The following is a 115343-nucleotide window of genomic DNA, read 5'->3' as shown; positions in this document are numbered from 1 at the left end:
TCCGGCTCCCCACCAACCGTGTGGTCGAGCTGGGGAGCCAGGTGGAGATTTAGGCGTAAGCGCTAATTTGCGTTGGCCTCGCTGTTGTCGATGAATTCGGCCATTTGCCTGTGCGCCTCATCGAGCATCTCATTTCTGGCGTCGATTCGGCTCCTGAATCGATCGCGTTGTTCTATCAGACGCGCCTTCATGTCGGCTGTGCCGGACTGAGCCCTCCGATACTCCAGCTTCTCAAGCCGATCTTCGCAATCCCTCAGCCTGTCTCGGACTGCCTTGCGCTCTATGAGGCGCCAGTCATCGACCACTCGATGTAAAAGCTTGCGGACGTCGCCGATATGTATTCCCGATTGGCTCATAACCAACTCCTGACTGAAAGATGCAGACGACACAGCGCGACGAGCGCAGAATGACTACTGGCTCGCTTGGATGCTGCTGTGATTGTGAATCAACACAGCGAGGGAGCAGAGGTGCTGAAACCGTCGCTCTCTCGCCGTGTTGATGCTCTAATACACCATTGGTGCAATTCGTCAAATTCAGCCCGGTGGAGGCGTGTCGTCGCACGGGTCGTTCTCTTCCACATTCAAACCATGCTTCATCAGCATCGGCACCTGCGTGAAGGTGAAGACGAATGTCAGCGGCAGGAATAGCCACAACTTCATGCCGAGCCACGTTTCGAAGCTCACTGCGAAAATAAGCACCGTATTCAGCGCGCCCAGCACTATGAAAAAAAAGCCCCAATTGCGAGAAAGCTTGAGCCATCCTTCATCGTTCAAGCCTTCGAAGGCGGCTTCCAGCAAGATCTTCAGCAGCGATTTGCCATTGGCATAACCAACCAGCAGCACGACGGCGAAAATCCCGTAGATGATCGTCGGCTTCCACTGGATGAAGCGTTCGTCCTGGAAATAGATCGTCAGCGCGCCGAAGCCCACGATCATGGCTGTCGATAGCCACAACATCGGGCTGACTTTGCCGAGCCGCCATTTGCTCACTGCAAGCGCGATGACGGCAGCGACGATAAATGCGCCGGTGCCGCGAATGACGGCGAAGATTTCGGCTGCCGTGTCCGTGCCGTCTTCGGGCGAATAGAATTTGTAAGTCAGGAAAAATACGAGCAGCGGCCCGTAATCGACTGCGACATTGAGCCAGCCGCTTTTCGGCTTTTCGCTTGCGACGGCTTGCTGCGGGGTTTCTGCTGTCATCAGGCCACTCCTGCAATCACGCGCGCCACAAGGTCTGGATCGAAAGGCCGCAAATCGTCGAGCGTTTCGCCAACGCCGATGGCGTGGATCGGCAGGCCATATTGCTCGGCCGCCGCGACCAGCACGCCGCCGCGCGCTGTGCCGTCGAGCTTCGTCATGATGAGGCCGGTAACGCCTGCGACTTCCTTGAAAATCTCGATCTGGCTGAGTGCGTTCTGGCCGTTCGTCGCATCGAGCACGAGCAGCACGTCGTGCGGAGCCTCCGGGTTCAGCCGGCCGAGCACTTTGCGGATCTTCGCCAGCTCATCCATCAGCTCGCGTTTGTTCTGAAGGCGGCCTGCCGTGTCGACAATTAGCGCATCGGTACCGATTTCGGTCGCGCGCTTTACTGCGTCGAATACGATGGCGGAGGGATCGCCGCCCTCCGGCCCGGTCATGATCGGCGCACCGATACGCTCTGCCCAGATTTTGAGCTGGCCGATGGCTGCCGCGCGGAAAGTGTCGCCCGCTGCCAGCATCACCTCGTAATCGTCTTCCATCAGCCAATGGCCGAGTTTCGCGATGGTGGTGGTCTTGCCGCTGCCATTCACGCCGATGACCAGGATGACCTGCGGGCGGGGGAAGGCAGTGATATCGAGCGGCTTGGCGACGGGCCGCAGGATCGCGGCGATTTCGTCGGCAACGGCCTCTTTCAGTTCGCGCTCCGTAATGACCGAGCCAAAGCGCTTCTCCGCGAGCTTGTCGCGAATGCGCGCTGCGGCGGACGGGCCGAGGTCCGAAATAATTAGCGCATCTTCGATCTCGTCGAGCGTTGTATCGTCGAGCCGGGTGGAACGGATCGTCGTTGCGACCTTTGAAACGATCGAAGCGGGCTCTGCGGAAGCTGCCGGCGTGGGTTCAGGCTGAGGAGCAGGTGCTGAGGCAGGTTCGGGCGAGACCTCCGGCTCAGCTTCATGCAGTGGATCGGGCTCTGGCGTTGGTTCGGGTTCCGGTTCCGGCTCAAGGTCAGTGTCCGGCTCCTCCTCGACCTCCTCATCCTCGACAACAGGTTCGGCGGACTCGACGGCGGCTGACAAATTCTCCGATAAGCGGTCTGATGTCTTGCGGAAACCGCCAAACAGTTTTTCCGTCCAGCTTTTGCTCACGTGAGAATGCCTTCCTCGATTGATTGCGGAGTGATGGTCGCGATTGTGCCCGCTTCGGTGCTCGCGGGCAAAGCGACGCGGGCGAAGTTTTCGGCATAGCCGCAGCCGTCGCGTTCGGCGAGGACGCTGAGCGGAGTGCCTACAAGGCTTTCCAGAAACTCATTGCGAACTGCGCCAACAGCCGCGCGCAGTTCGGCCGCACGCTCCTTGATCAGGCCCTTGTCCAGCTGCGGCATGCGCGCCGCAGGCGTGTTGGGACGCGGTGAATATGGGAAGATATGGCCGTGCACAATCCGCAGCTCGCGGATGATGCTGAGATTATCGGCGTGATGCGCTTCCGATTCAGTCGGGAAGCCGGCGATGATATCGGCCCCCATGACCAGTTCGGGGCGGCGCTCCCGCAAGCCGCTGACAAGCACCAGAGCATCGGCGCGTGAATGGCGGCGCTTCATGCGTTTGAGAATGAGATCGGCACCATGCTGTAGCGAGAGATGCAGATGCGGCATCACGCGCGGCTCGCTCGCGAAGAGATGGAACAGCCTGGAATCGACTTCGGCCCCGTCGATCGAGGACATGCGCAGGCGTCGCAAATCCGGGAATGCGTCCAGCACGGCGGCAACCAGATCGCCGAGCGGCGGCGTGCCGGGGAGGTCATGGCCCCATGACGTCACATCGACACCCGTCAGCACGATTTCGGGCGCGCCCTGTTCGAGATGCCGCTCCACTTCGCGCAGCACGGCGGGGATGGTCATGGAGCGGCTTGCACCACGGCCCTGCGGGATTACGCAGAAGGTGCAGGCATGATCGCAGCCATTCTGCACCGCAATAAAGGCGCGGGTGCGCTGTTTGGGTGCAGGCTCGGCGCGTTCGGGCACGTTCCATGCGCGTGCATCGAGCTTTTGGGTGTTCGGCACCAGCCCATCGACTTCGGGCATGGCGGCCAGCTGCTCGCGCTCGATATCGGCGGCGCAGCCTGTCACCAGCAGCCGCGCATCGGGCCGAGCCTTGCGCGCGCGGCGAATGGCCTGCCGGGTCTGGCGGACAGCCTCCATGGTCACCGCGCAGCTATTGACGACGACGACATCGTCTTCGCCCGACATCATGTCGCGAATACGCTCGCTCTCGGCGATATTGAGGCGGCAGCCCAGCGAAATGACCTCGGCGCTCATCCGGCGTAATCGTCCCATGCGAAAGTGCCGCGGAAGGCCTCCGTCGCGCCGCCGGTCATGATGATGCGATCGTCGTCGCCCCAAGCTATGATGAGAGGGCCGCCGGGCAGGTGGACGGTCACTTCGCGATCCACCAAGCCACGCCGCATCGCCGCAACTGCACTGGCACAGGCTCCGGTCCCACAAGCGCGGGTCAGGCCAGCACCGCGTTCCCATACACGCAGGCGCATGCTTGCGCGCTCGACGACCTCGGCGACATTCACATTAATCCGCTCTGGAAAGACGCTGTCCATCTCGATCTGCGGTCCGAGCGCTTCCAGCGGTACTGCATCCGCATCATCGACAAAAAATACCACGTGTGGATTGCCGACATTGATCGCTAACGGAGCCTCGAGCGTGCCCCAGCCCAGCGGCAGGCGCTCCGTATCCATTGGATAGGCGAGGGGGATGGCATCCCACTCGAAACGCGGCACGCCCATATCGACAGAAATACCGCTCGCATCTGGCCGGGTGGCGATCATGCCTCCAGCCGTGGCGATCGTCGCTTCTTCACCAAGCAGCATACCGGCCGCACGCGCACCATTGCCGCAGGCCTCAACTTCGGCGCCATCGGAATTGTAAATGCGCATGCGGATCGTCGCAGTGTCATCGGGCTCCATTAAGATCAGTTGGTCGCAGCCAATTCCTTCGCGCCGGTCTGCCAATGCCTTGACCGTGGCGTTCTCAAGCGGGCCGGGCAGCGGCGTTTCACGCGCATCGAGCATGATGAAATCATTGCCCAGGCCATGCATCTTGATGAAGGGGACGCGCATATCCGCCACCTAGGGGGCAGGGCGGTGTTGCGCAATGGGTAGGAACCCGAACTCTACTAGCTTGCCAGGCGCTTATCGACCTGATCGGTGCTCACCGTGCTGGAAGTTGAAGGAAGTTGCGCCACTTCATTGTCCCGAGCTAGCAAGCCCAACTTGGCGAGGCGGTTGCGGGTCGTTCCCGCATCTTCCGGGCGACCAAAAAGATAGCCCTGACCCTTTATCCCGCCGAGGCCCTTCAGCGCGTCCTGAACCCGGCCGTTTTCAATGCCCTCTGCCGTGACGGGAAGTGACAGCCCTTTGCCGAGCGAAACGATAGCGCGGACAAGCTCGCTGCTCACATCTTCCTGCGCGATTTCGGTCACGAAACTGCGATCGATCTTCAGCCGGTCGAATGGCAGCGAGCGCAGCTGTGACAAGCTCGAATAGCCGGTGCCAAAATCATCCAGGCTGATACGGATGCCCTGATTTTTCAGGCTGCTGAAAATGGTGCGCACTGCGCCGATATTCTCGTGCAGACAGCTTTCCGTGATTTCGATTTCAAGTCGAGAAGGGGGAAATCCAATCTCGACAAGGATTTGCAGCAGCTTTTGCGCGAACCAAGGATCGCGAAGCTGTATTGGCGAGATATTGACCGAAAGCGAGATATCCGGATGCCATCCGTTCGCGTCGCGCAAAGCCTTTTTGATCAGGGTTTCGGAAAGTTCGCCGATGAGGTCGATCTCCTCCGCAATCGGGATGAACACCTCAGGGGACACGAGGCCAAGCTTCGGAGAACGCCAGCGCGCTAGCATTTCGAAGCCGACAATGTCGCCGGTCTCAAGATCGACCTGTTGCTCATAAAACGGCACAAATTCGCCGTTTTTGAGGCCTTCACGGATGCCGACTTCCAGCTCGTTGCGAAAGCGCAGCTCGTCTTCCATCGGTGGCTCGAACCAGAAGAAGCGATTACGCCCGCGTTTTTTCGCATGATACATGGCGATATCGGCGCGGTGGATCAGCTTGTCGGCCGTCATCACCACGCCATCGCTGCAGTTTGAATGAGCTATGCCGATGGAAACGGTGGCGGACAGCGTCAGTTCGTTATAAGGAATTTCGTCAGAAACGGTCTCGACGAGCGTTTCTGCCAACGCGCTAACTTTGTCGCGCTCATTGGCGGAGAAAGGCACCGCGCAGGCAAATTCATCGCCGCCGATGCGAATGAGGATGCCGCCGATTGGAAGCTTTTCCTCAATGCGCTGCGTGAGTGTCTGCAAGACCGTATCGCCTGCCTGATGGCCGTGCAAATCATTGATCTGCTTGAAATTGTCGAGGTCGATAAGAAGGATCGCGACATGCTGGTCACACTCCAGCGCTTCGGCGCGCAGCCTGTCGATTGCGGGCGGCCCACTCCGCCGATTAAGACTGCCAGTGAGCGGATCGCGCTCTGCCAGTTCGCGCGCGCGCGCTTCTGCCTTCCGGCGCTCCTCGACTTCGCATTGTAGATCCTTGTAGCGGCGCCAGCCAAAGATCAGGAGGGCGATATTGAGCAGCACTGCATTGGTCAGAAGCATGTCGGGCGGGGCGCCCGTGCCCATCCATGATCGGACGATTTGCGGCATGACAATGCCGCCCGTTCCGACGAACAGTATGATGGCGGCAATGGCGATGCCCAGCGTGACGATGTCACGCTGGGCCGGCGCGAGGCTGTTTGCCTCTGCCACTGCGTCCAACTGGCTCTCATCTTTTGCGAACAAGATAAGTCATGCCCCCTAAGCTCGCATCCGGTTATGCCGCATCATCTTCAACGATCGGTTAATTGCGAAATCCGGTTCCAGCGGTTAGGTCTGCGCCGCGCAATCAGGAGGACACTTTGCCCAATTACTGGCTTATAAAATCGGAACCGTTCAAATATTCCTGGGACGATCTCAACCGCGACAAGGAAACCGTGTGGGACGGTGTGCGAAACCATCGCGCCGCGAATAATCTGAAAGCGATGGAGAAGGGCGACCAGTGCTTTTTCTACCATTCCAACAAGGGGCTGGAAATTGTCGGCATCGCAGAGGTAAGCGAAGCAGGACTGATTGATCCGACCGATCCTGAAGGTAAATGGCCGACGGTGAAAGTGAAGCCGGTAAAGCCAGTCGAGAACCCGGTGACGCTAAAGGCCATCAAGGCCAATCCGGATCTTGAAGGCATCGAGCTGGTGCGCCTATCGCGCCTTTCAGTTGCTGAAATCACTGCTGAAGAATGGAAAAAAATTATAGCGATGTCAGAATCCTAAACCGGAACGATCACCACATTGGGCCGTTGAAAAAGTGTGAAGGCGGCGATACCCGCTGCCACCAATTTGCGGAGATCAACCATGGGTGAATTCACCGACAAAGTTAAGGGCAACGTCAACGAAGCCGTAGGCAAAGCCAAGCAGAAGTCCGACGATCCGGAAACCAAGGCAGAAGGCAAGCAGCAGGAAGCCAAGGGCAAGGGCCAGCAGTTAAAGGGCGAAGTCAAAGGCAAAATGGGCAACGACATCTGATCGCTGCTCTTCAACAATGATTACCGAAAAGGGCCGCGCGCAAAGCGTGGCCCTTTTTCGTGGAACCGCGCGCGCGGCAGGCCCGTTGCCCAAGCATATTCCCACATAGGAGATTTGGCATGGGCAGGTTTACAGGCAAACGCATTCTTATCACCGGCGGCACGAGCGGCATGGGCCTCGCTGGCGCAAAGATGATCGTCGATGAAGGCGGCGAAGTGGGCGTGACCGGCACGAGCCAGGATCACCTCGATGAAGCTGGGCGTTCGCTCCCTCCGGAGTCGCTTGTACTGCGGAATGACGCGTCCGACCCTGCCGCGGCTCAGGAACTGGCTGAAAGAGCGAAAGACATGGGCGGCCTCGACGGCCTTTGGCTCAATGCCGGCTTCGGTAAGTTCGAGCCGAATGAGGATGTGACATCCGACACCTTCGATGCGATGAACAATGTCAATGTACGCGGTCCGGTGCTGCAGATGGCGAAGCTGATCCCGCATCTGAATAAAGATGCCTCGGTCGTCGTGACGGCCTCCGTTTCGCCTTATCTCGGACAGGCGCAGGGTGCGGTTTATGCGGCGACCAAGGCTGCTGTCACCGCACTGGTTCGCAGCTGGGCCGCGGCGCTCGCGGAGAAAAATATTCGCGTCAACTCCATCGCGCCGGGGCCGATCGAGACGAATTTCTTCGATGGCATGGATCTCAGTGAAGACGAGATCGAGAACTTCAGCGACATGATCAAGGAGCAGGTCCCGCTCGGCCGGTTCGGCACGGCGGAGGAATCGGCGCAGGTCGCTCTATTTCTGCTCAGCGACCACGCCAGCTACGTGACCGGATCGCAATATATGGTCGATGGCGGGATGACGATGCGCTGAGCCTCAGCGTTCGCGCAAGCCGCTCACTGTCGCTCCTGCCGCGGAAAGCTGCTCGATATCGGTAATGCAATGAATTAGGCGAATGCCCTTGCGGCTCATCGCCTCTTCCAGCGCGGCATCGAACTCGGCGTTGGTTTCCGCCCGCTGGCACCAACCGCCATAGCTCTGCGCCATCAGCGCGAAGTCGGGATTGACGAGGTGCGTTGAAGCCTCGCGCCCCGGATATTCGCGTTCCTGGTGCATCCGGATAGTGCCGTAGGTGCTGTTGTCGAAGACGATCACCAGCACGTCCAGATTGTATTGCGCAGCGGTCGCCAGCTCCTGCGCATTCATCAGGAAATCGCCATCCCCGGCAGCGGCAACGACCGTGCGATCGGGGAAGCGGCGCGCGGCGGCGACAGCTGCGGGCACACCGTATCCCATCGCCCCAGCAGTTGGCGCGAGTTGCGATGGATATCCCGCGTAGGGCCAGTAGCGGTGCCACCAGCCCGCAAAATTGCCAGCGCCGTTGCAGATGATGCTGTCCAGCGGAAGCAGCTCGCGCGCCTTGCGCATGGCAAGTGCCAGATCGAGTGTGAACTGCGCTTCCTCGCGCGGCGTATTCCATTCGAGCCATTCGGCGTGGGCGGTAGGTCCGGCGTCGAATGCAATGATGTCCTCATCTTCCCAAAGAGCTGCGCATTCGGCGAATTCGGGCATATCCGCACAAATCGGCAGGTCCGTGCGATATACGCGGCCAAGCTCGTTAGGGTCTGGATGGATATGCACGAGCGCCTGATCGGGGTGATCGGGCGTGACCAGCGCATAGCCATCGGTCGTCGCCTCACCCATTCGCGCGCCCACGACAATTAGCAGATCGGCGTCTTTTACGCGGCTTGTCAGCTTGGGATTGGGGCCGTAGCCGAGATTGCCGGCATAGACGCTGGAGGAGGGCGATATCGCATCCTGCCGCCGGAAAGCCGTCGCAACCGGAAGGCCGATCCGCTCGGCAAATTCGGTGAAGTAATGGCGCGTGCGCTCATTCCAGCCCGCTCCGCCGACGATGGCGACTGGGGACGCCGCATCGCCGATCATCCGCATCATCGTCGCCATGGCATCGGGGCAGGGCGCCTGTGCGGGCTTGGTGACGGCTGGGCGGACCGGTGCAGTGACATCTTCTTCGTGCAGCATGTCTTCCGGAAGGGCGAGCACCACCGGGCCAGGGCGGCCCGAAATCGCCGTCGACCAGGCGCGAGCGACATATTCGGGAATACGGTCGGCATGGTCGATCTTGGCGGCCCATTTGGCGATTGGGCCGAAGAACGCCGGGAAGTCGACTTCTTGGAAACCTTCGCGGTCCTTCATCCTGCGATCAACATCGCCCACAAACAGGATCATCGGCTGCGAATCCTGCATGGCGACATGCACGCCGATGCTCGCGTTTGTCGCGCCCGGGCCGCGGGTGACGAAAGCCACGCCGGGCCTGCCGGTCATCGCGCCATCTGCGCAGGCCATGAAGGTTACGCCGCCTTCCTGACGGCAAGTCACGGTATCGATTGCATCCGTCTCGGCCAAAGCATCGAGTGCAGGCAGGAAGCTTTCGCCCGGCACGGTGAAAACGCGGTCACAGCCCTGTTCAACAAGGCAATCGATCAGCAGGCGCGATGCGCTGCGAGTGGCGGATGTCGTCATGCCGGATGGTTAGCCCTGACCGGTTGCAGCTGCAACCAGAGACGAGCGGCTTTCGCCAACCCCTTCATCCACAGAAATATCCGGGCAGAACGCGATCCGTCCCGTGTTTGGACAGCTAAATTCGTGCGATACCCAAAATGGTTAGCAAAAGGTTAAGACCGAATGATGAGACGTTCACTGGTCCTTACCGATGAGTCGGCCCGCCACCCTTTCCGGGCCTCGCTTCCACCGCATGTGCTGCACCGCGCCAATGAAGTGGAGCGGATGGTTCCGTGGCGCATGAAGCTCGGCCTGACGCGCAAGGACATGGAAACGGTTGCCGCGACCTACACCGCAGGCTTCGTCGCGACGCTCACTTTCTTCGGTTAATCGTCAAGAGCGATTTCGCCGGTTTCCGCGCGGTAGAGCATCCGCCCGAGCCACGCTGAAATCGCGCACATGCCTGCGCTAAGCAGCAATTGTTCGGCGAGCGGCACGCCCATCGCGCTGAGCGCGAGCGCCAGCAGCGCACCCACCACCATGGCACCTGAATTGATGATGTTGTTCGCAGCGACGGCGCGGCTGGTCTGCGATTTGGGCACTTTTGTTGTGAGGAAGGCGTAAAGCGGCACCACGAACATCCCGCCGAAAATCGCCACCAGCAGCAGGCTGGCCAGCACCGCCCAGGCGAGGGGGTAGGTGAGGAAAGTCGCGATATCCATTAGTGTTTCGTCTTCCACCATCGCGTTCCACGCGCGGCACACGAAGTAGAACGCGGTGACCATGACGCCCATCAGTGTGACGGAAATCGGCGAGTATCGCGCCGACACCCGGCCTTTCAGCAGCATGTTCACCGCCACCGATCCAATCGCTACGCCGATGGAAAAGAAGACGAGGAACAGGCTCGCCACTCGCGCATCGGCATAGAGCACGTTCTTCGCGAGCGGCGGGAACTGGATGAACAGGACCGAGCCTATCGTCCAGAAAAAGCTGATCGCGATGATTGCATAGAAAACCTCGCGGTGCTTCCTGATATGATTGATCATCCGCCAGGATGAAGTGAAAGGATTGAAGTCGATCGCCTCGATCTCGCCCTGCGGCGGAGCAGGCGGCACTTGCCGAGCGACCAGATAGCCGATCAGCGCGAAACCGATGATAGCGAAGGCCGCAATTTCGACGCGTTCCGACAGCACGCCTGCAAGGATCACGCCGCTCATGATCGCGATATATGTTCCGGCTTCGACTAAACCTGTGCCCGCGAGAACCTCGTCACGCTTAAGATGCTGCGGAAGGATTGCGTATTTGATCGGGCCGAAAAACGCCGACTGCACGCCTGTGCCGAACAGCGTCAGCATCAGCAGCGGGATCGCGATCGTGTCGACCGCTATGCCGTACCACGCCATGAACAGGCCAGCGGCGCCAATCAGCATCAATATGACCTCGGCAAATTTGATCCGCCTGATCAGCATCGCCTTGTCGCGCATGTCGGCCAATTGCCCGGCAATGGCGGACAGCAGGAAGAAGGGGAGGATAAAGACACCAGACGCCACGCTGGAGAACATCAGCTCCGCATCGGCAGAATTATAGACCGTGTAGACCACGAAGAAGACCATCGTGGTCTTGTACAGATTGTCATTGAAAGCATTGAGCAGCTGGGTGACGAAAAGCGGCAGGAAACGCCGGACTTTCAGGAGATGTCGTGAATCGTACAAAGTCTCGCCTTTTCCCGGCCCAAGCCACTCCGCAGGGGTTTATAACCGATTGTCTTGAGTGACTATGCTTTTTCGCGAAGCGTTAACAGGCTAGGGAAGGTGAGCATGTGGACCCTGCCGAATATCCTGACGCTATCGCGCATTCTTGCGCTTCCCTTGCTCGCTTACCTCCTGTGGTGGCCGGGATGGGAATTAGGGTATCTGTTCGCCTTCGCGCTGTACTGCGCCATGGGTATAACCGACTATTTCGACGGCCTGCTTGCTCGTTCGAGCGGAGCGGTCAGTAAGCTGGGCATTTTTCTGGATCCCATTGCGGACAAGATCATGGTCGCGACCGTCATACTTGTCCTCACCGCGATGGGCGTGCTGCGCGGCCCCTATGTGGGCGACATGCATGTGCTGGCAGGGCTCATCATTCTCGTGCGGGAAATCGCAGTGTCGGGCCTGCGCGAATTTCTCGGCGGATTGCAGGTGAGCGTCCCCGTCAGCAAGCTCGCCAAGTGGAAGACGACTTTCCAGCTGATTGCGCTTGGTTCGCTGATTCTGGGGCAGGGACTGCCCGACTGGACTGTGATGATCGGCGATATCGATGCAAATGTGCCGCATACCGTCGGCTTGACGACCCTTTGGGGCGCAGCGATTTTGACAGTGATTACCGGATGGGATTACCTGCGCGTCGGGCTCAAACACATGGATTGATTGAAATCGCACCACACCAGGGGGGTAAAATGCGAAAGGGATTTCTGGCACTCACGATCGTTCTGGCGGGATGCAATGAAGCCGCGACGGACGAAGCGCAGCCGCTGATGGGAGAGGGCAGCGCAGATGCCGCGATTGAAGCGGTGCCCGAAATCCCGGAAGGCTCCTACGTAAACGCCTCGGCTTTCATCGAAGAGCTTCGCAGCGGCTCTCAATGGTGCGTCAATTACGAAGCGTCTTCCGGGACATGCACGAGTGTTGCGAGCCTCAATCGCATTACTGAAGATGGCGTGGTTCAGGATTGGATTTCCGGCTTCAATGGCGGGAAAACCACAAGCAGGCAGCGCCTTTTCCTTGAAGATGGACGACTGTGCATTCGCAAGAGCGAAGACACCTATGCGAGCACTATCGACGTCTACGATTCCGATGACAATCTGGCCTCGCTCTCTGCCAATGACCGCTCGATCCGCTATTTCCCCGATGGGAGCGTAAATCCCGGTTTCGCCAACCTGCGATCCGACATTGAAGAGGTCGTCGAAGGCGGACCGGCTGAGACCTGCTGGGAATACTATCGCGCGAATTCACCCGCTCTGGGTCTCGATACCGAAATCCTGATGCGCGTGTATATGGACGGGATCGAGCAACCCGATGATTTCGCCAACAGCCGCGGTGCGTTCTTCGGGCCGGACACACAGCTCCGGCTTCGCCCTTCCAGCTGATATTATCAGCTGTCCGGCAGTGCTCGGTCGAATTGGGCCACCGCGCGGGTGACGGATTGCATCATGTCCATCCGCGCAGGCACGGGGCGGCGGGTTTCGCCGATCATGATGGCGATGGCATAGGTTCGCCCGTCAGGCGACGTGACGAGACCAACGTCGTTATAGCCGGCCTGCCTGCCGTCATAGATTTGTCCGGTGCCTGTCTTATGCGCGACGGTCCAACCATCCGGCGCACCCGCTTTCAGGCGGCGCGGACCGCTTTTCGTGCGCTCCAGCGTGGCGATGAAGCGCTGGGTGGACGCTTCGGAAAGCAGCTCGCCACGCGCGAGTGCCGCGAGGGCCTGAGCAATGGCTAGCGGAGTTGCCCCGTCGACGGGATCATCCAGATAGTTTTGAAAGGCGACCTTTCGGAGAGTATCAGGAATCGCATCGCGCGCTTCGTAAAAACCGTGCCGCGTATAGGCATATTCCTGCTTCCAATTGAGGCCAGCGATGCCGCTTTGCATGGCGCGTTCGCCCGGCCCGAAGCGGATATTGTCCAACCCCTTACTCTCTAGGATTTCCCGCACGCTGTCAGGCCCGCCGACTTGCCACAGAAGAACGTCATTGGCGGTGTTATCGCTTTCGGTAATGGCGCGTTCGATAAGGTCTGCGGCATCGGTAAACTTCACCCCGGCACGCAGCACCTCAGCGCGAAGGGGCTGGTGAAACAGGGTCAGGTCTTCGCGGCGGATGACGATCGTCGAATCGAGATCGAGCTCGCCACGATCGACCATTTCCAGCGCCGCGAGGCTGACCCACAGTTTGCTGACGCTTTGTTGGGGAAGCAGCGCGGTCTCTTCAAAGCCCGTGTTCCATCCGTCCTGCACATCGACCACTGCTATTCCGACGGTGCCGCCAAAATCCTCGGCAATGCTGGTGACCTGCTGGGTCAGCGCATCGCGCGCTTCTGCCACTTGCGGGGCCACTGGTTCAGGCGGCTCGGGCGTTTGCTCGCTCACTTCCGGATCCGCGCTAGCGCTTGCTTCGCTTGGCTCGCCGGTGGGCTGCTCGTCAGGTGAGGAGCATGCGGAGAGGAGAACTACGGCGGCGAGCGGAAGAAGGGCGAGTTTTCTCATTACATCAAGGCAATGAGCGAACGCCCGATTATATCCGAACTTCGCAAGATATGATCGTTGACGCCTCTTTGAGCGGGAGCCGCGGCTTGTCAGCCGCCCTGCAAACTCGCCATGTCGATCACAAAGCGGTAACGTACGTCTGCATTTTCGAGCCGTTCCATTGCATCATTGATGTTCTGGATGTCGATCATTTCGATCTCCGGCGCGACGCCTTTCTCGGCGCAGAAATCGAGCACTTCCTGCGTTTCGGCAATTCCGCCAATCAATGAGCCGGTGATGCGCTTGCCTCCGAAGAGCAGAGGGCCTGTATTTGGCTCATCGAGCATGCCGATCTGGCCAACGATCACCAGCTCTCCGCCGATATCCAGCAGGGGCAAGTATGAATTGATGTCATGCTGCACGGGAACGGTGTCGATGATGACATCGAAGGATGATGCAGCCTCCTCCATCGCCTCTTCATCACTCGAGATGAGAAACTTTTGTGCACCGAGGTCCTGCGCGTCTTTCTGCTTGTCCGGCGTTCGCGAGAGCACGGTGACTTCAGCGCCCATGGCCGCTGCAACCTTGACCGCCATATGCCCAAGGCCGCCAAGACCGACGACCGCCACGCGGCTATCCTTGCCGACGCCAGCGGCTTTCATCGGCGAATAAACGGTAATGCCGGCGCATAGGATCGGTGCAGCCGCCGCAGGGTCGAGCCCTTCGGGCACGTGCAGAACAAAGTTTTCCGACACGACAATATGCTTGGAAAAACCGCCCTGGGTGATGCCGCCGAGATGCTTGTCCTCTGACCCGTAGGTCATGGTCATGCCTTCACGGCAGAACTGCTCGTGATCGGCCTTGCACTGGTCGCATTTCTGACAACTGTCGACCATGCAGCCCACGGCCACCAGGTCGCCGACCTCATGCCCTTCCACTTTGTCGCCAAGCGCTGTGACACGCCCAACGATCTCATGGCCCGGCACGATCGGATAGTTCGTCATCCCCCAATCGTCCCGCGCGAAATGCAGGTCCGAATGGCAGATGCCGCAGAAGAGGATTTCGATGGCAACATCGTCCGGCTGCAAGTCGTCGCGTCGTTCAAATTTATACGCCGATAATGTGCCGCTTGTGTCGCGCGCAGCGTAGCCGATGGTTTCCACGATCATTCCCCCAAATCAGGGCCGCGGGTTTGCAGCCTCAGGAGACGCTTAGACCTTTAGGAAAGGAGTGGGAAGGCGCAGGCCATCAACCCGCGCGCAATTCCTCGGCCAGCAGCTTGAATTCATCCGCACGCGGCGAATTGGCGCGCCAGACGAGCGCGATCTGCCGGCTAGTATTCGTGCCTTTGAGCGGACGCGCGACCACATCAGTCTCGTGCAGGATGCCCGCATCGATCGCCATTTGCGGCAGCATGGTGAGACCGAGGCCGTTATCGACCATCTGCACAAGCGTGTGCAGGCTGGTGCCGATCATCGTCGCACTCGCGCGCATTTCGGGTCGATTACAGGCGGCGAGCGCATGCTCTTTCAGGCAGTGCCCGTCCTCGAGCAGCAGCAGGCGCCCCTCATCGATCATATTGGGCGGGATTTCAGCAGGCGGATCGCGCGGATCATCCTTTGGGAAAGCGACATGCAGCGCATCATCCTGGATGATTTCGCTCTCCACTTCGCCAGTCGCGAAAGGCAAGGCAAGCAGCACGCAATCCGCGCGTCCGTGATGGAGCGATTCGATGGCGTGGTCGGATGTCTCCTCGCGCAGGAAGAGCTTTAGCTGGGGCCGTTCCCTGCGCAGGCGTGGCAGGATGCGCGGCAGGAAAAATGGCGCGATTGTGGGGATCACGCTCATGCGCAATTCGCCCGAGAGCGGCTTTCCGGCGGCCTGAACCAATTCTGCCAGTTCCTCTGTCTCACGCAGCACGCGGTGCGCCTTGTCGACCACGTTTTTGCCCAGCGGCGTAAAGCGCACAACCCGGCGACTGCGCTCCACCAGCGTCACGCCGAGCAGCGATTCCAGTTCGCGGATCCCTGCGGACAGCGTCGATTGCGAAACGAAGCTCGCCTCTGCCGCGCGGCCAAAATGCTGATGCTCATGGAGGGCAACAAGATATTGCAGCTGTTTGATGGTGGGGAGGTAGGTGCTCATGGCCTCTATTGCGCCTCAGCCGCCTCTGCCAATTCGGCTTTCGCGTCATCGAAGCGAGTCATTTTGAGGCGACCGTTCTCCACGGCGAAGCCAAGCTTGCCTTCGACCAGTTCAAGCGCGTCTTTGCCGAAGACTTCAAAGCGCCAGCCTTCGAGGATCTGCAACTTGCGTATACCGGCGGCCAAGGCTTCCAGCTCATCGGCCTTGGTCAGCAGGCGCGAAGCGACTTCGATTTCGCGGGCGCGGATTTTCAGGAGCAGCTTCAGCAGGTCAGCCACCAGCGCACCTTCCTTGCCCAAAGGTGCACCGCGCTTGGCCTTGGTCGGCATTTCCTCGGCTGGCAGGGGCTCTGCATTCTTGAGGACCCGCATCAGGCGCTTGCCGATGTCATTCTCTTTCCACGCCTGCGAAAGGCCGCGCACTTTGGACAGGTCTGCCTGCTTCTTTGGCGGATGGCTGGCGATATCGGCGAGGGTTTCGTCGCGAATAATGCGCCCGCGCGGGATGTCCTTGTCCTGCGCCTCTTTCTCTCGCCACGCGGCCAGATCCTTCAGGCGACCGAGCACCGCCGGATTGCGGCCCGGGGCGCGGATGCGCCGCCATGCATTTTCGACATTGTTCGCGTAATTGCTTGGATCGGCGAGCTTTTCCATCTCCGCATTCAGCCAATGGCCGCGATCGGTCTTGATCAGCTTTTCGAGGATCTTCGGGAAAATCTGCGCCAGATAGGTAACATCGCCAATCGCATATTCGATCTGCCGGTCGGTCAGCGGGCGGCGGCTCCAATCGGTAAAACGCGCGCCTTTGTCGATCGTCTTGTTGAGCCAGCTTTCGACCAGATTGGCGTAACCGATCTGTTCGGACTGGCTGATCGCCATCATCGCGATTTGCGTATCAAAAATGGGGTAGGGGGTCTTGCCGGTAAAATTGAAGACGATTTCCACATCCTGCCCGCCGGCGTGAAAAATCTTCAGCACCTCATCATTGTCGGTCAGCAGATCCCACAGCGGCTGGATGTCGATCCCATCGGCCAGCGGATCGATAGCTGCGGCCTCTTCCTCATTGCCGACCTGCACCAGGCACAGCAGCGGGTAATATGTGTTCTCGCGCATGAACTCTGTGTCCACGCAGATGAAATCGCCCTTCGCCAATCGCTTGCACAGCTCGGCGAGGTCTTTGCTATCGGTAATAAGGGGATGGATTTTCATGTATCTTCATTTCTGTTTGGCCGGTTCACCGTGCCTGCCGCACTCTGCCTGTCGAGATGCGAATCTTGACAAAGCGCCGTGCATACCCTGTTAGCGCGCGCACAAAGCTTTATGCCCGTGGCAGCGCCTGCGCGCGCCCTTAGGTTATAGCCCCCGAAATGGAAAGAGTCCCGATGCACGCCTATCGTACCCACAATTGCGCACAACTCGACAAGTCGAATGTAGGTGACGCTGTCCGCCTGTCCGGCTGGATTCACCGCAAGCGTGACCATGGCGGCGTGCTGTTCGTGGATCTGCGCGATCACTACGGCATCACCCAGATCGTGGCGGATGAGGATTCCCCCGCGCTCGAACTGCTGGACTCGCTGCGGCTGGAAAGTGTCATCACCATCGATGGCGAGGTGAAGGCGCGCGATGCGGAAGCGGTGAACGCGAACCTGCCGACCGGCGACATCGAAGTCTTTGCGCGCTCGGTAACCGTGCAGAGCAAGGCGGACGAACTGCCGCTGATCGTGAATTCTGCCGAAGATTATCCGGAAGAAACGCGCCTGAAGTACCGCTTCGTCGATCTGCGTCGTGAGCGGCTGCACAAGAATATCATGCTGCGCAACCAGGTGATCACTTCGCTGCGCCGCCGCATGACCGATCAGGGTTTCTCCGAATTCCAGACGCCGATCCTCGGTGCCTCATCGCCCGAAGGCGCGCGCGACTACCTTGTGCCGAGCCGCCTGCACCCGGGCACGTTCTACGCGCTGCCGCAGGCTCCGCAGATGTTCAAGCAGCTGCTGATGGTCGCCGGTTTCGACCGTTACTTTCAGATCGCCCCCTGTTTCCGCGATGAAGACCTTCGCGCCGATCGCAGCCCTGAATTCTACCAGCTCGACTTCGAGATGAGCTTCGTCACGCAGGAAGACGTGTTCAATGCCATCGAGCCGGTGCTGGCCGGCGTTTTCGAGGAGTTCTCCGGCGGCAAGTCGGTTACGCCCGCAGGTGAGTTCCCGCGTATTCCTTACGCCGAAACCATGCTGAAATACGGCACGGATAAGCCGGACCTTCGCAACCCGATCATCATCAGCGACGTTTCGCACCATTTCACCCAGTCGGGCTTCGGCATCTTTGAAAAGATCGTTGGCGGCGGCGGCGTGATCCGCGCGATCCCGGCTCCGAACACCAATGAAAAGAGCCGCAAGTTCTTCGACGAGATGAATGATTGGGCGAAGCGCGAAGGCTTTGCAGGTCTCGGCTATGTCACCCGCAAGGGCGGGGAGTTCGGTGGTCCGATCGCCAAGAACCACGGCCCGGAAAACATGGCGAAGCTTTATGAAGAGCTCGGCCTTGGCGGCAATGACGGCCTGTTCTTTGCTGCGGGCAAGGAAAAGGAAGCCGCCAAGCTGGCAGGTGCCGCACGCACCCGCGTTGGCGAAACGCTGGAACTGATCGAGCAGGATTGCTTCAAATTCTGCTGGATCGTCGATTTCCCGATGTTCGAGTACGACGAAGAGCTGAAGAAAGTGGATTTCAGCCACAACCCCTTCTCCATGCCGCAGGGCGAGATGGAGGCGCTGGAAAACACCGATCCGCTTGAGATCAAGGCGTGGCAGTATGACATCGTCTGCAATGGCTACGAGCTGTCATCAGGCGCAATTCGTAATCACAAGCCGGAAATCATGTACAAGGCATTCGAAGTCGCGGGCTATTCCAAGGAAGAGGTCGACGCGAATTTCTCCGGCATGATCGAGGCGTTCAAGCTTGGCGCGCCCCCGCACGGTGGCTCGGCTCCCGGTATCGACCGCATCGTGATGCTGCTGGCTGACGAGCCGAATATCCGCGAAGTGATTGCTTTCCCGCTCAACCAGAAGGCGCAAGACCTGATGATGGGTGCGCCCTCTGTCGTCAGCCCCAAACAGCTGCGCGATGTGCATATCCGTCTGACCGGCGAAGCGCTCGAAATGCAGAAGGCGGCGAGCGTGGCGGAAAAAATCGATATGAACCGCAATTCCACATCGCGCGACGCACCGCCGCAGGAAAGCTGACTTTCGGTCCGCTCAATACAGCCGGTTCACCGTAAACGACGTGCCCGCACATCCGCCCGGATTGCGGCTGCGTGAGTGCGTTCCGTCAAGCTCGTGAAAGCCGCCCTGTACGCGGATCGTCTCGCCGAGACGGAAGCTGGCACCGCCATTTTCTTCGGGGAGCGTGATCCTGCTGCCCTGCAGCCGCGTGCCGAGCGGCATGACCAGATTTGCCGGAGGTGTGCCGGGCTCCGCGCCCTCTCGGTAAATCAACAGGCACTTATCCGATAGTTCCACTCGTCCGCTAACGCCGGCCAGCAGATCGATGCCGGAGTATTCATACGTCGGGAACGGGACTTCGAGATAAGTCGTCGCACAGGCTGTGAGCGGTGCACATAAGGCGACAATCAAAATTCGACGCATCGGGACGCTCCTTTATTCAGCAAATGCTCGACGCACGAAAAAGGGCGCGGCTCCCGAAAGAACCGCGCCTCTTCGTGTTCCTGCGAACGCTAAATGCGTCGTACGTTATCCGTGTTGGCGCTCAATCATGTCGCCGAACTGTTCGCCTTCGCTAATCTCGGCATAGCACTGCTGCACTACTGCGCGCGATTGCGGATCGAGATCATCGTCTTCAAGCGCGTCTTTGAACTTACCCTTTAGGTAATCTTCGCCCTCTTCGACACGTTCGGCGGCTGCTTCGTCACCATTTTCAAATGCATCGCTGATGGACAGGAACGCCTGATGCACTTCGCCGGTCATCGTGCCCTTGGTGACAAGATCGCCGCCTTGGCGCTGAATTTCTGCATTAAGCTGCGAAACGGTCTGTTCGCGCTTTTGCAGACGCTCATTCAGGGCCTTTTTTAGCTGGGGGCTATCGGCCTTTTCGGCGGCTTTGCGGTAACCCTCAACCGAATCAAATGCGGTATCTGTGAGTGACTTGAGTACACTATTGGCAGACATGAAAAATCTCCTTTTTATCAGTTGCTTGTCTAACCAATGGATGGCGGTGAGTATGTTTCCCCCACTGGTCGCTGCCCAGCCTCCCTTCATCGCTAAGGTGGAAATGCGGACACTTCCCGCGTCATCGCCATTGAGGTACTTGCAAAACAACCATCAGACAGAGGTGTTGCAGGCCCTTGCGCTTGTCGCGCCCGTTCATTAGGGCGAAAGGGACATTTGAAACCCCAAGTTTGAGAGGGAATACATGAGCGATACCGCTGACCGCGTGAAGAAGATCGTCGTCGAGCATCTCGGTGTGGAAGAAGACAAGGTGACTCCGGAAGCCAGCTTCATCGACGACCTGGGTGCCGACAGCCTCGACATCGTTGAGCTGGTGATGGCTTTCGAAGAAGAGTTCGGTGTGGAAATTCCGGACGACGCTGCCGAAAAGATCAACACGGTTGGCGACGCCAACAAGTACATTGAGGAACACACTAGCTAAGAGCTGGCTGACCCTTTGAACTCACCCCGCATCGTTAAGACGGCCAAACGGCTGCGATGAACGTGAAGGGGTATGGAAGGCTCAGCCATTATGGCTGGGCCTTTCTTGATTGCGGAGAAGATATATGCGGCGTGTCGTCGTAACTGGCCTTGGCCTTGTCACCCCTTTAGGCGGTGATGTCGCAACCAGTTGGAAAAACCTGATCGCGGGTGAAAGCGGGATCGGCCAGATCACCAAATTCGATCCGGCGGACCAGAAATGCACTATCGCGGGCGAGGTAAAGCCTGCCGATCACCCATGGGGCTTCGATCCGGACAAGCGTGTGGATGGCAAGATTCAACGGCAGGTAGACCCGTTCATCGTATTCGGCATCGACGCGGCCGGGCAGGCACTGGAAGACGCTGGCCTGACCGAACTGACCGATGAGCAGAAACTGCGCGCAGGCTGCTCGATCGGTTCGGGCATCGGCGGGTTGCCGGGTATCGAGCTGGAATCAAACAATCTCGCCAATCGCGGCCCGGGCCGTGTCTCTCCGCACTTCGTGCATGGCCGCCTGATCAATCTGATCTCCGGTCAGGTCAGCATCAAATACGGCCTGATGGGGCCCAACCACGCGGTTGTGACGGCATGCTCCACCGGGGCTCACTCGATCGGAGACGCGGCACGGATGATCCGCGATGACGATGCTGACATCATGCTGGCTGGCGGCGCAGAGGCGACCATTTGCCCCATCGGCATCGCCGGGTTCGCGCAGGCCCGCGCGCTCAACACCGGTTTCAATGACCGCCCGACCGAGGCGAGCCGCCCCTATGACAAGGACCGCGAGGGCTTTGTAATGGGCGAGGGCGCAGGTGTCGTCGTGCTCGAGGAATATGAACACGCCAAGGCACGCGGTGCGACGATTTACGCCGAAGTCGTGGGCTACGGCCTCTCGGGCGATGCCTATCACGTCACCGCACCGCATCCCGAAGGCAAGGGCGCCGAGAACGCGATGCGCATGGCGCTGAAGAAGGCAGGGCTTGAACCAGCAGACATCGATTACGTGAACGCGCATGGCACCAGCACCATGGCCGACACGATCGAGCTTGCCGCGGTGCGCCGCGTACTGGGCGACGATCTGGGCGGTGCGTCCATGAGCAGCACCAAGTCTGCGATCGGCCACTTGCTGGGCGGTGCAGGCGCGGTGGAGAGCATCTTCTGCATCCTCGCCATGCGCGATCAGGTTGTCCCGCCGACGCTGAACCTCCACAATCCGGATGATGGCACCGAAGGCGTCGATCTCGTTCCGCTCACCGCGAAAAAGCGCGAAGTGAAAGCAGTACTTAACAACAGCTTCGGCTTTGGTGGCACCAATGCGTCGCTGGTGATGAAGCGCGTAGAGGACTGACATGAAGAAACTGGGCGGCCTGGTCGCGGCGGGCATATTGGTGTTCGTCGCCGTGCTGGGCTGGTTCGCCTGGGGCTGGTGGGGCACATCCTCGGTCGAGGAAGAAGTCGCCTTCACCGTGCCCTCGGGCGCATCGCTGACGTCAGTCGCAGGACTGCTGGAAGAGGAGGGGCACATTGCCTCCGCCGATGCCTTCCTGCTGCGCGCAAAAGTGTTCGGCGGCGGCGATCCGATAAAGGCGGGCGAGTTTGCACTGCCAGCTGGCGCAAGCCCAGCCTCCATCCTCGACACTTTCCAGCACGGCGAAGCCATCGCCTATCGCGTCACTATCCCCGAAGGCACGCCCAGCGTCATCATCCATGACATGCTGATGGCGGAAGACCTGCTCGTCGGCGAAATCCCTGTGCCCGACGAAGGCTCCGTACTGCCCGACACCTATCAGTTCGAGCGCGGTGAGGAGCGGATCGCCGTGCTTGCACGCATGCAGCGGGCAATGGACGAGGTTCTCGCCGAGCTCTGGCCGCAGCGTGGACCCAATACTGTCGTCAGCAGCCCGGAGGAGGCGGTGATCCTCGCCAGCATCGTTGAGAAGGAAACGGGCGTGCCTGAAGAGCGCGAAATGGTCGCCGGGCTCTATTCCAACCGTATCCGCCAGGGCATCTGGCTGCAGGCTGATCCCACGATTATCTATCCGATCACGCGCGGTCGCCCGCTGGGGCGGCGCATCCGCCAGTCGGAGATCGACGACATCAATGACTACAACACATATCAAATGCCTGGTCTGCCAGCTGGCCCCATCACCAATCCGGGGCGGGAAAGCATTGCCGCCGTGCTGAACCCGGCAGAGACGGACGCGATCTTCATGGTCGCCGATGGAACTGGGGGTCATGATTTCAATTCGACAATCGATGGACATAATGCCGCCGTCGAGCGCTGGTTTGCTCTGCGCCGGGAACGCGGCGAGATGTGATCGCGATTGGCTGAGAATGCTCCCCTGATCGTCACTGCGCAGCTGCCCAAGGACTTGCAGGGCTGGGCCAATCGCCTGCGTCAGGAGCATTTCCCGCCAGAGCGCAATTATCTCGACGCGCACGTCACGCTGTTTCACTCGCTACCGCCGAGCTGCGAGGGCGAAGTGCGCGAATGTCTCATCACGATGGCGCGCGAATATGCGCCCGTTCCGGCGCGATTGGCGGGGATCATGAGCCTTGGCGGCGGCACTGCGCTGAAGCTGGAGAGCGATGCCATGCGCCGCGTGCGAGACGAGATTGCCAATCGCTTTCACGGCATGCTCACCAGCCAGGACCAGCACAGCCCACGCTTGCATGTGACCGTCCAAAACAAGGTGACAAGCAAGGAAGCCAAGGCGCTGCAGGCGGAGCTGGCGCCGCAAGTCATCGAGCGGGATTTCACCTTCCCGGGGCTTGAACTGCACGCCTATCAGGGCGGCCCGTGGGATCACCTCGGCACCTTCACCTTCCGCGGGCGCGCCGACGCCTGACAGAACGGCGCAATAATCGGCAGAGGATTTTGCACAGAGGCCATTTCGCCAGTTGACCGGGCGTGAAAGCCCACCTAAATGCGCCGCCTGCACAGCGCGCCGCGCGTGCATCCCTTTTGGGGCGGAGTAGCTCAGGTGGTTAGAGCAGCGGAATCATAATCCGCGTGTCGGGGGTTCAAGTCCCTCCTCCGCTACCAAATCCCAGCAATAGCGATCATATGCGGCTTTCAATAAGGAAGACCTTCCCCGCGAGCGTCTCGTCATTCACCGCGCGAGCGAGGATTGCTGCGACATCGCCGCGTGCTGCCTTGCCGCTCGGGTCCACGTCGTCGCCCAGATTCATATCGCGCGATCCCTCGTCATCGGTGAGGGCAACGGGACGCACGATGGTGTAGGACAAGCCCGAAGCCATCAGGTGCTCGTCCGCCTCATGCTTGGCTTGCAGATAATGCGCGAGATCGGATTCCGGATCAGGATCAACTGCGCCGACCGAGCTGAGCATCACGAAATGCTTTACCCCGCTGTTTACAGCAATATCGACCAGCTTCTTCGCACCGTCACGGTCGACCTTATCCGTCATTTCTGCGCTGGTATCGCCGCCCGAGCCGGCAGCGAAGACGACGACTTCTGCGCCGTCGCACACATCATTGGAAAGCTCAGTCAGATCGGCTTCTCGCGTCGCAACACCTTTGGGCAATTGTGACGTGTCAGAGGATGCGCGGTGCATCGCGATAGGATTGTGACCAGCCTCGGCGAGTTGCCGGGTAAGGCGAAGGCCGGTTGCTCCGGTGGAGCCGGCAATAAGAACATTCATGGGACTATCCTGCGATTGAAGTGGATGGAATGCTTTTTCGCAAAGCGTTTTCCTATCAACGCAGGACCCCACCGATCGTTGCCGCTTTTAGTCCCTCTGTTTTTTGGCGGAGGGTTTCGGTCCCTTGGGGCCCTTGTGCGGCTTACCCTGCTTGTCACGCTTGCCCGGCTTGAACGAACCTTTGCCTTTGTCCGACTTCTTGAAATTGCGCTTCGCCTTTACCCGCGGTCCGTCGCCATGCGACTTTCCGTGTCCCCGCTTGCGATTGCCGCGAGCAACTTCACGAGGCCCGCTTTCAGAGCGTTCGATCAGCACCGGATCCTCGTCATCGTCACTCTGCGCAGAGCGTGCGGCGGCATCGGCGAATTTGTCGGCAATCTGGCGCGGGATCTGGAAAAAGGTTTCGTCCGGCCCGATGCGGATCGCGCCGATTTCATTGCGGGTGATGTGACCCCGGCGGCAAAGCAGCGGCAGGATCCAGCGCGGATCGGCGTTCTGGCGACGGCCCAGCCCCATGCGGAACCACACCGTGTCTTCAAAGCCTGGGCGATGGCGATCCTTCTGGGCCTCACGCCGCGCTTCGGGCGTATTGGCGATCAAATCTTCGGGTTCGGGCATGCTCGCACGGTGCGCCTGCACCAGCATGGCGGCGATCTCTACCGGAGTGCGTTCTGCCAGCAGGCGCTCAGCGAGTTCCCGATCGCCGTCATCCACCTCAACCGGCGCAAGCAGCTTTTCGAGAAGGCGCTCGCGGTCTTTCGCCTTGATGGCATCGCGATCGGGCGCGTCGGTCCATTCGGCCGTGATCTTGGCGTGGCGCAGCATGGATTCAACGCGCTTGCGCCGCGAAAACGGCACGATCATCACCGCCGTGCCTTTGTTTCCCGCGCGGCCTGTACGGCCGGAACGGTGCTGCAAAGTCTCGGCATCGCGCGGTATCTCGACGTGCACAACAAGGCTCAACGTCGGAAGATCGATGCCGCGCGCCGCCACATCGGTAGCGACACATACGCGGGCACGGCGATCGCGTAGCGCCTGGAGCGCCTGATTGCGTTCCTGCTGCGAATGCTCACCGGAAAGGGCAACGACCGCAAAGCCGCGCTCCTGCAATGTGGCGTGCAGATGGCGTACCTTCTCGCGTGTTGCGCAGAACAGGATCGCCGTTTCGGCCTCATGGAAGCGCAGCAAATTGACGACCGCATTCTCGATTTCGGGCGGCGAGACGGTGACGGCCTGATAGGCGATATCACCATGTCCGCGCCCTTCGCTGATCGTCGCAATCCGCAGGGCATTCTGCTGGTAACGGCGCGCCAGCGCTTCGATCGGGCGCGGCATCGTGGCGGAGAACAACAGCGTGCGGCGGGTATCGGGTGTCGCGTCGAGGATTTCCTCCAGCTCTTCGCGAAAGCCCATGTCGAGCATTTCATCCGCCTCATCGAGAACGACGGCCTTCAATTCCGACAAATCGAGCGCGCCGCGCTCCAGATGATCGCGCAGACGCCCGGGTGTTCCCACCACGATAGTCGCGCCAGAGCGCAGGTTCTTGCGTTCCTGCTGCGGGTTCATGCCGCCGACACAGGTCGCGATGCGGGCGCCCGCCTTGGCGTAGAGCCACGCGAGTTCGCGGCTGACCTGCAAGGCCAGTTCGCGCGTCGGCGCGATGATGAGTGCGGCGGGGCGGATTGCAAAGGAGATTGTGTCTTCACTGCCGAGCAGGTCCTCGGCCATGGCAATACCGAATGCGATGGTCTTGCCCGATCCGGTCTGCGCGGAAACGATAAGATCGCGGCCCGCGGCATCGGGCTGCATCACTTCCGCCTGGACGGGTGTTGCGCTTTCATAGCCGCGCTCGGCAAGGGCAGCCTCAAGACTGGCGGGAAGGGGAGGGAATTTCATCTATCGAACCTAAACTAAAATGACCGCGCCAGTTCAGCGTGAACGGCGCGGGCACGCCGAAAAACGGCGTGCGGAAGCAATCGCAATTGCGTGATTGCGGCCCCCATAGGCGCACCGGAGGCGTTTGGCTCGCAAATTCTTGGCGTGCTGGCCGAATTGCCCTGTTTGACGGATGCCAGCATCGCGTTAGACAGACCCTTCATGGTCTCCAATTCGCTCCCTCCGCCGCCTGCACTCGATACTCTCAATGAAGAGCAATCGATTGCGCTTTTCCTCGATTTCGACGGAACTCTGGTCGACATCGCCGACACTCCGGATAGCATCGAAGTGCCGGGCGATCTTTCGCAGCGCCTCGGCTCGTTGCATGAACGATTGGAGGGCAGACTTGCCGTGGTGAGCGGGCGGGCGCTCGCCGATCTTGAAAAGCATACGGGTGAGCTCTCCGTTGCGCGGGCTGGGTCCCACGGGAGCGATTGCCGGGATGCAGGCGGTGCGGCGATCGGTGCGGAACCGAAGGATTTGGCGAAAGACACGCGCGATAGCATCGCTGAGTTTGCCGAAGCCCACGGCTTTTCCCTGGAGGTGAAGACCCACGGGGCGGCGCTACACTATCGGTCCGACCCGACGCTCGAACATAAAGGGCTGCAATTTGCGCAGGCTCTTGCGGAAGAGCGGGGCATCATCGTGAAGCAAGGCAAATGCGTGATCGAATTCGTGGCCGACGAGGCGAACAAGGCGAGCGCGGTGCGTGCTTTCATGGAAACAACGCTCTTCGCTGGGTCTACGCCTGTCTTCATCGGCGATGACGTCACAGACGAAGACGGCATGCGCGCCGCGAATGAATTGGGCGGGTTCGGCATCGCCGTGGGGGATCGGCCGAGCGAAAACGCGCGATACGGTCTTGCCAGTCCTGCTGCAGTGCACCATTGGTTGCAATTGTGAGTGATACATTAGCGAGCGAGCATCAAAGCAGTCTTGAGCTGTGGCCCATTGGCAATTGTCAGGTCTCCGGCCTGATCGACACGCGCGGAGCGCTCGTCTGGGGCTGTGTCCCACGTGTCGATGGCGATCCGACATTCTGTGCGCTTCTGAACAGTGATCAGCAGGATGCCGGTACCTGGCGCTTCGAGCTGGAAGGACAGGTCGGCGCGCGGCAGGAATATATCCGCAATACGCCGATCCTGCTGACCACGCTTAAGGCGGAAGACGGCAGCGCTGTCGAAATCCTTGATTTCTGTCCGCGATTTGAAGGTAAGGGCCGGATGTATCGCCCGGTCGCCTTCTCCCGCATCGTGCGCCCGGTGTCTGGAAGTCCACGTATTCGGATCATCTTGCGCCCGATGAAGAACCACGGCGCGGCGCTCGCAGAAACCACCAATGGCACCAATCACATTCGCTATCTGCTCGGCGACCAGGCGCTGCGGCTTAGCACCGATGCGCCAGTGGGCTACATCCTCGAAAACCGTACCTTTCGCATCGAAGGCGATACGCATTTCTTCCTTGGTCCGGATGAACCCTTCACGGGCAATCTGCGCGAAGAAATCCGGCGGATGGAGCAGAGCACGCGCAAATACTGGCAGCACTGGTCGCGCGGGCTAGCGACACCCTACGAATGGCAGGATGAGGTGATCCGCTGCGCCATCACGCTGAAGCTCTGCCAGCATGAAGAGACCGGCGCGATTGTGGCGGCGCTCACGACCTCGATCCCTGAAGCGCCCGGCAGCGAGCGAAATTGGGATTACCGCTACTGCTGGATCCGGGACAGCTATTACACCGTGCAGGCCCTGAACCGGCTTGGCGCGCTCGATGTGCTAGAGAAATACCTCGGCTATCTCCGCAATATCGTCGATGGCGCGAAAGGCGGGCAGATCCAGCCGCTCTATTCGGTGATGGGCGAGGGCGAGCTGAATGAAACCACAGCTGCCTATCTCGCTGGTTATCGCGGCATGGGGCCCGTGCGCATCGGCAATGCCGCCTACAAGCAGATCCAGCATGACGCCTATGGCCAGATCGTGCTTCCTACCGCACAGGGTTTCTTCGACCGTCGCCTGCTGCGCATGGCGGATGAGCGCGATTTCGAAAGTCTGGAGGAAGTGGGCGAGGCAGCGTGGAAAATGCACGATCAGCCCGATGCAGGCCTGTGGGAATTCCGCACCCGGCAAGAGGTTCATACCTATTCCGCGGTCATGAGCTGGGCGGCCTGCGATCGCCTGTCCAAGGTTGCCGAACAAATTGGCAAGCCGGACCGCGCCGAATTCTGGCGTGAGAGGGCGAAAGCGATCACCGAGAAGATCGAAGACAAGGCGTGGAAAGAAAACGGGGAAGGCGGACATTACGGCGCCAGCTTCGAAAGCGATTACCTCGATGCGAGCCTGCTCCAGCTGCTCGAACTGCGCTATGTCGAGCCTGACGATCCGCGGTTCGTCGCCACATTCGAGCAGATCGAGCGCGAGCTTCGGCGCGGCGAACACATGCTGCGCTATGCCGCAGAGGATGATTTCGGCGCGCCCGAAACGGCCTTCAACATCTGCACCTTCTGGCTGATCGAAGCACTGGCACTGATGGACCGCAAGGATGAAGCGCGCGAGCTCTTCACCACCATGCTCGGCCACCGCACAAAGTCAGGCCTGCTGAGCGAGGATATGGACTTCGAAACCGGCGAATTGTGGGGCAATTTTCCGCAAACTTACTCGCTCGTCGGAACGATCAACTGCGCTGGCCTGTTATCGAAGAGTTGGAACACGATCCGCTGAACAGGCGGGCTAGGGGAAATTTTGCCAAGACTTGTCGTCATTTCGAACCGCGTCGCCGTACCCAAGGCGCGCGGGGTGGCTGGCGCGCAAGGAGGGCTCGCCGGCGCGCTCAATTCCGCACTGAAAGCCAATGGCGGCATCTGGTTCGGATGGTCGGGGCAGGAGACGGACAAATTCACCGGCAGCGTCAATTACGTCCGCTCGGCCGAAGGCGTCACCACTGCCACAATCGACCTCGAAAAGCAGGACATTGAGGAATATTACAACGGCTACGCCAATTCGACCCTGTGGCCGCTCTTCCACTACCGCATCGACCTCGCTCGCTACGAGCGCGAATTTGCCAAAGGATATGAGAGGGTTAACGAGCGGATCGCAGAAAGCGTCCTGCCGCTGATCGAGCCTGACGATCAGGTGTGGGTGCACGATTATCACATGCTGCCGCTCGCCGAGCGCCTCCGCAGCATGGGCACCGAGAACCGCATCGGCTTCTTCCTCCACACGCCGTGGCCGCCGACCAATCTGTTCGTCTCGCTGCCCTATCACGAGCGACTGGTGCGCGCGATGCTGCATTACGATTTGCTCGGCTTCCAGAACGACACCTGGCTTGAGAGCTTCCTGCATTATTGCGGGAAGGAACTGGGCGCTGAAGTGCATCACGAGACCGGCGCGATTACCTTCGAAGGCCGCACGACCTATGCCCGCGCCTATCCCATCGGCATCGATTTCGATTTCTTTGCGAGCAAGGGCGAAACCGAAGATGCGGCGAAGGCGGAAAAACGCCTGATCACCTCAACCCGCAACCGCACCGCGATGATCGGCGTCGACCGGCTCGACTATTCGAAAGGCCTGCCCGAACGGCTCGACGGAATTTCGCGTTTCTTCGACCGCTATCCAGAGCGTGTTCGCGATCTTGTTTTTATCCAGATTGCGCCGCCCAGCCGCGAAGACATCGGCAGCTATCAGGATATTCGCGCCACGCTCGAGCAGAAGGCGGGTCAGATCAACGGCGCGCGGAGTGAAGTCGACCTCGTGCCGGTTCGCTACGTCAATCGCGGTTACAGTCAGGAAGAGCTGTTCGGTTTCTACCGCGCTTCCAAGATTGGCCTGGTGACGCCGTTGCGTGACGGAATGAATCTCGTTGCGAAGGAATATATCGCTGCGCAGGATCCTGCCGATCCCGGGGTGCTGATCCTCTCGCGCTTTGCGGGGGCCGCCCAGCAGCTCGATTGCGACGGGGAGGGCGCTTTGCTGATCAATCCGCATAGTTCGGATGATTTGGCGCACAATATTGCCAAGGCGCTCGATATGCCGCTGGAGGAGCGCAGGATGCGCCACCAGAACCAGCTGAAAAGCGTGCGCGAAGAGAATATTCAGCGCTGGACGGACAATTTCGTCAGCGATCTTGCCAGTCTGGCGAGCTAAGCTTCAGAGCAGCCGCGAGCTGGATGGCGGCATGACCGGTTCTGGATCTACATCCGCGAAGAGAGCCCGGCCACCGCGCCGGGCACCTGCCTCTCGCGAGCGGAGCACCTGCCTGACGCGGAAGATGAGCATTTTCTCACTGAACGGCTTGCGGATGTAATCCTGTGCGCCGTTGTAATAGGCGACCTGCTCGTCCTTGATACCGTGCACGCCTGTCAGCATGACTACCGGAATGTCGAAGAAACGCGGACTGTTACGCAGGCGGCGCAGCAGCGAGCTCCCATTTTCGCCCGGCATATTCTGATCGAGCAGTATAAGATCGGGCTTGCGGCGGGTAAGCACCTGCAAAGCCGCTTTTGTATCGCTGACCCAGCCACAGGCATGGCCCGAATCGATCAATATCTGTGCGGCGTGTTCGGCAATGATATCGTCATCGTCGACAACGAGTATATAAGCCATGTTTGGTCCTCCTCGGGCCAGCTTGCCACACTAATGCCGCAGGACTGTCGAAGAGGCGTATATGGTTGCCTAGTCAGTAACCCTTACAGGCCAAAGACCGTGAGAATTGCTATTCCCGCAAGGCCGATCAGGGTGATCTGGGAAAGGCTGAAAAGGGCAAAGCGAACGGCGACCTTGTTCCAGGTGGCCTGCACCACTGAATGCGTGACACGCAATGCGACATAGCTCCAGCCCAGCAATGCCACCAGGCCGTTTCCGGCAAGGTCGGTTTCAGGCTGCGTGCTCAGCAAGGCGAGCGTCAGCATGATTGCATAAAACACCGTAGGTGCTTCATGCAGGTGGTTGAAATTATGCGCTTTCCATTGGGTTCTCGGTTCAAGAACCTTTTCGAGCGACATGTCGCGATCCTGCGCAAGACTGTCCGGATCCACCTTGGCGGCGGCCATTGCGGGAAGGCGCGTGGCATACATCCAGAGGCACATCACGAGCGTCCAGACGACGAGCGCCACGACGGGTTGGAGGATGGTCACCATGGTGGGTCTCTCAAATCGTGAGTATCAGGGCGCGCACGGCGAGGAACAATAGGATCACGCTGCCGGCCGTGAAGATCAGCAACCGGACCGGTATCGTGTTTACGAGCGCCTGCCACAGCGAGTGGATGACGCGCAGCACAACATATGCCCACGCTAGCACCAGTTCGAAGGAGCCAGCACCCGCAAGCGCAAGGATGAAGACGACGGCATAAAAGACGGTCGGCTGCTCCATCAGGTGGGTGTAATTGTGCGCCTTCCAGTTCACCTCGTCGGGGATCAGGCCTTCAAGGTCCTGTCCGCGGCCACCGGCCCTGGATTTGCTCACCATGCCGCTGCTGCCCTTGGAGGCGCGCATCTTCTTCATGGCCGGAAAGCGCGTTCCCGCCATCCAGAACAGCATGATCATGGACCAGATCGCGAGCGCCGCTGCCGGCGCGAGAAATGCAGTGTTCATGGGAAAAACTCCTCCCCGTTCATGACGGGCGAAAAGGTGACCGCCTGAAATTAGATTGTCAATTGCAACCTATCTTGTGTCCACCATGGCGGTTCAGCCTTGCAGGACTGCTGCGAAGGATGCTGCATCCACATTGCCGCCGGTTATCATCACTGCCGTCGCATCGTCGACTTCGACCTTGCCGGCAAGGACAGCCGCCAGCGCAGCTGCACCGCCCGGTTCCACCACGATGCGCAGATGGGAAAAGGCGAAGCGCTGGGCATTGCGAATGTCTTCTTCCGAAACGCGCGCCCATTCGCGGCAGTGCTCTTTCATGACGTTGAAATTGATCGGGAAGGTGCGGAATGTCTGGATCGCGTCGCAGGCGGTGGGCGGCGGATTGTCGCCCACGCTCTGGATTTCGCCCGTTTCGAGGCTGCGACAGACATCGTCCCATCCTTCGGGCTCGCACGGGATGACGCTTGCATCGGGGCAGGCGAGGGCAAGCCCCGCTGTCAGGCCGCCGCCTCCGCAGCATGCCAGGATGCGCGACACCGGCCGATTGGTTTGCGCCAGCATCTGGTCGGCGATCTCGATCCCGGCGCCGCCCTGGCCTTCGATGACCCACGGATCGCCATAGGCATGGGCGTAGACCGCGCCTTTCTCTTCCGAAAGCGCCTTCGCGATCTCCTCGCGGTTTTCAGTCATGCGATCGTAGGTGACGACACGTGCGCCGTAGCTGGCCGTGCGCTCCAGTTTCACACGCGGGGCATCCTCCGGCATCACGATGGTGGCTTCGATGCCAAGTTCGCGTGCGGCCCAGGCGATGCCTTGCGCGTGATTGCCGCTGGAAACGGCGACAACCCCGGCAGCTTTCTCTGCATCGCTGAGGTCAGTCAGCCTATGCCACGCGCCGCGTATCTTGAAAGCTCCGATAGGTTGCAGGCAATCGGCCTTGGCGTAGACGGTTCTGCCTTGCGCTTCGAAGGCCAGCAACGGGGTCGGCGGCAGGATCGCGGCGATCTTCTCGGCAGCGCGGATCACGCCTTCGCGGGTTGGCTCTCGTTGGGTGTTTTCCATCGTCACGATGTCTTAGGCCTTTCCTACAAACTGTCACGCAGGTCATTGCGGCGAAATGCTTTCGATCCGGTGTTTTTCCGCAGAATTTCGCGCCTTTGCAGGACCCGCATGCGCGATGGAGTTTTGCCCTCAGGACACTGTCACACCTGTCACACCTTGCCTCTTTCGGCGAAATCGGGAACGGGGAAGTCATATGACCCGTTTTGCGGGCAAACCGGACAGGAGTTTCCCGATTCATGAATGACAAGCCCATCAACGACACCCGCAAAGCTGAACTGCTGAGCACCGAGGTCGAACACATCGACATCACCAGCTTCGACGCGCGTCCCATCGTTGACCAGATGAAGAAGATGAGCTTTACCAGCCGCGATCTCGCCAATGCGACCGGCATCTACAACCAGATGCTGGCCGACAAGGATTGCACCATCTTCCTCGTCATCGCCGGTTCCACCAGCGCGGGCGGCTGCATGGATCTGTATGCGGAGCTGATCCGCAACAACATGGTCGATTGCGTGGTGGCGACGGGCGCAACGATCGTCGACATGGACTTCTTCGAAGGGCTTGGACACAAGCACTACCAAGCACTGGAAGTGCCCGATGATGACACGCTGCGTTCGCTCTATATCGACCGGATTTACGACACCTATATCGACGAAGAGCAGCTGCAGGATTGCGACTTCACGATCAACAAGATCGCCAACGACCTGCCGCCGGGGCCGTATTCCAGCCGCGCGTTCATCCGCGAAATGGGTAAGTACCTTGTCGAGCATGGTAAGAAGGAGAACAGCCTCGTCAAACTCGCCTACGAACATGACGTGCCGATCTTCTGCCCCGCCTTCGTGGACAGCTCCGCCGGGTTTGGCCTGGTGAAGCACCAGGTCGACCAGATGGAGAAGGGCGAGCCTTATCTGATGATCGACGCAGTGGCCGACTTCCGCGAGCTGACCGACATCAAGATCAAAGGCGGCGAAAGCGGCCTGCTGATGGTCGGCGGCGGTGTGCCCAAGAACTTCATCCAGGATACGGTCGTCTGTGCAGAGATCCTCGGCCATGAAGATGTCTCGGTGCACAAATACGCTGTGCAGATCACCGTCGCCGATGTGCGTGACGGCGCCTGCTCATCCTCGACGCTTCAAGAGGCGGCGAGCTGGGGTAAGGTCTCGACCGCGATCGAGCAGATGGTGTTCGCAGAGGCGGGTTCGGTCATGCCGCTGCTTGCCAGCGATGCCTACCACCGCGGCCACTGGAAAACCCGCGACAAGCGCCGTTGGGCCAACCTGTTCAATAAGGACGCCTAAATACCCGTTAGCGGCTCGCGGCTGTTCAGTTCCTTGGCGAGGTCCGAAATGCGCGCGAATTGATCGACGGTGCGCTGGATCAGCCGCCGATCATCGTCGGCATCGATGCTGCCGCTTTCGAACATATTGCCGGTCTTCAGGGTGACGACGAGGCTGCCTTCATGGAAGATGGTGGCAACACCTTCGCCGCGATAGCTGCGTTCGAGAGCGATGAGCCGCTCGACATAGAGCGGATCGATAAGATGCCGCGCCTCGACCTGATCGGTCGTGTAGATATCGAAGCGGTCTTCGAAATCGGGATGAGTCATGTCGGCATAGTCCAATTCCATACCGGCGATCTTGATGCTGTCCCGCTTGCCGCCGAAAAAGGTGCGATGGGCATTGTCGCGGACCAGCAGCGTGGTGCCGTGAAAGCGGCGCTTGTAACCGATGCTCATCACCACGCCTTGAAACACGGTGACCCAGCGGCGGTTCTTGCCAGAGCCCCGTCGCTCCTGCAGCTTCGCTTCTTGCAGCATGAAAGGGATGCCGCCGATGTCGCCGCTCCACTCGTCTTCGAAATGAGAGCGATTATGACGCGGTAATAGCTTGCACGCCTTGGCCAGTTCGACTGGCATGCCCGGTTTGCAGTCATGCGAATATGCGAGACCAAGCGTATCGGCGATCGCATCGTTGATGCCGACCTTTACGTCCTTGATCGCTTTGAAAACCGGCGCCTGCGCCCAGGCAATCCCGATGCCGCCGAGCAGGAATGTCGCCCAGATCATGATCCCGGCATCGGGACGGAAAGTGATCCAGATGAAAACGAGGAAAGGCAAGACGATGGCCAGCGCGATGAAGCGTCTGTTCCACGTTTTCTTCTTGGCCTCTTCGCGAACAGCCTTCTGCTCTTCCAGCCACTGCCCCAACTCGCCCGCCAGCAATGCATCCACATCCGGACGCTCAATCATTTGCCCAATCCCCTTTTCCTTGGCCCGAAGTCATGGCACAGGTCGATTTACAAATGGAAGGGTAGGGTAAACTCATGGAATTCATTTTGCTCGGGATCGCAGTGGTTCTCGTGATACTCGGGATCGGGATCTACAATAAGCTGGTCGCCCTCCGGCAGAATGTAAATCAGGGCGTGGCGGATATCGATGCGCAGCTGCGCCAGCGCCATGATCTTATCCCCAATCTCGTCAGCACGGTGAAAGGCTATGCCGCGCATGAGCAGGAGACGCTGGAAAGCGTGATCGCCGCGCGCAACCATGCCGCCAGCGGATCGATCAATTCCGCCGATGAGCAGACCCTTCGCGTAGCGCTAGACAAGCTCCTCGCGCTTGGGGAAGCCTATCCAGACCTAAAAGCTAGCAGCAATTTTCAGGAACTTCAGCGGGAGCTATCCGATGTAGAGGATAAGCTTGCTGCTGCCCGCAGGGCGCTCAATGCTGCGGTGTCACGCTACAACACCGGGCGTGAGAGTTTTCCGGCGGTTTTGTTCGCCGGAATGCTTGGCTTCGAAGAGGCCGATTTCCACCGGTTGGACGACAGCGAAAAGGGTGTTGTTGACCAAGTGCCGAATGTTCAATTTTCCTGACCGATCTGCGTCTTCGATTTCACTTGCAGTTCAGCGAAAGCGATCTATACGCGCGCTTTCGCTGCCCCATGGGACACCCTCCGCAAGGCAGCCTGCTTTGAGCTTTTTGGTTTAACGCCTTAGGGGGTCCCTTGAATTGCACCAATATTCTGATGCCAAGGCTGTAGTTCGCGCACTCGCGCCGGACGAACCCGTTATCCTCAATCGCCCGCATGCTGCTGCGCGCGCCGCCCGCTTCTTCACCGAGAAGTTTCCGGGCACATCGATGTATGCGGTAAAGGCAAATCCGTCGCCCGATCTTATCCAGATCCTGTGGGACAATGGCGTTACGCATTACGATGTCGCTTCGATTGGTGAAGTGCGTCTCGTACGCGGCCTGCTGCCGGACGCGACGCTGTGCTTTATGCACCCGGTCAAGACCCCGCGCGCGATCAAGGAAGCCTATTTCGATCACGGGGTGAAGACCTACAGCCTCGACACGGTCGAAGAGCTGGAAAAGATCGTCGCCGCGACCACCGATGAGCATGGTAATGCCGCGAGTGATCTGAACCTGCTGGTCCGCCTGCGCGTGTCATCCGAGCATTCGCAGCTTTCGCTCGCGTCCAAATTCGGTGTCGACCTTGCCGATGCCGCGCCGCTGCTGCAAGCGACACGTCAGCATTGCGATGCGCTGGGCGTCTGCTTCCATGTTGGCAGTCAGGCGATGACGCCATTCGCCTATGTGCAGGCGCTGGAACGCGTTCGTGCCGCGATTGCAGAGGCTGCGGTCACTGTGGACATTGTCGATGTCGGCGGCGGCTTTCCCAGTGTCTATCCCGATCTTGAACCGCCCGCGCTGGAAGATTTCTTCGTGATGATCCATCGCCATTTCGAAGCGTTGCCGATTTCCTATTCGGCGGAACTTTGGGCAGAGCCCGGCCGCGCACTTTGCGCCGAATATTCCTCCATCATCGTGCGCGTCGAAAAGCGTCGCGACAATGAGCTTTACATCAACGACGGCTCTTACGGCGCCCTGTTCGATGCAGCCCATGTCGATTGGCGCTTCCCGGTACGTGCACTGGAAGACGATTTGATCAAGCCGTTGACCGAGTTCGCCTTTTATGGCCCGACTTGCGATGATGCCGATTACATGAAGGGTCCCTTCATGCTGCCCGAGGACATTCAGGCTGGTGACTACATCGAAATCGGCATGCTCGGTGCATACGGCGCGGCGATGAAGACGGATTTCAACGGTTTTGGCGCAGTCGAAGCGGCCATCGTTGAAGACGAGCCCATGGCCAGCCTCTATCGCGGCGATCGTCCCGATCCGCGCGCCAGCGACAATGTGGTGAGCCTGCGTTAAGGCCAAGCGAGGGAGCTATGCCCTCGAAACCGTAACCTGCATGAATTGCGGCTGGCTTTTCGGCGCGCCTTCTTCGCCTAGCGAAAGCGGGTAATTGCCGGGCGGCAGCGCGGCGAGCGGCATTCCGGCAGCTGCGAGAGCGTAGGGCGAGATACGGTGACGGGTCACAAGGCCGCCGGCTCCATCGCTGACCAGCGGTGTTTCGAATTCGACAGCGAAAGTCGCGTCTTTCGATCGCGCCACTGTGCATACGACCAGTTGTCCTGCACCCAGATCGAGCACGAGGCCCGTTCCCTTGGGCACGCCGACGAGCCCTTCAATCAGCGAACCGGTCTGCGACAGGTCCTTCATGACGGCATCATAGCGATGATCTTCATGAATTACGCCGATCCGGCGGAAAACGCTGCGGCGTTCCGGGCGGTATGTCTCCGGGCCATTGGGTTCGATTTTGAAACCGCCCGTGGCGATGCCTTCTAGAATCTGATCCTGCGGCAGGGCTTTGGAATAGATCCAGCCCTGAACGTATTGCGCGCCCTTGTCGCAGACGACTTTGAGCTGATCGAAGGCCTCGACACCTTCCACCGTCGTTTCCATTCCGAGCGCCTTGGACAGGCCGATGATAGCTGTGATGATTTTCGAGCTGTTCTCGTTCTTCTGGGTGCAGGTATCGACGAAGCTCTTGTCTACCTTGATCTTGTCGAAGGGGGCCGACCGCAAATAACTAAGCGAGGAATAACCGGTCCCGAAATCATCCAGCGCAAGCCGCACGCCAAGGCCCTTTAGCGTTTTGAAAGTTGCATCGGTCGTTTCGGTATCGCCCATGAAGACGGTTTCGGTCAGTTCCAATTCCAAGCGGTCGGGATCAATGCCGGACTCAGCGATCGCCTGCGTCACGATGGCCGGAAAGCCTTTATTGGCGAATTGCTTGGCCGAAACATTCACCGCGACGCGCGCCTTTTCCGGCCACTGCATTGCGTCCTCGCACGCGCGGCGCAGCGCCCACTGGCCTAGCTGGTTGATGAGGTCCGTTTCTTCGGCTGCGGGAATGAACACGCCGGGGCTGACAAAGCCGCGACCGGGATGCTCCCAGCGCATCAATGCTTCAAATCCGACCACATGATTGTCCGATGTTCGGACGACAGGCTGGTAATGCAGATTGAGCTGGTCCGTGGCGAGCGCCTGGCGCAGATCGTCGAGCAATTCGCTGCGTTCCTGCTCAACGCCTTTTAGATCGGCAGAATAGAAGCGATACGTGCCGCGTCCGCTATTCTTCGCGGCGTACAGCGCCAGGTCGGCATTGTTGAGGATTTCCTCGGCTTCGACGCCATCATAGGGCGCAACCGATATGCCCACCGAAGCGCCGATGATCGCGCGCTTTCCATCGATCTGGTAGGCGGAGGACAGCATCTGGATGATCTTGTCCGACAGATCGCCCAGCGTGCCGCGGTCATCGATGTCAGGCAGGATGAGTTGGAATTCATCGCCGCCAAGTCGACCGATCTCGCCTCTGTCACCGACGATTGCGCGCAAGCGCTCTGCGACCTGCCGCAGCAATTCGTCACCGGCAGGGTGACCCATCGTGTCATTGACCTGCTTGAACTTGTCGAGATCCATCATCATCAATGCGCAAGATCTTTTGGCGCTCTTGTATGCGGCCAGAGTGCTCTCAAGCTTGCGGTTCATGCGATGACGATTGGCAAGGCCAGTAAGCGAATCATATTCTGCAAGGCGCGAGTCCTCGCGTGCGCGCTGATAGGCCTGCGTGATGTCTTTCGCACTGCCGCGATAGCCGAGGAATTTGCCGCTTTTGTCGAATTTGGGATGGCCGGAAAGTGCCCACCAGCGCTCTTTGCCCGCGGCCATACTACGCTCGGCAATCAGGCGTGCAGGCAAATCGGCAATCTTGTTGCGGGCCTTAAGCTGGAAATTGAGCGGTCGGTCCGAGCGGTCTGCATTGTCGGGGTCGATTTCGAACAGTTCGGCCAGCGGATTGTCGAGAAGCTCGTCCAGACCCTCTTTCAAGTGCTCGGCAGCGCTGGGAGAGAAGTAGATCAGGCGATCGTCCTGGTCTGTCGCCCAGATCCACGATAGCCCTGTGCGCTCATAATCATCGAGTATCTCGAGGCGGCGCTGGGCATCTTCGGCAGAAACGACGCGGGCAGCAGGCTTGGAGGCGCTCGATCCGCCAAAGCCTCTCAACAGATTGCCAACAGCCATAATTCGTCCGCGATTATCCTTTGCGCCGGGTTTCCCGGTCTTCTGCATCGATTATGGCGGATTTTGGTTACTATGGATTTAAGATTGGGTGGCGAACACCACCGCGAAACTACGCAGCTTCGCGCAATTCCAGTTCGAGCCGATCCCAGATTTCGACAAGGGCTTCAGTCAGCTCAGCCATCATCGCTTCGGTATGGGCGGGGCCGGGCGTGAAGCGCAGCCGCTCCGTACCGCGCGGCACTGTGGGGAAGTTGATCGGCTGCACATATGCACCGTATTCGGCGAGCAGGATGTCGCTGATCTTTTTCGCCCGCACCGGATCGCCTACCATCAGCGGGACGATATGCGTGGTGCTGTCCATCACCGGCAGTCCGGCATCGCGGAAATGCTTTTTCAGAAGCGCGGCATTGGCCTGCTGTGCCTCGCGCTCTGCGCTGCTTTGCTTGAGGTGGCGAACGGCCGCCAGCACGCCTGCAACAAGCGCGGGGCTGAGTGAGGTGGTGAAGATAAATCCGGGCGCGTAGGAGCGAATGCAGTCGATGACTTTCTGGCTGGAGGCGACATAGCCGCCCATGACGCCGAACGCCTTGCCCAGCGTACCTTCGATCAGGTCGATGCGGTGCGCTGCCTCGTCTCTCTCCGAAATGCCGCCGCCGTGATCGCCATACATGCCGACAGCGTGCACCTCGTCGATATAGGTGAGGGCGTTGTACTTCTCTGCGAGGTCGCAAATCGCGTGGATCGGCGCGACATCGCCATCCATCGAATATACGCTTTCGAATGCAATGACCTTGGGCGTATCGTGATCTTCAGCGGCCAACAGCTCTTCGAGATGGGCGAGGTCATTGTGCCGGAAAACACGCTTTTCGCAGCCTGAATTGCGGATCCCGGCGATCATGCTCGCATGGTTCAACTCATCGGAGAAGATGATGCAGCCCGGCAGCAGCTTCGCGAGCGTCGACAGCGTGGCGTCGTTCGAGACATATCCGCTGGTGAAAAGCAGCGCGGCTTCCTTGCCGTGAAGCTGTGCCAGTTCCTGCTCCAGCTGGACATGGTAATGCGTGTTGCCGCCGATGTTACGCGTGCCGCCGGAGCCTGCGCCAACATCGTGCAGCGCCTCTTCCATCGCGCCGATGACCTTCGGGTGCTGGCCCATTGCCAGGTAATCGTTTGAGCACCACACGGTGATGGGCTTCGGGCCATTATGCCCTGCAAAGCAGCGCGCATTCGGGAATGCGCCCTTGTTACGCAGAATATCGATAAACACACGGTACCGACCTTCGGTGTGAAGGCGGTCAATCGCGGAATCGAAAATCTGATCGTAATTCAAGGTCAGCGTCCAAACGGCGCCGTGCGTAGCGGGCACGGCCATTTGCGAATGCCACTTAGTCAAACATCGCGGGTGTTTGAAGGGCGAAGTTTGCGAGGGATTCTCAACAAATCGCAGCTCCGAGGGGAGGCGCATCCACACCTGCCCGAAAACACGTATCAGAACTGCGTAACGCTGCCGATGCCGTAGGGAGCAAGAGCGGCTGGGAGCGCGTCATCCACCGCGCCGGTCACGACTGCTTTGTCGGCATCGCTTCGCTCAAATGTTTGTCCCTGAGTAAGCGATGCGATGCGCTTCGCAATGCCCTCTGCGCCATCGATGAACTGCACGCCAACTTTCATCTGCGCGGCCAGTTCCGCCTGCACAAGCGGGAAGTGCGTGCAGGCGAGCACCACTGTGTCGATTTCCACTCCATCGGTAGTGGCTTTCATCCCCGCGATGGCGCGCTCGAAGATAGCCACGTCCGGCGTATGGCCGCGCAGCTTGGCTTCGGCAGCCCCGACCAGCTCAGGCGCGGCGTGGCGGATCAGGCGTTTGTCCTGAGCAAACTTCGCTTCAAGGTCGTCGACATATCGCTGACGTATCGTTGCAGCCGTGCCGAGGAGGCCGATCGTGCCTGTCTTGGTAATTGCAGCAGCTGGCTTGATCGCCGGGACGGTGCCGACAATCGGGACATGCAGCACATCCCGCACCATGCCGAGCGCTATGGTCGATGCGGTGTTGCAGGCAATGCAGATCAGGCGCGGGTAAAATCGCTCGCTCATCCGGCCCAGCAGGCCTGCAACCCGCGCTGCGATCTCTGCCTCGCTTTTCTCGCCATAGGGCAAGCCGGCAGTGTCTGCGGCGTAGATTACCGGCGCATCTGGCAGCGTCTTTCGCAGGGCGGACAGCACCGACAGCCCGCCCAGACCGGAATCGAACAGCAGAATGGGAGAGGAAGCGGGAATTTCCATGTGGCTCATGCGCGTAATGGGTTCCTCCGATTTCGACAAGTTTGGGCTTTCCCAAGTGTTTGGCGAAAGGCTAGGGTCCTGCGCATGGATCATGTGCTCGCTTTGCTGCTCGGTTACATCTCGGGCTCGATACCCTTCGGTCTGCTGCTCGCAAAAGCCGCTGGCAAAGGCGATATCCGCTCGATCGGATCGGGCAATATCGGCGCTACCAATGTCCTGCGGACGGGCAGCAAATGGCTCGCAGCGGCGACGCTCCTGCTCGATTTCGCCAAGGGGCTGGTGCCAGTGCTGATTGCTTTAGCAATCTTTGATCAAGGCACTTCGCTGCCAGAAGCATCATGGGGGCCGGTTCCGCTCGCGGCCATCGGAGCTGTTCTGGGTCACTGCTTCCCGGTCTGGCTAGGCTTCAAGGGCGGGAAGGGCGTTGCGACAAATGCAGGCGTCAGCTTTGGCCTCGCCTGGCCCATCGGCCTTGCCTATGCCTTGGTGTGGATTGCCGTGCTGGCCATCTTCCGCATCAGTTCCGTCGCCGGAATGAGCGCGGTTTGCGCCGCTGCTATCGCCGCAGCTGTGCTGGGCTACGAGCATTTCATCACCGTCCTCGCAGCCATTGCCGTCCTCATTATCTGGCTGCACCGCGCCAATATCGGGCGGCTGATGCGCGGTGAGGAACCGAAAGTCGGCAGCAAGACGTGAGCGAAGCGGTGACTACCAATCCGGAGCGGATTTCGCAGGAAGAGGCGTTCGCCCGCATTCGCCTGCTGCGCTCCGCCAATATCGGCCCGGTCACCTATTTCCAGCTTCTCAAACGCTTCGGTAAGGCGGTGCAAGCGCTGGAGGCTTTGCCCGACCTCGCTCAGCGCGGGGCGAAGCGCGACTACAAGCCTGCGCCTCGTGTACGGATCGAAAACGAAGTCAGCGTCGCGCGCGGGGCCGGGGCGCGCTATGTTTTTCATGACAGCCCCGATTATCCGGCTCTGCTTGCAGAAATCGATGGAGCGCCGCCGATCATCACCGTTCGGGGCGATATGGCCTTGGCGGCAAAGCCATGCGTCGCGATGGTCGGTGCACGCAATGCCTCTGCCGCAGCGGTAAAATTGGCGCGCGATTTTTCTCGTGAGTTGGGAGAGGCGGGCTTCACCGTCGTTTCCGGTCTCGCCCGAGGAATCGACGGTGCTTGCCACGAAGGCGCGATGCCGCACACCATCGGGGTGATCGCCAGCGGAATCGACATCGCCTATCCGCCGCAGCACGCCAAATTGCAGGAGCAGATCGCCAGCGATGCCTTGCTCATCGCAGAAGAGGCGCCGGGTACGCAGCCGCGCGGCCAGCACTTCCCGAAGCGCAATCGCATCATCGCAGGGCTCGCCATCGGTACGCTTGTGGTCGAAGCGGCGCCGCGCTCAGGGTCGCTCATCACCGCGAGATTAGCGGGCGAAGCGGGGCGCGAAGTCATGGCAATCCCAGGAAGTCCGCTCGAAGCGCGCAGTCAGGGCTGCAACCACCTGATCCGCGAAGGCGCTGTCCTGGTGCAATCGGCAGAGGATGTGGTGGAGCTGCTTTCCGGCTTCGATGGCGTGCCACGCTCGCGCTTCCGCGAACCCGTTCACACCGCAGATTTTCTCGATTTCGAGGCAGATGAAAGCACCGACAGCGCCGATATCGCCAGCATGCTCACCACCGCTCCCGTCGCCGTGGATGAGCTGATCCGCCAATCCGGCGAAAGCGCCGGCGCTGTGCAAATGGCGCTCCTGGAGCTTGAGATCGCAGGAAAACTCGTCAGACATGCAGCCGGACGCGTCAGCCTTGTCGGCTGAGCGGATTGGTGTGGGTCGGCGAAAATGGCGTTTATCCAGGAAAAGCAGGCGAATGTCGGCGAATTGCTCGGTGGGGCTTTTCGCGCGCTCGGCACAATCAAGCGTGAGCTGGCGATATATTTCCTGATCTTTGCCGCGCTAACCTTGCTGCCCACGAACAGCCTCATTCCTGACTTTCTTTTCATGCTCGCTGTGCTGGCCGGCTATTTCGTCGCGCAATACATGCTGTATCAGGCGATGCTGCGCAAAGCCGGGATGATGCATGACAGCGGCTGGCGGACAGTCGAGTTCGCCGTATTGGCCGTGCTGCTGTCCATCCCCATTTCAATCGGTCTCAACTTCTTCGTCATTCCGGGCCTGATCCTGATCGGCAAATGGATCATGGCGCCGACTTTCCTCGTCGCGCGGCGGCAGAACTTGATCGAGGCTATCGGCGATAGCTGGCGCGCGAGCTACAATAACACCGTTCATCTGACGCTTGCTGCCACGCTGATCTGCACCGTCTGGATTATCGCCTTCGGTGTGCTGACGGCCTTGGCAGAGCTCGCCGGAATTTACTTTACCGACGACCTAATCTGGATATGGGTGCACGTACTGCCGGTGATGCTCGCTGGCCTTTCGATGGCAGCTTACGAGAAGTTAAGTGACGAGACGGCGACGCTGTCCGAAGTCTTCTCTTGATTTTGCAGCGTCTGCGCTTCACCCGCTTGACGAACTCGTGAAACCCGCATCATCCTCGCGCGTACGTACACGTGTAGGGACACCGTCAGGACATCATGCAACTTGTCATCGTAGAATCGCCAGCCAAGGCGAAAACCATCGAGAAATATCTGGGCAAGGACTTTAAGGTTCTCGCTAGCTATGGCCACGTCCGCGATTTGCCGCCCAAGGATGGGAGCGTGCGCCCGGACGAGGAATTTGCGATGGATTGGGAGGTCTATTCCGACCAGCGCAATCGCAAACAGGTAAAAGCCATCGCCGATGCGGCGAAGGACAGTGATCGCCTGATTCTGGCGACCGACCCTGACCGTGAAGGCGAAGCGATCAGCTGGCACGTTCTCGAGCTGCTGAAAAAGCGCAAGGCACTGCCGTCCAATGTCGAGCGGGTAACGTTCAACGCAATCACCAAGCAGGCGGTGACCGAAGCGATGAAATCGCCGCGCGAGCTCGATCAGGACCTGATCGACGCTTACCTTGGTCGCCGCGCGCTGGACTACCTTTTTGGCTTTACGCTCAGCCCGGTGCTGTGGCGCAAGCTGCCTGGTGCGAAATCGGCGGGACGTGTGCAGTCGGTCGCGCTGCGCCTGATCTGTGAGCGCGAACGCGAAATCGAAGTCTTCAAGGCGGACGAGTATTGGTCGGTCACGGCCAAGATGGAGCACGATGGAACGGCATTCGATGGCCGTTTGGTGCGCTATGACGGCAAGAAGCTGGAGCGGCTTTCCATCGGCGACAAGGGCACTGCCGACGCTGCGAAAAAAGCTGTCGAGGACGGCCGCTTCACAGTGGAAGAGGTCGAGACCAAACCGCTCAAGCGCAGCCCCGCGCCGCCATTCACCACGTCGACCTTGCAGCAGGAAGCGGCGCGCAAGCTCGGTTACTCCGCCAGCCACACGATGCGCTGTGCGCAATCTCTGTATGAGGCAGGCGCGATCACCTACATGCGTACCGACGGTGTGCAAATGGACATGAGCGCCATCATGGCTGCGCGCGATGCGATTTCGGAGCGTTTCTCAGAGGAGTATCGTCCGGAAAAGCCGCGCTTCTATCAGTCGAAGGCGAAAAACGCGCAAGAAGCGCACGAAGCGATCCGTCCTACCAATTTCAGCCGCGATCGCGCGGGCTCTGGTGACGAGGCGAAGCTTTACGATCTGATCTACAAGCGCGCGATGGCGAGCCAGATGGCGACCGCCCAGCTTGAGCGCACCACCGTCACCATGCGCGATCCGACTGGCAAGCATGAACTGCGCGCGACCGGGCAGGTGGTGAAATTCCCCGGTTTCCTTGCGGTGTATTCAGAAAGCTTCGACGACAAATCGGACAGCGACGATGACAATCTGCTGCCGGTGATGCGCAAGGGCGATAGCCCGGCGAAGAAAGCGGTCGAAGCGGTCCAGCACTTCACCCAGCCACCGCCGCGCTTCTCCGAAGCTAGCCTCGTCAAACGGCTTGAAGAACTCGGCATCGGGCGGCCTTCGACCTATGCCTCGACAATCCAGACGCTGCGTGATCGCGATTACGTGCGCATGGAGAAAAACCGTTTCTTCGCAGAGGATTCTGGCCGCCTGCTAACAGCATTTCTCGAACGCTTTTTCCCGCGCTATGTCGCCTACGACTTTACGGCGGAGATGGAAGAGGAGCTTGACGATGTCTCCGGCGGCCGCGCTGAATACAAGACATTGCTGAGCAATTTCTGGCGAGACTTCAAACCGAAGAGCGATGAAGTGATGGAGCGTCAGCCTTCGGAAGTGACCGAAGTGCTCGATGAATTCCTGTCCGACTTTCTCTTCCCCGAACGCGAGGATGGCCATGCGCCGCGCTGGTGCCCGCTGTGTGCAGAGCAGGGGCGCGATGGCGGCGAACTCCATCTGCGCGGCGGCCGCTACGGCGCCTTTATCGGCTGCGACAATTATCCGGAATGTACATTCCGCCGGAAATTCGGCCAACCCGGCAAGGATGACGGATCAGACGACGGCGCGATGGGCGAACACCCCGAAACGGGTGAAGTCATCGAACGCAAGTCGGGACGCTTCGGCCCCTATGTGCAGATCGGAGAGGGCAAGGAAGCCAAGCGCGCCTCAATTCCGAAGGACCTCGATGATTTCGATCTCGAATGGGCGGTGAAGCTGCTCGGTCTGCCGCGCATCGTTGGTCAGCACCCGGAAACCGGCAAGGACATCGAAGCGGCTATCGGTCGCTACGGTCCATATCTTCGACATGACGGCAAATATGCGAAACTGTCAGGCACGCGCGATGTCTTCGATGTCGGGATGAATGCAGCCGTCACCATGCTCGCCGAAGCCGCCAGCAAAGGCGGGCGCGGGCGGGGCAGCCGCGAACCGTTAAAAGTGTTCGGAAAGACCGAGGCGGGCGACGACGTGAAGCTGATGGATGGTCGCTATGGTGCGTATGTTACCGACGGCAATGTCAATGCGACGATCCCGAAGGATAAGGACAAGGACAGCCTGACGCTGGATGAGGCGCTCGCCCTGATCGCGGAAAAAGCGGCCAAAGGGCCTGCGAAAAAGAAACGAAAGGCTCCTGCCAAGAAGAAACCTGCCGCGAAGAAAAAGGCACCGGCCAAAAAGAAGGCGGCTGCAAAAAAGTAACCATTTTCGCGCTCGGCTTTCCGGCGTTTGTAAATCCTCAACCCTTGAGCGGTAGGCAGGCCTTTCTCACTGAAGGGCCTGCACCGTGATCGAGATTGAAATTCAGAACGAAACGCACCAGTCGCAGCAGCGACTGCGCTTTGCTTCCGTGCCGCGCATTGGCGAAAGCATTCGCCTGCGCGAAGACACGGGCGTTTACGAAACCTACGACGTGCTCGACGTCTGGTATCAGAAAGCCGAGTTTGGCGATGTCTGGACGCCATATCTCCACGTTCGCGCCGCTTCCGCTGCAACCATGCCAACCGCCGTTGCCGGCGGACGGTTCTGAGTAGGGGAGGCAATGCCATGCAACATTTGATCAAGCGCAGCACCGGTCCCCGCGCCAGCAAGGCCGCTCCTCCGACATTGGCTGAGCGTCTCGCCGCCAACCGCAAGGCTTCGCAGGCAGCCGCAGCTGAAGAGCTGGAAGAGCAGGAGTTCGAGCAGGTTGAGGACGTGCTTGACCTGACCGAAGAGGCTCCGCTCGAGGCGGCCCCGGCCAGTGCGCCTGCAAATGATACCCCAGCCAACGATACCGATGCCATCGTCGAAGCGGCCAAGGCGGCGCGTTCGGGCGGCGCTAAGCCTCAAGCATCGGGCAAAACCTGCCTGGTAGTCGATGACAGCCGGGTGATCCGCAAAGTCGCAAGCAAGATCGCGAGCGATCTGGGCTTCACCGTAATCGAGGCCGAACACGGCGAAGAAGCGCTCCTGCGCTGTAAACAGACCATGCCTGATCTTGTCCTGACAGACTGGGACATGCCCGTCATGGACGGCCCAAGCTTCGTTACCGCGCTGCGCGAAAAGCCGGGTGGGGGAGCGGTAAAAGTCGTATTCTGCACATCAAAAGGTGAGGCGGGCGACATCCACAAGGGCATTGGCGCCGGGGCGGATGATTATATCGTCAAACCGTTCGATGAGGCGGCTATTACGTCGAAACTGCAAAAGCTTGGCGTGATCTGAGGCGGGTAGGGCTGCTCCGGCAATTTTATTTTACCCAGTCGAGTCCCATTTCCTCGTACATTTCGCGGTTCTCTGCCCAGCGTTCATCCACCTTCACATGAAGGAAGAGGTGGACTTTCTGGCCGAGAATGTCGGCAAGTTCCTTGCGCGCCGCTTCACCAATTTCCTTGATACGCCTACCGCCTTTGCCCAGCACGATGGGCTTCTGACTATCTCGCGCAATCACAATCTGCTGCCGGATCTCAACGCTTCCATCCTCGCGCTGTTCGTAGCTTTCTGGGCGCACGGCGGCATCATACGGCAATTCTTCGTGCAGCTGCCGGTAAAGCTGTTCGCGCGTCACTTCCGCAGCGAGCAGGCGTTCAGACGCGTCTGACACCTGATCCTCGGGATAGTGCCAAGGCCCCTCTGGCATCAGCGAAGCGAGATGCTCTTTCAGCTCGGGAACGCCATCGCCGGTCAGCGCGGACACGAAATAAATCTCCGCAAAATCGGCGATCTGGGTCAATTCCTGCGCCAGCTCCAGCAGCGGCTCTTTTTTGCTCACGTCGACCTTGTTGAGCACGAGGATCTTGCGCTCCGGGCGGTCTTTCAGCAATTCCAGCAAGGGCATCAGCTCGTGCCGGCGCTGCTTGACTGGATCGACGACCAGCAACACAGCGTCGGCAGCGGTGGTGCCTTCCCATGCGGCGCTCACCATCGCGCGATCCAGCCTGCGCTTGGGTTCGAAAATTCCCGGTGTATCGACCAGCAGGATCTGTGTGCCCTCATGCAGTGCTATGCCCAGTAGACGCGCGCGGGTCGTTTGCGCCTTGGCGGAAGTGATTGCAACCTTCTGGCCCACCAATTGGTTGACCAGCGTGGACTTGCCCGCGTTGGGAGCACCGATCACGGCAACTAGGCCGCATTTGGTCTCTGGCTGGCTCATCCGAATTTCTCCATAAACAGTTTTGCGGCTTCGGTTTCCGCATCGCGCTTTCCGCTGGCGGTCGCTTCGACTTCACCGACTTTGTAAACGCTCACCTTGACGGTGAAGCGGCGTGCATGGTCGGGGCCTTGCACGTCGGTCACTTCGTATTCGGGCGGCCTGCGCTGATTGCCCGCTGCCCATTCCTGCAGGGCGCTTTTTGGATGCTTGCTCTTGCCGGTTTTTCCGTTGAGCGGGTCTTCCCACAAATCGCAGATAAGCTGCTCTGTGCGGGCAAAGCCGTTCTCAAGAAAGCTGGCACCCAGCAGGGCTTCCATAATGTCGCCAAGCACATTGTCGCTATTCTGTGCGCCGTCCTCGCGGGCTTGCTTGCCCATGATGACATGATCGGAGACACCGATGTCGCGGGCGCGGTCAGCGCAGGTCTGCTTGCTGACGAGTGCGTTCAGGCGCTGCGCCATGCGGCCTTCATCATTCCGGCCAGTCTCATACAGCCGATGCGCGATGGTAAGGCCAAGGACGCGGTCGCCCAGGAATTCGAGCCGCTGGTAGTCGCGCGCTTCGCCGGTGCTGCCATGGGTCAGCGCTTCACGCCACAGGCTCTCGTCATTCACGGCAAAGCCAGCATCCTCCAGCCAGTCACGCGTCGCGCGGTCGAGCTTGCTCAAATGCCGTCCCCGATCCGGCCCCAGCGCGCAGCCGAGAACCACGTCCACGGCAGCAGCCATTCGGCATTCCCATCGGTGGACCAATACATAAAGCTGGCTTCGGCGACGAGGTTTTCTTGCGGCACGAGGCCAATCCCGCGACCCGGCTCTGCGGGAAAGCGGCTGTCGAGCGAGTTGTCCCGATTGTCACCCATCAGAAAAAGCATGCCTTCGGGCACGACCACGGGCGCGGTGTTGTCCTGCGGCAATTCGCCCAGATCCATGATGTTGTAGGAGGCACCGCCCGGCAGCGTCTCGCGGAACTGCGGATAGGCGCAGGCTGGCGCGCCGTCTTCTGTGGTGGTGGCGAAGCGCTGCGCCCTGCACTGGTGGTTGGGCGTTACGGGCAGGACATAATCCTCAATGCGCTCCATCCCGACAGGTGCGCTGTTCAGATGCAATACGCCGTCCACCATCTGCACCGTATCGCCCGGCAGGCCGATGACGCGCTTGATATAGTCGGAGCGATCGATCGGATGCTTGAAAATCACGATGTCGCCGCGATTCGGCTGGCTACCGAAGATCCGCCCGTCGCCCGCGTCGATTCCAAAGGGGAGCGAGGCGCTGGAATAACCGTAGGACCATTTCTGGCTGAACAGGTAATCGCCAACCAGCAGGCGCGGCATCATGCTTTCCGACGGAATATTGAAGCTGGTAAAGAAGAAGGTGCGGAAAATCAGCACCACGATCACCAGCTTGACCAGGAACCAGCCGAAGCTTTTCCAGTCTTCTTTTTCTTCTTTCGCCTCCGGCTTGCTCTTCGCACCGGCGGGCTCGTCGATCTCTCTGATATGCTCTTCAGTCATCGGTTTGGGTCATGTTGCGCAGCGCGGCGAAGGTCAAGCATGCTTCGCATAGCAATTCGCGGTTTTCATTCGGATGCGAAGCGCCTAGCCGTGTGACGAAGCTGCTAGAAAGGATTTGGTTTTGGCCCTGTCGCGCGATGAAGCCTGGGAAAAGGTTGCTCTCCATCCCGATCCGACGCTGGAAGAACTGTTCGCAGACGACTGTGACCGGGTCGACAAGCTGGCAACGCGGCTGGAGCTGGGCGGAGACATGCCGGGCATATTGTTCGACTGGTCGAAGACGCATCTAACCGACGAGATTCTCGCCGATTTCGAAGCTCTGGCCAGGGCGAGCGATTTTGCCGAGATGCGTGCGAAGATGTTCGCTGGCGAGGTCGTGAATCCCACGGAAGGCCGCGCCGCAGAGCACTCCGCGCTGCGCGGGGTCGGCAAAGACAGTTCGGTCGAGGAAGCAGAGGCACTGCGCGAGCGCATGCGGCTCCTCGTCAACGCTTTGCACGAAGGTGCGTTCGGCGAAATCAAGCATTTGATCCATGTCGGCATCGGCGGCAGCGCGCTGGGGCCGGACCTTGCTGTAGACGCGCTCGCGCGGGACCTGCCGCTGGTGGATGTCCATGTCGTGTCCAACATTGACGGTGTAGCGCTGGAAGAAGCGTTCGAAGCCTGCGATCCGCAGACCACATTCGTCGCAGTCGCCTCCAAGACGTTCACCACGATCGAGACGATGACCAACGCGCAGAGCGCGCTCAAATGGCTCGCTGACAATGGCGTTTCCGATGCGAGCGGCCGCGTGATCGCGCTCACTGCTGCGCCGGAGAAAGCCGTGGAATGGGGCGTGGACGAAACGCGCATCCTGCCTTTCGCCGAAAGCGTCGGCGGGCGCTATTCACTGTGGTCATCCATCGGCTTTCCCGTGGCGGTCGCCGTGGGCTGGGAAGATTTTCAAGCCATGCTCGATGGCGCAGCGGCATTCGACCAGCACTTTCGCGACACTGACGGGCGCGACAATCTGCCGCTCCGCGCAGCCTTTGCAGACCTGCTCTATGCCCGGATCAAAGGGGCGCAGACCCGCGCGGTGTTTGCCTATGATGAGCGGCTGCGGCTGCTGCCCGATTACCTCCAGCAGCTCGAAATGGAATCGAACGGCAAGAGCGTGACGGTGGATGGCAAACCCAGCGGCCCAACCGCGCCGATCACCTGGGGCGGAGTGGGGACGGACGCGCAGCATGCCGTCTTCCAGCTTCTCCACCAAGGCACGCATCTGGTGCCGATCGACTTCATCGCCAGCATCGAGCCGGGCGACACGCTGGACGCGGCGCACCACACGATCCTGCTGATGAACTGCTTCGCCCAAGGCGCGGCGCTGATGGCAGGCAAAAGCTCAGACGATCCGCACCGCAACTATCCGGGCAACCGCCCCAGCGCGACAATCCTGTGCGACGATATCGACGCGGCCACCTTCGGTGCGCTGATCGCCTTTCACGAACATCGCACCTTCGCCAACGCGGTGCTGATGGACATCAATCCCTTCGACCAGTTCGGCGTCGAACTCGGCAAGGAAATCGCGAAGAAGATCGAGAAAGGCGGCGAGCGATTTGATGCGAGTACAGAAGCGCTGCTGAAGGCCGCGGGGGTGGGTTGATGCAATGCCAATGACACGCAGAGACTTGTTTGTTGGCGCTGCAGTCGCATCCACCCTTGCTGCAAGCGCTGGAGTTTCGGCTTGTTCGCCAGCTCCAACCGATCACCTGACAGCCCCGGGTCAATTCTTTGCATTGCTCGCCCGAGGCGAATTTGTAGCGGCGAGAGACCTGCTGGCCGAAGGTGCCACGCTTTCGGTCGTCAGTTCAGAGGGCGGTTTTCACTACGAAGAGCCACAAGCAATCGCCGAAGTCCTTGGCCAACTGTTGACGACGGAGGGCTTCAATATGGTCGGAGACGGCGAAGGAGATGCGGTTGGTGGCATGTATTGGGGCCAGCGCGGCCCTTGGCTTTGCAGTGATATGCTGAAAGGAAATGCCATCGAGATGGGCCACTGTGGCAGTGACATGTGGGGCAGCATCTTCAACGTCTACGTCGACGCCTTTACGGTGCAAGATCGATTGAAGACGATCCTGTTACTTCAGGCCCAGGATTTTGTGTTATTAGCGCCTTACGTCCATCGTGACTTCGAAGCGCCGAGCGAATGACCTTCCCCCTCATCTTCGCCATCGCATGGGCGCTCATTCTCGCGGCGGGGGGAGGGCTGCTCACCACGATTGGCGAGTGGTATTACGATCTCAAGAAGCCGAGCTGGCAGCCGCCTGACTGGCTATTCGGCCCGGCATGGACAACGATCTTTGCGTTGGCCGCATGGGCCTTCGTGCGCAGTTGGGACGGGGCCGAGGCGGTGGGTGAGACATCGCTGCTCATCGCGCTTTACGTGATCAATGGCGTCGCCAATTTCGTCTGGTCGCCGATGTTCTTCACACTCAAGCGGCCCGATTGGGCGCTGTATGAAGTACCTATCCTGTGGGCGAGCGTACTCGCGTTGGTGCTGACGCTTGGCCGATACGATGACCTCGCGCCATGGCTGATCGTGCCCTATCTCGCGTGGGTCAGCTTCGCCACCGTGCTCAACTGGAAAATCGTCCAGCTGAACAAGCCGTTCGGCGGCGAAGCCTGAAACCCGCTTAGAACCGCACTCCGGCAAAAATGCCGAATACACGCGGTTCGTTGACCATTGCGGTGAGGTTGTTGAAGTCGATGCCGCTCACGGCGCTTTCATCATCGGTGATGTTGCGTGCGAAGACCGCGACTTCGTATCGGTCGTTCTCCCAGCCGACGCGCAGGCCGCCTTCCAACAGGCTGTCATCCTGGAATTCGACGCTTTCGTAGAGGAAGAAGTTGATCTGCGAGCGGTATGCCCAGTCGGTAAAGATATAGACATCGCCGTCACCCACCGGGAATTCATAGCGCGCCGTCCAGTTTGCAATCCATTTGGGCGCCTGCGGCAGGCTGTTGCCGTCGATGTTCACGATGGCGGCCGCAAAAGGTGCAGCAGGGGTCACGATCGGATCGAGAACTGTACACAGCGAGACATCCGGGAACGTATCGACTCGTGTGCCGCCGCAAGCAGCAGTGGTGAGGTCGCTATCCTGAATCTCGGTGTCGTTGTAGCTGAGCCCAGCGGTGAATGTGAGGCCGTCCGCCGGGGCGAGCTGCGCATCGAGTTCGAAACCATATCCGCGCACATTGTCGGCATTGATCAGGCGGTTCGCATTCACGTTGCCGCCCACAGCCGTTAGCTGCGCATCGTTTAGATCATAGATGAAGCCGCCTAGGTTCACCCGCGCGCGCCCATCCCAGAAGGTCGTCTTGATACCTGCTTCGTAGGAGGTGATTGTTTCGGAATCGCCGATCGTCACACCATCTTCCAGCGGAGTGGCAGTGGCAGGCGGGAAGAGTATGCGGCCCTGAATGCTGGGAGCGCGATAGCCGCGTGCCACGCGGGCGTAGAGGTTCACATCCTCCGATGCCTCATAGGTCGCGCTGAGATCCCAGGTTATATTGTCGTCGCTCACATCGCGCGTGACCGTGCCGAGCGGGCCCTGCAGGAATGTGGGGAATTGCGTATCCTGGCTGCGCACCACGACGAAATCGCGGCTGTCATCATTGTAGCGGATGCCGCCGGTGACGCTCAGCTGGTCGGTCAGATCGTACGTGACCGATCCGAAGACGCCGAATGCTTCGCTTTCCTGACGCTGGCTGACCACGATGTTCACGCCGCCCGGCGCGTTCAGGGGATCGCCCAGTGTCGAGAAATTCGTGCTGACGATATCGAGGGATTCGTCGAAGAAGAAAATGCCGGCCTGATAGCTCAGCGGACCGCTGCCATTGCTGGCGATGCGGATTTCCTGCGTAAACTGGTCGAGGCTGGGGATCGCGTCTTGCGTTTCCGCGGTGAAGGGAATTTCGCCAGGACCATAAAGTTCGGGCGGAAGGAAGTTGGCGCCGAAGCCGCCATCAATATCGCCGACCGATTCCAGCTCCCCATGCCAGTAACTGGTCACCGAGATGATCGAAACAGCGCCGAGATCCAGCGTCAGGCGAGCGGCGAGGTTCTGCGTCTGAACTTCATTGCCGTTCTGGCCGTCGATTGACACCTGATCGCGATCGAAATTGGCGTTAAGGCCTTCCTCACCGCGGGTGAAATTATTGGCGCGGAACAGGCGCGCGGTCGCGTCGAGATCGCGCAGCTGGCCCGTCAGCAAGACTTCGAATGTGTCTGTCGGCTCAAACAGCGCCTGAACGCGAACGGCGAATTCATCGAAGCTGCCAAATGCATCTTCCGTCGTGCCTGAGGGCAGAACATTGTCGACCCAGTCATCCTGCCGCTGGTAAAGGCCGGAAATGCGAAGCGCAGCTGTATCACCAAGTGGGACGTTGACGGCAGCTTCCGCATTCACCGCGTTGAAGCTGCCATAGGATGCCTGCGCATAGCCTCCGAGATTATAGTTCGGCTCGACCGTATCGAATTTCACAATGCCCGCCGGCGTATTGCGACCGAACAGCGTGCCTTGCGGTCCGCGCAGGACTTCGACCTGCTGCATGTCGAAAACCGGGAAGCCTTTCAGGATCGGGTTTTCCAGCACGACGTCGTCGTAAACCAGGCTGACGGGTTGCGAGGCGTTCAGATCGAAATCGGTATTGCCGAGGCCGCGAATGTAAAAGCGCGGGAAAGTCCGCCCGAAAGAGCTTTCAATCGTGAGGCTGGGCACACGGCCCGAAAGCGCGCGAATATCCTGCCCGCTGGAGTTGATTGCGGTCAGCGCTTCTTCACCGATGGCCGTCACCGAAATCGGCACGTCCTGGATGTTTTCCTCGCTGCGGCGAGCGGTGACGATGATTTCGCCGAGGCCGGTCTCCTGTTCAGCTTCCTGCGCATCTTGCGCAGTGGCCGGAGCGGCGATCATCATCGCGGAAATGATGGACGAAGAGGTGAGGAGAGAAATTGCGCGCTTGGTCATCATGAAGCTCTCATTCGGGCCGGGAAAGGCGTTCCGGCAGGCAAAATGACAAGAATCGGCAGAGCCGACGGGACGAAAGGTATTTACGGATAGCCACCGAGGAGTGGCGCGGGTCAATCCTGCACCTGTGGGGAAATGTGAAACCTTGCTTACAATGTTGTGAATTGGTGACACTTGTGTCCGCCGTGCGACCTGTCTTCGAAGTGCGCGACACGCCGGTGCATTGACTTTTTGCACTGCAGCATCCACATGACGCTCATCGAAGAGAGCGCCAGCGTGAAGCGGCGATGGTGAGAAAGCCATCAAGCCCCGGCAGCCCTTCGGTCCTTTTCCTGAGACTTCCCTTTTCACGCGGGTCGTTTTGACACCCGCGCCGCGCCCGGAATCCACCCAGGATTTCGGATAGCGCGCCGCATATATTGCGAGTTTAATACATATTATGACTACCAAATTTTCCGATCTCGGTCTGTCGCAGCCTGTCATGCAGGCACTCGACATGCAGGGATATGACACGCCGACGCCGATCCAGGCGCAGGCCATTCCGCCTGTGCTCGAAGGCCGCGACCTGCTGGGTATTGCGCAGACAGGTACCGGCAAGACGGCTGCCTTTATGCTGCCCAGCATCGACAATCTGCGCGCAGCGGACAACCGCATCCCGTTCAAGTCCTGCCGTATGCTCGTGCTGGCTCCTACGCGTGAGCTGGCAGGTCAGATTGCCCAGAGCGCAAAGGATTACGGCGCGCTCGCTGGCCTGAAGGTCCACTCGATCGTCGGCGGCACCAGCGTCAACAAGGATCGCAACAAGCTGCACCGCGGCACTGACATCCTTGTCGCAACGCCGGGCCGCCTGCTCGATCTGATCGACCAGAAGGCATTCAACCTTTCGGGTCTCGAGATCCTCGTGCTCGACGAAGCTGACCAGATGCTCGATCTCGGCTTCATCCATGCGCTGCGCCGCATTCGTGAGCTTGCCCCCGCGGAGCGCCAGACGCTGTTTTTCAGCGCCACCATGCCAAAGCAGATCAAGGAGCTTGTCTCCGGCTATTGCAAAAACCCGGCACAGGTCAGCGTCACGCCCGAAAGCACGACGGCAGAGCGGATCGACCAGTATCTGTTTATGGTGCAGGCGGATGAGAAGCAGAGCCTGCTCGAACTGATCCTGTCGGGTCGCCACCAAGTGCCCGGCAAGTTCGAGCGCGTTCTCATCTTCGCGCGTACAAAGCATGGCTGTGACCGGATTGTGAAAAAGCTTTCGCAGGTCGGCATCGCTGCCAATGCCATTCACGGCAATAAGAGCCAGCCGCAGCGCCAGCGCGCGCTCGACGAGTTCAAGCGGGCGAAGACGCCGGTGCTGATCGCGACCGACGTTGCCGCACGCGGGATCGACATCCCCGGTGTCAGCCATGTCATCAATTACGAGCTACCCAATGTGCCCGAGCAGTACGTGCACCGCATCGGCCGCACGGCGCGAGCAGGTGCGGACGGGATTGCGATTGCTTTCTGCGCAGAGGACGAGCGTGCCTATCTGAAGGACATCAGCAAGACGACCGATGCCGAATTCGATCGCTTGCCGTTGCCTGAAAACTTCCGTGCTGTTGTCGAAGGTGTCGGTCCCACGAAGCGGGCGCAGCCGACGAAGCAGAAACGCATACACCCCAAGCCGCGCGGCAAGTCCGCAGCGATGCGGGGCGAGGGCGGCGGCGCTGCTGCTCCCAAAAAGAAGCATCCTGCGCGCAAGGGCAAGCCTAATCACGGCCCGCAGGGTGGCGGTCAGGGCGGTCAGTCCCGTGGCGGAAAGCCAGGCGGCAATCGCGGTGGAAGCAACTCTGGCGGTCGCAGCTTCAACAATCGGCGCAGCGGTGGCGGCAATCGCAATCGCGGCGCTGGTGGAAGTCGCGGTCAGGGCAATTCATCGCGCCAAGGCTAAGCCAATCTTAAGCATAGCGGCATAGCGTCGCGCCCATGATCCGGACGAAAACAACACTGGTCGTGGGCGCGGGCGCGTCTTGCGAATTGCAATTTCCTGACGGGCGTGAATTTCTTGCCCGCATATCCGCAGGTTTTGATTTCCAGCGTCTTGGTACGTCGCTTGAGACGCCCGATATCAAGGCGATGGCGGATCATATTGCGGATATCGCTAAGAAAGCGCGGGTGAAGAAGGGAGCGCTGATGGAGGCGGGGCAGACGATCCGCTCCGCCGCGCGCATTTCCAGCTCCATCGATTCCATTCTTGAACAGCATGGCGATAACCCGATGGTGCTGGCCGTCGGCAAACTCGCCATCGCGCATTACACACTGGATGCAGAGGCGCACTCTCCGCTGGGCGAAGAACCGAAAGATCCCGGCGACCTGCCCGTACGCGGGAATGAAAATTGGCTGTTCCAGCTCGCACGCGCCCTCGTCAACGGCGTGCCGCGTTCAGAAGCCGAGCGGTGCTTCGACAATCTCTCGATCATTTGTTTCAACTATGATCGCTCCATCGAGCATTACCTGCCATGGACGCTGCATATGGCGTTTGGGATGACGCTCACCGATGCCCGCGCGCTGGTGGCGGAGAAGTTGAAGATCATCCATCCCTACGGCACGCCCGGCAAGCTCGAGTGGCAATCCGGCAAGATGCCCGTCGCCGATTGGGGGGCGGGTGAGCTTGAAAACCTTCCATCGGTGGTTGAACAGATCCACACGCTTTCCGAACGCAAGGAAGAGCGCGGATTCAGCCGCCAGATGTTCGCCGAAGTGGTGCAGGGCAAGCGGCTCGTCTTCCTCGGCTTCGGCTTCGATCCGATGAATTGTTCGATGCTTTTCGAAGCACCGTTCGAGCATAACCCCGATGTCCTCGTTACCCTGCCGCGCGCCAGCGATACGCAGCGCGCCGCCGTGATGCGGCTGCTGAAAAGCCAGGCAGGCATAAAGGATGAAGGGATGATTACGATAGAGGATTTGCGCGCTTGGGAGCTGATGCGCGACTACGCGCCATTCCTGGAAAGCTAGTAACTCGGAACGGTTGCCCCGCGAACACTGTTGGACCATAGCGCTCCCACGCAACCGGAGAAAATTCCCGCATGTCCGACAGTTACGATTTCGATCTTTTCACCATTGGTGCAGGTTCTGGCGGAGTGCGCGCAAGCCGTGTCTCAGCCGCGCATGGCGCACGCGTCGCAATTGCGGAGGAGCACCGAGTAGGCGGGACTTGCGTCATCCGCGGATGCGTTCCGAAGAAGATGCTCGTCTACGGCGCGCATTTTGCCGAAGATCTCGAGGACTGTCAGAAGTTCGGGTGGACGGTCGAAGGAAAAAGCTTCGACTGGGTAAAGCTTCGCGACAATGTGCTGGACGATGTCTCCCGCATTGAAGACGCTTACACTGATACGCTCGAAAACCACGACGTCACGATATTCAAAGAGCGCGCAGAGATTACCGGTCCTCACGAGATTACCTTGGCAAGCGGCAAGACGGTCACCGCCAAATATATCCTGATTGCGACCGGTGCCCATCCGCATTTGCCCGATTGCGAGGGCACAGAGCACGGGATCACGTCGAACGAGGCGTTTCATCTCGACGAACTGCCCAAGAAAGTAATCATCGCGGGCGGCGGCTATATCGCGAATGAATTTGCCGGAATTTTCAACGAATTCGGAAGCCGCGTCTGCGTCGTCAATCGAGGTGACACTCTGCTTCGCCAGTATGACGAAGCTGTGCGTGACAGGCTGCTGCAGATCTCGATCATGAAAGGCATCGATTTCAAATTCAACACCGTCTTCGAATATATCAAGCCATGTGATGATGGCGGCTATTTCGTGAAGCTTTCCAACTGCGATGAAGAGCGTGTCGATCTCGTCATGTTCGCCACAGGGCGCGTCCCCAATACCAAGGGTCTTGGTCTGAACAAAGCAGGCGTCGAGCTGGGCGATAAGGGCGAGGTTATCGTCGATCGCTTCAGCAAGACCAATGTCGATCACATCTATGCCGTGGGTGATGTGACTGACCGGGTGCAGCTGACCCCGGTCGCAATCCGCGAAGGCCAGGCTTTCGCCGACAGTGTGTTCGGGCCGAGCGATCCGGTCGCGGTCGATCACACCTGCATCCCCAGTGCCGTGTTCAGCCATCCCCCGATTGCCGCCGTCGGCATGACAGAAGGGGAGGCGAAGAACTCGCTCGGCAGCGTTAAAGTCTACCTCTCCGATTTCCGCGCGATGAAGAACGTCGTGGCCGGGCGCAATGAGCGCAGCCTGTTCAAAATGATCTGCGACGGGGACAGCGGGCGAATTGTTGGCATTCACATGATCGCTCCCGAAGCGCCGGAGATGATGCAGGCCGCCGCAATTGCCGTGAAAGCCGGGCTGACCAAGGCCGATTTCGACGCCACCACCGCCATCCACCCGACAATGGCGGAAGAGCTCGTCCTTATGCGATGAGATGATTACTTTACGTAAAACATAAAATATTTATTGCAAATCGCAAATCGTCGCGGCATAGCCCCCTTCAACGAAAATTGGAGGGAAGTCATGAGTGCAATTTGGACAAAACGGTTCGTAAACTTCCTGCTCGTGATCGTCGCGCTCGCGGCGGTCGGCGCGCTGGTGCAAGCGTGGAGCGCCTATAGCGAGGGCAAATTCCACATGGTGAGCTATCCTGCCGAAAGTGATAGATACCAAGTGTATCCCATCGGAAATTGGGACGCATTCTGGCAAGCGAAAGAGGGAAGCGTCCGCGTGGATGATCATGCATGGTTGCGCGCTGCTCGTCTGGCGGGTGAATTAATTGCTATCGGACTGCTTGCGGCAATCTTTTGGCAGCTGCGCGGCTTTCTGGGGAGAGTCGCGGGCGGCGATGTCTTCAGCGACGCGAATATTCTGGCACTGCGCCGCATTGGTAAACTGTTGGTATCGGGAAGCGTGTTAGGCATTTCAATCGCGGTGATGACGCAATTCGCAATCCTTGAGGCACTGCCTGAAACGCTCGACGGAGACCGGATCATCCTCCCTTCGATATCGTTTGGAAGCGATCCAGAAATGCCGAACATCCGGATGCAATACACACCGCCGATCCTCCCCATGCTGATGGCGATGATCGCCTTCATTACTGCAGGCGCATTCAAATCGGGTCAGCAATATCGCGAAGACAGCGAGAGTGTGGTCTGATGGCTATCATTACAAATCTCGACGTCGTGATGGCGCAGCGCAAGGTCAGCTTGAAAGAGCTGGCCGAGCGTGTGGGTATTTCAGCCACGAATCTCTCCCTCCTTAAAACCGGCAAGGTGAACGGGGTGCGCTATCGCACCCTGAATGCCATCTGCCGGGAACTGGATTGCCAACCGGGAGATATCTTCGAGTATCGGCCGGATGATTGACGGCCTGCGAGCCACGGCTATCGTCAGGCTTGATTTGTAAGGGATAGGAGAGTGGCGTTGCGCCCGTCGATTTGGACTATCGGATACGCGCAACAGATCCAGCATAGCCTGATCACGACGTTAAAGGCTGCGCGTATCGAAGTGCTGGCGGATGTCAGGGCCATCGCGAATTCGCGGCGACCCGGTTTCGCCAAAACCTCTCTTCAAACAGCTCTGGAAGCCGCCGACATCGCTTACACCCATATTCCCGAACTCGGCACATCGACCGCCGGACGCGCCGCCGCACGCAGAGGCGACGTGGAAACCCTTCGCGAAATTTATGAAGAGCAACTGCTTTCCATCGAAGCCGCTGCGCGAATGCTGGAATTACAGACGCTGGCTAAACAGCGGCGCGTCTGCCTGCTGTGCTATTGCGAGGACGCGCACAAATGCCATCGGGGCATCCTGGCTGACAAGGCCTTTGCGAAATGGCGGCGCATCGATCTGTGAACAGGCTTTTGGCCCCTTGAATTCGCGCGACGCTTAGCGGAGAAAGCGCGCAAACAATAAAACGGGACTGCCTTATGATACGCCTTTCGCGCATTTTTCTTGCCCTATCCGCTGTCCTCTTGCCCGCCGCTGCCGCAGCGCAGGATGCCGAGCATTCCGAATGGTCGATTGCCATTCATGGCGGGGCAGGGACAATCGAGCGGTCACTAATGACACCGGAGCGGGAGGCAGCCTATAATGCATCTTTGCAAGGCGCTCTTGATGCAGGTGCAATTGTGCTGAGCGACGGCGGCACGGCAGAGGATGCCGTGATCGCGGTCATTACGCTGCTGGAAGACGATCCGCTGTTCAATGCCGGGCGCGGCGCGGTGCTGACGTGGGAAGGTGGCATTTCGCTCGATAGCTCGCTGATGCTGGGCCACGATTTAAGCGCAGGCGCAGCTGCCGGGGTGGACGATGTCCGCCATCCGATCCTGCTCGCACGCGAAGTGATGCGCAACAGCCCGCACGTGCTGCTGAGCGGCGAAGGCGCAAGCGAATTTGCCGCCGAACAGGGCTTGGAATTGATGGACACCGATTGGTTCATCACCGAACGCCGCGCGCGCTCGCTCGAGGCGTTTCGCAATCGGCAGGAAGCCAGCATCGAAGATCGTGAACATGCCTTTGGCACCGTGGGAGCAGTGGCGCGCGATATGCACGGAAATTTGGCTGCGGGGACCTCCACCGGTGGCACGACCGGCAAGCGCTGGGGCCGCATTGGGGACTCGCCGCTGATTGGCGCAGGGACCTATGCCGATAATCGCGCATGCGCTGTGTCAGCGACGGGAACGGGCGAATACTTCATCCGCGCCAGCGTGGCGCGCGCCATTTGCGATCTCATCCGCCTTACCGGCATGGGTCCGCAAGAGGCAGCCGACCAAGCCATGCTCGAAGTCGAGGAGCTGGGCGGCGATGGTGGAGTCATCGTGGTCTCGAACATCGGCGAAACCGCATTCTCGTTCAACACCTCCGGCATGTATCGCGGACGCGCCGACAGCACAGGTGTGAATGAAATTGCGATCTACGGGGAAGACCCGGCTAGCGATTAATGCGCTTGCAATTGCTCGGTGAGGAACGCGGCCACATAATCCAGCGCTACCTCGCGATCGAAAAACGCCTTTCCGATCCCTCGGAGCAGGATGAAAGGCAGCGTGCCAGCGTCCATTTTCTTGTCGTGAAGCATATGGTTGGCCAGAGCCTGACCTGAACAATCGAGACCGAGCGACGCGATTTCGGTCGCCAGGCCGGAGGCGGAGATGGCCGAAGAGATGCGCTGCGCTTCATCTTCGGATAGATAGCCTCTTCGCGCCGAATAGCGCGCCGCCAGCACCATGCCGAGCGCAACCGCCTCGCCGTGCAGCAAGCGATCTGAATATCCCGTCTCGGCCTCCAGAGCGTGGCCGAAAGTGTGGCCAAGGTTGAGCAGGGCACGCGCGCCGCTCGTCTCGCGCTCATCCTCGGCCACGATCCGCGCCTTGGCTTTTACGCTTTGCGTGACGGCGTATTCGATAGCCTCTCGATCATGCGCGATCACTCTAGGGCCATTTGCCTCGCACCAATCGAAAAATGCGACATCGCCAAGGATTCCGTATTTGATGACTTCGGCATAGCCGCAACGCATTTCGCGTTCGGGAAGCGTAGCCAGAACGTCCGTATCCGCGAGGACGAGCGAGGGCTGGTGAAACGCACCGACCAGGTTCTTGCCTGCCGGGACGTTTATCGCGGTCTTCCCGCCAACCGAGCTATCGACTTGCGCTAGCAGGCTGGTCGGCACCTGGATGAAACCGCAGCCGCGCTTCAACATGGAAGCGGCAAAGCCCGTCAGATCGCCGATCACGCCGCCACCCAGCGCTACGATGTGATCGCCGCGCTCGACTTCTTCGCTGAGCAGCCATTCGACAGTACGGGAGAGGCCGTCCCAGCTTTTCGCGCTCTCACCGGGCTCATGGACTAGCCACGCAGCCTGCTTTCCTGCGGCCTCCAGCGCTAGGGCGATAGGCTCACGCCAATGTGAATGGACATTGCTGTCGGTGATGATCGGCACGCGCGGCTTGCGGAGAAGGCTTCCGCATTCTTCGGCGAAATTGCCAGTCAACCCGCTGCCGATATGCACGTCATAGCTGCGGCCCGCCAGATCGACCTTTACGACAGCCATTGGTCGAGCCCTTCGAGGATGCGATTGACGGTGGTCTGATGCGGACCGCTGTCGCTTTTTACGTGAATATGCGCCTCGGCATAGATCGGTTCGCGCTCAGTCTTCATTTTGGTGACCTTGGCGTTGATATCGCCTGTGCGAAGGAGTGGGCGGCGCTTGTTGCGGCTCACCCGCTCGACAAGCGTGTCGATGGCCGCATCGAGCCAGATGGCCACACCTTCCTGCTTAATGAGCGCGCGCGTCTCGTCTTCAAGGAAAGCACCGCCGCCTGTCGCCAGCACGCAGCCAGCGCCGCTTTGATCCATCAGCCGTGCGATCACCCGCCGCTCCCCGTCGCGGAAATACTCCTCGCCAAACTGATCGAATATATCCGCCACGGACATATTGGCCGCCTGGACGATTTCTTCATCCGCGTCGGTAAAGTCCATATTCAGCACATTGGCGAGCCGCCGGCCCACGGTGGATTTGCCCACGCCCATCATGCCGACAAGAACCAGCGGCCTGTCGAGGCGCTGCTTGATGGAGCGCACCATCGCATCATCGGGCAAAGGCTTGGACATGGTCATTGCCGCAAGGCCTATAGATAGGCTAACCGCGCTGGCAAGGCTGCGAGCTGAGTTGCGCGCAGCGATGATGTAAGAAACGGGAAGTGTCGCGAGGTGTCCAAACGCCTGATGATTATTCTTGCGCTGATTGTTATCCTGCTGGTTCTCGCCGTCGCCTGGTTTGACGGTGGGCGTGAGGAACAGCGCCTGATTGTGGAACCCGTTGAATTGCCGGAGAGGGATCTTTGAAACGCGTTGGACTTTGGCTGGCAGGCGCTGGCTTTGCCCTGACATCTACTCTGGCGCTGGCAAGCGGGCCGGAAGACCTGCTGCCGCCCGCATTCCGCGATCCGCCGCCGCAATCGACACCAACGCCGACGCCGACAGCGACACGGACGAGTGCGCCCGCGCAACCAGGTGGCACCTCCGCACCGTCGGTATCTGCACCCGTCGTGCAAGATATTCCGTCACCAAGCAATGCGGCACCAGGGCGGGTTTCCCTGCCGGACGATTTTCCCTCTCTTGCAGAGCTGGAGCGGATGGAATCTTTTGAGGTCAACGAGCTCTTCGGTTTGCGTCCGCGTTTCGACATTCCTGCCGCAGCGCGCCGCGATCTTGCACAGATCGGCGTCATGGACCGTTCGGAAGGCGGCTTTGTCACTGGATCGCTCGCCAACCAGCCCGCCGCCCTGGTGCGCGCTGCGCTTGAGGCCAGCAACGGGCCTGTCGTCTCCCGCTGGGGCCATATTCTCATGCGCCGCGCGCTTGCCAGCAGGCTCGATGCGCCAGACGGCATGGACACAGTCGAATTTGCGGCAATGCGTGCCAATACCCTCAATGCAATGGGGGAGGCGGTGGTGGCGCGCACGCTGTTGCAGGATATCGACACCGGCAATTATGATCGCGCACTGACCGATGCGGCTGTGTCTGCGTATCTCGCTTCGGGTGATATTCTTGGTGCGTGTCCTGTGGCCGTCCTTCGCGGGGATGTACGCGAGGACGGCGAGTGGCAAATGTTGCGCGCAATTTGCGCCGCCTATCTCGGCCAGACACGCAGCAGTGAGCGCGATCTCGACCGTGCACTCGGCACCGGTGCGGCACCTGAGATCGATGTGCGCCTGGCACAGCGTTATGCAGGCGCGGCGGGTGATGGCGGCCGCGCGGTCAATATCGAATGGGACGAGGTCGAAGAGATCACGCCGTGGCGCTTTGCCTTGGCAAGGGCGCTCGGCGTCGAATTGCCTGAAGGACTTCCCTTCACCGGACAAACTCCGGCTGATTATGCGGTTTCCGAAGTGCTCATCCCTGCAACACCGCTGCTCCAGCGTGTGAATTCAGCAGATACGGCGGGTGGCCGGGGCGTATTGTCTTCTGCGGCCATGGTCGACCTTTACTCCCGCCTATGGGCTAGCGATGCCTATGACCAGGCGGAGAAATCCTCAGCTGGCTTGCTGCGCGAGGCTTATGTCGCATCGACCTCGGCAGAGCGTGTCGCGGCCATGCGCGAATTGTGGGAGCAGGAAGGCGATGCGAGGTATGCGCGCCAAGTGGTTACCGCCTATGCCGCGGCGCGCATCCAGCCGAGCGAGGAACTGCTCGAAGATGCGCCCGCGCTCATCGCTTCGATGCTGACGGCCGGGCTTGATCGTAACGCGATGCGCTGGGGCTCGCTGGTGCCTGCTGGCAGTGAAGGCTGGGCTTTGCTGGCTCTCGCGCAACCTGATCGTAATGGCACGGTGAGCGCAGGCGATGTCGATAATTATATCGACGAAGATGGCAGCGCTGACAGCCGCAAATCGGCATTTCTTGTCGCTGGGCTGGCCGGGCTTGAACGGCTGGATGACGATGACTTTGGTGATTTCGCCGGTCGGCTTGGTGTGAACTATACGCGTGAAAGCGCATGGAGCGGCAAGATCGATGCAGCGTCGTCTTTTGGCAATCAGGCGCTTGTGGCTCTACTTGCAGGCCTTGGCATGCAGGGACGCAGCTGGGACCAGATGACCCCGCGTCACCTTTATCACATCGTTCGCGCGCTGAATCGCGTCGGATTGACTGCTGAGGCTCGAATGATCGCAGCAGAGGCTGTCGCGCGCAGCTAGGCCGCGAGCGCCAAAAGGAGAGTAGGCATCCATGTCCGCCGCAATCGACAGCTTTCTGGCGATGATGGCTGCAGAACGCGGTGCCGCGGCAAATACGCTCGCAGCCTATCGGCGCGATCTCGAGGCAAGCGAAGATCTGCTTGGAGAGCTACTTTCAGCATCGCGCGATGATCTGATGAAGCTGAGTGGCAAGTGGGCAAATTTGGCTCCTTCCACAGTCGCTCGCAAAATCTCGGCGCTCCGCCAATTTTTCGGCTTTTGCGTCGACGAAGGTTTGCGGACCGACGACCCTTCCTCTGCACTACCACGCCCGCAAGCACGCAGACCGCTTCCCAAGATCCTGTCGCACCAGGAAGTCGAAGCCATCTTCGCGCAAATCGAAGAAGAGGCGCAAGGCAAGGAGCCAAGGGCGGTTCGACTGCTCGCGCTTTTTGAATTGCTCTATGGTTCAGGATTGAGGGCAACAGAACTCATCTCGCTCCCCGTCAGCGCCGTACCGCGCGATGCGCCGTTCCTGACGGTCACGGGCAAGGGCGGACAGCAGCGCATGGTACCCGTGTCGCGCCGTGCACAGGCAGCTCTGTCGCGATGGCTAGAGGTGCGCGGGTCGGACAGCGCCTATCTCTTTCCATCGCGCGCCAAGCACATCAGCCGCATTCGCCTCTACCAGATGGTGAAAGAACTGGCGGCGCGCGCAGGGATCGATCCGAATAAAGTCAGCCCACATGTGCTGCGTCACGCCTTTGCCACCCACCTGCTGGAGGGCGGGGCGGATTTACGTGTGCTGCAGACGCTGTTGGGTCACGCAGACATAGCGACTACGCAGATTTACACGCATGTCGATTCCGCACGGCTCGTGGCGCTGGTAAACGAGCGACATCCCCTTGCGGCACGTCGCAGAGAGGGCTAGCGGGCAGCTATGGCCACATTCCTCGAATTTGAAAAACCGGTTGCAGAACTGGAAGCCAAAATCGCTGAACTGCGCGAAGCTGCCGGCGATGATGGCGATGTCGATATTTCGAAAGAGCTTACGCGGCTCGAAGCGAAAAGCGCCAAGCTGCTGCAGAGCACGTATGAGGGTCTTTCGCCATGGCAGAAAACCCAGGTCGCTCGCCATTCATCGCGTCCGCATTTCCATGACTATGTCGAGCACGGGTTTGACCATTTCATGCCGCTGGGCGGGGATCGGCTGTACGGCGATGATCAGGCAATTATGGGCGGTCTCGCTACCCTGCGCGGCCGCAAAGTCGTGCTCATCGGTCACGAAAAGGGCAACGACACCGAAAGCCGCATCCGTCACAATTTCGGCATGGGTAAGCCGGAGGGCTATCGCAAAGCCATTCGCCTGATGGAATTGGCGGACCGCTTCGGCCTTCCGGTGGTGACATTGGTCGACACGTCCGGTGCCTTCCCCGGCATCGAAGCCGAGGAGCGCGGTCAGGCAGAAGCGATTGCTCGCTCCACCGAAGCATGTCTCTCGCTCGGCGTTCCGATGGTGTCGGCCATTGTGGGCGAGGGCGGTTCGGGCGGCGCAGTGGCGCTAGCAAGCGCCGAACGTGTGCTGATGTTCGAGCACGCCGTATATTCGGTGATATCACCGGAGGGCTGTGCCTCCATCCTCTGGCGCACGGCTGAAAAGGCGCCGCAAGCTGCTGAAGCGATGAAGCTGACAGCGCAAAACTTGCTGGAATTGGGCGTTATTGATCGGATCGTGCCAGAGCCGGTCGGCGGGGCGCACCGCGATGTAGAGGTCGCAATTGCCAATCTTGTCGACGCGATCGACGAGGAATTGGATGCACTCAGCAGCCATGCACCCGAAGAGTTGAAGCGCCTGCGCGATGAGCGTTTCCTAGCCATCGGCCAGGGTCTTTCCCGCTAATTTCCAGCTTCTTGCGTCCCGTTGGTCGGGAACCATGCCATCCCAGCATGCATTTGCGAATGTAAGCGGTGACAGCCTGTCTGTGCCGCACGCAAAAGCATCAGGAGTTGGGAATGCCGCAGTTCAACACACGCAAGATCAAAGCGCTCGCAGTAGCAGGAGTTGCGTCGTTAGCACTCTCAGCCTGCGCCAGTATTCCTGGGGCCAATGTCGCCCCAGGTTCCCCGATTACCGCCGATGAAGCGCAGGTGGGGGCGCAATATCATGATCAGTTCGTAGCCCAATTTGGCGGTGAGATGACCGGGCCGCAGGCGCGCTATGTGCAGCAAGTTGGACAGAATATCGCCCTCCAATCGGGTCTTGCGACCACTCCGGGCGCATTCGATGTCACGTTGCTGAATTCCAGTGTAAACAATGCCTTCGCCGTCCCCGGCGGCTATGTCTACGCGACGCGGCAGCTGGTGAACCTGATGAACAACGAAGCCGAGCTTGCGGCGGTTCTGGGGCATGAAGTCGGTCACGTCGCGGCCCGTCACTCGGCGCGGCGACAGGCCGCTGCGCAGCGCAACCAGCTTGGCGGTGTTGGTATCGCAATTCTCTCGCAGATCCTGCTGGGCGATAATCCGCTGGGCGAAACGATCGCTCGCGGCGCTTTGGAAGGCTCCCAATATTTGACCTTGAGCTATTCGCGCAATCAGGAGCTTGAAGCAGATGCGCTCGGGATCCAGTATCTAAATAGTGCGGGTTACGATCCGCGGGCCATGGCGACATTGCTGCAAAGCCTCGCTGCGCAAAATCAGCTCGATGCACAGCTACAGGGCCGCGACAACGCCACGATTCCTGAGTGGGCATCGACCCACCCCGATCCCGCGAGCCGCGTGCAAAACGCAGCGCAGCTTGCCGGAAATGCGACTGGCGTAACCAATCGCAACACCTTCCTCAGCCGCATTGACGGGATGATCTATGGTGATGATCCTGAGCAGGGCCTGATCGAAGGGCGGCAATTCATCCACCCGGTGCTGCGCTTCAGCTTCACCGCGCCGCAAGGCTTCTATATGGTCAACAGCCCGCGCGCGGTCTCGATCAATGGCGATGCCGGACGCTCGCAGCTGACGCTCGCGCAATATGACGGCAATCTGGAAACCTATGTGCGCAATGTTTTTCGTGCGCTTGGCGGTGAGCAGCAACAGCTGGCCCCCCAAACGCTGGAGCGCACGACGGTGAATGGCTTGCCAGCCGCTTACGGCACCGCACGCGTTAACAATGGTCAGAGCCAGGTAGATGTAACAGTGTTTGCCTACGATTTCGGCGATGGCCAGGCTTACCATTTCCAGTCGATCACACCGGCTGGGCAGGCAGGTACATTCAATTCACTGTACAATTCGATGCAGCGGATCAGTGCCGCAGAAGCTGGCAGCGTCGTGCCGCGCCGAATCGATATTGTAACTGCCCAACCAAATGACACCGTCGCGCGTATGGCCCGTTTTATGGCCTATGATGACGCACAAGTAGCGCGCTTCCGTGTCTTGAACGGATTGTTTGGTGATGAAGAGGTTGTGGCCGGCCAGCAGTACAAGATTGTCGTACGCACGAATTAAAGCGTTCTGCGGCTCGACCGCGCCAGCTTAATCAAAAGGGCCGCTCACGTAGATGGAGCGGCCCTTTTTGTGTCGGCATCTCGACACTTGATCAGTGCTTAGGCCAAAAAAAAGGGCGACAGGTTTCCCTGCCGCCCCTCTTTAAGCCGTATGGCTAAGACCTTAGTTGTTGGCCTTGTTAGCTTCGTCGAGCTCGGTCTTCACGTTGTTGAACGTGGTGCTGAGTTCGTTACCGAGGCTCTGCATTGCAGTGATAGCAGCAACAGCGATGAGGGCAGCGATCAGGCCATATTCGATGGCGGTTGCACCCTGCTCGTCGCGGATCATGTTCTTGAAGAAGGTCATTACGTAGTCTCCTGGTTTAGTTCTTCGATACCCGGCTCTTTCGGGTTTCCCTGATTGAGCTCGCCCCTAACTACGGGGCAATTCTGAAGAAAATCCTAACTTCGTGCGTTCGAACTTGCAGTCTTCACTTTCGTCTCGACGCCATTCCACATGTTCAAGGTGGAAGTCGCCATGCCCTGCAGTGCGGTGATCATCGCAATCGCGATCAGCGCCAGGATGAGGCCATATTCAATGGCAGTCGCACCCAGCTCATCTTGCAGAAGCTGTTCCAGAAAGTTTGCGTTCGACACAGGATGGTCCCCTAGTAAGGTGCGATGAGAGAAAATTCGCAGCCGGAGGTTAACGCGAAGTGGGCAGGTATCCTTAACGTGGAAAATATCCCGACATGGCTGCCTGTCGTAGCGCTGGCATTACGAGACGGGGCAGGGCGGTTGCTGCTGCAGCAACGCGCCGCCGACAAGCACCATGGCGGCCTGTGGGAATTCCCGGGCGGCAAGGTGGAAGTATCTGAAAAACCAAGACTTGCTCTGGTGCGAGAGATCGATGAGGAGTTGGGCTTGGTGCTTGACCCTGATCGTCTTGAACCCGCCGGTTTCGCTGAGGAGGAGGGCGCGCGTCACATTGTCCTGTTTCTTTACAGCGCGAACTCACCGAATGCAGAACCGGTTGCCATGGATGGCCAGCAATGGGGATGGTTTCAATTGGACGAGGCCTCTCAATTGCCTCTGGCTCCGATGGATCGCGAATTACTGGCAAGACTTTCCCCATAAGCCCTTGCCAAGCGATACAGACCCCCTTATGTGCCCGCCTCTATCGCGCGCCAGTAGCTCAGCTGGATAGAGTACCTGACTACGAATCAGGCGGTCGGAGGTTCGAATCCTTCCTGGCGCGCCAAAAAAGGCCATCCCATAAGGGGTGGCCTTTTTTGTTGGGTCGATATGAAGGTGTGAACCCATTCGGAGTCGAGGCGGAGCCGAGACGAACGAGCCCGCAGGGCGAGGACAATCCTTCCTGGCGCGCCAAAAAAGGCCATCCTTTATGGGGTGGCCCTTTTTGGCTCCACGCGCCTTCCGCGATGCGCCTGCCTCCCGTGCTTTAGTCCATGTCATCGGGAAAGCCGGAACCTTGTCCCGCCAATCGTCGTTGGTTGGGCAAAGGAGAATTACCGTGTCCGAAGACATTTTTGCCCGCCTGAAACAGGATCATGAAGACCACCGCGAACTGCTCGACAAAATTGCCGAGACGAGTGGAGAGAGCGAAGAACGCCGCGAACTGTTCGAGAAATTCACGCTCGATGTAAAGAGCCATGCCGCTGCCGAGGAGCAGGCGCTCTATTCGACTATGCTCCGTAAGCCTAAGGCGACGGATGACACCCGCCACTCGGTCGCCGAGCACCATGAGCTTGATGAATTGATGAACGATCTGGCCGCGACCGACATGTCATCGCCGGCATGGCTGCAGAAATTTAAGCAGCTCGATCACGATTACCGTCACCACATTGACGAGGAAGAGGAAGATCACTTCCCCGATTTCGAGGAATTGCTGAGTGAGGAAGATCGCGAACATATGCGCTCAGTCTTTGATCGGCGGAAGAAGGCCGAAAAGGCAGATGCAGAAATCACCCCGGAAAAGATGGAAGACGCGAAGGAATAATCGCGCGGCCACTTAGACAAGGGCGCGGTGCGGAACGCATCGCGCCCTTTTTGCTGCGCGAGTGACGAACTATCGTAGGCGTGGCAATTTTTCGCGACCGGGCCTATTGGCCCCAGTCACACATGTCATTCATAGTGAAAGCAGGGTTTTCATGAACAGCGAAGAAGGCGCCGGATACACGGCACCCATCACCAAGGCAGAAGTGCCTGACGATGTGCAGGATGCCATCCGCACGTTGATTCGCTGGGCAGGGGACGATCCGGAGCGTGAAGGCCTGCTCGATACGCCAAAGCGCGTGGCGCGCGCGTGGAAAGAATATTGCCAGGGCTATGAGGAGGATCCCTCGCAGCACCTCTCCCGCGTGTTTGAAGAAGTGGGCGGTTATGATGAAATCGTCCTGCTCAAGGATATCCCGTTTCAGAGCCACTGCGAGCACCATATGGCTCCGATCATCGGCAAGGCGGCTATTGCCTATCTCCCGACCGACCACGTCGTGGGGATTTCGAAGCTGGCCCGCGTGCTGCACGGTTACGCGCGGCGTCTTCAAATCCAGGAACGACTAACTGCCGAAGTCGCACAGGCGATCTGGGATGGCCTCAAGCCCCGCGGCGTCGCGGTCGTAATCGAAGCAAGCCACGCCTGTATGACAGCGCGCGGTGTCCGCACACCCGGTGTCAACATGGTGACCAGCAAGCTGATGGGTTGTTTCCTTGACGATGCGCGCAGCCGCAAGGAAGTGCTCGCGCTGATGGGTTACTCATAACGCAGGTCACGCGCGCTCTTGCCACTGCACCAGCGATCTGGAATGGACTTCGCCAAATCAAATCATTGAATGGGTGAGGCAAGCGCTTCGCCCGGCGAAAGGACTTTCATGACCGCATTGTACGTCCGCGGTGGGCAAAAGCTTCAGGGCAAGATCGAACCCTCTGCCAATAAGAACGCTGTTCTTCCTGTGCTTTGCGCGACGCTGCTGAGCGAAGCACCGATCATGCTGCGCAATGTGCCGGAAATCACCGATGTGACGCGCATCCACGCGTTCTTCACCGATCTCGGCAGTACGGTAGAGTGGGATAAAGACGCCCATACGCTTTCGATCGATCACTCGACGATCCCGAGCAGTGCACAGGCGAAGCTCCCGCAGGCTATGCGCGCATCGATCATGATGATTCCCGGCCTCCTCGCACGCTTGGGCGAAGCGCGGCTGGAGCATGAAGTAAAAGGCTGCACACTCGGCGCACGCGAAATCGATCCGCATGTGAAGGTGTTCGAAGCATTCGGCGCGACCGTCTCCTACGAAGGCAAGGACATTGTCTTCAGCAAGAAGGGCAAAGGCGAGGGCACACGCATGTGGCTCGAATACGCCTCTGTGACCACGACCGAGAACTTCATCATCAGCGCACTCACCGCGAAAGGCACCAGCCAAATCGTCAATGCTGCCTGCGAACCGCATGTGCAGGAAATGTGCACATTCCTCGAGCAGATGGGGTGCACCATCCGCGGCAAGGGCACCTCAATGGTGTCGGTCGATGGGTGCGAGAACTTCAAGCCGGTCGATTACACCTTCGTGGAGGACTTCCACGAAATCGCGACCTTTCTTGCCCTTGCGGCGGTGACAGGCGGCGATATTGCGGTACGCAACACGCAGCCTGAAGATTTCATGCTGATCGACCGCACGTTCGAAAAGTTTGGCGCGCATGTGGAGCACAAGGACGGCTGGTCACGCCTCAATGCGCCTGAGAAGCTGGTCGTGCAGCAGAATTTCACCAGTCACATCACCACCAAGGTGGAAGCCGCTCCGTGGCCATATATCCCTGCAGATCTGCTGCCGATCTTCATCGCGCTCGGCGTGCGAGCGGACGGCCCGGCCATGTTCTGGAACAAGGTCTATGAAGGCGGCCTTACCTGGCACACAGAGCTTAGCCTGTTCGGCGCGCATACGCTTCTGTGCGATCCGCATCGCCTGATCACATTCGGCGGCGACAAGCTGCGCCCGGCAACGGTCACCAGCCCCTATATCATCCGCGTCGCGATCGCGATGCTGATGATCGCGGCGAGCATCGACGGCGAATCGACCATTCTCGATGCCGACCCTATCCGCCGTGCTCACCCGAAATTCACCGACAACATCGACATGCTCGGCGCAGATGTGAAATGGGTGGACTAGGTCTGTCCAGGCTGCGACCACGTTATCGCACGAACAGACTATGGGTGCCGCTCAAGTGGCGTGATACCGCAACTCTGGCATTGGTCGACACGGGTGCTTCGGTTTCTGTGTTCCCGCGGAAAATGGTGGTGGGCGAAACCATTATCGAGCACGCCAAAGTCGCCACGCGCTTCGGTATGCGTAGGGAGCCGCTGATCGAGCTCGATGGTGTCGACGTGGATGGACGCCGGTTCGACTGCGTTCGCGCCCTCGCAGTTAAGCGACGAACCAGCTTGGTAGGTCTTCAGCTTCTGATGGCTCACGACACGTTCTGGCTGGGAAGGGAAGGGATTGGCTTCGCTTGCGAAGCACCGCAGGGCGATGTCTTGACCACGGCAGAGGTCAGATTGCTGCGCGACGACCCTGCTTTCGAGCAGCGCGTTACAGGATTGAGCCTTTTGCTCGAGCTCGACGGTCGAATGCGCGAATGCTTCTTCGACACAGGCCGCACGACGCTGCTCGCGGCATCGGCTTTTCTCGAATCAACTGAACAGCAAGGCTCGAGGGGCTTTGATCTGCATTACAATGGACTGGGCGAGTTTGGCCTCGCCCGGTATCACAGGCGATCGGCCCGCATACGGCTTGGGTCGTGGTCAACCGACATCAAATACAGACACCATCACGCCGACAAAACGTTCCGCCAACCGTTCGTCCTTGGTGGCGGAATATTGAAGCACTTCGACGTGCATGTCGCCATTCCGAAGTTGCAAGCGACGTTCTATCCCTCCGGCACCCTTTCCGGGTTGTAAATGAAAACGGGCGCCCCGACGGAGCGCCCGTTCAAATTAGCAGTACCGCCCTCAGAGCTGTCCGATCAGATGGTCCGCGCTTGAGACGTTGAATTCGCCGGGTCCTTCGACATTGACCTGCTGCACCACGCCATCATCGACAATCATTGAATAGCGGTTGGAGCGTGTGCCCATGCCGTAGGCGGAGAAATCGGTGTCGAGGCCAACAGCCTTTGCGAAATCGCCATTGCCGTCTGCCAGCATCGTGATTTCGCCAGCGTCATTGGCATCTTTCCATGCGTTCATGACGAAAGCATCGTTCACGCTGGTGCAGGCGATAACGTCCACGCCCTTTGCCTTCAGCTCGTCTGCCTTTTCGACAAAGCCGGGCAAGTGCTTCGCGCTGCACGTCGGCGTGAAAGCGCCGGGCACAGCGAAAAGGGCAACCTTCTTGCCAGCGAAAAAGTCGCTCGCCTGAACCTGTTCCGGTCCTTCGCTTGTGGCCTTGGTCAGCGTTACGTCGGGAAGCTTTTCGCCTTGGGAAATCGTCATCGTAATATGTCCTCCGATTGCTGGATATTGCTCCAGATAGAGTGGCAATGATCGAGCACCAGTAACGTGCCTGCTTTTCGCAAAAATGTGCAGGGGTTTACGGCCTTCCCTACGCGGCCTATGTGGCGCTGCAACACAGCGTTGCATGGAGCCCCGGCAGCGCGCCATCCGTATTTTTCAGGAGACGTGCCGTGGCTGACGCTGCTTTCAACGACTACATTATTAAAGACATCGCTCTGGCTGATTATGGCCGCGCGGAAATCAACATTGCCGAAACCGAAATGCCGGGCCTGATGGCCACGCGCGAAGAGTTTGGTGACAGCAAGCCGCTGAAGGGCGCGCGCATCACCGGTTCGCTGCACATGACCATTCAAACCGCCGTTCTGATCGAAACGCTGGTAGCGCTGGGCGCAGAAGTACGCTGGGCGACCTGCAACATCTTTTCGACGCAGGATCACGCGGCTGCCGCGATTGCTGCACAGGACATTCCCGTGTTCGCCGTAAAGGGTGAAAGCCTGGCGGAATATTGGGACTATGTCGGTAATATCTTCGACTGGGAAAATGACGGTGACGGCCAGACCGCCAACCTGATCCTCGACGATGGCGGCGATGCTACGATGTTTGCGCTGTCGGGTGCTCGCCTCGAGGCGGGCGAAGAAATGCCCGAGCCCACGAACGACGAAGAAGTGGAAATGCAGCGCTCGCTTAAGGCCTTCATCGCCAAGAAGCCTGGCTATCTGACCGAGACGGTGAAGAACCTGAAGGGTGTTTCGGAAGAGACCACCACGGGCGTCCACCGCCTCTACCACATCGCAAAGCAGGGCAAGCTGCCTTTCCCTGCGATCAACGTTAACGATAGCGTCACCAAGTCGAAGTTCGACAATCTCTATGGCTGCCGCGAATCGCTTGTCGACGCCATTCGCCGTGCGACTGACGTAATGCTGTCGGGCAAGGTCGCATTCGTCGCTGGTTACGGTGACGTGGGCAAGGGCTCCGCGCAGTCGCTGCGTGATGGCGGCGCGCGCGTTCTCGTCAGTGAAATCGATCCGATCTGCGCCCTGCAGGCGGCGATGGAAGGCTTCGAAGTTACGACGCTCGAAGACGCTGTTTCGCGAGCCGACATCTTCGTCACCACCACCGGTAATGAAGACGTGATCACCGCCGATCATATGAAGGCGATGAAGCCGATGGCGATCGTCTGCAACATCGGCCACTTCGACAGTGAAATCCAAATCGGCGCACTCAGCAATTACGATTGGACCGAACTGAAGCCGGGCACGGACCTGGTGAAGTTCCCGGACGGCAAGGAAATCATCGTGCTGGCCAAGGGCCGCCTCGTAAACCTCGCTTGTGCGACCGGTCACCCGAGCTTCGTCATGAGCTGCTCCTTCACCAATCAGGTGATGGCGCAGATGGAGCTGTGGGAGAACCACGACAATTACGACAATGACGTTTATGTCTTGCCAAAGCATCTCGACGAAAAGGTCGCCTCGCTCCACCTCGACAAGCTGGGCGTCAAGCTCACCAAACTGAGCCAGAAGCAGGCCGATTACATCGGTGTGCCGGTGGAAGGCCCGTTCAAGCCGGAGCACTACCGCTACTAAGCGATCTTCTCCCCTCCCGTTTGCGGGAGGGGTCGAGGGTGGGCAGGTCCAACCCATGCCCACCCCACTGCGACTAGACGTGTCTGCGACACGTCAAGTCTCGTTGCCCCTCCCGTAAACGTGAGGGGATAATAGGTGCGCCCCATTGCATCCCGGCGCGCGCTCACATAGCTGCAAAAGCATGGAACTTTCTCCCACCGCGCTTGCTTTGCTCGGCCTGCTTTTGGCGGCTTGGACGGCAACCGCGGTATGGCTGGTCGTGGGCTCGCTCCAGCGCACGCGCGCTACGCGGCAGACCAAGGCGACACTCCGCCGCCTTTCGCGGATGATCGATGATTCTCCGGCGATCCCGCTGCTGGTGAAAGCCGATGGAAAGATTGAAGGGCCAGAGCGGCTCGCCGCGTGGCTCGGCCTCGACGCACTTCCCGATTTCCTCAGTGAACTTTCCGATGCACAGAATGGCCTCTCGGAGGGCGATCTGGAACAATTGCATGAGGCTGTACGGCGGACCCAGAAAACGGCCGCGCCATTTCGCATGATGGTGACGCCGCAGGGCTCAGAAAAAAGCCTCGCGGTGCGGGGCCAATTGGCCAATGCGGCTATCGCCAGCGGTGGGGCAGCGCTGATCTGGTGGTTCGACTTTTCAGAAAGCCAGGGCGAACTCTCACGCCTCCGCTCCGAAACGGCGCGGGCACGCAATGATTTTGCGGCGCTTGTGGGTCTGATCGAAGCTGCTCCGATGCCGATGTGGTTCCGATCTGCCGATATGGAGCTGCGGCTCGTCAATTCGGCCTATGTCGATGCGGTGGAAGCAAAGAATGCCGCCGAAGTCGTCGACCAGCAGATCGAATTAGTGGAGCGCGTCGACGGACTGGATGCCAAGCAGATCGCCAAGCAGGCACAGGATCGCGATACGCCGATCGAGCGTATTGTGCAGGCGACGGTGGGCAATCAGCGGCGCACTTTGCGCGTCAGCGATCTTCCCCTCGGTATCGAAGGCGTCGCGGGCTACGCCATCGATATCGAGGAGTTGGAGGAGCAGGGAAGGGCTTTCCGCGCTTTCCGTGCCGCACAGCGTTCGATGCTCGATCAGCTGTCGGTCGGCGTCGCGCAATTCGATGAAGACCGGCGCATGACATTCGCCAATCAGCCGTTCCAGCGCATTTTCGCCCTACCGACATCCATGCAGGTGGAGCCTGCGCGCTTCGAGCGTTTTCTTGACAGCGCGCGCGACAAATCGCGCCTTCCGGAAGTGCGTGACTTCCCCGAATGGCGGGCCGAGCTGGCGCAGTGGTTCCAGGCCGATGCGCCGGAGGAAGATCAGTGGACGCTGCCAGATGGAACGCACCTGCGGATTGTCGCCCAGCCCATGCCCGATGGCGGGCTCGTCATGGTGGCGGAGGATCGCTCCGAACAGCTCGCCCTTTCGGCGACGCGAGATACTCTTCTGCGTACGCGCACGGCCACTTTCGATTCCTTGTTTGAATCGCTCGGCGTATTCGCTCCCGATGGGCGGATGCAGCTGTGGAACCGCAGCTTTCCAGCCATCTGGGGACTGCCGGAAGAATTTTTCGACGAGCATCCGCATGTCGACAAACTGCTGGATCGCATTTCCAATCGCCTCGCCAGACCGGGCCAGCGAAAGGCGATTGGCGAGACGGTGCGCGCCGCCACCCTCGATCGCAAAGAGAAGGGCGGCCGCGTTGTCTTGTCGGACGGGCGAACGCTTGAATTCGCCGGTGTTCCGCTGCCCGATGGCAACGGCTTGCTCACCGTCATGGATGTCACCGATTCCACAAAGGCCGAGGCCGCACTGCGCGAACGAGCGAAAGCTTTGGAGGAAGCGGATGCGGTGAAGACACGTTTCCTTGCCAACATGTCCTACGAATTTCGCACGCCGCTCACTTCGATCGGTGGCTTTGCCGAATTGCTGCAATCGGGCGTTGCGGGTGACCTTTCCGAACAGGGCCGCGAATATGTCGGCGCGATCCTCGCCTCGGTAGAACGCTTGTCGACGCAGATCGAAAGCGTGCTGGACCTGACGCAGAGCGAGGCAGGTCTGCTCCCGATCGCACGCGAAGATCTCGACGTGCTCAGCTTCATGACGCATCTCGTGCGCAGCCGGGAAGAAGCGCTCGATGCGAAGAACATCACACTCGACCTGCGCGGCGATAAAAGTGCGGGAACGGTGAAAGCGGATCGCCGCCAGCTTGGCCGCGCGCTTGGTAATCTGCTCGACAATGCCATTGCTGCAACGCCCGAGAGTGGCCGGATTCTGGTGGCGCTGACACGGCGCAAATCCGGTGTGAAAATGGTCATTTCCGACAATGGTGAGGGGATGAAGCCGTCCGAACTGGCGCGCGCTCTCGACGGTTATCGCCTTGCGGGAAGCGACGGCAAGGATGGCAAGCGTGGGCTTGGACTGCCACTCGCCCGCCAGCTGATTGAGGCGCACGGCGGCAGGCTGGAAATACAGTCGGAAAAGGGCGCTGGCACTACGGCGACAGTCCTGCTGCCGTGACGTTAAATCTCCCCGATCTCGCCGCAATGGAGGCCTTTGGAGCGCGGATTGCTTCGCGGCTTTTGCCTGGCGATGTGGTGGCGCTTTCCGGCGGCCTGGGCACGGGCAAAACTACGCTCTCACGAGCCATCCTGCGGGCGCTTGGACATGAAGGCGAAGTGCCATCTCCAACTTTCACTATCCTCGAAACTTACGATCATCTCAATCCGCCCGTCGTGCATGCCGATTTCTACCGTCTCGAGGACCCGTCAGAGGTGGAGCAGCTCGGCCTCGATCATTATCGCGATGGCGCAGCGCTGCTGGCCGAATGGCCGGAAAATGCCGGTGGCTTCGACAGTGAGGCGGCGTGCATCTCCATCCATCTGGAAACTGCGAATGAAGGCCGTAAAGCCGTTGTCACGGGGGGGGCGGACTGGCTAGAGCGGATGCCATGATACGCGATTTGCCCGATGGGCTTGATGACTTTCTCAAGAACGCAGGCTGGGACGGGGCAGAAGTGTCTCCCCTGCCGGGTGATGCCAGCTTTCGCCGCTATTTCCGCATCAAGGACGGCGAACGGGACGCCATGCTGATGCACGCTCCTCCGCCGCATGAGGATCCGCGTCCGTTCCTGCACGTGGGCAAATGGCTCGATGAGCAGGGCCTCCGCGCTCCGAAAATCTTTGCGGAGAATTTAGACCGCGGCCTCATTTTGATCGAGGATTTCGGGCACGATCGGATGCGCGACTGGCTGGATGACAATCCGTCCGAAGAAAGACGCGCATATGCGGATGCGATCGACGCTCTGGTCGAACTGCATCAGCGACCGGCAGGGCCGTTCCAGCCCTATTCCCTAGAAGTCTATCTGAAAGAGGCTTCGCTATTTCCCGACTGGTTCTGCCCTGCGGCGGGGATCGAGGTCGACGCGATGGGTTTCATCACGGCTTGGCGCGAGGCGCTTGGCCCGCTGTTGCTTCGCCAGCAACCTGGCGTCACCGTCTTGCGGGACTATCATGCCGAAAACATCATGCTGCTCGGCCCTCGCGGGACCTATTCGGGCGAACAGGGTCTGATCGACTTTCAGGACGCGCTGAACGGACATCCGGGCTACGACCTTGTCTCGCTGTTGCAGGATGCGCGCCGCGATGTATCGCAGGCGCTCGAAGCCGATATGCTCGACCATTACAAATCACGCGCCGCGACGGATGAAGATTTCGATGCCGATTATGCGCGTCTCGGCGCGCAGAGAAACGCCAAGGTCATCGGTATCTTCACCCGGTTGTGGAAGCGCGATGGAAAGCCGCACTATCTCGCGATGATCCCCCGTGTGTGGGAAGCGATGGAGCGCGATCTGGCCCATCCCGCGCTTGAGCCTGTGGCGCGGTGGTTCGATGCGAACGTGCCTGAAGATATCCGCGCAAAACGCGGCGGCGGGCTGGGCGAATGAGCAATCTCGCATCGGATACGGCCATGGTGATGGCCGCCGGCATGGGAAAGCGGATGCGGCCGCTTACGGCTACGCAGCCCAAGCCTATGGTAAGGGTGGCTGGGAAACCCCTGATCGATCACGCTATGGATCGCCTTGCTTCAGCTGGCATCGCGAGAGCCGTAGTGAACGTGCATTACCTCGCAGACAGCTTGGAGGCACATGTGAAGGAACGGGAGGCTCCAAGCGTGGTCATCTCCGACGAGCGCGCTCAATTGCTAGAAACAGGCGGCGGGCTGGTGAAGGCGCAGCACCAGTTGCCCGATACATTCTTCTGCCTGAATTCGGACAATATCTGGCTCGATGGGCCGCGCGATTGTTTTTCCGATCTTTCCGCCATCTGGGATGATGAAAAGATGGACGCGCTGCTGTTGCTCGTGCCGCACAAAGGCGCACATAATTTCAAGGGCAAGGGCGATTTTCATATCGACCCGTTCGGCCGTCTGAGCCGCCGTGCGACGGGGCGGATAGCGCCCTATATCTATTCGGGTATCCAGCTGGTGTCGAAGCGACTGCTGCGTGACGCGCCCGACGGCGCCTTCTCTACCAATCTCCTGTGGTCGCGCGCCATGGAAGAGGGGCGTTTGTTCGGTATTCCGTTCACCGGCCAATGGTTCGAAGTGGGGACGCCTGACGCCATCAAGCCGACCGAAGCCGCGTTGCGGGATGTCTGATCGGCCCGGCCCCAAAGTCTATTCCATCGCCGCCCACCGCGGCTTTGCCGATGCGCTGGTGGCTGGCCTGGTCCCGCGATATTCGGACGCAAATTTCGGTCTCGCCAAGCTAACGCTTCTGCTCCCCTCGGCCCGGGCTGCGCGCACCATGCAGGAGGCGTTTGTCAGGCACAGCGGTGAGACCGGCCAGGCCGGTATGCTGATGCCGCGCATGGTGATGGTCGGCGATCTCGATCTTGATGAGACGTTGGGTCCACTATTCGATTCGCTCGGCGCAGGCGCTGCGATCCCACCCGCTGCCGATCCTACGCGCCGCTGGCTGCGCCTCGCCCAGCTAATCAGTGAGACGCAGGAAAACGCGCCCAAGGGAGCCGCGCTGCTGCGTTTAGCATTTGAAACGGGGCAGGTGATGGATCGTCTGCTGGTGGAGGAGATCGCTCCTGGAGCCCTTCGGCAGGACGAGGTGCTGTCGATCTTCGAAGAGAAGCTGTCGGCACATTGGCAGGATAATCTGCGGGATTTCGCCAAATTGCAGCAATATTGGTTGGCCGACCTGAGCGCGCGCGGAGAGCTGGATGCCGCCGCGCGGCGCAATGCCCTGTTCCGCGAAGCAGCCAAGCGCATGCGCGATAATCCGCCGGAAACACCTCTCGTAGCCGCCGGTGTGACAAGCGCTGCACCCGCTCTCGCGCGATTACTCCGCACGGTCAGCGAATTGCCGCAAGGCGCGGTGATCCTTCCCGATCTCGATCTTTCCATGGGCGACGAGGTATGGGATGAATTGGGCGCTGCGGGAGACACGGGCGCGGAAAGCCCCTTCGGCAGGGACGATGCCGTCACTCATCCGCAATATCATCTGAAGCTGCTGCTGAACCGGATGGGCGTTCGCCGCGATGAGGTCCAGCAATGGCACCGTGCAGGGCTCGGTAAAGGTCCGCCTGAGCGCACGCATGCGATTTCCAGCCTGTTCCTTCCGCCTGAAGCGAGCAAGGCATGGGTCGATCTGCCCGCCAACCGTCGTCGCATGGCAGGCGTGCGGCTGATCGAAAGCGCCAATCCCGAAGAAGAGGCGCAGGCTGTAGCCCTGCTGGTCCGACAGGCTCTGGAAGAGCCGGAGAAACGCGTGGCCGTGGTCACACCCGATCGCGGATTGGCCGGGCGTGTGACGCAGCATTTGCGGCGGTGGAATATCACGGCGGACGATTCAGCCGGTCGACCGCTCGCGCAGACGGCGGCGGGGCGCATTGTGCTGCTGCTGGCGGAAGCCGCCGCAGAAGATGCTGCGCCGGTGCCTCTGCTCGCTCTGCTGCAACATCCTTTGGCGGGAGCAGGCGAGGGCCGCGCCGACTGGCTCGATGCGGCGCGTGCGCTCGAAATGCGATTGCGCGGTCCGCGCACTGCTCCGGGTCTCGCACCCCTGAAAGCGGCGGCTGAAAAGGCGGGTGTTGGCGAATGGTTTTGCGGCATCGCAGAGGCGATTGCACCGCTTCTGGGTCACGCAGAGCCGTTGGGCCTTGCTGCATGGCTCGATCTGCTCGCCAGCGCTGCGGAAAGCCTGTGCGGTGATGCGGTCTGGTCGCGCGAGGATGGGCGGGCACTCTCCAGCTTCATCGAAGAATTGCGGCTCAATGCGCGCGAAGTGCCAGTCCAACTTGACGCTACGGACCTGCCGTCTGCCCTGCGCGATGCGATGGACCGGGTCGCAGTGCGCCCACCCTATGGCGGGCATCCGCGCGTCGCGATTTATGGCTTGCTCGAAGCGCGCATGACCCGCGCCGATCTGGTCATCTGTGCGGGCCTGAATGAAGGCACATGGCCGCCGACACCGTCTACCGATCCTCTGCTGGCGCCCGCAGTGCTGCGCGCGCTCGGCGTTCCGGGTGCGGATTTCCGCATCGGGCTGGCGGCGCACGATCTGGCTGGGGCGCTCGGAGCGCCCGAAGTGGTGCTCAGCCGCGCTGCCCGTGACACCTCCGGCCCGGCCATTCCCTCCCGTTTCCTCTTGCGTGTCCGCGCCTTGCTGGGTGAGGACATGGCCAAGGCAGCGACCGATAATGAACTGCGCGCGCTCGCCGGGGCCATCGACGATCCGCCGCCTGTCCCGCCGCATCCGCAGCCACAGCCGCGGCCTTCGTCTGCACAACGAGAACAGGTTATCAGCGTGACGGCGCTCGACCGGCTGCGCTCCGATCCTTACGAATTCTACGCGAAGAGAATCCTCGCATTGCCGGAGCTGGAAAAACTTGATGCGGTGCCAGGCCCGGCGTGGCAGGGCTCGCTCGCGCACGCCATTCTGGAGGATTGGCATGCGGGCAAGGGCAGTCTCGGCGAATTGGCCGACCAGCATCTGTCCGAACTTTCCGCCCACCCGTTGCTCCGGGCGCTGTGGCAGCCGCGTCTGATGCGCGCGCTCGAATGGATCGAAGCGGAACTTAAGGGGGAGCCCGGCCGCACCCCGCTCAAATGGGAAGCGAAGGGCAAAATCAGCGTGAAGGGCATCACCATTCACGGCGTCGCCGACCGGATCGATCGCATGCCCGATGGTTCGCTCGCCGTGGTGGATTACAAAACCGGCAAGCCACCCAGCGGCACGCAGGTTGAAAACGGCTATGCGTTGCAACTCGGCACGCTCGGCCTGATCCTGCGCGATGGCGACATCGGCGGCGTGTCGGGCGAGGCGAGTTGCTTCGAATATTGGTCCTTCGGCAAGAATGCGGATAGCGACACGGGCTTCGGCTACAAGGTGACGCCGCTGAAAGTGGGCAACAAGCGCAGCGGAATGGAGCCGGATGAATTCCTGCCCAAAACGCAAGCGATGCTCAACGAAGCGCTCGATGAATGGATTTTGGGCGATGAACCTTTCACCGCGCGGCCCAATCCCGATGCGCCCGTATATAACACCTATGATCAGCTGATGCGCCTCGCCGAATGGCAGGGACGTGAGGAGGACGAGGGATGAGCGGCGTCGTCTATCCCCTGCAGGACAATCAGCGCGATGCGGTGGTGCCGGGTGACAGCGTATGGCTCTCCGCCAGCGCGGGCACGGGCAAGACGCAGGTGCTTTCCGCCCGCGTGCTGCGGCTGCTTTTGACCGAAGGCGTGCGGCCCGAACAGATCCTGTGCCTCACATTTACCAAGGCGGGCGCTGCCGAAATGGCCACGCGCGTCAATGAAGTGCTCGCCAATTGGGTGCGCATGCCGGACACCGAACTGGCGCAGCAACTCGATAATATCGGTGCAGGCATGGATTCCGAAACGCAGGCGCGGGCGCGGATGCTGTTTGCCAGCGTGCTCGATTGCCCGGGGGGCGGCCTTCGGATCGACACGATCCACGCCTTCTCGCAATGGTTGCTCAGCGCGTTCCCCAATGAAGCAGGGCTGATCCCCGGGACCAAGGCCATGGAGGACCGCGACCGTGACCTGCTGGCAGACCGCGTGCTGCGTGAATTGCTGGTCGAATGGCAGGCGATCGACCCGCACGCCATCGCCGCGCTGGAGACGCTCTCGGTCAAGCTCGGCCCTGATGGTGTTCAGAAATGGCTGATGCGCTGTGCTGCCACGCGGGACATGTGGTTCGGCAAGGCGGCATGGCAATCGCCGATGGAAGAGCGGGTGAAGCGCTTGCTCGGCGTGCCCGCCGATACCACCGCCGAGAGCGCCAGCGCGGCCTGCGCCGATGGATCGGGCGGTGTGGATGCGGTGCGGCAGGTAATGTGGCTCTACGATGAGTGGGGCACCAAGAATGGACAGAGTTACGCCGCGATTGTCGGTGAATGGCTGCTCGGCTCGCCTGAGCAACGATTTGCCGAAAGTGCCGACCTGCTTGGCAAACTCTACAACGACAAAGGCCTGCTCAAATATCAGGGAAATCTGGAGAAAAAGGTCGATGGCGCTGCGAGCATTGCGGAGACCGCGCGGCTTTGGCTCGAAAGCGTTGCCGAGCAGGCGATCCTGCTAGATCTGGTCGCTCTGCTGTCACCTTCACTCGAAGTTGGGCGCAAATTCGCGCTAGCTTGGGATGAAGCGAAAAAGCGCGAAGGGCTGGTCGATTTCGACGATCTGATCCGGCAGGCTGCGGAATTGCTCAATCGCAAGGACATGTCCGACTGGATCCGCTTTAAGCTGGATCGCACGTTCGACCATGTGCTGGTGGACGAGGCGCAAGACACCAATGAAGCGCAATGGGATATCGTCGACGCGCTGACCGATGACTTCTTTTCTGGAGCCGGGCAACGCGGTGACCGCCAGCGGACGATTTTTGTGGTCGGCGATTACAAACAGGCGATCTTCGGCTTTCAGGGCACGAGCCCGCAGAACTTTGCGCAGGCGCAGGCGCGCTACCGTGAAATCCTGGCCAATCGGCGGGAGACCGCGCAGCAGGCACGCGCCAATATCAGCGTCCGCGATTTGCAGGAGCTTGGCCTTGGCCGATCCTATCGCACATCGCAGCCGATCCTCAGCTTCGTGGACCGCGCCATCGCAGCGATTGGCCATGAGAATCTTGGACTCAACAATGAACCGGAGCCGCATGTCGGCGAGGACCGTGCTGGCCTGATTACGATGTGGAAGCCTGTGCCCGGTCTCGAAGAGGATGCCGAGCAAAGTGACGGAGACGATGGCTCCGAACACCGCGTTTCTCCATCGGAGCGGCGGATGGCGGACAAGATCGCCCGGCAGGTGAAGCGGTGGCTCGATGAGGGCTTCGCGCTCGAAAAGGGCAAGCGGCGCAATGCTACTCCCGGCGACATCATGATCCTTGTGCGCAAACGCGGCGAGCTGGTGAACCCCATCGTTGCCCGCCTGCATGCGCTCGGCGTACCGGTGGCCGGTGTGGACCGCCTGCGCCTTGGCGCGCCGCTCGCCGTGCAGGATCTGATGGCGGCCCTGCGCTTTGCGGCGCAACCGCGCGATGATCTATCGCTCGCCAGCCTGCTGGTGTCTCCCATTTTCGGGTGGTCGCAGGACCAACTGCTCGAGCATGGCTATCGGCCGGACCGCGTGCATTTGTGGGATCACCTACGCAAGTCGGCGCATGCGGACGCGGCCAGTGCAGTCGAACAACTGAAGGGCCTGCTCGCCATTGCCGATTTCGAGCCGCCACAGGCGCTGCTGCACTGGATGCTCGTCGGCCCGTGGCGCGCGCGGGCGAAGCTTGTCGCTCGGCTTGGCCGGGAAGCCAACGATCCGATTGATGAATTGCTCGGTGCCGCTTTGCAGTTCTCCGCTTCGCATACGCCGAGCCTGCAGGGGTTCATTCGCTGGTTCGATATCGGCGATGGCGAGCTGAAGCGCGAGGCAGAGGGCAGCGGCGATCTGGTGCGCGTGATGACGGTCCACGGTTCGAAGGGACTGCAGGCGCCCATCGTGATCCTAGCCGACGCGTGCAGCGATCCCGATGCGTCCCGCGCCGTCACGCTGGAACTCGAGGAGAAGTCGCTGGATGACAAAGACAAGCGCATGGTCCCCCTGCTTCCGCTCAGCAGTGCAGAGCGAGTAGGCCGGATCGCCCAAACCGAGGAAGAGACCAAGGCCGCAGACCGACAGGAACACTGGCGGTTGCTCTATGTCGCCATGACCCGCGCGGAGGAGGCTTTGTTCATCGGCGGCGCGCTCAAGAAGCGTGAGAAAGCGCCCAAGCCAGATAGCTGGTACGCGCGGCTCGAACCCCTGTTTGGCGATGAGTTCGTGGACGATCCGATATGGGGAGCCCGCGCTGAACTGGGGACGCATGCAGCGCCGGTTGCGCGCGAAAAGGCGGAAGACTCGTCTGCGCGTATGTCCATCCCTGCGTGGGCTGCGCAGCCCATCGGCCCCGAGCCGCGTCCTCCGCGTCCGCTGGCACCATCTGCCGGCGCGGATGATGCAGGGGCCGATCCTCCGCTCCCGTCCGAGCAGGCCGCCGCAGCCGCGCGGCGCGGCGTGCTGATCCATGCGCTGCTCGAACGCCTGCCAGCTACGCCCCGCGACATGCGGCAATCGGGTGGCAAAGCGTGGCTGGAGCGCAACGCGCCCGATCTCCCGGAAAGCGCGCGTGCCGAGATGCTCGACCGCGCCCTGTCTGTGCTCGATCACCCTGAGTGGCGTGAGCTTTTCGGCCCCGATGCGCTGGCCGAGGTGCCGCTCGCCGCGACCGTTGGCCCGCGAGTCATTGCAGGCACGGCGGATCGGCTATTGGTAACCGAAAACCGCGTCCTCGTCGCCGATTTCAAGACAGCGCGCCGCCCGCCCCTGTCGCTGGAGCGGGTGCCTGAGACGACGCTCGCGCAGATGGCGGCCTATGTCGCCGCGTTGAAAGTCATTTATCCGGGACGCACGGTGGAGGCAGCGGTACTTTATACCCAAACGCCGCAGCTGATCGCCATTCCCGCCGAACTGCTACCGCGCCACGCGCCGGGCCTGAAAGACCAACCCGGCGGGGGATAAACAAAAGCTATCGTGCGTTAGTTATTGCGATAGCCCATGCGATGCCCAGATAGGGCGCAAGCGAAATTCAGGAGAAGCCAAAATGGCCACAATCAATGTCACCGATGACAGCTTCCAGTCCGATGTGCTGGACGCCGACAAGCCCGTTCTCGTCGATTTCTGGGCGGAATGGTGCGGTCCGTGCAAGATGATTGCGCCCGCGCTGGAAGAACTGTCTGACGAGCTGGCCGACAAGGTCACCATCGCCAAGATGGACATCATGGAAAACCCCGACGTCCCCGGCAAGATGGGCGTCCAGTCGATCCCCTTCCTCGTCGTGTTCAAGAATGGCGAGCCGGTTGCCCAGCAGATGGGCGCCGCGCCGAAGAATGCGCTCAAACAGTGGCTTGAATCGCACGTTTGACGGATTACGCGGGGAGCGCGCTCAACCGCTCTACCATATCATCGTAAAGGCGAGGGCTGGCGGCACCGACCAGCCCTTTTCTTTGCCATTCATCCACGCGGTAGGCTGAGCCGTCGAGCCGCGCAGCCTTGCCGCCTGCCTCGTTGAGCCACAGCACGCCTGCCGCATGGTCCCACGCGAGTGTACGCTCGAAAATCGACACATCGTTTGTGCCGAGCGCTAGGCGCGGATATTGCTCAGCTGCGCAATAGGGTATGTCAGTTAGGCGGTAGTGCGGGCAGATATGCTCTTTCACGGCTTCGCGCTGCGTATCATCCATGAAGATCAGAGAAATCGCGGCGACTGGCGGGGTTTCTCCGGTTGGAACCGCTGAGACCTTATCCTCGCCGACAAAAGCACCCGTGCCCCTGTGTGCAACGCAGAAACGGCCGGACAGGCAATCATAGATCCAGCCCGATTGCGCCTCTCCGCCTGATGCGCGCGCGATCAGGATGCCGAACGGCGGTTCGCCATTGGTGAAATTGCGCGTGCCGTCGATCGGATCGACGATCCAGCAATCGCTTTTCAGATGCTTCAGCACGCTTTCGTCGGCATGAGCCGCTTCTTCTCCGACCACCGGCACGCCCGGTGCGAGTTTGGATAGCGCGTCATGCAGCACTTCTTCGCTTTCACGGTCGGCGATCGTAACAGGGTCGTTCCCGCCCTTGTCCTCGACCTGGTGGTCGGAAAGGTTGCGGAAACGGGGCAGGATGATGTCCTCGCTTACTCGCCGCATAAGCGCGTGGATTTCGCGGTCGAGAACCTCACTCACGAGCGGTAATCCGCATTGATGCTGATGTAGCCATGGGTGAGATCGCAAGTCCAAACGGTGGCGTGGCCGGTGCCGATGCCGAGATCGACGGCGATATCCACTTCATCCCCTTCGAGATGTTTGGCAACCGGACCTTCGTCATAATCCTTCACCGGCAAGCCATTCTTTGCTGCCCAATGCCCACCGAATGCGATGGAGAGCGTATCGCGGTCCGCAGGTTCACCCGCTTTACCGACTGCCATGACAACGCGGCCCCAATTGGCATCGCCGCCCGCAATCGCCGTTTTCACTAGCGGCGAATTGCCTATCGCAAGGCCCACGCGGCGGGCGCTGTCATTGCTCTCGGCACCGGACACCGAAACGCTGATAAACTTGCTGGCCCCTTCGCCATCGCGGACAACAAGTTGGGCGAGCTCGCGGCACACCTCTTCCAGCGCCGCCATAAAGGCATCTGCGCCCGGATCGCCGAAAGAGGTGAGGGTGGCATTACCCGCCTTGCCCGTCGCAAAGGCGAGGACAGTGTCACTGGTCGACGTGTCGCTATCGACCGTAATGCAGCTATAGGTGCGCGTGTTTGCGGCGGAGAGGCATTCCTGCAGAAACGCGGGCTCGACCGCAGCATCGGTGAAAATATAGCCCAGCATCGTCGCCATATCGGGCGCAATCATGCCGCTGCCCTTGATGATGCCGTTGAGCATGACTTTGGTCTCGCCGATCATCGCGGTCGCTGTGGCGCCCTTCGTGAAAGTATCCGTCGTGCCGATAGCCGCTGTTGCTTCTTCCCAGGTGCACGGTTCTGAAGCGAGCGCAGCGCTGACACCTTCGCGGGCCTTGTCCTGCGGCAAGGGCACACCGATCACACCGGTAGAAGAAACGAGCACCTCTTCCGGACTGCAGCCCAATTCCTCCGCCACCTGGCCGGTGATCTGTTCCACCGCTTCGCGCCCGCGATAGCCGGTAAACGCATTCGAATTGCCCGCATTGACGATCAACGCCCGTGCGCGGCCCTTGGCAACGCTCTCGCGCCCCATTTCGACTTCCGTTGAACAGCACACATTGCGCGTGAAAACGCCCGCCAGCGCAGTGTCTTCGGCCAACTCGGCATAGGTCAAGTCCGCCCGGTCCCACTCCTTATATCGCGCCCGTGCCACGCGCAGCGTCACTCCGTCGATCGCGGGCATGTCGGGAAAAGGGCGGGCGAGGGGGGAAATCTCAAGATCCATGGCCAAGTCTTTAGGCGGCACATCCCCGCACGACAACGCAAGCTTTCACCCGCAATTTACCCAATCCGGCGTAGACTCCGCGCACATAATCGCTATCTGGAACCCAAATGCTTCGCCAATTGCTCACCCTGCTCGCCGTTTTCTCGGGTTTCACGCTCGCGGCAGAGCCTGTGCAGGCTGCACAGGGCGCGGTGGTGAGCGTTGCCAGCGCAAGCGAATGCATGGAGGCTCAGCCAGCTGTCTACGCTTCGGTTGAGCATTCTGCGGTTGCGCAGGCATCGGCTGTGGTGGCGGACAAGGGCTGCGAACAGCGCGCTCAGATCCTGCCCGCGCCCAGCATCATGCTTCAGGCAGACCGCGCGCGCGAATAGCGCCCGCATTCCAGACACATCCCCGAATTTATCAGGCTGGCGCCGCTGTGCGCGGCCGCCATTCCCATATTGTAAGACAGGTAATCCGCCATGTGGCAGACAATCGCCAAATCCGTTTTCGGTTCTTCGAATGATCGTTACGTCAAATCGCTCGACAAGATCGTTGCGCGTATAAATGGCCTTGAAGAACAGCTCGCAGACTTCTCCGATGACGAGTTGAAGGCGCAGACGCTCAAATTCCGCAAGAAGCTGGAAGAGGGCCAGACACTCGACGATATACTGCCCGAGGCTTTTGCTACCGTGCGCGAGGCCTCGAAGCGCGTGCTCGGCATGCGGCATTTCGATGTGCAGATGGTCGGCGGCATCGTGCTCCACCGCGGCGAAATCGCCGAAATGAAGACGGGTGAAGGTAAAACACTCGTCGCCACGCTCGCCACCTATCTGAACGCGATTGAGGGCAAGGGCGTGCACGTCGTGACGGTGAACGATTACCTCGCCCGGCGTGACGCGGAATGGATGGGCCGCTTGCACGGCTTTCTTGGCCTGACCACCGGCGTCATTGTGCCGAACCTGCCTGAAGCTGCGCGGCGCGAGGCCTACGCGGCTGACATCACCTACGGCACCAATAACGAATTCGGCTTCGATTACCTGCGCGACAATATGAAGCAGGAACGCCGCCAGATGGTGCAGCGCCCCTTCAATTATTCCATCGTGGACGAGGTCGACTCCATCCTGATCGACGAAGCGCGTACGCCGCTGATCATCTCTGGCCCGACCGAGGACAAGAGCGAGCTCTACATCGCGCTCGACGAGCAGGTGAAGAAGCTGGTCAAGGACCAGGAAGCGATGGAGAAGGAAAACGGTGGCCCCATGCCTGAAGGCGAGGGCTATTACACCAAGGACGAGAAGAGCCGGAACGTCCAGCTGACCGAAGACGGTGTCGAGGAAATGGAGCGTCGCCTGATCGAGGCTGGCCTGCTCGAAACCGACAATCTCTACGATGTCGAGAACACCCAGGTCGTCCACCACATGGATCAGGCGATGAAAGCCGTGGTCATGTTTAAGAAGGACACCGATTACATCGTGAAGGATGACAAGGTCGTCATCATCGATGAATTCACCGGCCGCATGATGGACGGTCGCCGCTGGTCGAACGGCCTGCACCAGGCGGCAGAGGCCAAGGAAGGCGTGGAGATCCAGCCCGAAAACCAGACGATGGCCTCCATCACTTTCCAGAACTACTTCCGCATGTATCCCAAGCTTTCGGGCATGACCGGCACGGCGGCGACCGAAGCGAGCGAGTTCTGGGACATTTACAAACTCAATGTCGTCGAAATCCCGACGAATGTTCCCATCCAACGCGTGGATGAGGAAGATGAGTTCTACAAGAACACGATGGACAAATTCGCGGCCATTGCGAAAGCCATCAAGGAAAAGAGCGACGGCGGTCAGCCGGTTCTGGTCGGCACGGTTTCCATCGAGAAATCAGAGCTTTTGAGCCAATTCCTCGAAAAGGAAAAGGTCAAGCACGCCGTCCTCAACGCGCGTATGCACGAGCAGGAAGCGCATATCGTGGCGCAGGCCGGGCGCATTGGCGCGGTGACCATCGCAACCAATATGGCGGGCCGCGGCACCGATATTCAGCTGGGCGGTAATGTCGAATTCCGCATCGAGGACGAACTGTCCGACATGGAAGACGGCCCCGAAAAGGATGCCGCGATCGAAAAAATCAAGGCCGAAGTCGCCGAGGAAAAGCAGAAAGTGCTCGATGCGGGCGGCCTGTTCGTTCTCGGCACCGAGCGGCACGAAAGCCGCCGGATCGATAACCAGCTGCGCGGCCGTTCGGGCCGTCAGGGTGATCCCGGCCTTTCGCGCTTCTACCTCTGCCTTGAAGACGATCTCCTGCGCATTTTCGGGCCAGATACGCTGTTCGCCAAGATGATGAACGCCAATCTGGAAGATGGCGAGGCGATCGGCTCCAAATGGCTGTCCAAGGCCATCGAGACGGCACAGAAGAAGGTCGAAGCGCGCAACTACGAAATGCGCAAGCAAGTCGTCCAATACGATGACGTGATGAACGACCAGCGCAAGGTCATCTATGAGCAGCGCAGCGAAATCATGGATTCAGAGCGTGTCGACGATGTGGTCGAAGACATGCGCCGTGATGCCATCAACGCCATGGTTGTGAATGCTTGCCCGCCGGGCTCCTACCCGGAGCAGTGGGACACCGATGGCCTCAAGGAAAAGATCGACGAAGTCCTCGGCCTCGACGTGCCGTTGGATGAGTGGATGGAAGAGGACCAGATCGAGCCGGAAATCTTCGAGGAGCGCCTGCAGGAACTCTCCGAGCAGAAGATGACCGACAAGACTGCTGACATCCCCGAGGATGCATGGCGCCGCGTCGAAAAGAGCATCCTGCTCGAACGCCTTGATTACCATTGGAAGGAACACCTCGCGACGCTCGATGCTTTGCGTCAGGTCGTTTTCTTGCGTGCCTATGCGCAGAAGCAGCCGATCAACGAATACAAGCAGGAAGCTTTCGGCCTGTTCGAGCTGATGCTCGACACTCTGCGCGAGGATGTGACGAAGGTCTTGCTAACCTCGCAATTCCGTCCGAATCCCCCTCCGCGCGAATTGCCCGATCTGCCCGATTTCATGACCGGGAAGCTCGATCCGCTGACGGGTGAAGATGTGTCTGACGATGGCGACGGCTCGTCCAAGCAGGCGCCGCTATTCGGCACACTCGCTGGTGCTCCGGTCGCCTCTACGGGCTCCGGCGGGGCGCAGGCTGAGGATCCGTATAAGAATATGAATGTCAGCCGCAATGCGCCGTGCCCGTGCGGTTCGGGCAGCAAATACAAGCATTGCCACGGCGCGCAGGTGTGATTTGGCGCTTCTTTCCTTGCCGATAACTGCTGGTCCGCTAGCAGTGTGGGCAGGGAGAGCATTTATGCGTTTTCACATCACCTGCCTCGCTTTTGGCGCATTGGCACTCGGCGGCTGCACGGCTGTCGATTTGCCTAGCGATTTGACCAATATCCAGCGCGAGGAGGCTCTGCTGGCAGCCGTGGTAAGCCCCGCGCGGCCCGCAGAGCACATTGCGCAGGATGCGCAGCGGCAGCCGCTTGAAACCATGCTATTTGCAGGAGTTGCCGAGGGGCAGCGCATTGCGGAGGTTTCTCCCGGAGACGGGTACTACACGCGGCTGCTCGCGCAGGCCGTGGGCTCGACGGGGCGAATCTATGTTGTGTTGCCGGCGGGTGATGCCGTATCAATAGCTCTCTTCCAACCGCTTGCCGAGCAATATGGCAATATCGAGATTGTTAGTGATCTTTCCGAGCTCTCTTTGCCCGAGGGGCTCGATGTGGTGTGGGATGTTGCGACGGATCACGACACCGATGCGACAGCTTATGCGGCCGCATTGGGCGAAGGCGGCATCCTTTACATCGAGCGCGCGAATGCTGGGAATCCTATCGATGATCAGATCCTGGAATATTTCGCCTTCGACGGCCAACAGGACCGCGCCGATCCACCAATATCCGGCCTGAAATTTCATAGACGTTAACCGCGGGAACCAAATTCGTCGTCGTTATTTTAATCTGTCACAGGCCGCGCTGGCTCCCTGGCTTTTAGGTCAAAGAAGCGCGGCTTTTTGCTTTCTGTCGCCCGGGGCGCGACCTCGACGAAGGCCAGCAATTTCCACGCAGCGATCACCACCGCGGCGGATACGATTCCGTCCCAGGCGTAGTGCCAGGCAAGATGGAATGATCCGATCCAGATCAAAAACGCGTAAGAGCCTGCCACGCGGTGCGCCCAGCGCGCTTTTACACAGTCCTTGACGATCAGCCAGCTCAGCACAGCAAAGCCGACATGCACCGACGGCATGGCGGAAATGCCCGTGCCGAATGCATCTGTCTCGTACATTTCGATTAGGTAATCGGATAGCCGGATCGCCGAAAGCGGAGCGACGTCATTTGCCGTGTAAAGGCGGGCCATCAGCTCGGCATAATAGGCATCCCCGTAGAAATACTCGTAAAAGATCGGCCCGACGCTCGACATGGATACCGCCATCACATTGCCGAGCAAAATCAGCACCACCAGTACACCGATCATCGCGCGAAACTGGAAAGTGCGATCTGCCGATCCTCCGATAAAAATGGCGAGGAAGGGAAAGAGCAGGAACCACAAGACATAGAGCCGATCGAGCGCAATCGTGCCCCAAGTGCCGAAGATAGCATGCGATACGCGCCATGGATCATGGCCGAAAAACAGGATCCTATCCGCATCCACAAAAGGTGGATCGAGATAATACGGCACGTAATCGGCAATGTTCGCCTTGATAAAGGAAAAGCCCGCGCTCGCAAATGTGATCAGGACAATCAGGATTGCCGGGATTAGCAGGGCGATGGGGTCATCTCGCAGGACTTCCAACGCGCCCTTCGGCTCGCCTTCGAGGCGGGCGGAGCGGACCCGTTGCCACAGGACCAGTAACGATGCGGTAAGCGCAATCGTCAAAACGCGCGGAGAGAACGGCGCATACCATAGTCCCGCATGGCCGCCGAAAAAGGCGATGGCTACTACCGTGGGCAGCAGTGATGCCACAATGATGATTGTCGCAGCAAGAGGGCGCGAAAGGGTCAGCATGCAATCCCGAAACGACGGAGAAAACTCACCGTCTTAGTGCCACGTAAACCCTAACATTTTACCTAACGCGCGAATGGGCGCGGGTGCGGGTTATTTCGCGATGTGCTGAAAAGTGGCTCCCCGAGTTGGATTCGAACCAACGACCAAGTGATTAACAGTCACCTACTCTACCGCTGAGCTATCGGGGAGCAGCCCCCAAGCGGTATCTAGGGGGCAGGTGAGCGCCTATATTGGGGCGGATTCGGTTTGGCAAGACCAGTTTTTAACAATCCGCGCATTGGCGCGCGAATGGCGCGGTTCAGGTGATGAATTGCTCTGCGACAATACGCTCGTCCAGCGCGTGCCCGGGATCGAAAAGCAGCGTCATTTCCATGTCTGCAGCGATTTCGACATGTACCTCCGCGATATCGCGGACTTCCTTTTGATCGGCCACTACGGCGACGGGGCGCTTGGAAGGTTCGCGGACGCGGAAAGTCACTTTGCTGGTTTCCGGCAAGATGGCGCCCGGCCAGCGGCGAGGGCGGAACGGGCTGATCGGAGTGAGAGCGAGCATACGCGAGTCGAGCGGGAGGATCGGGCCATTTGCGCTGAGATTATAAGCGGTTGAGCCGACGGGAGTTGCCAGTAGCACGCCATCGCCGGCAAGCTCTCCGATACGGATACGGCCATTCACCAGGATCTCAATCTTGGCGGTCTGGCGAGTTTCACGCAGCAGGCTGACTTCATTGATGGCGCAGCTGCGTTCGGTTCGGCCGTCCTGCGTAACGGCTTCCATCTGCAAGGGGCGAACCGCCATGCGCTTGGCTGCATTTACCCGTTCGAGCAAATCACTCACGCCGTCATGGCGGTTCATCAGGAACCCAACAGTGCCCAAGTTCAGCCCGAAAACAGGGATGATCCGCTCCACCTCCAGCATATCGTGCAGCGTATCGAGCATGGTGCCATCGCCGCCGAGCACGATGACCGCATCAGCCTCTTCGATCGACACGAAATCGAAGCGATCGGTCAGCTCGCGCGCGGCCTTGCGTGCGCGTTTGGACTCCGAATAGACGAGGGCAAGCCGCTCAATATTGGCGCCCGTGTCGGCCGAGGTCTTTTCCGCTCCCATGCGCGCGACCCTATGAAGACGCGTCCCGATTTGCAACGCAGCATTCGTTGTGTGCGACACGAGCGTTTTTCATTGTCACAGGACTGTCATGTCAATTCCCACACAGGTTCATGATCGACGCCGCCGCCAGGATCGCCGCCGAACAGAACCGCATCCGATTACAGAAGACCTTGCAGAGGCAATCACCAACGGCGGGTTGGAGCTGCTGTTCCAGCCTCAATACGCAGCTTCGGATCATTCCCTTGTGGGGGCTGAGGCGCTTGTCCGTTGGGAGCATCCGGATCATGGTAAGTTGGCGGGTGACGCGCTTGTGGCGATTGCCCAAAGCGGCGGAATTGCGCGGCGACTTTCGCGCCATATTACACGCGCTGCGCTGATCGCGGCGCGCGACTGGCCGCCGGAGCAATGCCTCTCGATCAATGTCACCGCGATGGATCTGTTCGATCGCACTTTTGCCGAGGACTTGCTGGCTGTTCTTGCAGAGCTGAAGTTTCCGGCAGAACGACTGGCGCTGGAGATCACAGAGCAGGCCCTGGTTGCGGATCTCGACCGGTCAGCTGCAAAGCTCCGAATGCTGTCCGAGCATGGCCTACGCATCGCGCTCGATGATTTCGGCGCCGGCTTCTGCAATTTTCGCTATTTAAAGGTCTTGCCGCTCGATGCGTTGAAACTTGATCGCTCGATGATCGAGGGCATCGCCCACGATCCGCGCGATTTCGCCGTCTTGCGCGGCATTATCGCGATGGCGCGAGCACTCGATTTAACTGTCATTGCCGAGGGGATCGAGACAGATGCCCAGCGCCGTATCATCGAACAGGAAGGCTGCGCCTTATGGCAAGGCTTCCTCGGCGGAAAGCCCGTTCCCGCCGAGGATTTCGACACAAAGTCTGCCTTTTCATTCTGACCGATTATTCGGCGGAAGGCTCTGCCCCCGCCACATGCTCATCGAACCAGTCGATCATTTCGGCAAGCGTGTGAAGCACGCTTTCGCGCCCGCGATAGCCGTGGCTTTCGTGCGGCAGCATCACCAATCGCGCCGTACCACCTGTTCCGCGAACGGCAGCGAACATGCGTTCGGACTGCTGCGGGAACGTGCCCGAATTGTTGTCATTGTCCCCGTGGATCAGCAGCATCGGCTCATTGATCTGGTCGGCGGCCATGAAAGGCGAGAGCATGTAATACGTCTCCGGCGTCTCCCAGAAAATCCGCCGTTCCGACTGGAAGCCGAACGGCGTCAGCGTCCGGTTGTAGGCGCCAGAGCGGGCAATGCCGGCGCGGAAGATATCGCTTTGGGCGAGCAGGTGCGCAGTCATGAAGGCGCCATAGGAATGGCCGCCCACACCTACGCGCTCGCCATCGCTTATGCCCCGCTCGACTGCAAAATCGACGGCAGCCTGCGCGCTGGAGACGATCTGCTCGATGAAAGTGTCGTTCACCGTTTCAGGATCGTCGCCAATCACCGGCATCGCCGCATTGTCCAGCACGGCATAGCCCTGCGTCAGGAAGAACAGGTGCGAATAGCCGCCGATCCGGGTGAAGCGATACGGGCTATCGCGGTTTTGCGACGCAGTGGCGGCATTGTTGAATTCGCGCGGGTACGCCCAGACGACGAGCGGCAATTGTTCACCCTGGACATAGTCAGGCGGCAGGTAGAGCGTGGCGGTCAGCTCCGTCCCATCGGCGCGCGTGTAGGTCACGAGCTCGCGGCTGATGCCCGTCAGCTCCGGATGCGGATCGGGAAAATCGGTGAGCGCCATGACTTCCCCATCGCTGCGAAGACGGAAATTGCCGGGGTTCAGCGGGCTCTGGAAGAAGGTGATGAAGCGGTCGCCATCATCATCGAGCACATCGACAACGCTTTCCAACTCCTCGCTATCGTTTCGCCAGATTTCTTCGGTCTGGAGCGTGGCGAGATCGAAGCGGCGCAGGAAGGGACGAAGACCATCAGGCGTCGCGCCGCTACCTGAAAGTAGCAGCACACCGTCATCATTGCGCGCGACATTGAATCCGGCGGAGGTGCTGGTGGTGACGGGTGAGCCCGGATCGCCGTACGCGTCCTGAATATTGCGCAGGATCAGCTCACGCGGCGCGTTGTCTCCGGTGACGTCAATTTGGGAAATGCGCAGCTCTCGCGTGTCGCGATCATAGTCGTAAGCGAGCACATCATCGGTATTTTCCATGCCGATGAAGCCGGAGAAACGATCCTCGAACTCGGCAATTCGCATGGGCTCGCCGGTGAATGGTGCAGCAAGGCCGAACATGGCATCGCGCACATCGGTTTCAGTCCGCGGATCGCCGCCGTCTTGCGCCTCTGCCCAGACGACCAGCGCAGGCTCCGTGGGATGCCAGATGATGCTGCGGCGGCCCGTAGGCACGCCCTGCACAGGCAGATTGTCAGCAAGGGGCTGGCGCGCGATTTCGCTCACCATATTGCCGCTCGCGTCAGTGACGACAGAGGTTAGCGGAAAGCGTGAATAAGGCACCTGATAGCTGAAAGGCTGCTCCAGCCATTCCATCAGCATGTATTCACCATTGGGCGATGCAGCGGTATAGGTATACATGCGCGGCTCACCCAGAACCTCGCTCGCGCCGCTCTCAAGGTCGAATGCCACGGGCTGGCTGGTGCCGAGCCATGTGAACAGAGCTTCATCATGCGGATCTTCGAGCAAATCCTGATAGGTGCGCGTCTGCGCCTCTTCGCCGCCACTTGCGTCCTGAATGGCCGGGCCGCGCGGCGTCAGCGATTCCTCGGGCATCGGGCCGCGATCATCGGGAATTTTCATGGCCAGCAGGCGACCATCGGGCAGCCAGCGCGGGCCTTGGAAAATCGGGTTGATGCCGCGTTCCATGACCGTGGTCGTCTCACCCGTGGCGGTGTCGAGAACCATCAGTGCCATGCCGTCAGCATAGGTATTGGTGAAAGCGACATGCGCACCGTCGGGAGACCAGGCCATGTCGGAAATATCGGCATTCGCAGGCAGCGAGATACTGCGCTCCACCGATCCATCGAGATTGCGCAAAGTCATGCCGACATAGGCGCGCGTGCCGTGACGATCATTGATGTCCGCATCGAGCCGCAAGCCTGCGAGCTTTTCCATCGGCCGCGCCAGTTCAGCGACGGGCGGCAGGCTTTCCCGCTCCAGCAGCAGCAACGTTTCACCATCCGGAGATACGGAGACCGCAGGCGAGGGCGGCCGCGTTACGATGTCGGTGATTTCAGCGGGCGGCTCGCGATAACCTTCGGTTTCCTGCGCGAGGGCAGGGGTGGCGAGCGGGGCAGCCAGTGCAGCGGCGATAGCGGTGGTCAGCAGATAACGCATGGGGTGATCTCTCTCCTTTGGCCGCACACTAAATCGCGCGCGACCAGATAAGGCAAGAGGGTCATGGAGTTATCTGCAACTCCCGGCCTAAGCGGCCTCTTTCTTCTTCGCGCGTTTGACAATGCCGGACAGGCCCTTCGTTAGCTGGACCAGGCCGTTGAGGCGGCTTTGCGGATCGCCCCAGGCGCGGTTGATCTGCAGTTTCATGTCGGGACGCAATTTTGCCGAGCCCTCACGGTTACCATTCAGCCGCTCGACATAGGCGAGAAGGCCTGCCGGATCGGGGAAGTGATCCTTGTGGAAAGTGACCAGCGTCGCCCGCCCGCCGACTTCGATCTTCGCGATCTGCGCCGCGATGGCCTGCGCCTTGATTTCGATCAGGCGAATGAGGTTTTTGGTGGGCTGCGGCAGTTCGCCAAAGCGGTCGATCATTTCAGCGGCGAGGCTTTCGATCTCGGCAGAACCCTCGGCCTGGTTGAGGCGGCGATAGAGCGCCATGCGCACCGCCAGATCGGGCACATAGTCCTCGGGGATCATGATCGGCGCATCGACAGTGATCTGCGGGCTGAGACCGGTGGTATCTCCCTCCAGCCCGGCATCGCCTGCCTTGGCCGCCATAATCGCATCTTCCAGAATCGATTGGTACAGCTCGAACCCGACTTCGCGGATGTGGCCTGATTGCTCGTCACCCAGCAGATTGCCTGCCCCGCGAATGTCGAGATCGTGGCTCGCCAGCTGGAAGCCTGCACCCAGGCTGTCGAGATCGCCCAGCACTTTCAGGCGCTTTTCGGCAACTTCGCTAAGCTGCGTATCGGCAGGCGTAGTCAGATAGGCATAGGCGCGGATTTTCGCGCGACCCACACGCCCGCGCAGCTGGTAGAGCTGGGCGAGGCCAAAGCGGTCCGCGCGGTGGATGATCATTGTGTTGGCGCTCGGCAGGTCGAGCCCCGATTCGATGATCGTGGTGGAGAGCAGGACTTCATATTTGCCTTCGTAAAAGGCGCTCATCCGCTCTTCGATTTCGCCCGCGCTCATCTGGCCATGCGCGTCGATGAATTTTACTTCGGGCACGAATTCGCGCAGCCATTCGATCACCCGCTGCATGTCCGAAATCCGCGGCACGACGATAAAGCTCTGCCCGCCGCGATGGTGTTCGCGCAGCAAAGCCTCGCGCACGACCATATCGTCCCATTCCATCACGTAAGTACGCACAGCGAGGCGATCGACCGGCGGGGTTTTGATCGTCGAAAGTTCGCGCAGGCCCGTCATCGCCATCTGCAGTGTGCGCGGAATGGGCGTCGCGGTGAGCGTCAGCACATGCACATCGGCGCGGAGCTGCTTCAGCTTTTCCTTGTGCGTCACGCCAAAGCGCTGTTCCTCATCCACGATCACCAGCCCCAGATCCTTAAAATTGGTGTTCTTGGAGAGGATTGCGTGGGTGCCGATCACGATGTCGATATCGCCCGATGCAAGGCCATCACGTGTGTCGGACATTTCCTTGCTCGGCACGAGGCGCGAAAGGCGACCGATCTTCAGCGGGAAACCGGCGAAGCGGTCGACGAAGTTCTGATAATGTTGGCGCGCGAGCAGGGTGGTGGGCGCAATCATGGCGACTTGCTGACCATTCATCGCCGCAACGAAAGCTGCACGCAGCGCGACTTCGGTCTTGCCGAAACCGACATCGCCGCAGACGAGCCGATCCATCGGGCGGCCGCTCTCCAGATCGCGCAGCACATCGGCGATGGCCGCTTCCTGGTCTTCTGTTTCTTCATATTGAAAGCGGTCGAGGAACTGGTTGTAGCTGGCCTCCTCAGGCTCCAGCACCGGTGCCTTGCGCAAGGCGCGCTTGGCCGCAACCTGCATCAGCTCTCCAGCGATGGCGCGAATGCGCTCTTTCAGCTTAGCGCGGCGTTTCTGCCATGCTTCGCCGCCGAGCTTGTCCAATGCAACGGTCTCTTCCGAAGAGCCATAGCGGCTCAGGACTTCGAGGTTCTCGACCGGAATGTAGAGCTTGTCGCCGCCCTTATACGCCAGCATCACGCAATCGTGCTTGCTTTTGCCGACAGAGATCGGCTCCAGCCCAATATATTTGCCGATGCCATGATCGACATGGACGACGAGATCGCCGCGCGCGAGCGCCTGAAGTTCGGCAAGAAACGCGTCAGAATCTTTCTTCTTCTTGCGACGGCGCACAAGGCGATCACCCAGCAGATCCTGCTCGGTAATCAGCTCGATCTCGTCATTGGCGAACCCGGTATCGAGCGGCAGCACCATCGCGGTGGGCTGCCCTTTGGCGGACGCCCCTAGTGCTTCCTGCCAGCTATCGGCCTTGCCGATCTTTGTCCCGGCTTCCTCGATGATCGAGGTGATGCGGCTGAGCGAGCCTTTGGTGTAGGCGGCGAGAAGGGGGCGCTTGCCGGCCTTGCCGATTGTCGCGAAATGCTTTGCGGCCGCTTCGTAGACGTTAGCGCCCTGTGAGCGCTCCGGCGTGAAATCGCGCGCTGACTTGAAGCCGAAGTCGATGACCTTCTCGCTCTCGGGCTCGTCGAAAATCGTGGTGCGGTGGATCGGCTTTTCCGCCAGCCCATCGGCAAATTCGCCCTGCGTCAAATAGAGCAATTCGGGATCGATAGCGCGATAACTGCCGCGCGACTGGCCGGAGGTCTCGCCGCGCTGCTTGTGGTAATCGGCAATGTCGGCAAGGCGCTCTTCCGCCGCCTGCAGGCCGGAGGAGTCGATTACATATGTCGCATCATCGCCCAGATGATCGAACAGCGTCGCCATGCGATCTTCGAACAGCGGAAGCCAGTGCTCCATACCGGCAAGGCGGCGCCCATCGCTGACAGCTTCGTAGAGCGGATCCTGCGTCGCCTCTGCGCCAAAGGTCTCGCGGTAGCTCTTCCGGAAGCGCTTGATGCTGTCGTCATCGAGCAAAGCCTCGCTCGCCGGTAGCAGCAAGTGGCTGTCGATGACTTCGGTTGTGCGCTGGGTGTTGGGATCGAACAGGCGCAGGCTTTCAAGCTCATCGCCGAAGAAATCGAGCCTCAGTCCGCCTTCGAGGCCGCTTGGATAGATATCGACGATGGAGCCGCGCATTGCGAATTCGCCGGTGTCGACCACCGTATCGACGCGGGTGTAGCCCTGTTTTCGCAGAAGCTTCGCGAGGTTCTCATGGCCGATTTCAAAGCCCGGCTTGAACTCGCGCACAGCTTCCCGAATGCGGTATGGCGTGAGCACGCGCTGCAGCAGCGCATTCACCGTGGTGACGACCAGCTGCTGTCCAGGCTTCGCGCTCTGCATCCGGTGCAGCGCGGCAAGACGCTGCGCGCTCACCGACATGGCCGGGCTTGCGCGATCATAGGGCAGACAGTCCCACGCCGGGAACTCGATCACCTGCAATTCGGGCGCGAAGAAATGCGCGGCATCCACCACCGCGCGCATCGCTGCATCGTCAGGCGCGATGAAGACGGCGCGGCCTTTGGCTGCACGGGCGATATCGGCAAGAACAAGCGGCTGCGCACCACGCGCAACCTGGGCCAGCGTCAGCGGCTGACTGGCGTTCAATATGCGGGAAAGATCGGGCATAGGTGCATCAACTATCGGCAAGCAAAAAAGCCCCCAGCTCAATCGAGATGGGGGTGAATTGCCGCCTAGATGCGCACGTAATCCATTTTGCGCAAGGCAGTCATTTGGTCGCCCTGCATTTCTTCCGGCGGCTCCTGCGTGCCCATGGTCCACGCGAGGACATCGGGGTCTTCATAGGTCAGCAGCTTTTCGAACCACGTGAGTTCTTCTTCGCTCCAACCCTCGTGGAACGTATCGAAGAAGCAGCCAAAGGTGTAATCGGCTTCCCGCGTGCCACGGTGCCAGGCGCGGAATTTGGCCTTGTTGATGCGGGTTGTGCGATCTGTAGAGGTCATGACGGGCCTCCTAACAAGCTCGTCATTCCAGCGAAAGCTGGAATCTCTTTCCACAAGAGAGCGCTTTTCCGACCAGATCCCAGCTTCCGCTGGGATGACGGACTGGTTTAGAGTGGCACAATGCGCCCCGAAATCCTCAACCCCCTGTTTGCCGAGATCGAAACGCTCGATGGCGTCGGGCCGAAGCTGAAAAAGCCGCTGGAACGGCTCGGCCTCGCGCGGGTGAGAGACGTGCTTTACCACCTGCCCGAACGCTTCGTTACGCGGCGCGCGGTGAAGGACCTCGACGAGGCAGGTGTGGGCGATCAGATCGTTGTGCCGCTTACCGTCGTCGAGCATCGCAGTCCGCGCAATCCAGGGCGCGGGCCGTACCGGGTGCTGGCGCAGGACGTGCTCGGCAATATCTGCGCGCTGACCTATTTCGGGCGCGCCTCCTACACGGCGAAGAAGCAGCTGCCGGTCGGCGAGACGCGCTGGGTCGCGGGGCGGCTCGACCAGTTCGACCAGACGCTGCAGATCGTTCACCCCGACCATGTTGCGGAGAAAAGCGCCGATGCGATGGGGAAGATGGTGGAGCCAATCTACCGCCTTGCCGAAGGGCTGACCCAGCCGCGGATCGGTGGATTTGTCGAGCAAGCGATCGCCAAGGCCCCTGAAATGCCCGAATGGATAGAGCCCAACACTTTCGAGCGAGAGGGTTGGCCGAACTGGCACGATGCGATCGCGCTGGCGCACAAGGGGGAAAACGGGAAGGCGCGCGACCGGCTCGCTTATGACGAGCTTTTCGCCAATGCCCTCGCGCTGATGCTGGTGCGCCAGAGCAACCGTGCGCGGCGCGGACAGGCTTTGAAAGGCGACGGCTCTCTGCGAGACAGGCTGGAGCTGCCGTTCCCGCTTACTGGAGCACAGCGCCGCTCGATTGACGAGATTACAGGCGACATGGCGCAGGCCAGCCCGATGCTGCGCCTGCTTCAGGGCGATGTCGGCGCGGGCAAGACCGTGGTGGCACTGGAAGCGATGCTCGCAGCGGTGGAGGCCGGAGCGCAGGCCGCTCTGCTCGCGCCGACCGAATTGCTCGCTCGCCAGCATTTCGAAACCCTGCGCGCGATGGCGAAGCCGACCGGCGTCGAGGTCGCGCTGCTGACGGGCCGCGACAAGGGGAGGGCGCGCGAGAGTATCCTCATGGGCCTGCTCGACGGCAGCATCCAGATTGTCGTGGGCACCCATGCGATTTTTCAGGACACGGTGAGCTACAAGAACCTCGGCCTGGTCGTGATCGATGAGCAGCACCGCTTTGGCGTCTCGCAGCGCCTTATGCTGGCGCAAAAGGGTAAGGTGACACCGCACACGCTCGCCATGACGGCAACGCCTATCCCGCGCACTCTGGTGCTCGCCAATCACGGGGAGATGGAAGTCAGCCGTCTGGATGAGCTTCCGCCCGGCAGGCAGGCCATCGACACGCGCGTTCTGCCGCTCGACAGGATCGAAGAGATCGCTGCCGCCGTGGGGCGCCATGTCGAAAGCGGTCAGCAAGCCTATTGGGTCTGCCCGATGGTCCGCGACAGTGAGACTATGACCGACGATATCGCTGCCGCCGAAGCGCGCTACGCCGCGTTGAAAGAGCGGTTTGGCGAGGATGTCGTGATGGTCCACGGCCAGCTCGCACCTGAATTGAAAGACGCCGGCATGGCGCGCTTTGCCAGCGGCGATGCGAAGATCCTTGTCGCGACCACGGTGATCGAAGTCGGCGTGGACGTGCCGAACGCCACGTTGATGGTGATCGAGCAGGCCGAACGCTTCGGCCTCGCCCAGCTCCACCAGTTGCGCGGCCGGGTGGGGCGGGGCAGCGAGAAATCGACCTGCCTGCTTCTGCGCAGCAATGAACTCAGCGAGACCGGCAAGCAGCGCCTCGCCCTGATGCGCGAGAGCCAGGACGGCTTCCACCTTGCCGAAGAGGATCTGAAACTGCGCGGCGGCGGCGAACTGCTCGGCACCAAGCAGTCCGGCGAAGAAGGCTTCCGCATCGCGAGCCTCGAACAGGTGAGCAAATATATCGACATGGCCAATGCCGATGCAAAATTGCTGGTCGAACAGGAAGGCGGACTTGAAAGCGCACGCGGGCAAGCGGCGCGGCTGGTTCTCTACTTGCTGGAGCGCGATTGGGGTGTGCAAACGCTGCGAGGTGGGTAAACGCCCAATTTTGAGCCTTGCACACGCTGTGGTATCAGAATGCTTTCGGGCATCTGCATTGGGGGGAATGCATGAACGATATCAGGCTATTCGCACCGGATCCGATCGATTTTTCTGATCCTTCGCCTTACAGCTTGCTGGAATATCAGGGTCACATCATTATCGGCGTGATCTGGTTTGTCGCAGCGATTGTGGCCTTCTTCGCGCGCAAGGGAAGCACGCTGCACATTCGTGCAGGGCAGATTTGTATCCTCGGAGTATTCATTGTCGCGATAACCGCGATCATTATGCTCGTGGCGGAGTTTATTCCTCCGCTCGCTCTCAATGCTATCACTTCCAGCTATGCGGTGGCGACTGCCTGGCTCGCGCTGAAACCGGCCAGCGCGCGCGTGCGCGCGGCGGAGTATGCGCTGACGGCGTTGGAAATCGTTGCGGTCGGTATATTCATCCTGGCCGCCCTTCCCAATGTGATTTCGGGGGTCGTTCCGATAATCGGCCCGGGAATAGTGCTGCTCGTGCCGCTCATTCTGCTGGCGGGAGACATTAATTGGTACCTGAAGCCAGACCAGCGCAACCGCCTGCGCATTGCGCGGCATCTGGCGCGCATGGTTTGGGCCTTTGTAATCGTGCTTCGCGCGCCGCTGGTGGAATTCGAGACCGCCGGGTTCTACGATCTGCCCGATCCGTTGCTCGTCGCTGGGCCAGTGCTGCTCGGTGTTGTGATGCTGCTTTACTTCCGCAACAAATACCCGGCACGCGCGCCCACCTGATCGCTTGCGTTCACCGCCCACAAGCCTAGTCTCCCGCGAAATCAATTCTTCGGGAGACTAGACCATGACCCGCAATTTCTTCGTCACCACCGCAATCGCTTTGGCTGTTGCCATGCCGCAGGCTGCTTTCGCTCAGGATGCGGAGGCCGAGTTTGTCGAGCTGCGCGAGGATGTTTGGCAAAATGCACTCGATGGTTCGCCTTGGCTTTCCGAAGGGGTGGGGGATCGGCGCAATGATGGATCTTTGGGCGATCCATCCATAGAAGGCTATGACGAGGGGATCGCGCAGACGCGGGAATTCCAGGCGCGGCTTCAGGCGATCGATGTCGACATGCTGCCGGAAAACCTTCGCATCGACTACGCCTTGCTAGCGCGCAGCTTCAACGATCAGCTTGAAGCGGCCGAGCACGATCACAGCCGTTACATCACTTTCACCAATCGCGGTGGCCCCCAAAGCGCGATTGCGAGCCTGCCATATTCGAGCCCGCTTTTCACCGCCGCCGATTATGATAGCTATCTGACCCGCTTGGAAAGCTTTCCCGAATACATTCAGGCCTTTATCGACAGGAGTGAAGGCGCAATCGAGCGTGGCCTGACACAGCCTTGTGAGCCAATGCAAGGTTACGAAAACTCCATCAGCGGCTTCATCACCGAAACCCCCGAAGACTCAGTGTGGTGGCAGGCTTTCGACGAACGTCCGGCCACAATTTCGGAAACGGACTGGGCCGGTATCGAAGATCGTGGGCGAACCGCTATCACCGAAGGCGCCTTCGCCGGTCTCCAGGCCTTCCGCGACTATTATGTGCAGGATTTCGCTCCGGCATGCCGCGCCGATGAGGCACCGGGTATCGGCGGAACGCCGGGCGGTGAGGCATATTACGCCTATCGCGTGCGCAGTTTCACGACTACCGACATGACGCCACAGCAGGTGCATGATCTGGGTCTTTCCGAAGTCGCGCGCATTCGGGCCGAGATGGAGGCCGTCGCGGCCGAAGCTGGCTTCGACACGCGCGAAGCTTTTATCGAGCATCTGCGCACCGACCCGCAATATTATCCCGAAGATGAAGAGAGCTATCTCGAATATACGCGCGCGCTCGCCAAGGAAATCGATGGGTGGATGCCGCGCCTGTTCGGCCGCCTGCCGCGCCTGCCATATTCGGTCGAGCCGATCCCCGCAGCTGTCGCTCCCGGCAATACCACTGCCTATTACGAGCGTGGATCGATGGCCACGGGGCAGCCGGGCATCTATCGTCTGAATCTGACCGAACTGGACCAGCGCCCGCTGTGGGAATTGCCCGCGCTTGGCGTTCATGAGGCGGTGCCGGGGCATCATCATCAGATCGCGCTGCAGCAGGAACTCGACATGCATCCGCTGCGCGCCAATGGCAGCTTCTTCACCGCGTTTGTGGAAGGATGGGGCCTTTATTCGGAGCGGCTCGGCATCGAGATGGGGCTCTATGACACGCCCGCCAAGGAAATGGGTCGGCTGAGCTATGAAATGTGGCGCGCGACCCGCCTTGTGGTCGACACCGGTATCCATGCGATGGGCTGGACCCGCGACGAAGCGGTTGCCTACATGCTGGACAATACCGCGCTTTCCGAAGGCAATATCAATGCCGAGGTCAATCGCTACATCACCTGGCCGGGGCAGGCGGTTGCTTACAAGATTGGCGAGCTTAAAATTCGCGAATTGCGGACCCGCGCCGAGGAAGCACTCGGGGCCGATTTCGACCTGCGCGACTTCCATGACACGGTGCTGGAAAACGGTGCGGTGCCGCTGAACGTGCTGGAAGCGCATGTCGATGCGTGGATTGCGAGTGAGCTGGCGGAATAGGCTTTCCTACAAAACCACGGATGCAACATGAGGCGGGGATGATTTCCTCGCCTCAACTTTTTATGCAGCGCCAGATATTTAGAGGCCATTCGTGCGCACGGAACTTTATTCTCCTGAACACTGTCACACCTGTCACACCCCCGCTGCTTCAGCGCGCGAGAATCGGGGGTGAACGCGCCTTTTGGGCTTGCGATCACGCTTCATCGCAGCGAAAGGAGGGCGCACCTAGTGCAGCCTTGAACCAATCCGGAAAACCGCTCTCGTGATCCTCACCCCTTTCGAATGGTCCATCGCCAAACGCTACATGCTGCCGGGGCGCAGCGAAGCGGTGATTGCTCTGGTGGCCGGTATCTCGATCACCGTGGTCGCGCTTTCGGTCGCCATGCTGGTGATCGTGATGAGCGTGATGAACGGCTTTCGCGGAGAGCTGATCGACCGCATCACCAATCTGAATGGGCACGCGGTCGTTCAATCATACGGCGGCAGGCTGGAGAATTGGGAAGAGCTGCTGGGCGAGCTTGAAGCGACCGAGGGCGTCACCGACGCTTCTCCCTTGATTGAGCAACCGCTGCTCGCAACCTACAACGGCCGCGCTGAGGCGGTGTTTGTGCGCGGGAATACGCAAGAGGATATCGACCGCTATCAGGACAAGATGGTGGCGGGTGATCTCAGCACGATCACGCCGGACGCGAACAACGTCGCCATCGGTGCGGCGCTGCAGCAGAACCTTGGCATTCGCCTGGGTGACACGATCACGATCATCAATCCCCAGGGACGCACCACGCCGTTCGGCACAGTGCCGCGGCAGGTGGGTTACACCGTGACGGCGGTGTTCTCCGTCGGCCTCATCGACTTTGACGAGCGCTTCGTGGTGATGCCGATCCCGACCGCGCAGACGCTAACTATGACGGGCGAATCCATCAGCATGATCGAAGTGCAGGTGGAAGATCCGGAGCGGGTGAACGAGATACTCGAACCGGTAGCGCGTCAGCTCGATGGCCGCGCCATTGTCACCAGCTGGCAAAGCATGAACGCTTCGCTGTTCGAGGCATTGCAGGTGGAGCGCGTTGCCATGTTCTTCGCGCTGTCCATCATCGTGCTGGTGGCCGCCTTCAACATCCTCTCATCACTCGTCATGCTGGTCCGCAGCAAGACACGCGATATTGCCATCGTCCGTACGATGGGCGCAACGCGGCGGAGCCTGATGAAGATCTTCGTCACCACCGGCTCTGTTGTCGGACTTGTCGGCACGCTCACCGGCCTTGCGCTCGGCTTCATCGTGCTGTTCTTCCGTGGCCCCATTGTCACCGGGCTCAGCACCGCATTCGGCGTCGAGTTGTGGGACCCGCAGGTTCGCTTCCTCACCGAATTGCCATCGCGCACAGATCCGGTGGAAGTGATGGCGATTGCCGGAATGGCGCTGGGCCTCAGCTTTCTCGCGACGCTGTATCCGGCCTATCGAGCCTCCAATACCGATCCAGTCGAGGTCCTGCGCTATGAGTAGTCTGGTCGTCCGCCTTGCAGGCCTCGCTCGCAATTTCGAGCAGGGTGATGTCACCATCGAAGTGCTGCGCGGCGTCGATATGCAGATCGCGCCGGGAGAGATCGTGGCGCTGCTTGGTCCGTCGGGATCGGGCAAATCCACGCTCTTGCAGGCGGTCGGCCTGCTCGAAGGCGGATTTGAAGGCACTATCGAAATCGCCGGACAGGACGCGAGCGCCCTCAACTCTGCCGAGCGCACGACTTTGCGCCGCGATCATCTGGGCTTCGTTTACCAGTTCCATCACTTGCTGCCCGATTTCACCGCGATGGAGAATGTGATCCTGCCGCAGCTCCTGCTCAACGTGTCGCGCGCCGATGCGAAGGTGCGGGCGGAGCATCTGCTTGGCGCGCTTGGCCTCTCGCATCGCCTTGAACACCGGCCGAGCAAGCTGTCGGGCGGTGAGCAGCAGCGTGTGGCTGTGGCCCGCGCGCTTGCCAACAAGCCGCAATTGGTGCTCGCGGATGAGCCCACGGGCAATCTCGATGAGAAGACTTCGGAGCGGGTGCTGGGTGAGTTCCTTGAGCTGGTGCGCGGGCAGGGCAGTGCGGCTCTGGTGGCAACGCATAACGAACGTTTGGCCGCGCGCATGGACCGTGTGGTACGCCTGCATGAGGGACGGATAGAATAGCTTGATGGTGGCATCTGCCGCACCACGCTATGTAACCCTCAGTCGATCGTCGCCGAACTAACTGGTCAGAAGGAGATACTCGCATGATCGAGTCCATATCAGACTGGTTCCTCTCGCTGGGCGAGACCTACGGCGTCAATCCGTGGATCTTCGGCGCGATCTATGTCGGCGCGATTCCGTTCTTCCTCGCTTCCGTAGGGTGGATCGTGAAGAATGCGCGGGCGGGCAAATCGACATTGCTGCCGACCATGCTGGCGGGCTTCTTCTTCGTCTCCGCCTATCTGTATCTGGCGATTGTGGGACAGAACATCCCGGTCTGGGTGTGGGTCTTCCTTGCCGCGCTGGTGATCTACGGCGCGATATCTCAAGTGCGTCAGACACGCCGCAAGATTGCAGAGGCGCAGATGGAAACGACAGGGGAATAACCCACCGGCTTTTCCCCAGCGCGGGCTTTGCGAATCTGCGCGCGATCACCATAGTGAATGCATGGCCTACGCACCCTTTGTTCCGCTCCGTGTGATTTCGAGCTACTCGATGCTCGAAGGAGCGATTGACCCGAAGGCGCTGGCCAAATTGGCGAAGGAACGTGGATTTCCCGCCATCGCAATTTGCGATCGCAATGGGTTGTATGGATCGACCATGTTCTCCGGCTCTTGTGTGGGGGAAGGTGTGCAGCCGATTATCGGGACCCTTCTCGGCGTGCGGCGTGGTGAAGGAGAACCGGTCGACTTCCTGCCGCTCTATGCGCAAGATGAGGATGGCTGGAACAACCTCTGCTATCTCGTCAGCCGCGCGCATCTGGACCGGCCGCTTGAGCTTGAGCCCCATGTCATCTGGGAAGACTTCACAGGCCACACCGATGGGCTGATCGCTCTAACCGGCGCAAGTGGCGGAACGGTCACGCGGCTGCTGGCTGACGGGAAAGAACGCCGCGCCCATGAAGTGGCGGAGCGTCTGTCTGCCCTGTTTCCTAATCGCCTCTATGTCGAGCTGGCGCGGCGCGGAAACCCGATCGAGGAAGCGGCGGAAGAGGGCTTGCTCGATCTCGCCTATGCGCAAGGCCTGCCTCTGGTCGCGACGAATCCGGCCAACTTCGCCGAGCCACACCAGCATAGCGCGCACGACGCCATGCTCTGTATTGCCAATTCATCGCAGATCGACAGCGCGGACCGTCCTACCTCCAATCCGCAAGCCTATGTCAAATCCGCCGCGGCTATGGAGGAGTTGTTCGCCGACCTGCCGGAAGCAACCGCCAACTCCCTCGTGATCGCCCAGCGCACCGCCTTCGCGCCGCCGCGGCGCGCTCCGATCCTGCCCAGCCTTGCAGGCGATCAGGAAGGCGAAGCGCGCATGCTGGAAGAGGATGCCAAGCGCGGTCTCGCCGGACGGCTCGAAGTCTATGACGAGCTCTCCGACGAAGAGCTGAAAGTTTATATGGAGCGACTCGATTATGAGGTTGGCATCATCAAGAATATGGGCTTTCCCGGCTACTTCCTGATCGTTGCCGACTTCATCAAATGGGCAAAGTCGCAGGGGATACCGGTGGGGCCGGGGCGTGGGTCGGGTGCGGGCTCGCTTGTCGCCTGGGCGCTGACCATCACCGATCTCGATCCCATTCGCCTGGGCCTGCTGTTCGAGCGCTTCCTCAACCCGGAACGCGTTTCAATGCCTGACTTCGATATCGACTTCTGCGAAACGCGCCGCGGCGAAGTCATCCGCTACGTGCAGGAGCGATATGGACACGACAAGGTCGCTCAAATCATCACTTTCGGTAAGCTGAAAGCGCGCGCCGTGCTGCGCGATACGGGCCGCATCCTGCAAATGCCCTATGGTCAGGTGGACCGGCTCACCAAAATGGTGCCCAACCACCCGACCGATCCGTGGACGCTACCGCGCGCGCTCAATGGCGTCGCTGAATTCAAGCGCGAGTATGACAATGACAATGAGGTGAAACGCCTCGTCGATCTGGCGATGCAGTTGGAGGGCTTTCCGCGCAACTCCTCTACCCACGCCGCTGGTGTGGTGATTGGCGACAGGCCGCTGAGCCAGCTTGTCCCGCTATTCCGCGATCCGCGCTCGGACATGCCGGTGACGCAGTTCGACATGAAGCATGTCGAGGACACCGGGCTGGTCAAATTCGACTTTCTTGGCCTGAAAACGCTCAGCGTGCTGCGCAAGGCGGTGGATTTGCTGGGGCGGCGCGGCATCACGGTCGATCTCGATACGCTGCCGTGGGACGATGCTGGCGTTTTCGACCTGCTCAAACGCGGTGACACAGTCGGCGTGTTTCAGCTGGAATCCGAAGGGATGCGGCGGACGCTGACAGCGGTGAAGCCGACGAAGTTCGAGGACATTATCGCGCTCGTCTCGCTCTACCGTCCGGGCCCGATGGACAACATTCCGCTGTTCGGTAAGCGCAAGGCGGGTGAGGCGCTGATCGAATACCCGCACGAAAAGCTGAAAGGCATCCTCGAAGAAACCTACGGCATCTTTGTTTATCAGGAGCAGGTGATGCTCGCCGCGCAGATCCTTGCCGGATATTCGCTCGGCGATGCTGACTTGTTGCGCCGCGCCATGGGCAAGAAGAACCAGGCGGAAATGGACAAGCAGCGTGCGCGCTTCTGCGATGGCTGTTTCGAAGTTTCAAGCATCGAGAAAGCCGAGGCAAACGCGTTGTTCGACTTGATCGACAAATTTGCCGGCTACGGTTTCAACAAGTCGCACGCCGCCGCCTATGCATTGCTCAGCTACCAGACGGCTTGGCTGAAAACCCATTATCCGGAAGAGTTCTACGCTGCGTCCATGTGCTTCGACATGCACCAGTCGGAGAAACTGGCGGTGTTTGTCGATGATGCGCGGCGCAATGGCATCGACCTGCTTGGGCCCGATATCAATGCCTCCGAGGCTGAATTCGTGGTCGAGGAGACTGACGAGGGCTGGGCGGTGCGTTACGCACTCGCTGGCATCCGCAATGTCGGTGAGAAAGCGATGGAGCAGGTCTTCGCCGAACGCATTGCGCATGGCCCGTTCGAAAGTCTCGAGGATGTATTCAAGCGTCTGCCCGCAGGGTCAATGAATCGAAAGCAGTTGGAAGGCCTGGCCGGAGCCGGTGCTTTCGATTCGCTGGAACCGAATCGTGCCAAGGTGCTGGCCAATGCTGATATGCTCCTGGCGGTCGCTGATGCGGCGAACCGTGAAAAGGCGAGCGGTCAGGCCGCGCTTTTTGGTGGGGATGATCACGCTGAACCATCACTCAAGCTCGCTGATTCAGAGCCGTGGACCCGCGGTGAGCAAATGGCTGTCGAGCGCGACACTTTTGGCTTTTACTTCGCAGAACACCCGGTCGCCGAATTCAAGATGATCGCCTCCGCCAATGGCGCGCGCAGCTATGCCTCGCTAATAGAAAGTGGAGCTGAGGGTGGTCGCCAGAAGGTGGTGATGGCCGCCATGGTCGAGAGCGTAAACAAGGGTCGAACGAAGCGCGGTGCTGAGTTCATCCGCGCAGACTTCTCCGACAGTTCCGGCCAATTCAGCGCCGCCTGTTTTGAAGAATCACTGGTCGATAGCTTTCAGCAATGGGCGGATGACAGCATGTGCCTGCTCCTCAATGTAGAACTGGATTCGCCAAATCCCGATGATCCGCCGCGCGTCACGGTCCGCGGGGCGCGGCCACTATCCGAAGTGACGAGTTTTGCGCGCATGCAACTGACTGCGGACGTGCATGACGTCGCTGCGATTGCGACGCTTCAGGACGTGCTCGAACTGGGCAAGGCTGGTCATGGCGAGGTGCAGATCACTCTGCATATAGATGGCGATATCGCGCCAATTATCCTGCTGGGGCGTGACTTCGCCCTGTCAGGTGAAGTGGTCGACGCCCTGACCGGCGTTCCCGGACTTTCCAATGTTCAGATGAGCCCAATTCGCGGCGTTGGACATCTTAGGTTGGTGGCTTAAAACGCGGCATGGCAGATGCGCTTGGTGATCTGACGGAGAAGGAAAAGGAGGCGCTGCGCCTGCTTTTGGCTGGTCATGATGCCAAATCCAGCGCTCGCGAACTCGACATCTCGGTCCATACCGTCAACGATCGCCTCCGCAATGCACGCCGCAAATTGGATGTGTCTAGCAGCCGGGAAGCCGCAAGAATTTTGGGGGATGCCGAGGGCGCGATACCACAAAACCCTGCGCGCAACGATTTGGGGATGGGAGACGAGAACGGAGTCGAAGACACTGCAGACCTCAACGAAACAGGCGGTCCATCCCGGATTGTCTGGCTAGCAGGAGGAATGCTTACCATGTCTTTGATTATCGCAATTGCCGCCGTCGCCCTGATCGCAGAGGATACCCCGCCGACCGACACCGTTGCTGGTGACGATTTCACGTCAGAAGCGGATATCGCAGCCACGCAGACTGACGGCGAGTCACGCGAAGCGGCCGAAACCTTTATCGCGCTTGTCGATGCGGGTGATTATCAAGGCAGCTGGGAAGCTGCCGGAAGCTTTTTCCAGTCAAAAACGACCGCCGAGCAATGGGCGTCGCTGGTGGAACCTGTTCGCGAGCCGCTCGGCGCCGTAACCAGCCGCGAGATCGCCAGCGTACAGCGCGCTGATTCGCTCCCCGGTGCTCCCGATGGCGAATACGAAGTCCTGCAATTCGCCACGGTTTTCGAAGGACGGCCGCAGGCCGTAGTCGAAACCGTCATCATGCTGGATAGCGACGAAGGCTGGCAGGTCACCGGCTACTTCGTCCGCTAGGTTTAAAGCGTCGTACTGTGGCCCAATCGGCAAAAGTCGCCACGACTGACCGAGCAGCAACTCGATAGACACAAAAAGAAGGGCCGGGAGATCGCTCTCCCGGCCCATTCTGTTTGCCCTGATGGCGTGGCTTACATGCCCGAGTTCGGACCGTAAGTGATTTCCACACGGCGGTTTTGCAGTTCGCGGACACCGTCGGCAGTCGGAACGCGCAGGTCGTTCTCACCGAAGGCTTCGCTCATGATGCGGCCGCCCGGGATACCACGGCTTGTGAGGTATGCCTGGACCGAGTCGTTACGGCGCTCTGCAAGACCCATATTGTAGGTCTGCGTACCCGACGTATCGGTGTGGCCTGCCAGCATGATGCTGGCGGTGCCGCAATCGCCGTAAGCGGTGACAGCCGAGTTGAGCACGGTGGCTGCTTCCGGCGTGATGTCGCTCTCATCCCAATCGAAGAACACGATGTAGGGACCCGTGTTGCACTCAACGACCGGCGGCGGAGGCGGCGGCGGAGGAGGCGGGGG

104 protein-coding genes and 3 tRNA genes (1 of these 107 running past the window's edge) are annotated in these 115343 nt (G+C 60.0%); 65 read left to right on the top strand and 42 right to left on the bottom strand.

The window, feature by feature from the left end; all coding sequences use genetic code 11:
- A protein-coding gene (locus tag I5L03_RS09870; protein ID WP_197921622.1) for a potassium transporter Kup crosses the window boundary here: on the top strand, positions 1–53 show its end. The gene continues 1840 nt to the left of window position 1, outside the view; 53 of the gene's 1893 nt are visible here — the last part of the coding sequence; the start codon falls outside the window, past its left edge; the stop codon is at positions 51–53.
- Positions 54–62: 9 nt separating this feature from the next.
- Here I5L03_RS09870 and I5L03_RS09865 read toward each other — a convergent pair whose 3' ends face one another.
- From I5L03_RS09865 to I5L03_RS09840, 6 genes are all read right to left on the bottom strand, one after another.
- Positions 63–356 (bottom strand): hypothetical protein, encoded by a 294-nt coding sequence (locus I5L03_RS09865; RefSeq protein WP_197921621.1) that lies wholly within the window; start codon positions 354–356, stop codon positions 63–65.
- 177 nt (positions 357–533) lie between these two features.
- Positions 534–1199 carry an inner membrane-spanning protein YciB gene (locus tag I5L03_RS09860; RefSeq protein ID WP_197921620.1) on the bottom strand — a complete coding sequence of 222 codons (666 nt, stop codon included), beginning with the start codon at positions 1197–1199 and terminating at the stop codon, positions 534–536.
- On the bottom strand, positions 1199–2062 hold the full coding sequence (gene ftsY, locus I5L03_RS09855) for a signal recognition particle-docking protein FtsY (RefSeq protein WP_197921891.1): 864 nt from the start codon (positions 2060–2062) through the stop codon (positions 1199–1201). The genes I5L03_RS09860 and ftsY overlap by 1 nt, the downstream gene beginning before the upstream one ends.
- A 278-nt stretch (positions 2063–2340) precedes the next feature.
- Entirely contained in the window at positions 2341–3513 is a 1173-nt protein-coding gene (gene mtaB / locus I5L03_RS09850) for a tRNA (N(6)-L-threonylcarbamoyladenosine(37)-C(2))-methylthiotransferase MtaB (protein WP_197921619.1), read from the bottom strand.
- The gene (dapF, locus tag I5L03_RS09845; protein ID WP_197921618.1) at positions 3510–4325 is read right to left on the bottom strand and encodes a diaminopimelate epimerase; all 816 of its coding nucleotides are present in this window, start codon (positions 4323–4325) and stop codon (positions 3510–3512) included. The genes mtaB and dapF overlap by 4 nt, the downstream gene beginning before the upstream one ends.
- Positions 4326–4381: 56 nt before the next feature.
- A complete protein-coding gene (locus I5L03_RS09840; RefSeq protein WP_234035195.1) occupies positions 4382–6058 on the bottom strand; it encodes a putative bifunctional diguanylate cyclase/phosphodiesterase in 1677 nt (558 codons plus the stop codon).
- Between the two features lie 116 nt (positions 6059–6174).
- On the opposite strand from I5L03_RS09840, the gene I5L03_RS09835 reads away from it, so the two are divergent.
- The 3 genes from I5L03_RS09835 (at position 6175) to I5L03_RS09825 (ending at position 7703) form a co-directional block, all read left to right on the top strand.
- Positions 6175–6585 (top strand): EVE domain-containing protein, encoded by a 411-nt coding sequence (locus I5L03_RS09835; protein ID WP_197921617.1) that lies wholly within the window; start codon positions 6175–6177, stop codon positions 6583–6585.
- An 81-nt stretch (positions 6586–6666) separates the two neighbouring features.
- Positions 6667–6837, top strand: coding sequence for a CsbD family protein (locus tag I5L03_RS09830; protein WP_197921616.1), 171 nt, complete (start codon positions 6667–6669; stop codon positions 6835–6837).
- A gap of 119 nt (positions 6838–6956) precedes the next feature.
- Positions 6957–7703, top strand: a complete 747-nt coding sequence (locus I5L03_RS09825) for an SDR family oxidoreductase (protein ID WP_197921615.1) — start codon at positions 6957–6959, stop codon at positions 7701–7703.
- Between the two features lie 3 nt (positions 7704–7706).
- On the opposite strand, the gene I5L03_RS09820 is transcribed toward I5L03_RS09825, so the two are convergent.
- Entirely contained in the window at positions 7707–9374 is a 1668-nt protein-coding gene (locus I5L03_RS09820) for a thiamine pyrophosphate-binding protein (protein WP_197921614.1), read from the bottom strand.
- A 162-nt stretch (positions 9375–9536) separates the two neighbouring features.
- On the opposite strand from I5L03_RS09820, the gene I5L03_RS09815 reads away from it, so the two are divergent.
- Positions 9537–9743 (top strand): hypothetical protein, encoded by a 207-nt coding sequence (locus tag I5L03_RS09815; RefSeq protein ID WP_197921613.1) that lies wholly within the window; start codon positions 9537–9539, stop codon positions 9741–9743.
- Here the strand turns inward: I5L03_RS09815 and I5L03_RS09810 are convergent.
- On the bottom strand, positions 9740–11065 hold the full coding sequence (locus tag I5L03_RS09810) for an MFS transporter (RefSeq protein ID WP_197921612.1): 1326 nt from the start codon (positions 11063–11065) through the stop codon (positions 9740–9742). The genes I5L03_RS09815 and I5L03_RS09810 overlap by 4 nt on opposite strands.
- A gap of 105 nt (positions 11066–11170) precedes the next feature.
- Between I5L03_RS09810 and pgsA the strand changes: the two genes are divergently transcribed.
- Positions 11171–11764 carry a CDP-diacylglycerol--glycerol-3-phosphate 3-phosphatidyltransferase gene (gene pgsA / locus I5L03_RS09805; protein ID WP_197921611.1) on the top strand — a complete coding sequence of 198 codons (594 nt, stop codon included), beginning with the start codon at positions 11171–11173 and terminating at the stop codon, positions 11762–11764.
- A gap of 29 nt (positions 11765–11793) precedes the next feature.
- Entirely contained in the window at positions 11794–12483 is a 690-nt protein-coding gene (locus I5L03_RS09800) for a hypothetical protein (protein WP_197921610.1), read from the top strand.
- Between the two features lie 5 nt (positions 12484–12488).
- Here the strand turns inward: I5L03_RS09800 and I5L03_RS09795 are convergent, their stop codons facing one another.
- From I5L03_RS09795 to rnd, 4 genes are all read right to left on the bottom strand, one after another.
- Positions 12489–13601: a serine hydrolase gene (locus tag I5L03_RS09795; protein ID WP_197921609.1), complete on the bottom strand. Its 1113-nt coding sequence runs from the start codon at positions 13599–13601 to the stop codon at positions 12489–12491.
- A gap of 89 nt (positions 13602–13690) precedes the next feature.
- Positions 13691–14749 (bottom strand): NAD(P)-dependent alcohol dehydrogenase, encoded by a 1059-nt coding sequence (locus I5L03_RS09790; RefSeq protein WP_197921608.1) that lies wholly within the window; start codon positions 14747–14749, stop codon positions 13691–13693.
- Between the two features lie 79 nt (positions 14750–14828).
- Positions 14829–15725 (bottom strand): hydrogen peroxide-inducible genes activator, encoded by an 897-nt coding sequence (locus I5L03_RS09785; RefSeq protein WP_197921607.1) that lies wholly within the window; start codon positions 15723–15725, stop codon positions 14829–14831.
- Between the two features lie 5 nt (positions 15726–15730).
- Entirely contained in the window at positions 15731–16933 is a 1203-nt protein-coding gene (gene rnd / locus I5L03_RS09780) for a ribonuclease D (RefSeq protein ID WP_197921606.1), read from the bottom strand.
- Positions 16934–17106: 173 nt separating this feature from the next.
- On the opposite strand from rnd, the gene aspS reads away from it, so the two are divergent.
- Positions 17107–18966, top strand: a complete 1860-nt coding sequence (gene aspS, locus I5L03_RS09775) for an aspartate--tRNA ligase (protein ID WP_197921605.1) — start codon at positions 17107–17109, stop codon at positions 18964–18966.
- A 12-nt stretch (positions 18967–18978) separates the two neighbouring features.
- Here the strand turns inward: aspS and I5L03_RS09770 are convergent, their stop codons facing one another.
- Both I5L03_RS09770 and I5L03_RS09765 read right to left on the bottom strand, forming a co-directional pair.
- Positions 18979–19368, bottom strand: coding sequence for a hypothetical protein (locus tag I5L03_RS09770; protein WP_197921604.1), 390 nt, complete (start codon positions 19366–19368; stop codon positions 18979–18981).
- Between the two features lie 105 nt (positions 19369–19473).
- Positions 19474–19998, bottom strand: a complete 525-nt coding sequence (locus I5L03_RS09765; protein WP_234035194.1) for a ferritin-like domain-containing protein — start codon at positions 19996–19998, stop codon at positions 19474–19476.
- 154 nt (positions 19999–20152) lie between these two features.
- On the opposite strand from I5L03_RS09765, the gene I5L03_RS09760 reads away from it, so the two are divergent.
- The 5 genes from I5L03_RS09760 (at position 20153) to I5L03_RS09740 (ending at position 23474) form a co-directional block, all read left to right on the top strand.
- Positions 20153–20389 (top strand): acyl carrier protein, encoded by a 237-nt coding sequence (locus I5L03_RS09760; protein ID WP_197921603.1) that lies wholly within the window; start codon positions 20153–20155, stop codon positions 20387–20389.
- A gap of 124 nt (positions 20390–20513) precedes the next feature.
- Positions 20514–21776, top strand: coding sequence for a beta-ketoacyl-ACP synthase II (gene fabF, locus I5L03_RS09755; RefSeq protein WP_197921602.1), 1263 nt, complete (start codon positions 20514–20516; stop codon positions 21774–21776).
- 1 nt (position 21777) lies between these two features.
- Positions 21778–22746 carry an endolytic transglycosylase MltG gene (gene mltG, locus I5L03_RS09750; RefSeq protein WP_197921601.1) on the top strand — a complete coding sequence of 323 codons (969 nt, stop codon included), beginning with the start codon at positions 21778–21780 and terminating at the stop codon, positions 22744–22746.
- 6 nt (positions 22747–22752) lie between these two features.
- Positions 22753–23277, top strand: coding sequence for a 2'-5' RNA ligase family protein (locus I5L03_RS09745; protein WP_197921600.1), 525 nt, complete (start codon positions 22753–22755; stop codon positions 23275–23277).
- Between the two features lie 120 nt (positions 23278–23397).
- Positions 23398–23474, top strand: a tRNA-Met gene (locus tag I5L03_RS09740).
- 17 nt (positions 23475–23491) lie between these two features.
- On the opposite strand, the gene I5L03_RS09735 is transcribed toward I5L03_RS09740, so the two are convergent.
- Positions 23492–24091 carry an SDR family oxidoreductase gene (locus tag I5L03_RS09735; RefSeq protein WP_197921599.1) on the bottom strand — a complete coding sequence of 200 codons (600 nt, stop codon included), beginning with the start codon at positions 24089–24091 and terminating at the stop codon, positions 23492–23494.
- A gap of 87 nt (positions 24092–24178) precedes the next feature.
- Complete coding sequence (locus I5L03_RS09730; RefSeq protein ID WP_197921598.1) at positions 24179–25987, bottom strand: DEAD/DEAH box helicase; 1809 nt, start codon at positions 25985–25987, stop codon at positions 24179–24181.
- A gap of 201 nt (positions 25988–26188) precedes the next feature.
- Between I5L03_RS09730 and otsB the strand changes: the two genes are divergently transcribed.
- From otsB to I5L03_RS09715, 3 genes are read left to right on the top strand one after another with little or no spacing between them, the layout of a single operon-like run.
- Positions 26189–26929 carry a trehalose-phosphatase gene (otsB, locus tag I5L03_RS09725; RefSeq protein ID WP_234035193.1) on the top strand — a complete coding sequence of 247 codons (741 nt, stop codon included), beginning with the start codon at positions 26189–26191 and terminating at the stop codon, positions 26927–26929.
- Entirely contained in the window at positions 26926–28740 is a 1815-nt protein-coding gene (locus tag I5L03_RS09720; RefSeq protein ID WP_325100157.1) for a glycoside hydrolase family 15 protein, read from the top strand. The genes otsB and I5L03_RS09720 overlap by 4 nt, the downstream gene beginning before the upstream one ends.
- Positions 28741–28761: 21 nt before the next feature.
- Positions 28762–30162 carry an alpha,alpha-trehalose-phosphate synthase (UDP-forming) gene (locus I5L03_RS09715; RefSeq protein WP_197921596.1) on the top strand — a complete coding sequence of 467 codons (1401 nt, stop codon included), beginning with the start codon at positions 28762–28764 and terminating at the stop codon, positions 30160–30162.
- A 3-nt stretch (positions 30163–30165) separates the two neighbouring features.
- Here the strand turns inward: I5L03_RS09715 and I5L03_RS09710 are convergent, their stop codons facing one another.
- The 4 genes from I5L03_RS09710 to I5L03_RS09695 form a co-directional block, all read right to left on the bottom strand.
- Positions 30166–30621 (bottom strand): response regulator transcription factor, encoded by a 456-nt coding sequence (locus I5L03_RS09710; protein ID WP_197921595.1) that lies wholly within the window; start codon positions 30619–30621, stop codon positions 30166–30168.
- Between the two features lie 83 nt (positions 30622–30704).
- On the bottom strand, positions 30705–31154 hold the full coding sequence (locus I5L03_RS09705) for an MAPEG family protein (RefSeq protein ID WP_197921594.1): 450 nt from the start codon (positions 31152–31154) through the stop codon (positions 30705–30707).
- Positions 31155–31164: 10 nt separating this feature from the next.
- The gene (locus I5L03_RS09700) at positions 31165–31608 is read right to left on the bottom strand and encodes an MAPEG family protein (protein WP_197921593.1); all 444 of its coding nucleotides are present in this window, start codon (positions 31606–31608) and stop codon (positions 31165–31167) included.
- Between the two features lie 93 nt (positions 31609–31701).
- On the bottom strand, positions 31702–32667 hold the full coding sequence (locus I5L03_RS09695; protein ID WP_197921887.1) for a threonine ammonia-lyase: 966 nt from the start codon (positions 32665–32667) through the stop codon (positions 31702–31704).
- A 236-nt stretch (positions 32668–32903) separates the two neighbouring features.
- Between I5L03_RS09695 and I5L03_RS09690 the strand changes: the two genes are divergently transcribed.
- Positions 32904–33965, top strand: a complete 1062-nt coding sequence (locus tag I5L03_RS09690; protein ID WP_197921592.1) for a 1,9-bis(guanidino)-5-aza-nonane synthase — start codon at positions 32904–32906, stop codon at positions 33963–33965.
- On the opposite strand, the gene I5L03_RS09685 is transcribed toward I5L03_RS09690, so the two are convergent.
- Entirely contained in the window at positions 33962–34915 is a 954-nt protein-coding gene (locus I5L03_RS09685; protein ID WP_197921591.1) for a DUF3137 domain-containing protein, read from the bottom strand. The two genes, I5L03_RS09690 and I5L03_RS09685, sit on opposite strands and share 4 nt — an antisense overlap.
- A gap of 74 nt (positions 34916–34989) precedes the next feature.
- Between I5L03_RS09685 and I5L03_RS09680 the strand changes: the two genes are divergently transcribed.
- Positions 34990–35541, top strand: a complete 552-nt coding sequence (locus I5L03_RS09680) for a LemA family protein (protein WP_197921590.1) — start codon at positions 34990–34992, stop codon at positions 35539–35541.
- 136 nt (positions 35542–35677) lie between these two features.
- On the top strand, positions 35678–36883 hold the full coding sequence (locus I5L03_RS09675) for a type III PLP-dependent enzyme (protein ID WP_197921589.1): 1206 nt from the start codon (positions 35678–35680) through the stop codon (positions 36881–36883).
- Between the two features lie 15 nt (positions 36884–36898).
- On the opposite strand, the gene I5L03_RS09670 is transcribed toward I5L03_RS09675, so the two are convergent.
- From I5L03_RS09670 to murI, 3 genes are all read right to left on the bottom strand, one after another.
- Positions 36899–39100 (bottom strand): putative bifunctional diguanylate cyclase/phosphodiesterase, encoded by a 2202-nt coding sequence (locus I5L03_RS09670; RefSeq protein ID WP_197921588.1) that lies wholly within the window; start codon positions 39098–39100, stop codon positions 36899–36901.
- Between the two features lie 109 nt (positions 39101–39209).
- Positions 39210–40430 carry a 5-aminolevulinate synthase gene (hemA, locus tag I5L03_RS09665; protein ID WP_197921886.1) on the bottom strand — a complete coding sequence of 407 codons (1221 nt, stop codon included), beginning with the start codon at positions 40428–40430 and terminating at the stop codon, positions 39210–39212.
- A gap of 158 nt (positions 40431–40588) precedes the next feature.
- A complete protein-coding gene (murI, locus tag I5L03_RS09660) occupies positions 40589–41383 on the bottom strand; it encodes a glutamate racemase (protein WP_197921885.1) in 795 nt (264 codons plus the stop codon).
- An 84-nt stretch (positions 41384–41467) separates the two neighbouring features.
- On the opposite strand from murI, the gene plsY reads away from it, so the two are divergent.
- The 6 genes from plsY to I5L03_RS13595 all read left to right on the top strand — a co-directional run bounded on the left by plsY (position 41468) and on the right by I5L03_RS13595 (position 47531).
- Positions 41468–42079: a glycerol-3-phosphate 1-O-acyltransferase PlsY gene (gene plsY / locus I5L03_RS09655; RefSeq protein WP_197921587.1), complete on the top strand. Its 612-nt coding sequence runs from the start codon at positions 41468–41470 to the stop codon at positions 42077–42079.
- Entirely contained in the window at positions 42076–43200 is a 1125-nt protein-coding gene (gene dprA / locus I5L03_RS09650) for a DNA-processing protein DprA (RefSeq protein ID WP_197921586.1), read from the top strand. Before plsY ends, dprA begins: the two co-directional genes overlap by 4 nt.
- 24 nt (positions 43201–43224) lie before the next feature.
- Entirely contained in the window at positions 43225–43881 is a 657-nt protein-coding gene (locus I5L03_RS09645; RefSeq protein ID WP_197921585.1) for a hypothetical protein, read from the top strand.
- A 95-nt stretch (positions 43882–43976) separates the two neighbouring features.
- Positions 43977–46529 carry a type I DNA topoisomerase gene (gene topA, locus I5L03_RS09640; RefSeq protein WP_197921584.1) on the top strand — a complete coding sequence of 851 codons (2553 nt, stop codon included), beginning with the start codon at positions 43977–43979 and terminating at the stop codon, positions 46527–46529.
- An 85-nt stretch (positions 46530–46614) separates the two neighbouring features.
- Positions 46615–46857, top strand: a complete 243-nt coding sequence (locus I5L03_RS09635) for a hypothetical protein (RefSeq protein WP_199803279.1) — start codon at positions 46615–46617, stop codon at positions 46855–46857.
- Between the two features lie 17 nt (positions 46858–46874).
- Positions 46875–47531, top strand: coding sequence for a response regulator (locus I5L03_RS13595; RefSeq protein WP_197921583.1), 657 nt, complete (start codon positions 46875–46877; stop codon positions 47529–47531).
- Positions 47532–47556: 25 nt separating this feature from the next.
- On the opposite strand, the gene era is transcribed toward I5L03_RS13595, so the two are convergent.
- Genes era through lepB form a run of 3 tightly spaced genes read right to left on the bottom strand, consistent with a single transcriptional unit; the run spans position 47557 to position 49972 of the window.
- Positions 47557–48459, bottom strand: coding sequence for a GTPase Era (gene era, locus I5L03_RS09625; protein ID WP_197921582.1), 903 nt, complete (start codon positions 48457–48459; stop codon positions 47557–47559).
- A complete protein-coding gene (gene rnc, locus I5L03_RS09620) occupies positions 48456–49127 on the bottom strand; it encodes a ribonuclease III (protein ID WP_234035192.1) in 672 nt (223 codons plus the stop codon). Before rnc ends, era begins: the two co-directional genes overlap by 4 nt.
- Positions 49124–49972 (bottom strand): signal peptidase I, encoded by an 849-nt coding sequence (gene lepB / locus I5L03_RS09615; protein WP_197921580.1) that lies wholly within the window; start codon positions 49970–49972, stop codon positions 49124–49126. Before lepB ends, rnc begins: the two co-directional genes overlap by 4 nt.
- A gap of 121 nt (positions 49973–50093) precedes the next feature.
- Between lepB and pgi the strand changes: the two genes are divergently transcribed.
- The 3 genes from pgi to I5L03_RS09600 are packed head-to-tail and all read left to right on the top strand — an operon-like array spanning position 50094 to position 52637.
- Positions 50094–51614 (top strand): glucose-6-phosphate isomerase, encoded by a 1521-nt coding sequence (gene pgi, locus I5L03_RS09610; RefSeq protein WP_197921579.1) that lies wholly within the window; start codon positions 50094–50096, stop codon positions 51612–51614.
- 4 nt (positions 51615–51618) lie between these two features.
- A complete protein-coding gene (locus I5L03_RS09605; protein WP_197921578.1) occupies positions 51619–52161 on the top strand; it encodes a hypothetical protein in 543 nt (180 codons plus the stop codon).
- Positions 52158–52637, top strand: a complete 480-nt coding sequence (locus I5L03_RS09600) for a TspO/MBR family protein (RefSeq protein WP_197921577.1) — start codon at positions 52158–52160, stop codon at positions 52635–52637. The genes I5L03_RS09605 and I5L03_RS09600 overlap by 4 nt, the downstream gene beginning before the upstream one ends.
- Before the next feature lie 7 nt (positions 52638–52644).
- Here I5L03_RS09600 and I5L03_RS09595 read toward each other — a convergent pair whose 3' ends face one another.
- On the bottom strand, positions 52645–54984 hold the full coding sequence (locus I5L03_RS09595) for a TonB-dependent receptor (RefSeq protein WP_197921576.1): 2340 nt from the start codon (positions 54982–54984) through the stop codon (positions 52645–52647).
- Positions 54985–55420: 436 nt separating this feature from the next.
- Here I5L03_RS09595 and I5L03_RS09590 point away from each other — a divergent pair, with 436 nt between their 5' ends.
- The 7 genes from I5L03_RS09590 (at position 55421) to I5L03_RS09560 (ending at position 61908) form a co-directional block, all read left to right on the top strand.
- The gene (locus I5L03_RS09590) at positions 55421–56908 is read left to right on the top strand and encodes a DEAD/DEAH box helicase (RefSeq protein WP_197921575.1); all 1488 of its coding nucleotides are present in this window, start codon (positions 55421–55423) and stop codon (positions 56906–56908) included.
- Between the two features lie 35 nt (positions 56909–56943).
- Positions 56944–57972, top strand: coding sequence for a hypothetical protein (locus tag I5L03_RS09585; protein WP_197921574.1), 1029 nt, complete (start codon positions 56944–56946; stop codon positions 57970–57972).
- Between the two features lie 71 nt (positions 57973–58043).
- Complete coding sequence (gene gorA / locus I5L03_RS09580) at positions 58044–59396, top strand: glutathione-disulfide reductase (RefSeq protein WP_197921573.1); 1353 nt, start codon at positions 58044–58046, stop codon at positions 59394–59396.
- Positions 59397–59486: 90 nt separating this feature from the next.
- Complete coding sequence (locus I5L03_RS09575) at positions 59487–60122, top strand: DUF2975 domain-containing protein (RefSeq protein WP_197921572.1); 636 nt, start codon at positions 59487–59489, stop codon at positions 60120–60122.
- Positions 60122–60331 carry a helix-turn-helix domain-containing protein gene (locus tag I5L03_RS09570; RefSeq protein ID WP_197921571.1) on the top strand — a complete coding sequence of 70 codons (210 nt, stop codon included), beginning with the start codon at positions 60122–60124 and terminating at the stop codon, positions 60329–60331. The genes I5L03_RS09575 and I5L03_RS09570 overlap by 1 nt, the downstream gene beginning before the upstream one ends.
- A gap of 51 nt (positions 60332–60382) precedes the next feature.
- Positions 60383–60820 (top strand): DUF488 domain-containing protein, encoded by a 438-nt coding sequence (locus I5L03_RS09565; protein ID WP_325100156.1) that lies wholly within the window; start codon positions 60383–60385, stop codon positions 60818–60820.
- 74 nt (positions 60821–60894) lie between these two features.
- On the top strand, positions 60895–61908 hold the full coding sequence (locus I5L03_RS09560) for an isoaspartyl peptidase/L-asparaginase family protein (RefSeq protein ID WP_197921570.1): 1014 nt from the start codon (positions 60895–60897) through the stop codon (positions 61906–61908).
- Here I5L03_RS09560 and aroB read toward each other — a convergent pair.
- A complete protein-coding gene (gene aroB, locus I5L03_RS09555) occupies positions 61905–63014 on the bottom strand; it encodes a 3-dehydroquinate synthase (RefSeq protein ID WP_197921569.1) in 1110 nt (369 codons plus the stop codon). The genes I5L03_RS09560 and aroB overlap by 4 nt on opposite strands.
- Complete coding sequence (locus I5L03_RS09550; protein ID WP_197921568.1) at positions 63002–63580, bottom strand: shikimate kinase; 579 nt, start codon at positions 63578–63580, stop codon at positions 63002–63004. Before I5L03_RS09550 ends, aroB begins: the two co-directional genes overlap by 13 nt.
- Positions 63581–63804: 224 nt before the next feature.
- On the opposite strand from I5L03_RS09550, the gene I5L03_RS09545 reads away from it, so the two are divergent.
- From I5L03_RS09545 to I5L03_RS09530, 4 genes are all read left to right on the top strand, one after another.
- Complete coding sequence (locus tag I5L03_RS09545) at positions 63805–65658, top strand: hypothetical protein (RefSeq protein ID WP_197921567.1); 1854 nt, start codon at positions 63805–63807, stop codon at positions 65656–65658.
- A 31-nt stretch (positions 65659–65689) separates the two neighbouring features.
- The gene (locus tag I5L03_RS09540; protein ID WP_197921566.1) at positions 65690–66568 is read left to right on the top strand and encodes a tyrosine recombinase; all 879 of its coding nucleotides are present in this window, start codon (positions 65690–65692) and stop codon (positions 66566–66568) included.
- A gap of 9 nt (positions 66569–66577) precedes the next feature.
- Positions 66578–67537, top strand: coding sequence for an acetyl-CoA carboxylase carboxyltransferase subunit alpha (locus I5L03_RS09535; protein WP_197921565.1), 960 nt, complete (start codon positions 66578–66580; stop codon positions 67535–67537).
- Positions 67538–67650: 113 nt separating this feature from the next.
- Positions 67651–69135, top strand: a complete 1485-nt coding sequence (locus tag I5L03_RS09530) for a M48 family metalloprotease (RefSeq protein WP_197921564.1) — start codon at positions 67651–67653, stop codon at positions 69133–69135.
- A 162-nt stretch (positions 69136–69297) separates the two neighbouring features.
- Here the strand turns inward: I5L03_RS09530 and I5L03_RS09525 are convergent, their stop codons facing one another.
- Together I5L03_RS09525 and I5L03_RS09520 are read right to left on the bottom strand one after the other, a co-directional pair.
- Positions 69298–69480 carry a Flp family type IVb pilin gene (locus I5L03_RS09525; protein WP_197921563.1) on the bottom strand — a complete coding sequence of 61 codons (183 nt, stop codon included), beginning with the start codon at positions 69478–69480 and terminating at the stop codon, positions 69298–69300.
- A 95-nt stretch (positions 69481–69575) separates the two neighbouring features.
- Complete coding sequence (locus I5L03_RS09520; RefSeq protein ID WP_197921562.1) at positions 69576–69770, bottom strand: Flp family type IVb pilin; 195 nt, start codon at positions 69768–69770, stop codon at positions 69576–69578.
- A 24-nt stretch (positions 69771–69794) separates the two neighbouring features.
- Between I5L03_RS09520 and I5L03_RS09515 the strand changes: the two genes are divergently transcribed.
- From I5L03_RS09515 to I5L03_RS09490, 6 genes are all read left to right on the top strand, one after another.
- Positions 69795–70250 carry an NUDIX domain-containing protein gene (locus tag I5L03_RS09515; RefSeq protein ID WP_197921561.1) on the top strand — a complete coding sequence of 152 codons (456 nt, stop codon included), beginning with the start codon at positions 69795–69797 and terminating at the stop codon, positions 70248–70250.
- 47 nt (positions 70251–70297) lie between these two features.
- Positions 70298–70374 (top strand) — tRNA-Arg (locus I5L03_RS09510).
- Positions 70375–70647: 273 nt separating this feature from the next.
- Positions 70648–71133, top strand: coding sequence for a hemerythrin domain-containing protein (locus tag I5L03_RS09505; RefSeq protein ID WP_407647617.1), 486 nt, complete (start codon positions 70648–70650; stop codon positions 71131–71133).
- A 151-nt stretch (positions 71134–71284) separates the two neighbouring features.
- Positions 71285–71896, top strand: coding sequence for a GTP cyclohydrolase I FolE (gene folE / locus I5L03_RS09500; RefSeq protein WP_197921559.1), 612 nt, complete (start codon positions 71285–71287; stop codon positions 71894–71896).
- A gap of 108 nt (positions 71897–72004) precedes the next feature.
- Positions 72005–73297 carry a UDP-N-acetylglucosamine 1-carboxyvinyltransferase gene (locus I5L03_RS09495; protein ID WP_197921558.1) on the top strand — a complete coding sequence of 431 codons (1293 nt, stop codon included), beginning with the start codon at positions 72005–72007 and terminating at the stop codon, positions 73295–73297.
- A 44-nt stretch (positions 73298–73341) separates the two neighbouring features.
- A complete protein-coding gene (locus tag I5L03_RS09490) occupies positions 73342–74085 on the top strand; it encodes a hypothetical protein (protein WP_197921557.1) in 744 nt (247 codons plus the stop codon).
- Positions 74086–74136: 51 nt separating this feature from the next.
- Here I5L03_RS09490 and I5L03_RS09485 read toward each other — a convergent pair whose 3' ends face one another.
- Entirely contained in the window at positions 74137–74616 is a 480-nt protein-coding gene (locus tag I5L03_RS09485; RefSeq protein WP_197921556.1) for a peroxiredoxin, read from the bottom strand.
- A gap of 191 nt (positions 74617–74807) precedes the next feature.
- Between I5L03_RS09485 and ahcY the strand changes: the two genes are divergently transcribed.
- The 8 genes from ahcY (at position 74808) to trxA (ending at position 87706) form a co-directional block, all read left to right on the top strand.
- Positions 74808–76220, top strand: a complete 1413-nt coding sequence (ahcY, locus tag I5L03_RS09480; protein ID WP_197921555.1) for an adenosylhomocysteinase — start codon at positions 74808–74810, stop codon at positions 76218–76220.
- A gap of 181 nt (positions 76221–76401) precedes the next feature.
- Entirely contained in the window at positions 76402–78741 is a 2340-nt protein-coding gene (locus I5L03_RS09475) for a PAS domain-containing sensor histidine kinase (RefSeq protein WP_197921554.1), read from the top strand.
- Positions 78738–79175: a tRNA (adenosine(37)-N6)-threonylcarbamoyltransferase complex ATPase subunit type 1 TsaE gene (gene tsaE / locus I5L03_RS09470; protein WP_197921553.1), complete on the top strand. Its 438-nt coding sequence runs from the start codon at positions 78738–78740 to the stop codon at positions 79173–79175. Before I5L03_RS09475 ends, tsaE begins: the two co-directional genes overlap by 4 nt.
- Positions 79172–80167, top strand: a complete 996-nt coding sequence (locus tag I5L03_RS09465; RefSeq protein WP_197921552.1) for an aminoglycoside phosphotransferase family protein — start codon at positions 79172–79174, stop codon at positions 80165–80167. Before tsaE ends, I5L03_RS09465 begins: the two co-directional genes overlap by 4 nt.
- Entirely contained in the window at positions 80164–80880 is a 717-nt protein-coding gene (locus tag I5L03_RS09460; RefSeq protein WP_197921551.1) for a nucleotidyltransferase family protein, read from the top strand. The genes I5L03_RS09465 and I5L03_RS09460 overlap by 4 nt, the downstream gene beginning before the upstream one ends.
- Positions 80873–83839: a PD-(D/E)XK nuclease family protein gene (locus I5L03_RS09455; RefSeq protein WP_197921550.1), complete on the top strand. Its 2967-nt coding sequence runs from the start codon at positions 80873–80875 to the stop codon at positions 83837–83839. Before I5L03_RS09460 ends, I5L03_RS09455 begins: the two co-directional genes overlap by 8 nt.
- A complete protein-coding gene (gene addA, locus I5L03_RS09450) occupies positions 83836–87303 on the top strand; it encodes a double-strand break repair helicase AddA (RefSeq protein WP_197921549.1) in 3468 nt (1155 codons plus the stop codon). The genes I5L03_RS09455 and addA overlap by 4 nt, the downstream gene beginning before the upstream one ends.
- Positions 87304–87385: 82 nt before the next feature.
- Positions 87386–87706, top strand: coding sequence for a thioredoxin (gene trxA / locus I5L03_RS09445; protein WP_197921548.1), 321 nt, complete (start codon positions 87386–87388; stop codon positions 87704–87706).
- A 4-nt stretch (positions 87707–87710) separates the two neighbouring features.
- Here trxA and I5L03_RS09440 read toward each other — a convergent pair whose 3' ends face one another.
- Positions 87711–88517 (bottom strand): inositol monophosphatase family protein, encoded by an 807-nt coding sequence (locus I5L03_RS09440; protein ID WP_325100154.1) that lies wholly within the window; start codon positions 88515–88517, stop codon positions 87711–87713.
- Positions 88514–89740, bottom strand: a complete 1227-nt coding sequence (gene argJ, locus I5L03_RS09435) for a bifunctional glutamate N-acetyltransferase/amino-acid acetyltransferase ArgJ (RefSeq protein ID WP_197921547.1) — start codon at positions 89738–89740, stop codon at positions 88514–88516. The genes I5L03_RS09440 and argJ overlap by 4 nt, the downstream gene beginning before the upstream one ends.
- Before the next feature lie 107 nt (positions 89741–89847).
- On the opposite strand from argJ, the gene I5L03_RS09430 reads away from it, so the two are divergent.
- The 3 genes from I5L03_RS09430 (at position 89848) to I5L03_RS09420 (ending at position 93676) form a co-directional block, all read left to right on the top strand.
- Positions 89848–90111, top strand: a complete 264-nt coding sequence (locus tag I5L03_RS09430; RefSeq protein WP_197921546.1) for a hypothetical protein — start codon at positions 89848–89850, stop codon at positions 90109–90111.
- A 90-nt stretch (positions 90112–90201) separates the two neighbouring features.
- Positions 90202–92997 (top strand): preprotein translocase subunit SecA, encoded by a 2796-nt coding sequence (secA, locus tag I5L03_RS09425; protein WP_197921545.1) that lies wholly within the window; start codon positions 90202–90204, stop codon positions 92995–92997.
- 64 nt (positions 92998–93061) lie between these two features.
- Entirely contained in the window at positions 93062–93676 is a 615-nt protein-coding gene (locus I5L03_RS09420) for a hypothetical protein (RefSeq protein WP_197921544.1), read from the top strand.
- A 29-nt stretch (positions 93677–93705) separates the two neighbouring features.
- On the opposite strand, the gene I5L03_RS09415 is transcribed toward I5L03_RS09420, so the two are convergent.
- The 3 genes from I5L03_RS09415 to I5L03_RS09405 all read right to left on the bottom strand — a co-directional run bounded on the left by I5L03_RS09415 (position 93706) and on the right by I5L03_RS09405 (position 95863).
- The gene (locus I5L03_RS09415; protein WP_197921543.1) at positions 93706–94755 is read right to left on the bottom strand and encodes a phosphatase PAP2 family protein; all 1050 of its coding nucleotides are present in this window, start codon (positions 94753–94755) and stop codon (positions 93706–93708) included.
- Positions 94756–94868: 113 nt separating this feature from the next.
- Positions 94869–94943, bottom strand: a tRNA-Asn gene (locus tag I5L03_RS09410).
- 110 nt (positions 94944–95053) lie between these two features.
- Entirely contained in the window at positions 95054–95863 is an 810-nt protein-coding gene (locus I5L03_RS09405; RefSeq protein ID WP_197921542.1) for an NAD kinase, read from the bottom strand.
- Between the two features lie 88 nt (positions 95864–95951).
- Here I5L03_RS09405 and I5L03_RS09400 point away from each other — a divergent pair, with 88 nt between their 5' ends.
- Positions 95952–96767 (top strand): EAL domain-containing protein, encoded by an 816-nt coding sequence (locus tag I5L03_RS09400; RefSeq protein ID WP_197921541.1) that lies wholly within the window; start codon positions 95952–95954, stop codon positions 96765–96767.
- Positions 96768–96771: 4 nt separating this feature from the next.
- Here the strand turns inward: I5L03_RS09400 and I5L03_RS09395 are convergent, their stop codons facing one another.
- The 3 genes from I5L03_RS09395 to I5L03_RS09385 all read right to left on the bottom strand — a co-directional run bounded on the left by I5L03_RS09395 (position 96772) and on the right by I5L03_RS09385 (position 103103).
- Positions 96772–99183, bottom strand: coding sequence for an alpha/beta hydrolase family protein (locus I5L03_RS09395; protein ID WP_197921540.1), 2412 nt, complete (start codon positions 99181–99183; stop codon positions 96772–96774).
- Between the two features lie 87 nt (positions 99184–99270).
- Positions 99271–102768 (bottom strand): transcription-repair coupling factor, encoded by a 3498-nt coding sequence (gene mfd, locus I5L03_RS09390; RefSeq protein WP_197921539.1) that lies wholly within the window; start codon positions 102766–102768, stop codon positions 99271–99273.
- Positions 102769–102833: 65 nt separating this feature from the next.
- Positions 102834–103103, bottom strand: a complete 270-nt coding sequence (locus tag I5L03_RS09385) for an FAD assembly factor SdhE (protein WP_197921538.1) — start codon at positions 103101–103103, stop codon at positions 102834–102836.
- Between the two features lie 120 nt (positions 103104–103223).
- Between I5L03_RS09385 and recG the strand changes: the two genes are divergently transcribed.
- From recG to I5L03_RS09345, 8 genes are all read left to right on the top strand, one after another.
- Positions 103224–105293: an ATP-dependent DNA helicase RecG gene (recG, locus tag I5L03_RS09380; protein WP_197921537.1), complete on the top strand. Its 2070-nt coding sequence runs from the start codon at positions 103224–103226 to the stop codon at positions 105291–105293.
- 71 nt (positions 105294–105364) lie between these two features.
- Positions 105365–106063 (top strand): hypothetical protein, encoded by a 699-nt coding sequence (locus tag I5L03_RS09375; RefSeq protein ID WP_197921536.1) that lies wholly within the window; start codon positions 105365–105367, stop codon positions 106061–106063.
- Between the two features lie 64 nt (positions 106064–106127).
- Positions 106128–107897, top strand: coding sequence for a DUF885 domain-containing protein (locus tag I5L03_RS09370; protein ID WP_197921535.1), 1770 nt, complete (start codon positions 106128–106130; stop codon positions 107895–107897).
- Positions 107898–108159: 262 nt separating this feature from the next.
- Complete coding sequence (locus I5L03_RS09365; RefSeq protein WP_197921534.1) at positions 108160–109401, top strand: lipoprotein-releasing ABC transporter permease subunit; 1242 nt, start codon at positions 108160–108162, stop codon at positions 109399–109401.
- Positions 109394–110068, top strand: a complete 675-nt coding sequence (locus I5L03_RS09360) for an ABC transporter ATP-binding protein (RefSeq protein ID WP_197921533.1) — start codon at positions 109394–109396, stop codon at positions 110066–110068. The genes I5L03_RS09365 and I5L03_RS09360 overlap by 8 nt, the downstream gene beginning before the upstream one ends.
- Before the next feature lie 83 nt (positions 110069–110151).
- The gene (locus tag I5L03_RS09355) at positions 110152–110493 is read left to right on the top strand and encodes a hypothetical protein (protein ID WP_197921532.1); all 342 of its coding nucleotides are present in this window, start codon (positions 110152–110154) and stop codon (positions 110491–110493) included.
- 61 nt (positions 110494–110554) lie between these two features.
- Positions 110555–114022 carry a DNA polymerase III subunit alpha gene (gene dnaE / locus I5L03_RS09350; RefSeq protein ID WP_197921531.1) on the top strand — a complete coding sequence of 1156 codons (3468 nt, stop codon included), beginning with the start codon at positions 110555–110557 and terminating at the stop codon, positions 114020–114022.
- Positions 114023–114030: 8 nt separating this feature from the next.
- Positions 114031–114819, top strand: coding sequence for a helix-turn-helix domain-containing protein (locus I5L03_RS09345; protein ID WP_197921530.1), 789 nt, complete (start codon positions 114031–114033; stop codon positions 114817–114819).
- Between the two features lie 131 nt (positions 114820–114950).
- Here I5L03_RS09345 and I5L03_RS09340 read toward each other — a convergent pair.
- Positions 114951–115343 (bottom strand): OmpA family protein (locus I5L03_RS09340; RefSeq protein ID WP_197921529.1); only part of this gene is annotated, 393 nt, incomplete at its 5' end.

The organism is Aurantiacibacter sediminis, from assembly GCF_016019885.1.
Taxonomy (GTDB): Bacteria; Pseudomonadota; Alphaproteobacteria; order Sphingomonadales; family Sphingomonadaceae; genus Alteraurantiacibacter; species Alteraurantiacibacter sediminis.
This window is presented reverse-complemented; position numbering and strand designations above follow the sequence as displayed.

Coding starts and splice junctions, on each gene's coding strand:
- I5L03_RS09865 (WP_197921621.1), bottom strand. CDS start 356: ATGAGCCAATCGGGAATACATATCGGCGACGTCCGCAAGCTTTTACAT.
- I5L03_RS09860 (WP_197921620.1), bottom strand. CDS start 1,199: ATGACAGCAGAAACCCCGCAGCAAGCCGTCGCAAGCGAAAAGCCGAAA.
- mtaB (WP_197921619.1), bottom strand. CDS start 3,513: ATGAGCGCCGAGGTCATTTCGCTGGGCTGCCGCCTCAATATCGCCGAG.
- dapF (WP_197921618.1), bottom strand. CDS start 4,325: ATGCGCGTCCCCTTCATCAAGATGCATGGCCTGGGCAATGATTTCATC.
- I5L03_RS09830 (WP_197921616.1), top strand. CDS start 6,667: ATGGGTGAATTCACCGACAAAGTTAAGGGCAACGTCAACGAAGCCGTA.
- I5L03_RS09825 (WP_197921615.1), top strand. CDS start 6,957: ATGGGCAGGTTTACAGGCAAACGCATTCTTATCACCGGCGGCACGAGC.
- I5L03_RS09820 (WP_197921614.1), bottom strand. CDS start 9,374: ATGACGACATCCGCCACTCGCAGCGCATCGCGCCTGCTGATCGATTGC.
- I5L03_RS09815 (WP_197921613.1), top strand. CDS start 9,537: ATGATGAGACGTTCACTGGTCCTTACCGATGAGTCGGCCCGCCACCCT.
- pgsA (WP_197921611.1), top strand. CDS start 11,171: ATGTGGACCCTGCCGAATATCCTGACGCTATCGCGCATTCTTGCGCTT.
- I5L03_RS09800 (WP_197921610.1), top strand. CDS start 11,794: ATGCGAAAGGGATTTCTGGCACTCACGATCGTTCTGGCGGGATGCAAT.
- I5L03_RS09795 (WP_197921609.1), bottom strand. CDS start 13,601: ATGAGAAAACTCGCCCTTCTTCCGCTCGCCGCCGTAGTTCTCCTCTCC.
- I5L03_RS09790 (WP_197921608.1), bottom strand. CDS start 14,749: ATGATCGTGGAAACCATCGGCTACGCTGCGCGCGACACAAGCGGCACA.
- I5L03_RS09785 (WP_197921607.1), bottom strand. CDS start 15,725: ATGAGCACCTACCTCCCCACCATCAAACAGCTGCAATATCTTGTTGCC.
- rnd (WP_197921606.1), bottom strand. CDS start 16,933: ATGAAAATCCATCCCCTTATTACCGATAGCAAAGACCTCGCCGAGCTG.
- aspS (WP_197921605.1), top strand. CDS start 17,107: ATGCACGCCTATCGTACCCACAATTGCGCACAACTCGACAAGTCGAAT.
- I5L03_RS09770 (WP_197921604.1), bottom strand. CDS start 19,368: ATGCGTCGAATTTTGATTGTCGCCTTATGTGCACCGCTCACAGCCTGT.
- I5L03_RS09765 (WP_234035194.1), bottom strand. CDS start 19,998: ATGAAGGGAGGCTGGGCAGCGACCAGTGGGGGAAACATACTCACCGCC.
- I5L03_RS09760 (WP_197921603.1), top strand. CDS start 20,153: ATGAGCGATACCGCTGACCGCGTGAAGAAGATCGTCGTCGAGCATCTC.
- fabF (WP_197921602.1), top strand. CDS start 20,514: ATGCGGCGTGTCGTCGTAACTGGCCTTGGCCTTGTCACCCCTTTAGGC.
- mltG (WP_197921601.1), top strand. CDS start 21,778: ATGAAGAAACTGGGCGGCCTGGTCGCGGCGGGCATATTGGTGTTCGTC.
- I5L03_RS09735 (WP_197921599.1), bottom strand. CDS start 24,091: ATGAATGTTCTTATTGCCGGCTCCACCGGAGCAACCGGCCTTCGCCTT.
- I5L03_RS09730 (WP_197921598.1), bottom strand. CDS start 25,987: ATGAAATTCCCTCCCCTTCCCGCCAGTCTTGAGGCTGCCCTTGCCGAG.
- otsB (WP_234035193.1), top strand. CDS start 26,189: ATGGTCTCCAATTCGCTCCCTCCGCCGCCTGCACTCGATACTCTCAAT.
- I5L03_RS09710 (WP_197921595.1), bottom strand. CDS start 30,621: ATGGCTTATATACTCGTTGTCGACGATGACGATATCATTGCCGAACAC.
- I5L03_RS09705 (WP_197921594.1), bottom strand. CDS start 31,154: ATGGTGACCATCCTCCAACCCGTCGTGGCGCTCGTCGTCTGGACGCTC.
- I5L03_RS09700 (WP_197921593.1), bottom strand. CDS start 31,608: ATGAACACTGCATTTCTCGCGCCGGCAGCGGCGCTCGCGATCTGGTCC.
- I5L03_RS09695 (WP_197921887.1), bottom strand. CDS start 32,667: ATGGAAAACACCCAACGAGAGCCAACCCGCGAAGGCGTGATCCGCGCT.
- I5L03_RS09690 (WP_197921592.1), top strand. CDS start 32,904: ATGAATGACAAGCCCATCAACGACACCCGCAAAGCTGAACTGCTGAGC.
- I5L03_RS09685 (WP_197921591.1), bottom strand. CDS start 34,915: ATGATTGAGCGTCCGGATGTGGATGCATTGCTGGCGGGCGAGTTGGGG.
- I5L03_RS09680 (WP_197921590.1), top strand. CDS start 34,990: ATGGAATTCATTTTGCTCGGGATCGCAGTGGTTCTCGTGATACTCGGG.
- I5L03_RS09670 (WP_197921588.1), bottom strand. CDS start 39,100: ATGGCTGTTGGCAATCTGTTGAGAGGCTTTGGCGGATCGAGCGCCTCC.
- murI (WP_197921885.1), bottom strand. CDS start 41,383: ATGGAAATTCCCGCTTCCTCTCCCATTCTGCTGTTCGATTCCGGTCTG.
- plsY (WP_197921587.1), top strand. CDS start 41,468: ATGGATCATGTGCTCGCTTTGCTGCTCGGTTACATCTCGGGCTCGATA.
- I5L03_RS09645 (WP_197921585.1), top strand. CDS start 43,225: ATGGCGTTTATCCAGGAAAAGCAGGCGAATGTCGGCGAATTGCTCGGT.
- topA (WP_197921584.1), top strand. CDS start 43,977: ATGCAACTTGTCATCGTAGAATCGCCAGCCAAGGCGAAAACCATCGAG.
- I5L03_RS13595 (WP_197921583.1), top strand. CDS start 46,875: ATGCAACATTTGATCAAGCGCAGCACCGGTCCCCGCGCCAGCAAGGCC.
- era (WP_197921582.1), bottom strand. CDS start 48,459: ATGAGCCAGCCAGAGACCAAATGCGGCCTAGTTGCCGTGATCGGTGCT.
- lepB (WP_197921580.1), bottom strand. CDS start 49,972: ATGACTGAAGAGCATATCAGAGAGATCGACGAGCCCGCCGGTGCGAAG.
- I5L03_RS09605 (WP_197921578.1), top strand. CDS start 51,619: ATGCCAATGACACGCAGAGACTTGTTTGTTGGCGCTGCAGTCGCATCC.
- I5L03_RS09600 (WP_197921577.1), top strand. CDS start 52,158: ATGACCTTCCCCCTCATCTTCGCCATCGCATGGGCGCTCATTCTCGCG.
- I5L03_RS09595 (WP_197921576.1), bottom strand. CDS start 54,984: ATGATGACCAAGCGCGCAATTTCTCTCCTCACCTCTTCGTCCATCATT.
- I5L03_RS09590 (WP_197921575.1), top strand. CDS start 55,421: ATGACTACCAAATTTTCCGATCTCGGTCTGTCGCAGCCTGTCATGCAG.
- I5L03_RS09585 (WP_197921574.1), top strand. CDS start 56,944: ATGATCCGGACGAAAACAACACTGGTCGTGGGCGCGGGCGCGTCTTGC.
- gorA (WP_197921573.1), top strand. CDS start 58,044: ATGTCCGACAGTTACGATTTCGATCTTTTCACCATTGGTGCAGGTTCT.
- I5L03_RS09575 (WP_197921572.1), top strand. CDS start 59,487: ATGAGTGCAATTTGGACAAAACGGTTCGTAAACTTCCTGCTCGTGATC.
- I5L03_RS09570 (WP_197921571.1), top strand. CDS start 60,122: ATGGCTATCATTACAAATCTCGACGTCGTGATGGCGCAGCGCAAGGTC.
- I5L03_RS09560 (WP_197921570.1), top strand. CDS start 60,895: ATGATACGCCTTTCGCGCATTTTTCTTGCCCTATCCGCTGTCCTCTTG.
- aroB (WP_197921569.1), bottom strand. CDS start 63,014: ATGGCTGTCGTAAAGGTCGATCTGGCGGGCCGCAGCTATGACGTGCAT.
- I5L03_RS09550 (WP_197921568.1), bottom strand. CDS start 63,580: ATGACCATGTCCAAGCCTTTGCCCGATGATGCGATGGTGCGCTCCATC.
- I5L03_RS09540 (WP_197921566.1), top strand. CDS start 65,690: ATGTCCGCCGCAATCGACAGCTTTCTGGCGATGATGGCTGCAGAACGC.
- I5L03_RS09535 (WP_197921565.1), top strand. CDS start 66,578: ATGGCCACATTCCTCGAATTTGAAAAACCGGTTGCAGAACTGGAAGCC.
- I5L03_RS09530 (WP_197921564.1), top strand. CDS start 67,651: ATGCCGCAGTTCAACACACGCAAGATCAAAGCGCTCGCAGTAGCAGGA.
- I5L03_RS09525 (WP_197921563.1), bottom strand. CDS start 69,480: ATGACCTTCTTCAAGAACATGATCCGCGACGAGCAGGGTGCAACCGCC.
- I5L03_RS09515 (WP_197921561.1), top strand. CDS start 69,795: ATGAGAGAAAATTCGCAGCCGGAGGTTAACGCGAAGTGGGCAGGTATC.
- folE (WP_197921559.1), top strand. CDS start 71,285: ATGAACAGCGAAGAAGGCGCCGGATACACGGCACCCATCACCAAGGCA.
- I5L03_RS09495 (WP_197921558.1), top strand. CDS start 72,005: ATGACCGCATTGTACGTCCGCGGTGGGCAAAAGCTTCAGGGCAAGATC.
- I5L03_RS09485 (WP_197921556.1), bottom strand. CDS start 74,616: ATGACGATTTCCCAAGGCGAAAAGCTTCCCGACGTAACGCTGACCAAG.
- I5L03_RS09475 (WP_197921554.1), top strand. CDS start 76,402: ATGGAACTTTCTCCCACCGCGCTTGCTTTGCTCGGCCTGCTTTTGGCG.
- I5L03_RS09465 (WP_197921552.1), top strand. CDS start 79,172: ATGATACGCGATTTGCCCGATGGGCTTGATGACTTTCTCAAGAACGCA.
- I5L03_RS09460 (WP_197921551.1), top strand. CDS start 80,164: ATGAGCAATCTCGCATCGGATACGGCCATGGTGATGGCCGCCGGCATG.
- I5L03_RS09455 (WP_197921550.1), top strand. CDS start 80,873: ATGTCTGATCGGCCCGGCCCCAAAGTCTATTCCATCGCCGCCCACCGC.
- addA (WP_197921549.1), top strand. CDS start 83,836: ATGAGCGGCGTCGTCTATCCCCTGCAGGACAATCAGCGCGATGCGGTG.
- trxA (WP_197921548.1), top strand. CDS start 87,386: ATGGCCACAATCAATGTCACCGATGACAGCTTCCAGTCCGATGTGCTG.
- argJ (WP_197921547.1), bottom strand. CDS start 89,740: ATGGATCTTGAGATTTCCCCCCTCGCCCGCCCTTTTCCCGACATGCCC.
- I5L03_RS09430 (WP_197921546.1), top strand. CDS start 89,848: ATGCTTCGCCAATTGCTCACCCTGCTCGCCGTTTTCTCGGGTTTCACG.
- secA (WP_197921545.1), top strand. CDS start 90,202: ATGTGGCAGACAATCGCCAAATCCGTTTTCGGTTCTTCGAATGATCGT.
- I5L03_RS09420 (WP_197921544.1), top strand. CDS start 93,062: ATGCGTTTTCACATCACCTGCCTCGCTTTTGGCGCATTGGCACTCGGC.
- I5L03_RS09415 (WP_197921543.1), bottom strand. CDS start 94,755: ATGCTGACCCTTTCGCGCCCTCTTGCTGCGACAATCATCATTGTGGCA.
- I5L03_RS09405 (WP_197921542.1), bottom strand. CDS start 95,863: ATGGGAGCGGAAAAGACCTCGGCCGACACGGGCGCCAATATTGAGCGG.
- I5L03_RS09400 (WP_197921541.1), top strand. CDS start 95,952: ATGTCAATTCCCACACAGGTTCATGATCGACGCCGCCGCCAGGATCGC.
- I5L03_RS09395 (WP_197921540.1), bottom strand. CDS start 99,183: ATGCGTTATCTGCTGACCACCGCTATCGCCGCTGCACTGGCTGCCCCG.
- mfd (WP_197921539.1), bottom strand. CDS start 102,768: ATGCCCGATCTTTCCCGCATATTGAACGCCAGTCAGCCGCTGACGCTG.
- I5L03_RS09385 (WP_197921538.1), bottom strand. CDS start 103,103: ATGACCTCTACAGATCGCACAACCCGCATCAACAAGGCCAAATTCCGC.
- recG (WP_197921537.1), top strand. CDS start 103,224: ATGCGCCCCGAAATCCTCAACCCCCTGTTTGCCGAGATCGAAACGCTC.
- I5L03_RS09375 (WP_197921536.1), top strand. CDS start 105,365: ATGAACGATATCAGGCTATTCGCACCGGATCCGATCGATTTTTCTGAT.
- I5L03_RS09370 (WP_197921535.1), top strand. CDS start 106,128: ATGACCCGCAATTTCTTCGTCACCACCGCAATCGCTTTGGCTGTTGCC.
- I5L03_RS09360 (WP_197921533.1), top strand. CDS start 109,394: ATGAGTAGTCTGGTCGTCCGCCTTGCAGGCCTCGCTCGCAATTTCGAG.
- I5L03_RS09355 (WP_197921532.1), top strand. CDS start 110,152: ATGATCGAGTCCATATCAGACTGGTTCCTCTCGCTGGGCGAGACCTAC.
- dnaE (WP_197921531.1), top strand. CDS start 110,555: ATGGCCTACGCACCCTTTGTTCCGCTCCGTGTGATTTCGAGCTACTCG.
- I5L03_RS09345 (WP_197921530.1), top strand. CDS start 114,031: ATGGCAGATGCGCTTGGTGATCTGACGGAGAAGGAAAAGGAGGCGCTG.